The organism is Mucilaginibacter sp. CAU 1740, assembly GCF_039839285.1.
Classification (GTDB): Bacteria; Bacteroidota; Bacteroidia; order Sphingobacteriales; family Sphingobacteriaceae; genus Mucilaginibacter.
This window is the reverse complement of the sequence record NZ_JBDOQS010000003.1, coordinates 1-115343: the sequence shown is the minus strand read 5'-3', so window position 1 is coordinate 115343 and position 115343 is coordinate 1. Positions and strand designations below refer to the sequence as shown.

Below are 115343 nucleotides of genomic sequence, written 5' to 3'. Positions count from 1 at the left end.
TACTGCCTTTCGAAGTATCGTCGGTACTGTTGCTTTCGGCAATGGTAGGGGCGGTGTTATTGGCTACTAAAGAAAAAGAACCTAAAGCAGCATAATGGAAAGTTTAACAAATACTATGCACGCCGTGCCGCTTAATCACTACATTTTATTAAGCACCATCATTTTTGCTATAGGCGTAATGGGCGTATTGATCCGCCGTAATGCTATCGTGATCTTCATGTCGGTTGAGTTGATGCTTAACTCGGTTAACCTTTTGCTTACCGCTTTTTCGGTTTACAGGGGCGATGCAACCGGGCAGGTGTTCGTATTCTTCATTATGGCGCTGGCCGCTGCCGAAGTTGCAGTTGGTTTGGCTATCATCGTAATGATTTACCGCAACACCAACTCGATAGACATCAACGTACTGAACAGGTTGAAATGGTAGGACTTTGATCTCGGATTTCGAAATTTCCATTTCGGAATTGGATTGACAAGTTATCCTGATAAATAGAATATAAACACGTCATTATAACAGACGAAGCTATTTGCTTTTTGAGTAGATAATAAAAGTCGATGACGGATCTGATAATTAAACACGTATAGCTTAACGCTTAAAACGTACAACATCGAACATGGATAAATTAATCTGGCTTATTCCAATATTACCCTTAGCTGGTTTTATTATTAACGGACTTGGCCGTAATTCATTATCAAAAAGTGTAATTGGCTTTATCGGCAGTTTGCTGGTATTAGTATCATTTGGTTTAAGCATCGCTGCTTTTTTCCAGGTAAAATCAACAGGTGTACCTATCAACGTTAACTATTTTACCTGGTTTGCCGTTGGTACATTAAAATTCCCTTTCGCGTTTCTTATCGATCAATTGAGCGCTATCATGCTACTGATCATTACCGGTGTTGGTTTCCTGATCCACCTGTACTCGATAGGTTATATGCACGATGATGAAGGTTTTGGTAAGTTCTTCGCCTACCTTAACCTGTTCGTGTTTTTCATGTTATTGCTGGTTTTAGGTTCAAACTACCTGATATTGTTCATCGGTTGGGAAGGTGTAGGTTTATGCTCATACCTGCTTATTGGTTTCTGGTATACCAATCCGGATTATGCCGATGCCGCTAAAAAAGCTTTCGTAATGAACCGTATCGGTGACCTGGGCTTTTTGCTGGGTATGTTCTGCATTATTCACTTCTACAACAGTCTTTCTTTTTCAGAAGTATTGCCTGCTATCGCCACATCAAAAAAAGGTGTTGAGATTATCGCTATATGTTTATTCATAGGTGCCTGCGGTAAATCTGCACAGCTGCCATTGTTTACCTGGTTACCAGACGCGATGGCCGGCCCAACCCCGGTTTCAGCCCTCATCCACGCGGCTACCATGGTTACAGCAGGTATCTACATGATAGCCCGCTCAAACATTTTGTTTACACTGGCTACCGATACTACAGAGGTAATCGCTTACGTAGGTTTAGCAACAGCGCTTATCGCGGCGTTGATCGCGCTCACGCAAACAGATATTAAAAAGGTACTGGCTTATTCAACGGTATCGCAATTGGGTTATATGTTTTTGGGTTTAGGCGTTGGTGCTTACACCGGTGCATTCTTCCACGTATTAACTCACGCTTTCTTTAAAGCATTATTGTTCTTAGGTGCTGGTTCTGTTATCCACGCTATGAGTGGCGAACAGGATATGCGCAAAATGGGCGGACTGAAAGGTAAGATCAAAACTACTTTCACCACAATGATGATCGGTACCGTTGCTATTGCCGGTATCCCACCATTAGCTGGTTTCTTCTCTAAAGATGAGATCCTGGCACATGCTTACGCGCATAGCCCTATATTCTGGGGTGTCGGTGTATTGACCGCCATGTTAACTTCGTTCTATATGTTCAGGATGATGTACCTTACTTTTTACGGAAAATTCCGCGGTACTCATGAGCAGGAGCATCATTTGCATGAGTCACCTCCAACCATGACCATCCCTTTAATTGTATTGGCTATCCTTTCATGTTTAGCTGGTTTTATCGGTGTGCCGGAAGTATTGCACGGTCATCACGAGTTGGCTGCATTCCTTGAGCCGGTGTTCAAAAAATCGAACGAGATCCTGGGCGAGCATCATCTGTCTGAATCATTAGAGTATGCTTTGATGGGGACTTCAGTAGTATTGGCTTTGGCTGCTATGGCTTATGCCTATATGAAATATGCTAAAAACGGAAGCGTACCGGTAGCTGATACCGAAGAGCGCCCGGCATTGACCAGCATATCATACCACAAATTTTATCTGGATGAACTTTATGACCTGATCATCCGCAAACCGCTGGATTGGTTGTCTACCTTCTTCTATAATATAGTTGAGCGTTTAGGTATCGATGGTTTGGTGAATGGCATTGGTAAAGGCACTATCGAAACCAGTAAAGGTTTGCGCTTACTGCAAACCGGTAACGTAGGTTTCTACATATTTATCATGGTACTGGGCATTATCGCAGTGCTTTTGTACAGCGTATTTGGATTAACTAAAATATAAACGATAAGCGTTTAGCAACATAACATGACCGTTAGTATATTACTCTTTTTGCCAATAGTTGCCGCAGTAATAGTAGCCCTGCTTAAAAATGGGGTGGCTAAGCATGCAGCTTTATTCTTCTCTGTTGCCCAACTGGTAATAGCGCTTATATTTTTAAGCAAGTTTGTTCCGGATGCCTCTACACAATTCAGGATCGATGCACCGTGGATCCCTAAATTTGGTATCTACTTTAGTGCCGGTATTGATGGCATCAGCATGGTGCTGGTTTTATTAACCACCCTGCTTGTACCGATCATCATTTTAACCACCTATACCCACGAATATAACAGGGAAGGCGCTTTTTACGGTTTGATATTATTTATGCAGGCCGGCTTGCTGGTAGTATTTACCGCGCTTGATGGCTTTTTGTTTTATGTGGGATGGGAAGCAGCATTGATCCCGATCTACTTTATCTGCGCGCTTTGGGGCGGAGAAAACCGGATCCGGGTTACCATCAAGTTTTTCATCTACACTTTTGCAGGTTCATTATTTATGTTGGTAGCATTGATCTACCTGTACCTGCAATCACCTGCCGGAACTTTTGATCTGCATAACTTCTACACCATGTCGTTAGATGTTAAGCATCAAACGTGGGTGTTCTGGGCGTTTTTCCTGGCATTTGCTATCAAGATGCCTTTATTCCCATTGCACACCTGGCAGCCGGATACTTATACCGAAGCACCTTCGGGCGGTACCATGATGTTATCTGGTATTATGCTTAAAATGGGTATCTACGGTATCCTCCGTTGGATGATTCCGAACGCTCCTCTTGGTTTCTTCCATTTTCAGACATTAACTATTATCCTTGCCGTTATCGGTATTGTATATGCTTCAATTATTGCCTTTAAACAAAAAGAGGGCAAACGTTTGGTAGCTTATTCATCTATTGCTCACGTTGGCCTTATTGCTGCAGGTATTTTGGCCTGGAACATTCAGGGTGTACAAGGTGCCATGCTGCAAATGCTTAACCATGGTATCAACGTTGTTGGTATGTTCTTTATCTGGGATATCATTATCCGCCGCATGGGTACTCAAGATACAGACCAACTTGGCGGTATCGCTAAAGTAGCGCCGAGGTTTGCTATCGGTTTCCTGATCATTGTTTTGGGTACTGTAGGTTTACCATTAACCAATGGTTTTGTTGGTGAGTTCTTGTTGTTGAAGAGTGTGTTTACTTATGGTGCCGGTCACTTCGGTAACCTGGTGATCGCTGCATTTGCCGGTTCTACAATTATCCTGGGTGCTGTTTACATGCTGCGCATGTACAAGAAAGTAATGCAGGGCGAAACTAACCCGCTTACTGCTACTTTTAAGGATGTAAGCGGAGTGGAGAAATTTACGCTGTGCTTAATCTGTGTTTTAGTTATTGCTTTGGGTATATACCCGCAACCTATCCTGCATATATCTGAAGCTGCGGTTACCCAGCTGGTAAATGAAATAGGTGCAAAATTTACAATGTAGGTTTAAGATTTTAAAAAAAGAATGAATACTATAATCATCATATCTGTTTTACCTATAGTGCTCCTGTATTTAGGTTTATATAAAGCGCAAAAGGCGTTATTACCTGTTACTGTTATAGGTTTACTGGTTGCTTTGGGCGCGGCTTTATGCCAATGGACTCCAAAAGACTCTGCCGAGACACTTTACAGCGGTATGCTGCTGTTCAATAATTTTTCGGTTGTATTTTCAAGTGTAACTATCATTTCTACCATACTGATCCTGTTGCTTTCAAAAGGCTATTTTGAAAAGATCAGCAGGCATACGGCCGAGTACTACGCCATTATACTGTTTTCGTTAGCAGGTATCATTGTAATGGTATCGTTCAATAACCTGGTAATGATGTTTATCGGTATCGAGATCATGTCGGTAAGTTTATACATCCTGGCAGGTATCAAGAAGAGCGATTTCGCATCTAACGAGGCTGCCCTTAAATACTTTTTGATGGGTGCTTTTTCAACCGGCTTCCTGTTGTTTGGTATGGCTTTGCTTTACGGTTCTTCGGGTTCATTCAACATGGATGCTATCCGCGGTTATGTAGGCGAACATCCTCATATCGACCCAATGTTTTATACAGGTATCGCGTTGATCATTGTAGGGCTTTGCTTTAAAGTAGGTGCTGCTCCGTTCCACTTCTGGACACCAGATGTGTACGAAGGTTCGCCAACGCTGATCACCGCTTTCATGTCAACCGTAGTTAAAACGGCTGGTTTCGCAGCTTTCCTACGTTTGTTTTCGGCATGTTTCCAGCCGCTGTCTGATTTCTGGACCCCGATATTGATCGTTATTACTATCATCACCTTGTTTATCGGCAATATCACCGCTTTATATCAGCAAAGCTTTAAGCGTATGCTGGCCTTCTCAAGTATCTCGCATGCAGGTTACTTATTGTTTGCTATCGTTTCCTTAGGTTCGTCTTCAGCAAATTCAGTATTTGTATATGCTACTGCTTATTCAATTGCTTCTATCATCGCCTTTGGTGCATTGATATTGGTGCAGCAGCAGAATGGTAGCGATAACTTCGAAAGCTTCAATGGCCTGGGTAAACGTAATCCGTTTCTGGCTTTTGTACTTACGGTAGCAATGCTTTCATTGGCTGGTATCCCGCTTACAGCTGGTTTTATAGGTAAATTCTTCATGTTTACCGGCGCTGTATCCCGCTTCCATATTGGATTGGTGATCGTAGCGGTGATCAATGCTATCATCAGTATTTTCTACTACTTCAGGGTTATTATCGCTATGTATTTCCGTAGCGCCGAGCGCAATGAGGTTGCTGTTCCTGTTTACTATAAAGTGGTATTCGTGGTATCTGCAGTAGTTACTATCTTAATAGGTGTGTACCCAGATCTGATTGCCAGTTTCATTTAATCGGTATTGATAACTGCAAATTGATTTAATATTTGTAGTTTTACAGATATAGTGAATGGAAAGTTTTTGGGAATACCTTCAAAATTTAACGGACGCTCAATCCATAATAAGCAGGGGTGGTTTTTATCTCTTGCTTATTGTTGTTTTTGCTGAAACCGGTTTATTCTTTGGTTTCTTTTTACCGGGCGACTACCTGTTGTTTATGGCAGGTTTATTATGTGCAGCGGGGAAAGTTGATGTTTCCATATCAACATTGGTGCTATCGCTGATAGGAGCGGGCATATTAGGAAATTTTACGGGGTATTGGTTTGGCCGCCGAACGGGACCGGTTCTTTTTAATAAGAACGATTCACTGTTTTTTAAAAAGCGATATGTGACCATGGCCAGCGACTTTTACAACAAGTATGGCGGTATGGCACTTATTTTAGGGAGATTTTTCCCGATTGTTAGAACATTTGCGCCTATATTTGCAGGTGTTGTTAAGGTTGATATCAAAAGGTTCAGCCTCTATAACCTTATCGGTAGCGTAACCTGGGTTTGCGTGTTTACTTTAAGCGGGTTCTTTTTAGGGCGACGGTTCCCTCAATTAAAAGATTACCTGCAGTACATCATACTCGGATTAATAATAATTACAACAATTCCGTTGGTTATTGCTTTCGTTAAAAAGAAGGTCCTCGAAAAAAAGGACAGAACAGATTAATAAACTTTATATCTATTAAAATACATGAGCACTCAACATCCATGGCACCAGGTTTCGCCAGGTGACAACATTCCTGAAGTGGTAAACGCTATTATCGAGATCCCTAAAGGCTCGAAAGCAAAATATGAAATTGACAAAGAATCAGGTTTGTTAAAATTAGACCGTGTACTGTTTTCATCAGTAATGTACCCGGCTAACTATGGCTTTATTCCGCAAACTTATTGCGACGATAAAGATCCGCTTGATATTTTGGTGCTTTGCTCTATCGACGTATTCCCAATGTCTATCATCGAAGCAAAAGTTGTAGGTGTAATGCACATGGTTGATAACGGCGAGCAGGATGATAAGATCATTGCGGTAGCAAAAAACGACATGTCGGTTAATTACATTAACGATTTGAATGAATTGCCTCCACACGCCATGACTGAGATCGTTCGTTTCTTTAAAGATTACAAAAAGCTTGAAGGCAAAAACGTAACTATCGAACATTTGCTGGGTGTGCGCTATGCCCATAAAGTAATAGCCGAAAGTTTGGAATTGTATAAGAGTACATTCCCTGTTTACCAATCATAATTAAATGGGCCCCGAACATTACGAGATCAACGTATTTTATATTTTCGCTACCATATTTTTGGTATTACTCAATGGTTTTTTTGTGGCCGCCGAGTTTGCCATGGTTAGGGTTCGGGGTTCGCAAATTGAAATAAAAGCCAAGGGCGGCAGTGGCGTGGCCAAAGTAGCCCGCGGCATACTGCATAATTTAGATGGTTACCTGGCTGCAACGCAGCTGGGTATTACTATTGCCTCACTGGCCCTCGGTGTTGTGGGTGAGGAGGTGGCCACTAACCTTGTGGTACGCGGCTTTATGGGTGTGGGGATCACACTTTCGTCAGGTTATATTACAGCAAGCCATATTCTTGCATTCAGTTTCATTACTATAATGCACATCGTTTTTGGTGAGCTTGCGCCTAAATCGCTGGCTATTCAAAAATCGGTTCGCACGGTATTGGCGATTTCTTTGCCACTCAGGTTTTTCTTTATTGTTTTCAGGCCTTTTATCTGGGTGCTTAACAACTTTGCTAATTTTATTTTAAAGTTATTAGGTATCAGTGCTGTTGAAGGTGGAGAAAGTCACCACAGCTCGGAAGAGTTACAATACCTTTTGGAACAAGGTAAAGAAACCGGTGCTATCGATTCGAACGAGCATGAGCTGATCCAGAACGTATTTGATTTTAATGAGCGCGTGGTGAAAAATATCATGGTGCCCCGCACCAAGATCTCGGGTTTGGAGCTTACATCAACAAGGGAAGAATTGCTGGATATGATCATTGACGAGGGCTATTCAAGGATGCCCGTTTATGACGATGTGATCGATAAGATCATTGGTATAGTACATGCCAAGGATATCCTGCCATTGTTGGCCCGTAATAATGAGATCATCCTGAAGGATATCATCCGCAAACCATACTTCATCCCCGAAACCAAAAAGATCAACGATCTGATGGCCGAAATGAAGCTTAAACGCATTCAGATTGCAATTGTGCTTGATGAGTTTGGCGGTACTGCGGGTATGGTTACCCTTGAGGATATTGTTGAAGAATTGGTAGGCGATATCCAGGATGAGTATGATGAGGAGAAGCCGATAGTTGAACGTGTAAATGAGCGAGAGTTTATTGTAAACGCCCTGGCATCTATTTATGATGTGAATGAGCATTTGCCTCACGATCTGCCCGAAGATGGCGACTTTGATACCGTATCTGGCTGGGTTGGCGATATATTCGGAAAGATTCCGGATGTAGGCGAGCAGCGTGAATCTAACGGATACAATATTACTGTACTGAAAAAATCAGATCAAAATATTGAAGCGGTAAAACTTGAATTGCTGATCAATGAAGAAGATGCTGTAGATTTGCATTAATCTGCTTACTACTATGCATCTTTTTTATACACCCGATATCGATCCTTCACATCCCCAATATTTTCTTAGCGAAGAAGAGAGTAAGCATGCTATCCGTGTGTTACGTCTTGAAATAGATAGCACCGTTCAATTAATCGACGGAAGGGGAGGTTTGTACGAAGCGGTTATAGCAGATGCACATCCTAAGCGCACTATTCTCAAAATTACATCTGTAACTACTGATTTTGATAAGCGGAATCATTATTTACACATTGCGGTGGCACCCACAAAAAATATTGAGCGCCTGGAATGGTTTCTGGAAAAAGCTACTGAAATCGGTATAGATGAGATCTCGCTCATTATAACCCAGCGTTCGGAACGGAAGGAGGCAAAGGTTGATCGTTTAAATAAGATCATCACTGCTGCCATCAAACAATCGCTCAAAGCATATCATCCTATACTGAACGAGCCAATATCATTGAATCAACTGCTTGATAAACCTTTCGACGGGCAAAAGTTTATTGCGCATTGTGAACCGGGAGATAAACATGCCCTGAAAGACGTATTAAGCTTGCAGGGGCGTAGCCTGATACTTATAGGCCCCGAAGGAGACTTCTCACCCGCCGAGATAGATAAAGCTTTGCAAAACGGATTTAAAGCGATAACTTTAGGTACAAGTCGCCTGCGCACAGAAACTGCCGCGCTTGAAGCTTGTTTTGAGGTTAACTTTTTAAACCGGGTATGATAAAAGCAAAATTAGCAATGATTGCCTTACTGGTATTTATGGCAATGAGCAGCTTTAAGGCTCCTGCTTATAAAATTGCCCGGCTTAAATACAGCGGAGGAGGCGATTGGTATGGCGACCGCACCGCTTTGCCCAATCTCATTAAATTTTGTAACGAAAACCTGAAAACTAATTTCGACGAAGACGACGAAGTGGTTGAAGCAGGTAGCGCTTCACTATTCAATTACCCCTTTACATTTATGACGGGCCACGGCAACGTGATCTTTTCGGACCAGGAAGCCCGTAACCTGCGCAAATACCTCACCGGTGGTGGTTTCCTTCATATCGACGATAATTACGGGCTTGACCAATACATCCGCCCGCAAATGAAAAAAGTATTTCCCGAGCTTGATTTTGTGGAGCTTCCCCTTAATCATCCCATCTACCACCAAAAATATGAGTTCCCGAACGGCTTACCCAAAATTCACGAACACGATGGTAAACGTGCCCAGGGTTTCGGCCTCATTTATAATGGCCGACTGGTTTGTTTTTATACGTACGAATGCGATTTAGGGAATGGCTGGGAAGATTTTGGTACCTATGCCGGGGATACACAAGAAGCACGCCTTAAAGCGCTTAAAATGGGTGCCAACCTAATACAATATACGTTTACGCAATAGTTAGCTCCCGTTAGCTTATAGTAGGCGAAATAGGCGAGGCATGTACTTGATGGTTACATTTATTTTTAGGAATTATTAACTTAATAACCTAAATTTATAATATACCGATAACGCATCACCAATAATAACCTCCCGCATGTATCAGCTAAAAGTTAATGACCGCTACAATATAGAAACAGAAAATACCAACGGCGAGTTGCGTTTTAACGGGATCAAAAGCGAGGCGAACATTAGTATGCTGACCAACGGTATTTATCATGTCATAGATAATAACCGTTCATATAATGTAGAGGTAGTGAGTTTTGATGCGAATGGCAAAACTGCCGAAATAAAGGTTAACAATAACACTTATCACATTACCGCAAAAGACCAGTTTGATCTGCTGCTTGATAAGCTCGGCCTTAGCAGCTTAACCAGTGCGAAGGTTAGCGAAGTAAAAGCCCCCATGCCCGGTTTAGTATTAAAGATATTTGTTGCCAAAGGCGATGTTGTACAAAAAGGGGATAACCTGTTTGTGCTGGAGGCTATGAAGATGGAAAATATAATTAAGGCTCCCGCCGATGTAAATGTTGCCCAAATTTTAATAAAACCTGGCGATAAAGTAGAAAAAGGGCAGATATTGATGCAGTTTTAACTCCTGGTTATCGTTTTAAATATGCGATAATGATATTTTTTTAAGAAACGCAACGTGTTTTTGCGGTTTTTATTGTTTTTGCATATTTTTTTTACGAACTTACTGTCATACTTAACAATATTAACTTTTATGAAGAAACATTTACTAACAATCCTCTTGTTATGTACTTGTGTTGCCTTTGGTTTTGCCCAAACCAAAGTAATTACAGGTAAAGTAACAGATCAGAAGGACGGTTCGCCCTTACCTGGGGTGAGCGTGACCGTAAAAGGGGCAACCGGGGTGGGAACACAAACCGATATTAACGGTGGGTATAAACTCTCGGTACCTGCATCAGCAAAAGTGCTTACGTTTAAATTTTTAGGTTATAACGTACTTGACGTGCCTATTAATGGCAATACAGTTAACGCCGCACTTGGTGTTGATTCGAAAGTGCTTAATGAGGTTGTGGTAGTTGGTTATGGAACGCAGAGCAAACGTTCGTTAACCGGCTCTGTTTCCAAAATAAAAGGGGCTGATATCGAAAATATACCTGTTCCGAGTTTGGAATCGGCTATTCAGGGCCGTAGCCCCGGTGTTTACATCCAGGCGCAAAACGGTAAGTTGGGGCAGGGCATCCAGGTGCGTATCCGGGGTGCATCTTCTATATCGGCCGGGAGCCAGCCATTATACGTAGTTGATGGTTTACCTATTACGGTTAATGATTTTTCGAGCAATGGCGCGTCAACCAACCCGCTGGTTGATCTTAACCAAAACGATATCGAATCGATAGAGATATTGAAAGATGCTTCCGCATCTGCCATCTACGGTTCAAGGGCATCAAATGGCGTAGTTTTGATCACCACTAAAAAAGGTAAGGCCGGAGCTACTAAAGTAACCTATAATCAATATTATGGTTTCAGTAAACCAACCGGCGAGCGTAAGTTTCTTGATGCCCAGGAGTATGTTACTTTATTGCGCGCGGCAGGTGCGGCCGGCGGTTATTCAACCTCTTCGGTTGAGGCCCGCTTACAGCGTTATGCCGCGGGTAGCGATGATTATAAAACGTATAAAGTAAATACCGATTGGCAACAGGAGATCATCCAACACGCGCCTGTTCAAAATTATAATCTTGTAGTAGCCGGAGGTAACGAAAAAACAAAGTTTTATATATCTGGTACCTATAACAATCAAAAAGGCTGGATATTAAAAAACTCGCTTAACCAATACAGCTTACGTACCAATATCGAAAACCAGGTGAACAATTGGTTTACGGTTGGTGCCAATTTAAGTGTATCCCGTACCGTTAACCAGCGTTTGGATAATGACGATCAGTTTTCAACGCCAGAGCAAATTGTGGCGTTATCGCCTATAACTCCGCTTATCGACCCGCGAACCGGATTAACCAGTGGTGCGCTCGATCCGGATACAGGTTTGCCAAACGGTAACTTTCCTATTTATTTTAACCCATTATTAAATTCGCAAAGCAGTCATTTTACCAGTACCGATTACCGAAATCTTGGTAACTTATTTGGTCAGGTTAAGTTCTCATCAGCTTTAAGCTTCAGAACTGAGGTTGGTGTGGATATATTAAACAATAGCGAAGATAATTATTCAGGAAGCCTTACGCTGCGTAATACAGGCCCGTTAAATAACGTAGGCCTTAATAGTTCGGTAACCTCGTTGAATTTTAACACTAACAACTTTTTACACTTTTTAAAGGATTTTGGTAAACATAACATCGACGCGGTTGGAGGTATGACCTATCAAAGGCAACAAAACGATCTTAACTCTATCTCGGGCGATCAGTTTCCGAGCGATGCTTACAAAAAGCTAACCAGTTCGGCCGATATTACCAATGGTATCTCATCAAGTACGGCGTATTCATTGCTATCATATTTTGCGAGGGCAAACTATAAGTTTGATGATAAGTACCTGTTATCGTTAAGTGGTCGTGTTGATGGTTCATCACGTTTTGGGGCTAACAACCGCTATGGCTTTTTCCCTGCAGGCTCGGTAGGCTGGGTAGTGTCTGAAGAAGGCTTTATGAAAAAACAGAAACTGATCTCAGAGTTGAAATTACGTGGAAGTTATGGTATAACAGGTAACTCCGAAATAGGTAATTTCCCGTCGAGGGGTTTATTCCAGGCCTTTGGTTACGCCGGGGTAGCTGGTGCAAGGCCCATACAATTGCCTAATCCCGATTTAAAATGGGAAACAACAGCCACAACAGATATCGGTTTAAATATTGGTTTCTTCGACGGTCGTTTATCGGGCGAGTTTGATTATTACTATAAGAAAACTAAAGATCTGCTGTTGAATGTACAGGTTCCGGCTACATCGGGTTTTACAACTATAACACAAAACCTTGGTAAAATGCAAAACAGGGGCTTTGAGTTGCAGATAGATTCAAAAAATATTGTTGGTGTGGTAAACTGGTCAACAAGCCTTAACTTTTCGCTTAATCGCAATAAGGTTACCGATTTGAAAGGGCAAGTAATACTGGGTGCCGGCGACCAGGTTAACAGGGCCATTGAAGGACAACCCTTAGGCGTATTTTATACCGCTGAGTTTGCCGGAGCCGATCCAGCTAATGGCGACGCGCTTTACTACAAAAACACTGACCTTGGCAATGGTAAACGCGACAGAACCAAAACCGCTGACTATAACCAGGCCGTTCCGGTAGTTGTGGGCGATCCTAACCCTAAATACCTGGCTGGTTTAAATAACTCTGTAACCTATAAAGGCATCGAATTTAGCTTTTTGTTACAGCAGGTTAACGGTAATAAAATTTACAACGGCGCAGGTCAGTACATGTCGGTAGGTTTTAATAATGGTGCTGATAACCAAACCATCGATCAATTAAACTCATGGAAAAAGCCCGGACAGATCACCAATGTGCCTGAAGCCCGATTATTTGGCGGTAACGGTATTAACCCAAGCTCAAGGTTCCTGGACGATGGTTCATACGTGCGTTTAAAAAATGTGGTGTTAGGATATAGTTTTCCAAAAGCGTGGCTCACCAAAATCAAGTTGTCGAGTCTGAGGGTTTACGCGCAGGCAACAAACCTCATTACCTGGACCAAATATAAAGGTTGGGATCCTGAGTTGAATTCCGATGCTTTTTCGGGTAATATTACACAGGGCTATGATTTTTATGCGGCTCCGCAGGCAAAAACTATAACTTTTGGAATTAACGTGGGATTTTAATTTAAGCAGACGAAAATGAAAATACATAAATATTCGGTTATAGCATTAAGTACTTTAGTTATGCTATACAGTTCGGGCTGCCAAAAGCAGTTAGATATAAAGCCAGTTGATCAGGTTGAACAAAATGATGCCATTAAAACATCTAAAGATGTACAGGGTGTGTTAATAGGTGCCTATACCGCTGCTACCTTAAGAGGTTTGTATGGTGGAAGGTTACAATCAACCACCGATTTTTTGGCAGATGATGGCGATTTTTCTTACTTCGGTACGTTTAATGAATATACCGAGCTTAGCGACAAAGCTGTTACTATCGTAAATCAATTTGTTGAAGGGGTGTGGGATACGGGTTACAATACCATTGGTGTGTGTAATAACGTTTTGGCCCATATTGATCTTGTTGATGAAGTTAACAAGAAAAGAGTTGAAGGCGAGGCCAGGTTTTTACGTGGCATGGTTTACTTTGATCTGGTAAAGGCTTTTGGCAGGGATTGGAACGATACCAATGGCTCACCAACAACTAACCAGGGTGTACCAATTGTGTTAACGCCAACCACTACAATAGCGGGTATTCAAAAAGTTAGCCGTAACACTGTTGCCGAGGTTTATGCTCAGGCAATAGCTGATCTGAAAGTTGCTGAAGCGAATTTAGATGTTAGTAACGGTGTGTATGCAACATCGGGGGCGGCATCAGCTGTGTTAGCGAGGATTTATCTTCAACAAAAAAATTATGCGGAAGCTGAAACTGAGGCTTCAAAAGTAATAGCCAGCGGTAGATATAGTCTTATTGAGCATTTTGCAGACGAGTTTCAATACCCGGGACAAGCTACGCACGTATTTAATACAGCTGAAGATATATTCGCGGTGCAAATATCCAATCAGTCTGGTTTTAATGCATTGAACGAGGTTTACGCCGCGGTAGCCTATGGTGGGCGTGAAGAGACCTATGTAAATGACCAGCATTTTGCCCGTTATGAAAGCGGCGACACCAGGGCGGATATGTTTTTTGATGACGATGGTGAGTTTACTACCAAATTCAATAACCTGTTCGGCAACGTGGTTGTAATTCGTTTCGCCGAAATGTATTTGATCAGGGCTGAAGCCAGGTCGCAAAAAGCCAGTCCGGATTATGCTGGGGCTGCAGCTGATTTAAATGTGGTGCGTAAAAGAGCGGGGATAAGCAATATTGTTCCTGCTACAAGCGCTGCTGGTTGGATAGATGTTGTTGAACGCGAACGCAGGGTTGAGTTACCTTTTGAGGGTTTCAGGTTAGCTGATCTTAAACGTTATAAAAAATCAACAAATTCTGTTGATGGTGATGGTAACGTGGTTGATACTTTTCCATGGAATTCGCCAAAACTGATTTTTCCGATCCCTAAACGTGAACGTGATGCCAACCCTAATTTAACCCAAAACGAAGGGTATCAATAAAACGACCTATTTATAATATATATACTTTTATTCAACCTCGGCGGTATTATCGCCGGGGTTTTTTGTTAAAATAGGGACAGCGCACCGAAATAGATTTGGTGATCTGCATGTATCAGCCACATCTTTCAATTGCGCGCGGGCATCATATAATTCCTCAACTCTTTACTACCATTTTGCTTATTGGGATTTTCTTTGCGATAGTGAAAGGGGGGATTTCTAATTATATCATAAGTAGGGCTGTCAAAGGAGCTTCCGCAAACAATCAGGCAGGTTTACTGTGGACAGGATTACAATTTAAATCCACCTTCAGGTATTTCAGGAATTTGATTTATAATAGCCATAGAACACCCATAAAACAAACAAGGCCTCTCATTACTGAAAGGCCTTGTTTAAAATATCTGTATTAAAAATTATCTCGCTTTGTACGGTTTAGCTTTTTTAACCGGATAGTGCGGTTTACCGTTAGGGTTAATTTCAGGCGCGCCAACCAAAGTCATCGCGCAGCGGAAACCAACTTCGGCACTTGATTCGTCCTGATCCATAAAACGACGGGTTGAAGGGTTTAACCAGTAAGCCATATCATTCCATGAACCACCTTTATAAACTTTCGAGTGGTCGTTAACCAGGGTTGTGGTACCGTAAAGGGCTTTGTTAACTTCGTCTTTTTCGCCCCTTGCATCCGGGTTGTAAGTTTTGCCCGAGTTTTTAGGAAGCAGTGAATCGATAGGTAACGAACCGTTTTGGCTGTTTGTAAGTGGCGCATTAGGGCTTGCAGCCTGTGCCGCGGCACTTTGTTGTTGCAAAGCTAACAACTCGCTGTATTTTAATTTTTTGTTTGAGTGTGCAGGATCCTTGATAGGTTTGCCATATTTATCTTTAGCATATAAACCTTTTGAAGGATCGGCCAAGCGTTTGTTGGTAAATTCGTTACCACGGAAAGGGTTGAAATCTTCAAACTCCTCGAATGAGGTTTGGCGATAAGTATCGGCAACCCATTCGTTAACGTTACCCGACATGTTGTACAAGCCAAAATCGTTAGGTGCGTATGAACGTACAGGGGCCGTAATATCAGCCTTATCATTCAGGTAACCACCAACACCTGCGTTATCACCCTGGCCACGTTTAAAGTTGGCCATGATCAAACCACGTGTTTTGCTTTTTGCCGAACGTACACCAAGACCGTTCCATGTATATACTTTACCGTCGTCGATGTTTTCGAACTGGGTGTTACCGGCTAATGCTAAGGCGGCGTATTCCCACTCTGCTTCAGATGGTAAACGGTAGTTTTGTTTCAGGATACCATCTTCCATACGCACCGGACGTACGGCTTTGCCACCTTTACCTGTACCGGCCTGAGCGTTAGGGCTAAGGTTAGGCATCATCTTTTTACCGTCGATACCGGCACCTGTCATCTGGCCGTTTAAGTAAATATCGGTGTTGAATGGTTGTCCGTTAGCTGCTATACCTGCATCGCCGCCGCCACCTTTTTTACCTTGGTCTTTCCAGGCTACAAGTCGGCCGGTTTCACGTAAAATATTTTCGTTGGTACGGTCGGTTCTCCACTGGCAATAAGCCTGTGTCTGATCCCAGGTTACACCCACAACAGGGTAATCCTGAAAGCCCGGGTGACGTAAATAGTTATCTACGTAAGGCTCGTTATATGATAACTTCCTGCGCCATACCAGTGTATCCGGTACTGCATTGTAGTATAGTTCTCTGTCTTGAGGGTAGGTAATATCTATCCAGTGCAGGTAATCAAGCCAATCCTGGTTTGATACCTCGGTTTCGTCCATGTAAAATGAAGGTACGGTAACCCTGCGACGTACGTTGTTGTAGTCAAAAGTTACATCCTGATCGGCACTACCGCCCATAACAAAAGTACCTCCCTCAATTGGTACAAGGCCTGGTCCGGGAGCCGGATGTGTTTGCCTGAAACGCTGGTAACCGCCGTTGCTTTTATCGTTATAGGTGATACCGGTTTTTTGCGATTGCTCACGTTTACTGCAGCTACTCACCAGGGCGCTTAAAGCAAACAATCCCAGAGCAGTTTTAGTAAAAAGTACTTTCATATTTTTACAGTTATATTAAGTGGTAAATTTATAAAAAAATGAACACAGTGGTTGTGCTGAAGTTTCACAATTTATAAATAAATGGTACAGTTATCAGTCGTTTTAACGAAAAATTGATGAAATTAGTTGCGTTGATTTGATTTTTTTGATTTACCTTTCAATAAAAGGGTGGGGCAAAAAGTTAAATCAAACTTTTACCCTAACTTTGTTAAACGTAATAGTTACAGCCTAACTCCCATCAATGAAATTTTTTACATTTCGCAGTGTTGTTTTTATAGTTCCGTTTTTATTGCCTGTTGCAGTGGCGGCACAAACCAACACTAATCCCAACGGAAGTAATATTAATGCGATACCTACTGAAGTGCCTTTTCTGAACATCTCGCCCGATTCGCGTTCGGGTGCTATGGGTGATGCAGGTGTGGCTTTGTCGCCCGATGTGAATGCCAATTTCTGGAACCCGTCAAAACTGGCGTTTTTGGAAAGCAGTGACGCGCTATCTGTATCATACAGTCCCTGGTTGCGCCACCTGGTGCCTGATATCAGTTTATCATATCTGAGCTACGCGCATAAAATTGATGAGCGGAATACCCTTGGTGCCTCATTAAGGTATTTCAACTACGGATCGATCCCATTTACTGACGAAAATGCCAATAACCAGGGTACTTATACACCTAATGAATACTCGTTAGATGTTTCATTTGCCCGTAAGTTTGGCGATAATTTTTCGTTGGGTTTAAGCATGCGGTATATCCACTCTAATATATCAAGTATCTCGTTTGCTACCGGATCGGGACAAGCTACCAAGGCCGGTAATGCTATTGCTGCTGATGTTTCCCTATATTATAAGGCACCTTATGGTGATGGTAATACCTTTGCTTTTGGTACGCATATTTCAAACATCGGCTCAAAAATTAGCTATAGCGATGTTGGTAATAAATACTTTTTGCCTGCCAACCTAAAAATAGGTGCTGCCAATACCTGGCAACTTGATGATGTGAACGAGTTTACCTTAACGTTTGATATCAACAAATTGTTGGTGCCAACCCCGCCACTGCGCGATGCCAATGGTGCCATTATAAAAGGTAACGATGACAATGTATCGGTACCGGCAGGTATTTTCCAATCGTTTGGTGATGCGCCGGGTGGCTTTAGTGAAGAGTTAAAGGAGATCAGTTTTTCGCCGGGTGCCGAGTACTGGTATAACAAGCAGTTTGCATTACGTACGGGTTATTATTATGAAAACCCGTCTAAGGGTGGCCGTCATTACCTTACTTTAGGGGTAGGCTTTAAATACAATATTTTCGATTTTGATTTTTCATACCTGGCAGCCAGCCAGCAAAACAGCGCCCTTGCCAATACTTTGCGCTTTAGTTTATCGGCAAATTTTGGGAGCACTAAATAATAATGGGTAAAATAAAAGTAGGTTTTGGGTTTGATGTACACCAGTTAAAAGAGAGTCACCCATTTGTTTTAGGCGGAGTTAAACTGGAGCACCATGCAGGCGCTTACGGTCACTCGGATGCCGATGTGTTGTTACATGCTATTTGCGATGCCTTATTAGGAGCGGCCAACCTGCGGGATATCGGCTTCCATTTTTCAAATAAGGATGACCGATGGAAAGGCATTAGCAGTCTGATACTATTGCAACACGTAGTAGCGCTGTTAAAAGAAAAGAATTTTGTTATCGGTAATATTGATGCCATGGTGTGTCTTGAGGCACCCAAGATCAATCCGCATATCCCGGCCATGCAAGCTTATATTGCCGAAGCTGCCGGTATAAGCGAGGATGATATTTCTATTAAGGCTACTACTAACGAACAATTAGGTTTCATTGGTAGGGAAGAGGGCGTTGTGGCCTATGCTGTTTGTTTGATTGAGCGGGAGTAAGGTGCTGGAGTTGCAAAATCCAGTTATAAGGGGCCGAAGTTGAACATTTCGGATAACAAGTAATACCTGCCGCCTACTTTTTTACTAATTCATAATATCAGTTCTTCAAGGCAATTTTATCAAATTCGCTTTTCGGGTAAATTGTAGCGATTTTAATAATATGTTATACATTTTATAAACTACCTGTAGAATTATTTTATGCGCAAATCATTACCGTTTATAGCGATTGTTTGCCTTTTGTTTTTTGCCCAAACGGTTTGGTCTCAAACCCCTGCGGTTAAGTTAAAAACTAATGCAAATGATACGCTTACAGTTAATGAAATGATCTCTACAGGAAATGGCGGAATTGGAGAAGGTGTAAGAACGTATAAAATATTAGGTAAAGATTATGCTTACAGAATGTCTGCAGTTGATTCCATACCTAATTATCCTGGAGGCGAGGATAAATTTAAGGACACGATAAATTACAAAGCTAAAGCCATATATCCTGAACAAAGGCGCGCTTTCAAAATAGAATTTATAATTGATTATGGTGGTAAACTTATTGATTTCAGGCTTTTATCGTCCGGACACCCTAACATCGATAGGAAGTTAATAAAGTTTATAAAATCCCAGCCTAAATGGACGCCCGGTATAAAAGATAATAAATACGTAAAAGTTAGATATGATTTTATGTGCAGGCCGTTTTAATTTTCTGGTACAAGGAAATCTGCTGATAAAAATACGTGTGGCTTTATCGTTGTTGTTGCTGGGCGAAATTCGAACGCTCATTGATGGGCACTGTATTATCAAGTTTTAAAAGCATATGCGTGCGAAGTTGGAAACTTCAGATAGCGAATAATAAGAAAGGCCCGTAATTTATTCATTTACAGGCCTTTTATTGTCAATCTTTTTTGCTTAACTAAAGTGCCTATACAACAGATACCCGATCATTATTAGTACAGCAACCCCGATTATAATATATATAGGCTGTGTTTTTTTACTGCTGCCTCCGTTAACATTAACATTACCGGTACGCTTCAATACTCCCCAACCACTTAGCTCGCCTTTTAATGCTTTACGTAACGATTTAAACAGCACGTAGTACATCAGCTGCCTCCACATAAAGCGCTGCGGAATAATGTATATAAGCTTTTTGTAATCCTCTTTTTCCATCCGGAAGGCGATGATGCCCACAATAAAATCAACAATTACAAAGGCAAAGTAGTATGTCAGCATCTTCTCCGGCTTTTCGCCAAATAATGCGAATAGCATCATTAAGTCGGCAAGCGGGGAGAACAGCGGCAATATGATCTGGAAGATTAGGATATTAGGCATACCCACCATCCCGAAGAATTTATACTTTTTGTTGAACAGCGCGTCGCGGTTTTTCCAGAAGCTTTGCATTACGCCAAAGCTCCAACGGAAACGCTGTTTAAGTAGCATATTAATAGTTTCCGGAGCCTCGGTATAGGCAACAGCCTCAGCGCAGTTACGCACCACGTAGCCTTGTTTAAGGATGCGCATGGTCAGATCGCAATCTTCGGCAAGGGTATCGTAAGTAAAGCCACCGGCTTTAAAAATAGCTGATTTACGGAACGCGCCAATAGCACCCGGAACTACGGTGATACTGTTGATGAGGTCAAACGCCCTGCGGTCCATATTTTGGGCGGTGATGTACTCTATCGATTGCCAGCGGGTAATAATATTGGTTTCGTTACCAACTTTTACCGTACCTGCTACCGCGCCGATCTCGGCATCGGTAAAATAGGTCATGAGTTGATATACAGCATCTGATTTTAGCTGCGTATCGGCATCAATACAAACCACAAAATCATTTTGGGCATGGGTTATACCAAAGTTGAGTGCCGATGCTTTGCCGCCGTTTTGCTTGGTGAATATCTTAACCAAGGGGTTACCGGCATAAGCAGCCTCTACAACCTCGTATGTTTTATCTTTCGATCCATCATCAACAAAAATGATCTCGAACGATGGATAGTCAGTTTTTAACAGACTTTGAATGGTGGCTACCGCGTTCACCTCCTCGTTGTAAGCTGGTACAATAATGCTTACAGGAGGCATTACATCTTTATCGCGGTTCAGTCTTTTCGATTTTTTATCTTCACTACGTTGCCTTACCGCCAAAACGCCGATCAGTACTATCCTAACCATGGCCAGGAATATGGCCGACAGGAATATGTAAACCAGCGTCCAGTTCAGGTAGTAATAACCGTGCACAAACATATCATAAGCCGGACCGAAAATGCCTGGTTCTGATTTGATAGGAGGCATCAGATCGGCCTTGGTTTTACCCAATACATCCGCAATGGTAGTAAATTGGTAGCCGTGCGATTTAAAGTAATGGATAATGGCCGGAAGCGCTTTAACGGTTTCCTCGCGGGTATCGCCACCGGCATCGTGCAGCAATATCATGGAACCATTATCTTTTTGACGGATGGTACGTGCAATGATGCTATCGGCGGTTACGCCTGGCTGCCAATCCCATGGGTCGATAGATTCGCCGATGGTGATATAGCTTTGGCGGCGGCTTTCGGCAACCGGGATAACTTCGGCCAAGGTTTGCGGCTCGGCATCAGCATTGAACGGAGGCCTGAACAATATTGTACTCCGCCCTGTAACCGATTCGATCAGTTTACGGGTGGAGTTAAGCTCCAGGATCACCCTTTTTAAGCTTATGGTCGAAATATCTGGGTGGAAGAAGGTATGGTTACCTATTTCGTAACCTTCTTCATATTCCCGCCGCAAAAGCTGGATATTTTTTTCGGCCATCGATCCTACAACAAAGAAAGCTGCGGGAACATTTTCCTTTTTCAGGATATCTAAAATCCGTGGTGTAAAATCAGGATCGGGGCCATCATCAAAAGTTAAAACTACTTTTTTAGGCGCATAACCATACCTGCGGATCACGTATTTGGTAGGCAGCTTAATATAACGCTGATCAAGAATGGTGAAGTTACTTGTATCCATCTTCACATCGATCTCGCCTGTAGTAGGGGTAGTGATCAAATCAAGCACCTCACCATCGCCGTCGTAATCAACATTTACGCGGTTGTTCAAACCTACGGTAGTAAGTTTCCGCATATCGATACCGGTTTTCCTCAACGAATCGATAGATAGGTTTTTCTGGAAAAACGTCCACAAACGTGGGTCTTCAGTACCTAAACGCCATAGTGATACACCGCCGGTAGCCCAATCATCGGCCATACGGATCACGTTGAAGTTGGTAGCGGCATCTGTAAAGTAAATGGTATGGTCAAGACTATCCTTGTCCATATAGGTAAAGTGCAGGTTGGCCGAAATAGGATCGAAATTGATCTTGCTTTTTTGCTCCTCGGCCGTACTGATAGCCTGCTGATAGCCTATGGTTTTACCAACGCTGCCTTCGGTCCAGTCGTAACCGCCACCTGCAAAGGTTAAAATGATCTTTTCACTTGGTACTTTTGAGCATACGTCATCCAATATCTGTTCAACCCAGTGTTGGTTTGATAGATCACCGGCATTAGTGGCTTCATAGTGCTCATCAATAGCCATGATAAACAGGAAGTCATTTACATGCTGAAGCCTTGATATATCAAAAGTTTCATCTTCGGGTACAACGTTTTGTGTAACTAGGAAACCTTTGGCATGCAATGTTTGGTATAGTTCGTTTTGGAAAGCTACGTAGTTTTTGCTGTTACGATCGCGCAGTTCGTCAAAATCAACGTTAATACCTTTAAGCTTGTATTTAGTGAGGGCATTGAGGATACTGTTAATAAATCCGGCACGGAGTTTTTTATTGTCGACTATACGGTCAATATCTTTAGTATCGTAACCACCACTCGCGTTATCCTTATTTACATAGTTTGATAGCGAAACAACAATGGGCTTTTGGTACTTTTTGTTGAGGTTCATAAGCCCGGTATCGAGCTTGGTGATAACGGTATCAACCTTAGGCAGTATCGAAAAACCTTCACTTACCACCATATCAAGGTGGCCAATGTTCACTACCAGCGAGTTATAGGCCTGGGGTTCCCAGGCACGGTAAAAGGCGGCATTTATCCTGTCTTTATTGTTAGGTTGTTTAAGCTGGTGCAAGCGTTTTGCTTTTTCAAGCGCTTCGATCTCTGATTTCTGAATACGGAACGACTTGAACTTAGTCGATTTTTTTAACTTATCAAGCTCCTCCTTCGACATCTTTTTAGGAGCCGGGTTGAGGTTTGGAAGATCGGGATAATACGTAGAGCGGATAGTGACAATTACGGCTATAATACCTATAACCAATACCACCAGTAATATACGGCTTAACCATTTAAAACGGTTCCACCTTCCCGGGTTATCGGCCTGAAAAACTTGCTTGCTTGATGCCATTAAGAGATTTTACTTTATTAAAAGTATAGGTTGCTTATGAAGATATGATGAAATGGTTTATTGCTTAGTTTTTGGCAGTTTTGCCCGGCTCAATGCCCGAAAAATCAACCCCACATTTGCAATTACCACCGCAAGCCTTTTTGGCAGTAAGGCTTTTATACATCATGCGGCCCAGGTAAAAAACAGCACCGGCAAAAAGTAAAACAACAATGATGATCTGCATATTCATATCGGCAAAATTAAACATTATTTAATATATACGTACAGACGCAACTGATAGTATAAGGTTTAACGTGGCATAAAGGCAATGGTGCCGCCAACCCAGTTAAAATCTTTATTATATCGTACGCCAATCATTTTTCCGCGGCTTAACCTTGCAAGGTTTATAGCCAGCGTTGGCTTTTCATCGCCATTAGGCCAAAGGTATAAAAGCCTGATCTCGGCTTTAACGCCTCCCTCTGGCGATTGCACAACAGGTTCGTAATTAACCTTTTGTTGCAGTATCCAGTTTTCAGGATCAGTAATGGCTTCAATATCATGCTTACTAATATCAATGATCACGCCCTGACCTGCAAAAGAGAACAACGGTTTTAGTACATAGTTTTCCAGATCGACAGGAATTTGCTCAACCTGGTGCAAAAACTGCGTTTTCGGAACGTAATTGCCGCTTAAAAACGGCATAGTGAACTTGCTTACGCGATAAAACCAATTAGGGTGCGTTACCCATTCCACTTCGAGCGGTTGGCGGATATCGGCTACTTTGGTAAAGATCTCCGGATCGCCTGCTATCTCATCAAATATCAAACGGTTATAGATGCGTTTGATCTGTTTCTTTTCATCGCCGGCCATGTAATAAAGCTTTTTGCCTTCCTGTATCAGATCGGCAAGGGATACTACGGGTGTACCGATGTATTTTTGGGTGAGATAAAAATCAACAGCTGTTTTTTGTTCGGGCGCGTTCACATCCATCAACACTACCTCTTCAGGTTGATAGGGGCCGAGGATTGTTTTTTTCAGCAGGGCGAAGTAACTTTCTTTATCTAATTCACCGAAAAAAATGGTTTCATCTCTTGGTACTTCATAAACATCGCTATATATATCGCCCAAATGTACCTGGAAACCATAAAGCGATGGAAAACCCTGAAGTTCTATTAATTTAGGTACAATGTTTCCCTGTTCATCTTTACAAATGCCGAAATCGAGCGCGATAAAATGCGGGTGATCATTTTCATTAGCAACCCGCCAAAAATCGGGGATAGCCCGTTCGGTTAGTTCTTTAAAATTGGGTTGGAGGATGGTATTAATAATATCATCGCCGGCAGCCACCAGTTTATCCCTGAAATCGAGAGTTAAAAAAACTGGTGTTTCAGCTACGCGGAACGGTACGGGTTCTTTTAAACCCTCATTGAGTTTGGTGAGAAATTGTTGGTATTTCTCCTCGCTGAAGGTATCGTTAAATGTTTTTCTGGCTGATGGGTTCATAAGTATTGGCCCTCATAATTGTCAAACTCGAATTTGGGGGAATTATTAGAATTTTCTGAATTTGCTTTGCATTCGGGTAATTCCTTAATTTCATAAATTCGAGTTCAGACAAAATCGGTGTTATCAAAAAAATCAATCGGTACAATCCCAATAAAAAATCCGAAATTGAAAATCCGAAATCACTTTACACTACGCCTAACACATTTTCCAAAGCCGCATCCAAAAAGTTAGGTATCAGCGTGTTTTGCGTATGCGTTATCTTATCCGGATCATCAAGGCGTTCGAGCATTTCGCGGTATTTAACTTCGCCGTGCTCGTTAACTACTTCGTTCTTTTTCTCTTCGCGTAGCAGCATGCCTTTCATGCCCATCGCATCGGCCTCGGGATGAAATTGCGTGGCAAAAAAGTAGTCACTATACCTAATGGCCATCATGGCGCGCGGCAGATCAACATGCGGGCGTTCTTTTTCAATGGCTACCAACTGCATGTTCAACTCTTTAAAACGTTTTTCATCAGGATTGATCACCTGCCAGCTCCGCGAATCGACAGCATAAAATGGTTCGGCCAGGTTTTTAAACAAAGGCTCGTTAAATCCCTCTGTTGTTTTATTAACCGGCAAGATCCCAAATGATGGCGACCGGCGCATATTAATATCGCCCAGTTTATACTTGCGGCACATCAACTGAAACGAATGGCAAACAAAAAACACATGCTTTTTATCGCTATTGTTTGATAAGTTATGATCTTCCAGCTTGTCGATCAGCCTGAAATATTTCTTTTCCCATTCGGTGCCTTCGGTATCCAAGGGGTTGCCTGGTCCGCCGCTTGATATGTAGATATCAAAGTTGAGGTCGGCCATTTCGCATTTTTTGCGCACATCGAAGATCTGGTAGTCCAGGTCAAGATCATGTTTGACCTTGTACCGTTTTAAAATATCCTGGAAACCGCGCATGCCTTCGTTCGCTATCCCATCATACAGATCAAGTATGGCTACTTTTATTGCTGGTTTCATACCCCCCCTCTAAATCTCCCCTGAAGGGGAAGACTTTTTATTTTTACTTAGTTAAATAATATATCTCCCTGATTTTTTAAGCACTCTCCCTTTAGGGAGGGTTTGGGTGGGACTATAACCCCTTCAACGTTTGTGATGTGATATAATCAACCACATCGGCAAAGTTATTATTTTGCTGGTAAATGGCCAGTTGCCTGTCGGCCCCGGTACCGTGCTCCAGTATGTTGTGCACATATTTGAGGTCGTCGCGCGAGCCGAGTTCATCAACCACATCATCAACAAAATCCAATAATTCAAGTACTAACGAGCGGGTGTTAACCTCCATCTCTTTTCCAAAATCAATCATTTTACCATCGATGCCATAGCGGGCAGCACGCCATTTGTTTTCATTAATGAGTGCACGGGAGTAGTTGATAAACTTCATGTTTTGAGCACGAAGCTTATACAGCTTAGCGCATAATGCCTGGAATAAAGCGGTAAAAGCGATGGTTTCATCAACCAGCATAGGGCAATCGCAGATGCGGAACTCGATGGTTTCGAAAAAGGGGTGTACCCGGATATCCCACCAAATTTTCTTGGCGTTATCAATGCAGTTGGTTTTTACCAGCAGTTTGATGTAGCGATCATACTCTTCAATACTGTTAAAATAATCGGGGATGCCGGTGCGTGGGAACTTGTCAAAAACCTTGGTGCGGAATGATTTGAACCCTGTATTACGCCCTTCCCAAAACGGCGAATTGGTTGATAGCGCGTACACATGTGGCAAAAAGTACCGCACCTGGTTAGCGATATGAATAGCCATATCACGCGATTGGATTCCCACATGCACATGCAAACCAAAAATAAGGTTGGAGCGGGCGGCTTCCTGCATCTCATCTACAATTTCAAAATACCGTGGATGATCGGTAATTAGCTGGTGCTGCCAGTGAGAAAATGGGTGGGTACCTGCCGCGCCAATACGCAAGCCTATATCACCGGCCAGTTGGGCAACCGTTGTGCGGAGCTTGCTTACCTCTTTGCGGGCTTCCTGCGTATTACGGCAAATGTGGGTGCCAACTTCAACCACGGCCTGGTGCATTTCGGCCTTTACCTGGTCTTCGTGGATCTTTTGCGCGCTATCCACAATCCGTTGCTCATGCGATTTCAACTCCCGCGATACGGGATCGATCACCATAAATTCTTCTTCAACACCTAAGGTAAACTCGTTCATAATTGGTTTGGTTAGCTGATATTTTATAATTCCCCTCTCGAGAGGGGGCGCGTAGGGTAGGTGTGAAGGCAGGGGTGTGTTTCTACGCGAGGTAACACACCCCTACACCCCTCTCGAGAGGGGAATCGCACAAGCCCTTATTTCTTAGCTGCCTTTTTAGGTGCTGCTTTATCTTTCACAGCGGCTGTTTTAGCAGGTGCCTTAGCTTTTGCAACCTTCGTTTTCCCTTCCGCCTCAATAGCATGGTCAACCACAGCTACCGAAACATCGGCCTTAACAGCTTTAGTAACAGCCGCCACCAATGGCGATTTAGCTGCCGAAGTTTTTACAAACTCGCCCCAGGTAAGGTTATCCAAACCGTCTTTCTGTTTTTTAGCGCGTTCAATAGCATAATCGGCAGCGGTTTCAACTACCCATTCAAAATTTTCCTGGCCAACGCTGTTCACATCGGCATCGGGGGCCGGGTTGCAGAAATCAATTGCGTAGGGGATGCCGTCGCGTACAGCAAACTCAACGGTGTTAAAATCGTAACCTAAATACTGGTTTAGTTTTATTACATAATCTGTAACTGTATTCAGTAGTTTTTTTGCCGCGGGAGCTTTGCCATGTTCGTATCGTAAATGATGTGGGTTGCGCGGCTCGTATTGCATAATGCGTACATGTTTGCCGCCAATGCAATAGCAGCGGAAGTAATCGTCAAAAACAACTTCTTCCTGCAGCATCATTACGTACTGTTTGGTTTTGTTGTACTTGTCGAAAAAGTCTTTGCTATCCTCTAATTTATAAACTTCTTTCCAGCCGCCGCCGTCAAAAGGTTTCATATAAGCCGGGAAACCTACATAGTTAAATATGCCATCCCAATCAAGCGGGTAGGCAAGGTTGCGGAACGATAGGTTGGTGGTATCGTCGGGTAATTCTTTTGATGGCAGGATCACGGTTTTAGGTACAGGTACACCAATTTTAACAGCGAGCGCGTTGTTGAAAAACTTTTCGTCGGCACTCCACCAAAATGGGTTGTTGATAACCGCGGTACCGCAGATAGCCGCGTTTTTCAGGGCTGCGCGATAGTACGGCACATCCTGCGAGATCCGGTCGATAATCACCGAATAATCCAACGGTTCGGCCTGCATCACTTTATCCAACCGAACAAATTCGGCGCTGATACCTTTTTCTGCCTTTTGGTTCACGCGGTCCACAAATGCATGCGGAAATGTGTTTTCCTGTCCGAATAAGATGCCAATTTTTTTCATGGTAGATGGTAGTTTATTATTATGTTTTAGCTGTTGATATTTGCGAATGGCTTGCTACCAAATTGATTGCTGAAATCGAGAATAAGTTGCTTTTCAACATCTCTTGGATTTTCATCATTTAGCACTTTCCAACAAATGATTAAATTGGGTGAGTGGGCTAATTGCCAAATGAGCCGACCTCCGTAATGTCCAACAGGTTTGCCATTCCCAAAATCCAAGTACAGTTTTAAACGAGATCTTAAAGTTGAATTGTTATTCCCGCCAGCCTTGCCGATGTACACTACGTGTGTATCATTTATCCATTTTGCTTTTAGATAATTGAGGTCTTTATTAGGGTTTTTACTTTTAAAATGCCCACCTGTTCCAATGGCTAAAAACTCAGGAACTGATTGGTTTAAGTTTAAAACTAAATAAACACCTGGTCTTTGAGGGATTAAATCGATGTTTTCTTTTAATTCTTTTATCGACTTAAAGCCTTCAAAGTTAATTTCTTTTAATTTTTCAATTGATTTAAACATTTGCTAATTACTTAATGGTCGACAAATAATGTGGAAACATCTCGCGCCATATCGGCCAGTCGTGATTGGCAAAGGGGCGGATATCCAACCAATGATTAATGTTTTTTTGCTTTAAAATGTTTGATAGCTCAATATTATAGCCTTTGCAAATATCATACTCGGATGTGCCGAGGATGATGTTCATCTGCCATAAATCGCTGTGATTGCTGCCGGGCAAAAAGTCTACCGGGTTGTTGTAAAAAATGGTATCATCATAATAGCCATCGGTAAACATTTTAATGTTGAACGCGCCACCCATGCTAAACAGGTGTTTTACCTTTTCGGGATGTTTAAAGGCGAAGTTAGCCGCATGGTATCCACCAAAACTGCATCCTGCTACAGCCACCTTTTTTACCCCTGTTTCGTGAACCGCCCAGGGGATTAGTTCGTTCACCAGCATACGATCATAGCCCTCGTAAGTTTTAGCCCTATCTGCCGGGTGGATACTTTTGTTATACCAGCTGCGGTCGTCGATAGTATCGGGACAATAGATCTTTACCAGGCTGTTATCCACAAACCATTGCACACTTTCTATCAGGCGGAAATCCTTATTTTGATAGTAGCGGCCTTTGGTGGTAGGAAACAGGATAACCGGGTAACCACGGTCGCCAAATACCAGCATTTCCAGGTCGGTACCTGTATTGGGGGAGTGCCAGCGGTGATATTTTTCCGTCAAGGTAGTGTAGTTTTTATAATGATTGTAAGTTAACAGCTTTGTTTCAAATAGGCAACAGCCTGATAATATTAATCATCGGCCCCAAAAAGTAAAATGGATAGTTTAATTTTGCGCCCTTAATTTTAATTTAGACTGAGAGATGTACCCGGGCTGGCTTGATACTGAAATGACGATTACCCAACAAAATATAAACATAACCTCCAAACTGCTTGGCAGGGATGTAACCTTAACCATCCTGAAGCCTGAGGAGGGTGACATTGCAGAGCCGCTAAACCTGCTATTGCTTAACGATGGCCAGGAACTGGAAAACCTGGGATTTATAAACACGTTAGAAACTCTGTACAATACGCACCGCATAAAACCAATAATAGTGGTTGCTATCCACGCCGATGAAAACCGTATTGATGAATATGGCATTGCCGGTAAGCCCGATTTTAAAGGCAGGGGTGGCAAAGCTGATACCTACACACAATTTATTAAGCAGGAGCTATTACCTCAATTAGAAAACCTGACCGGCTTCGGTGAATTTGACACAACTGCGTTCGCGGGCTTTTCGTTAGGCGGCTTATCCGCTTTTGATATCGTTTGGAACAACCCTGCATTCTTTAATAAGGCCGGTGTTTTTTCTGGTTCGTTTTGGTGGAGGGGAAAAGACCTGGCTAAAGGCTATACCGATGCCGACAGGCTTATGCACCAGGTTATCCGTGAAACAAAAAACAAACCTTCCATTAAAACCTGGCTGCAAACCGGCACCAAAGATGAAACCAGCGACCGGAACAAGAATGGTATTATCGATGCCATTGACGATACCATCGACCTGATCAGCGAGATGGAAGCTAAAGGTTTTTCCCGTCTCAATGATATTCGATACGTTGAAGTAGTAGGCGGCACGCATAATACCGATACCTGGGGTAAAGCCATGGCTAAGTTTTTGGTTTGGGCTTTTGGGAGATAGGGTAGATGGTTTTTGATATTAAGATTACATTAATTATCAATTATAACTTGCAAACGCTTTATAATCTCATATATTAAGCGTACCTTTGCGCCAAATTTATAGAGGCATTTTCATGCAAAAAATCAGAAATATTGCGATCATCGCGCACGTTGACCACGGTAAAACTACTTTGGTTGATAAAATCCTGCACAGCTGTGCCATTTTTAGGGACAATGAGCAAACCGGAGAGTTAATCCTTGACAACAACGACCTTGAACGTGAGCGTGGTATCACCATCGTTTCAAAAAACGTATCTGTAAGGTATAAAGATGTTAAGATCAACATTATCGATACCCCTGGTCACGCCGATTTTGGTGGCGAGGTTGAGCGTGTATTGAAAATGGCTGATGGTGTATTATTACTTTGCGACGCTTTTGAAGGCGCCATGCCTCAAACCCGTTTCGTAACTCAAAAAGCTTTGGCTTTAGGCCTTAAGCCAATTGTGGTTGTAAACAAAGTTGATAAAGAGAATTGCCGTCCTGAAGAGGTTTACGAACAAATTTTCGAATTATTCTTCAACCTTGAAGCTACTGAAGATCAACTGGATTTCCCGGTTATCTACGGTTCATCAAAACAAGGCTGGATGAGCACAGATTATAAAAAACCAACAACGGATATTTTTCCGTTGATGGATGCTATATTAGAAAACATTCCGCCGGCACCTATTGCTGAAGGTTCTTTACAAATGCAGATCACCTCGTTAGATTATTCATCTTTCGTAGGTCGTATTGCTATCGGTAGGGTTGCACGTGGTACTGTTAAAGAAGGTCAGCCGGTATCGTTGGTAAAACGCGATGGCACTATCCAAAAAACAAGGATCAAAGAGCTTTATACTTTTGAAGGTTTAGGTAAAGTACGCGCTACTGAAGTTAGCTCGGGCGATATCTGCGCTGTAGTTGGTATCGATGGTTTTGACATTGGCGATACCATTGCCGATTTTGAAAACCCGGAGCAACTGGAAGTAATTAAAATTGATGAGCCAACAATGAACATGTTGTTCACCATCAATACTTCACCTTTCTTTGGTAAAGAAGGTAAATTTGTTACATCACGCCACCTGCGCGATCGTTTGTACAAAGAGATGGAGAAAAACCTGGCGCTTAAGGTTGTTGAAACCGAATCGCCTGATTCATACTTAGTGTATGGTCGTGGTATCCTTCACTTGTCGGTATTGATCGAAACTATGCGTCGTGAAGGTTACGAGTTGCAGGTTGGTCAGCCACAGGTTATCGTTAAAGAAATTGACGGTGTTAAATGTGAGCCGGTTGAAACCCTGATTGTTGACGTACCGGGCGATGTTGCCGGTAAAGTAATTGAGCTGGTAACACAACGCAAAGGTGATTTGTTGATCATGGAGCCAAAAGGCGATTTGCAACACCTTGAGTTTGATATCCCTGCACGTGGTATTATCGGTTTACGTAACAACGTATTAACTGCTACAGGTGGCGAGGCTATCATGGCACACCGTTTCAAAGCTTACGAACCATGGAAAGGTCAGATCCCGGGCCGTTTAAATGGTGTATTGGTATCAATGGATACCGGTAAAACTACCGCTTTCGCTATTGATAAATTACAGGATCGTGGCAGGTTCCACGTTGATCCCGGAGTTGATATTTATGAAGGCCAGGTATTAGGCGAGCACATCCGTGATAACGATTTGGTTATCAACTTAACTAAAGGCAAGCAGTTAACCAACATGCGTGCATCTGGTAGCGATACTAACGTACGTATTGCTCCGGCTATCAAATTCTCGTTAGAAGAATCGATGGAGTATATCCAGGCTGATGAGTACATTGAGGTAACACCACAAAGCATCCGTTTACGTAAAATTTTCCTTAACGAAAACGAACGCAAAATCAATGCTAAAAAGTTTACAAGCCAATAATAATTGATATAATATGTTTTTTTAAGCCTCCTATGCAAATAGGGGGCTTTTTTGTGTTTGATAACCAATATGCTATTTGCTAAATTAGTTTTATGGAACACCACGATAACCGTATCGATGCTTACATTGAAAAATCAGCCGACTTTGCGCAGCCAATTTTAAAATACATCCGTGCTGTGGTACACGAAGCTGTACCAGGAATAACAGAAACCATGAAATGGAGCATGCCATTTTTTGATTACAAAGGTGTGGTTTGTAATATGGCAGCTTTTAAGCAGCATTGTTCGTTCGGGTTTTGGAAGGCTTCATTATTGCACGATCCGGATAAGATATTAAGCCTGGCCGATCAGGCGGCGGGTAGCTTTGGCCGGTTAACCAGTATTGATGATCTGCCGAAAAAAGAAGTGCTTATTGAATTTATACTACAGGCTGTAGCCTTAAATGAAGACAATAAACCGAGACCTGCATCTCAGAAAAAAACTCCGGCCCAACGCGATGAATTGGAGGTGCCCGATTACTTTGTTAAGTTTTTAGAAGCCCATCCGCAGGCCTGGCTTAATCTGAACCAGTTTAGCTACTCGCAGAAGAAGGAATATATCGTTTGGATAACCGAGGCTAAAAGCGAAGACACCCGGCTTAAACGCATGGAAACGGCCGCAGAGTGGCTTGCTGAAGGTAAGTCACGGCATTGGAAGTATAAAAAGTAATAGATGGTATCGTAATGTTTGATGAATTAAATAGATACAAAGATAATGGGCATTTTTTCTTTACAAGTAAAGTCAAATTGTCGGAAGCTTGTAATGCGCCTTCAAATCAGAGTGGGGTTTATTTAGTTTACGCTTTAGCTAAAGGCAGAATTGAACTTATTTATATAGGTAGATCAGGTAAAAGGGGCAGTGATGGTTTGGTTTCTGTTAGAAAAGCGGGGCTCGGTGGAATAAAAGATAGAATTGTTAACGGGCATCAGTTTGGGAAGGTTGCCCGAAAAAATTCCTGGCCAAGCCAAATTTTGATAGAGGATATTGAAGCGCTGGATGTTTATTGGTATGTAACAGACGATAGTAAAAATGATGATTGTCCAGCTGTTATTGAGAACTTATTGCTGAAAAGACATTTGGAATTCTTTGGCAAATTGCCCAGGTGGAATAAGATCTAAGGGATTCCACCTAATAGGTTCTCTTTTCATTGCCGTCCCTTTTAAGGGACGGTTAATTGTGTTATAATAGTTGGCTTCAGCCAAAATACGCCATGCTTTGATTTATGCAGGAAGCCCCATCGATCCTAAAAATCCAATGGCCCCAACCTGCGCATGTTTTTCATGATCAAGTACTGCCTGTGCTTTAAATACTTGGTTGGATTAGTAGCCGACCATTTTAGCGGGCTTGGGAAAATCACCGCGATGGCGGCGGCTTCCTGACGGGTCAAATCAGAAGCCGACTTATGAAAATAGGCTTGAGATGCAGCCTCAACACCATAAATACCATCGCCCATTTCAATCTCATTTAGATACACCTCCATAATGCGCTTTTTGCTCCAGAAGGTTTCTATCAGCACGGTAAAATAAGCTTCAATGCCTTTGCGAAGTAATGAACGCCCTTCCCAAAGAAAAACGTTTTTAGCTACCTGTTGCGATATGGTGCTACCGCCGATCAATTTTTTACTGTGCGAGTTTTTTTCGATAGCTTTTTCAATAGCGTTAAAGTCGAAACCGTGGTGCTCCAAAAAAGTCTGATCTTCGGCAGCAACGGCGGCGCGTTTCATGTTATCCGAGATATCGTCAAAATCCTTCCACTTTTTATCTATCTTCCAATCCTTGCCATCAGATTTACGCTGAAAGCCGCGCTCTATCATTAGCCAGGTAAAAGGAGGGTTAATAAAGCGATAGCCAATTACGCCAAGCAAGCTCAATCCAAAAAAAAGGATGAATACCAGTTTAAAGATCCTGAATATGAGTTTGGGGATACCGTAAAACTTCGAATCCGTTTTTGGATTCCGTTTACCTGATTTGGATTTTTGGTTGGTTTTGTTGAAAAACGTTAGCACTGTTATAAAATTTCCTTATAAAAAAGAAGAGGGTGTTTTACCATTGGTAAAACACCCTCAAAAATTATAATTTTTTCCAGAAATCCGAAATCGAAACTTCGAAATCCTGAATATAATTATTCCGCTACTACTGCAAACGGAACTTGTACTTTAACCTCTTTGTGCAGGTTGATGTTGGCTACGTATTCACCAACAAATTTAGGCTCCTGATCAAAAGTGATACGACGACGATCAACTTCAAAACCTTCTTTTTTCAATGCATCAGCAATTTGGATAGTGTTGATAGCACCGAAGATTTTGCCTGTTTCGCCAGCTTTAGCACCAATGTTTAATTTAACACCTTCTAAACGGGCTGCAATAGCATCAGCATCCTTACGGATCTTTTCTTGCTTAAATTGAGCTTGTTTAAGGTTTTCGGCCAAAACTTTACGGGCACTTTCAGTAGCTAATATGGCGTAACCTTTAGGTAAAAGGTAGTTACGGCCATAACCTGGTTTAACGTTTACTACGTCGTCTTTATCACCCAGGTTTTTTACATCTTGTTTTAAAATAACTTCCATTTTCTTAAATCTCCTATTATTTTAATGAATCTGTAACGTAAGGTAATAAACCGATGTGGCGAGCACGTTTAACAGCTTGAGCCACTTTACGCTGAAATTTTAATGAAGTACCGGTTAAACGACGTGGTAATACTTTACCCTGATCGTTAATGAACTTTAATAAAAAGTTTGCGTCTTTGTAATCGATATACTTGATACCATTCTTTTTGAAACGGCAGTATTTTTTGCGGTTATCCTCCACTTTTGGAGCGGTAACGTATTTAATTTGTTCGTTAGCCATTAGTTTGCTGCCTCCTCTGCTTTAGGTTTTTTGTTAAAAGCACCGCTACGTTTTTTGTCATTGTAAGCAATGGCATGTTTATCCAAAGCAATGGTCAGGAAACGCAAAACACGCTCATCGCGCCTTAACTCAACCTCCAATTTGTTAATTAATTCACCTGGAGCCTTAAATTCAGTTAAGTGATAGTACCCTGTAGTTTTCTTTTGGATAGGGTACGCTAATTTTCTCAAACCCCAATTATCCTCCTGGACAATTTCGGCTCCGCCATCAGTAAGAACTTTGCTGTATTTGGCATTTGCCTCTTTAGCAATCTCTTCTGAAAGCAACGGGGTTAGAACGATCACGATTTCGTACTGTTGCATTATACTTGATTTTTAATTATTTACCCGTTATATCGGGGCTGCAAATGTATAAATAATTATTCAAAAAGCCAATAGTGATTTCTGTATAGTTGGCTTGGAATTTATTAGTAGTTATTTGTTAACATTTAATGTGGTTTGGATTTGTTTCAGGATTATTGCGATTTTCGAAAGTGTAAATTATTATTTTGTTAAAACAAAGGTGTTTAAATGTTTTTATTGTTGTTAAGTCTGATGTTTGTTATCAATTAATTATTAAATTATCATTTTTAATATGATATTTTTAATTAATTAATGATTAATTTGTATATTGAGGCAATTATCTATACTATGAAGAAAATATATTTGCCGCTACTTTTATTGCTGTCTTGTGCATTTGTAAAAGCACAAACTAATAATTTGCATATTAACCTGGAAACGCAGGCTGGGATTACAACAGATGGGACCGTTCCATTTTGGTTGCGGGCAAATAAGTTTGGGAGTGTGCCGGTTTCGGGTGGCTCTGGTATCTTGATTGGCCGTATCAGAAAAGACTATGATACAACTAAGACTTTCGGATGGAGTGCATCGTTTGAAGGCAGGGGAAATGTGGGCAGTAATAGTAATTTTACCTTAATTGAAGGATTTGTTAAGGCCCATGCAGGCTTACTTGAACTTAAAGCTGGTCGTTCCAAAGATATAATTGGTTTGGTTGATTCTTCATTATCATCCGGATCGTTCGCTATTTCAGGTAATGCGTTGGGTATTCCTAAAGTAAGTATTGGTGTGCCTAATTATTATAGCTTACCCGTTTTTGGCAAACTATTGGCAATAAAGGCGGTTTTTGCAACGGGTTACGCAGGTACAGTATCAACAAAATATGGTAAGCAGCCAGACGGTATTAAATCTTTTTACCTCGAAAATTACCTTTACGCTAAAATCGGCAAGCCGTCATGGCGTTTTAGTTTCGAAACCGGTTTTAATCATGAAGTTTTGTGGGGCGACGAAAGACGTGTTTTGGGGCCGAGTTTTACGTTGTCGGGACTTGAAACCTATTGGTATGCCATCAGGGGAAAGGTTTTTAACCAGTCAAAAGTAGGTAATCATCTTGGTTCGCTGGATGTAGCAGCAGAATATAGGTTCGACGCGCTAACGTTAAGGCTTTATCGGCAAAATTTTTATGATAAGGGTGCGCTTGCTTCACTCGCCAATATTAGCGATGGTTTGAATGGGATAACTATTGCTAATAATCAACCTGTATCCGGTAATTTTTCCTGGCGCAAATTGTTATTTGAGTTTTTGTACACTGCTAATCAGGCGGGTTACTTAAAATCAAAAAGAACAGAATCGGGGGCAGAAGATTATTATAATAACTATGAGTATACAGAAGGATGGTCATATAAATTATTCTCTATGGGCACTCCTTTCATAACTCAGACTTATGATGGCCGGGCCGACCTGGGGCGTAATAAACAACAATTTTTTATTAATAACAGGTTATGGGCACTGCATGGTGCGGCTCAATTTTATCTGTTTAATTGGTATTACACAGGCAAGGTGTCATTTTCTCATAATTTAGGCACATTTGCAACAGGGCCGGATCCCTATAAAACATCTTTTGGAGCGATAGCCAAGTCCTCTGGTACGTTTAAGCCGGTAAACCAATTGTCATTGTATTTAGCAAGCAACAGATCGCTGCGAAATGGCTATGCGGTAGGATACGAATTGGGATGTGACAGAGGAGCTTTACTTTATAATTCGTTTGGTGTTATTTTAAAGGTGTCCAAAACATTTTTATAATGTCTTGAATATTGTTAGTTGAGAAAAACAAACAATCACAACTAAAGTTGTACTAATAAAAACAAACGCTATGCAAGTTATCGATTTTAAACCTGCTAACGCCTGCGGGGAGGAGCTTACTTTTGATGAAATACTAATGTATGGTGGCGGAGATGATGCACAGGAAGGCGATTGGAGCGATGAAGATGATGAAGACTTTGACGATATCCTTGATGATAGAGACGACTTGCACGAGGTGCAGGTAGGTGACGATGTTGATGAGCCCGACCCTGAGGATGACGATCATTTGCCTGATGATGATTTTTAAGCAGAAGTTATCATATAGGGTGTGTAAAAATTTTAGCAAAGCAGGGGTTTCACCAAACCTAATTTCTCACTACCTTAGCACTTGTGGATAATTTCATTGTTTCGGCCCGTAAGTATCGCCCGGCTACTTTTGAAACCGTTGTTGGTCAGCAACATATAACCAATACGCTCAAAAACGCCATTAAAAATAACCAGCTGGCACAGGCGTTTTTGTTCTGTGGTCCGCGTGGTGTGGGCAAAACTACCTGCGCGCGTATCCTGGCCAAAACCATCAATTGTACCGATTTACAGCCCAATGGAGAAGCTTGCGGTCAGTGTGCCTCTTGCAAAGCTTTTGAAAATGGTAACTCGTTCAATGTGCATGAGTTGGATGCTGCTTCAAACAACTCGGTTGATGATATCCGCAGCCTGATTGAGCAGGTTCGCATCCCGCCGCAGGCCGCCCGTTACAAGGTTTATATTATTGATGAGGTGCACATGCTATCGCAGGCGGCGTTTAACGCTTTCCTGAAAACCTTAGAAGAGCCGCCTCATTATGCCATATTTATATTAGCTACTACCGAGAAGCATAAGATCCTCCCAACTATCCTTTCGCGTTGCCAGATCTTTGATTTTAACCGCATCCGTGTGGAGGATATGGCTAACCACCTGGCATCAATAGCCGGTAAGGAAAATATCAGCTACGAACCCGACGGACTGCACATCATTGCCCAAAAAGCGGATGGTGGCTTGCGCGACGCGCTATCGATGTTCGATCAGATCGTGAGCTTTTCGGGTGGGAAGGTAACTTACCGTTCGGTTATTGATAACCTGAACATCCTTGATTACGATTATTATTTCAATATAACCGGCAGTCTGCTGGGCGAAGATACCGCTAAAGCATTGTTGTTTTTTGACGAGATCCTTTCGCGCGGTTTTGATGGGGCGCATTTTATTGCCGGCTTGTCTGAGCACTTCCGCAACTTGTTGGTAGGTAAAGATCAATCAACCTTAAAACTGCTTGAGGTGAGCGAGGGTATTAAAACAAAATATCTGCAGCAATCACAACAGGCCTCGGTGTCGTTCCTGTTGTCGGCCATGAATATAGCCAACCAGTGCGATATCAGTTACAAGCTAAGTAAAAACCAACGATTACAGGTTGAGCTGGCGCTGCTTAAAATGTGCCACCTGCCATCGGTTTTTAATCTGGCAACTATGCCACTAACAGTAACTTCCGCAGCAGACGGGGGGCTAAAAAAAAAACCTGATACCTCAGCACCCGTAGCAGTAAACGGAACTCCGGCAAGCGCTGCTCCCGTATCAATGGTGAGCGAAGCGCCGCCTGTTTATAATACAACAAAACCCCAGACTCCACCAGCGCCTGCATCAGCTCCCGTAAAAGAAAGTCCGGTTGCCGAAAAGCCAAGAGTTAGCCTGATGCCCAGCACACTTACCCCATCATTAACAGGTGAGGTAAAAACCAAGGAACAAGTACAGGAAGAAGAAGACCCATATTTAAAAGGCGACGATAATGAGGATTTTACCATAGAAGCCTTTTTAAAATGTTGGGATGAGTTTGCTGTTAAAGCCAAAAATGAAGGCAAAAAAAACCTCGCTACCATTTTTGTTGCCAATAAACCTAAAATGCTCAAGCCTTATATATTTGAAATTTTAGTTGGTACGATGGTGCAGGAAGCCAGTTTTAGAGATGAACGGCCTAATATGTTAAACTATCTGCGCAGCGAACTTAAAAATTATAGTATTGAAGTGCATGCCCGTGTAGATGAGCACCAGGTAGTACGTAAGCCTTATACCGCGCCCGAAAAATTTCAGCACATGTTAACGCGTAATCCGCAGCTAATGGAACTTAAAACCCGCTTCAATCTCGATTTTGATTAATATCAAATTTGATTTTTGCGTAACAGATCAGTATTGATCCATTACGCAAAAATCTGATCTTATTTATTGTATTTATCGTCGTTTTTAGGATAGCCTTCTTCGTCAAGGTCGTCGCGGTCGTCTTCCGGGGTGTGGGCCAGTAGGGCATCTGCCGGATCAACTTCTACACTTTGGCCATGATCAATGTGCATGCCCAGCTCATCAACATCGGTTTCGAGCGAACGGTCTTCATCAAATTCGCCATCAACATCGTAAGGGTTTGCCTCATCATATGTTGAGTTAATATCCTCACCGTTTTTAGCAGTGGTATTGTATGGATCGGGGTGGTCATAATCCGGATCGTCGCTCGCTACATCGTATTCGTAGCTATTGGTGTCGGGATTATATTTCAGATTGTCTTTATCAATGGTTTCACCCAATTCATCTTTTAAGGTTTCGTCCCGATCTGGCAGATCGTCATTGAAACCAGCCTCATCAATTTGCTCGTTGTTCATAGGTTTTGTTTTTATAGTATAAATATACGCAGTAAAAACCCTGCCAAAAAACAAAACAACGGGCAAAAAAATGATTTTACGTAAAGCTTAAAAAGGGATCTGTTTTCTGTACGAAGTGACGCCGCCTATGGCAAACTTAAAGCCTACGGTAAATTGTGAGTAGGCATCATTGTGGGCACCGGCTATATAACCGTCAAGCTCATCACCCATAACAAAGTTGTATTGGTAGCCCAGATCAATTTTTACAGAGGGTTGATTATAGCTATTGAAGATCTTAATCTCATAACCCAACCTTACCGGAACAAATACTTCGTTGGTTTTCCTTTCGCCAGCCAACACGCGGCCTCGTAAATAAAGTGGTACATCAAGGCTGCGTGCTACCACGTTGTTATTAATGTAGCCTAAGCCCGACGACACGTAAAGATTTTTAAACGCGTTTGCAAAAGCGCTTTGTGAATAATCAAAAAGCTCGCCCGCCTGCAATTGTATCCTGAAACTGAAAGCCCTGAAATGATTTTCAAATTCCCTGCCCGATGAGGTGCGCAATGAGTCGCCTCCTTTTAACCGCCCAAATTCTGCTTCAAAAACATAGTTTACAAAGGGGCCTTGATTGTAAGTAAAATTAGCACGGAAAGATGGGGTAGTTTTCAAGGTTTGCACATCTGCCGAACTGGCTTGGTTTATCCCTGCCGCGAAGCCAACATCATACTGCGCGTAATCAAAACCTATTTGGGCTTTGGCAAAAAACGATACGGAACACAACAGAACTATGATGGAGATTTTTAGTATATTTTTTATCATAAATAAACGGCAGCGCATGTTTTACAAAGCACTTGTTTTTAGGAGCGTTTTAATTTTATAAAAATAGCACCAAAGTTTATAAAAACAACAATACTCAACTCAATAATTGTCATTACAACGAAAACTATTATTTTTCATTGTGTTATTTGTTAAAATTGATAAAGTCAATTTATATATTTGGGGCCATTGTAAACAAAACCACATCTGGTATGGCAAAAATAAAAGTAGAGAATCCGGTAGTTGAGCTGGATGGCGATGAGATGACCCGCATCATCTGGAAATTTATTAAAGATAAGTTGATAACACCGTATTTGGATCTTGATATTAAATATTACGATTTGGGTATTGAGTACCGCGACCAAACTGATGATCAGGTAACTATTGATGCCGCTAATGCTATCAGAGAGTATGGCGTTGGTATTAAATGTGCTACCATCACTCCGGATGAGGCCCGCGTTAAGGAATTTAACCTGAAACAAATGTGGAAATCGCCAAACGGAACTATTCGTAATATACTGGATGGTACTGTTTTCCGCGAGCCTATCGTTATGTCTAACGTACCACGCCTTGTTCCTAACTGGACAGCACCTATCTGCATAGGTCGTCACGCTTTTGGTGATCAGTACCGTGCTACCGATTTTGTAACTAAAGGTAAAGGTAAACTTACCGTGAAATTTACTCCGGAAGACGGCAGCCCTGAACAATCATTTGAAGTATTTAACTTTAAAGGTGATGGCGTTGCATTAACCATGTACAACACCGACGAATCTATCATTGGCTTTGCTCACGCTTGTTTTAACCAGGCATTGGCTAAAGGCTGGCCTTTATACTTATCAACTAAAAATACCATCCTTAAAAAATACGATGGCCGTTTTAAAGATATTTTTGAAGAGATCTATCAAAACGATTACAAACAAAAATTTGACGAAGCTGGTATCGTTTACGAGCACCGTTTAATTGATGACATGGTTGCCTCGGCCCTTAAATGGAACGGTAACTTTGTTTGGGCTTGTAAAAATTATGATGGCGACGTACAATCAGATACTGTTGCACAAGGTTTTGGCTCGTTAGGTTTAATGACCTCAACATTGGTTACACCTGATGGTACTGTAATGGAAGCTGAAGCTGCCCACGGTACAGTAACCCGTCACTACCGCGATCACCAGGCAGGTAAACCAACTTCAACTAACCCAATCGCGTCTATCTTTGCATGGACCCGTGGTTTAGAGTTCCGTGGTAAACTGGATGGCAACCAGGAGCTGATTGATTTTTGCCAGGCTTTAGAGCAGGTTTGTATTGAAACTGTTGAAAGCGGCAAAATGACCAAAGATTTGGCTATCGCTATTAAACCAAAAGTTGAGCACGGTACAGATTACCTGTACACCGAAGAATTTTTGGCCGCGATTGACGAAAACCTGAAAGCTAAATTAGGTTTATAATAAAACCTTGAAGCATATAAAAAGGCCTGCGTTTAGCAGGCCTTTTTTGTAGGTTATAATTTAAGTAAAACAATTTAGCATTTTCAATTATCTATATAACTTCTAACTTAGCGGTTAAATACACAACACCATGTCGGCATTATATCCATTAAAATTTAAAACCATATACAAAGACAAAATATGGGGCGGTCAGAAGATCAAAACCTATTTGCATAAAGATTTTGGCGATTTGCCAAACTGCGGCGAAACCTGGGAAATTTCCGGCGTGAAATCGGATGTTTCGGTAGTAGCTTCAGGCGCGCTTGAAGGCGAATCGTTAGCCGATTTGCTGGAGCAATATAAAGATGAACTGGTAGGCAAAAAGGTTTATGACCATTTTGGTAATATATTCCCGCTGCTGGTAAAGTTTATTGATGCTAATGATGATCTATCAGTACAGGTACACCCTGATGATAAACTGGCTAAAGAGCGACATAACTCATTCGGCAAAACTGAAATGTGGTATATTATTGAGGCTGATAAAGGATCAACCCTAATCACCGGCTTTAACCAGGAAATGACGGAAGAGAAATATGTTGAAGCTTTAAACAGTGGCCATATTATGGATATCCTGAATAAGGAAGAGGCCGTGGCTGATGATGTTTTCTTTTTACCTGCAGGCCGTGTGCACACCATTGGTAAAGGTTTGTTGATTGCCGAAATTCAGCAAACATCAGATATCACTTATCGTATTTACGATTTTGACCGTGTTGACGATAAAGGCAACAAACGCGAGCTGCATACCGAAGAGGCCCTTGCCGCTATTGATTATAAACACTATCCGGAGTATAAAACATTATATGAGCCAAGGGAAAACGAAACCGTAAAATTGGTTAGCTGCCCTTACTTTACCACCAACGTGCTTGATTTTGACGAAAGCACATCTAAAGATTATTCCGCTTTAGATTCGTTTGTGATCCACGTTTGTGTTGAAGGTGGCTACACTGTTAAATACAACGATCAGGCTTACGCTGTTAAAATGGGCGAGTGTATCCTGCTGCCAAAAAGTATTGATAAAATTGAACTGGAAAGTACCGGTGGCTTCAAAATACTTGAAAGCTATATTGAGTAGTAATATATGATATTAGATATGGAGCTTATATTAAGCTCCATATCTATATATTTTTCCATCTGTAGGTGATGGTGAGTTATTATAAATTTGATTTAATTGCCTGCTTGTTACCGGTTTAAAAATATAATCAGTAACTTCAGAAAAACTTTTAGCCCGATAGATATCATCAAGGCTAATTGATGAACTCACAAAATAAATTGTGATAATTTTCCCCAATCGAGACTTTATTTCCGCAAAGTCATTCATAAATTCCCAACCATCCATAACGGGCATATTGATATCAAGCAATATTACATCGGGTAATTGGGTATGATCATTAGTGTTTTTCAGCTCGTTTATGGCCTCCTGTCCGTTAATAAAGTGGCTCATTGTTGTGTTAACCCCCTTTATGTCTGCCAGTTTTTTAAGTCCGTAAACGTAAATATCATCATCATCCACAATCCATGTATTAACAGGATTTTTCTCAGCAGTCATCTCTTGCATTATTATTATACCAGTCTGATAGTAAATTTAGTGCCAACATTTACCGTGCTTTCTACTTTGATAGTTCCTCCCAAAGCTTCTACCTGGTTTCGCGTAATAAAAAGACCAATTCCTTTAGCATCAGCATTTTGATGAAAAGTTTTGTACATGCCAAAAACCTTATCGCCGTGTCTGTCAAGGTCTATCCCTAATCCGTTATCCTCAAAAATGAGATAAATGTGATTTTTATCCCGCCATGTGTAGCATTTTATATGAGGCTGACGGCCAGGGAAGTAATATTTTAACGAGTTGGTAAGCAGGTTTTGCAGTATGCTTTCCATGTAAGCCGGTATGTAACTAACTTCCGGGCATTGGCTAAAATCGTACTCTACAATAGCGTTTATAGCTTCGATGTTGTTTTTTAAGGCCGATCGGATGCTTTTAAACAACGGCTCAAATTCAACCAGCTTACGTTCTTTTGTTGTTTCGGTTTGAATTTTAACTATCTCGTTAAGGTGCTCGATAGTAAGGGTAAGGCTGTCGCTGATGGTTTTAAGATGCGAGAAGATTTCGTTCTTTTCTTCCTCTTCCTCAGTTTGTTCAAACAGGTTAACCATAAATTGGAGGTTACCCGTATGCGACCGCAGGTTATGCGAAACAATATAGGCGAAGTTTTGCAGACGGCGGTTTTGATCGGTAAGCAAATTTACCGATTGCTCGAGCTTAAGCAGCTTCCTTTTATCGTTATCAATATCCTGTATAATGCCGCGTACAGTTGTGCACGTACCGCGATCATTAATAATGGGTAAGCCTTTTACATTTAGCCATAACAGGTTGTTTTTGGCCGAGCGAAGCAGTAGTTCAATATCAAAAGGCCTGCAAAACTGAATGGCATTATCAATAGCGCTTTGTAAAACGGGCCGGTAGGCAGGCTCAAAAAAGCTTATAAATTCCTCAACGTTAAGTTGCAGCCGGTTTTGGATATCATAAATATCATATACCTCGTTAGATAAGGCGATGTTATTGGAGGTATGCGCGCTGATTTCCCAACTGCCCAAACGGGCAACCTGTAGTATCTCTTGTTGTGTAGATTGTTTATCGGTAAAGGATATTTCGTGCTGCCTGTAAGTGTTGATATTGATCAACGAGCCATACACAACATTGCTATCTCCCTGGTCTGATTTTCTGATAGTACTTTCAAACCATTGATATCCATGTGCTTTGGTAAGCAGCCTTATTTGAATAGGCGAGGCATCATCGGATAAACGCGAGTTATACAGGGCATTGAAAAAAGCCGGTTTATCCTGGTGATAAAGCAAGTGGTTAAAGAAAACCTGCGATGAGTTTTCAATTTCGGTATAATGATACCCCAAAATAGCATAAAACCCGGCCGACCATTTTACTTCTTTGGTAGCCGAGTTGTATTCCCAGATACCAATATTAAGATCGTCAACCAATCGGGTAAGGTGTGCATTATCGCCAGGAGGTTTACCCTTTTCAGAAAAACTCATATCAACTTTCTGTTCACTAATTCAATTTATTTTGCATGTGCTACATGTAAAATATGTGCCATAATTTTAAACGATAAAAATTACAACCCGAAGTTGTGAACCTGTGCGTTTTTTTATCAGTCATAAATTAAAACTTACCCAACTCCAAATATAATACTTTTAACAGGGTATAACGCATTCTTTTACTGATAATTGCATTTGAAGCTTGCGTTTGTATGTAAATATTCTTATTTGAAGTATCTTAATAAAATATATTGATAATACGTTGTTAAATACCGTAGGGTTTGTTGGGGATGAAAGTATTTTCAATAAAATACTTTAGCGTAATTTGAATGTAAAAAAGAAAATCCAATGTGCGAAGGCACGAATGACTAAATAATGGCGCATTTTTATAATGTCCTATTTTACAGGCATTTTGACTGTTTTTAACTTGATGGAAAGTTATGAGATGTTTATTTGCTTAATAGTTCATTGAGTGCGTTGGTAGCTATCCATTTTGCCGATCGGGTAGGTTGTAATAATATTTTATTTGCCGTTTCAATAGCCGTTAATTTTAATATATTATTTCGTTTACCAATTTGCCGTAAAGCCCAGTTTATGGCCTTTTTAACAAAGTTTCTTTCGTCCCAGGCTTCGCGCTCAATAACTGGTAAAAAGGCTGTGAATATCTCCTCTGGCACTTTTTTTTGATGTACGGCGTATTCGGCCATTAAAACAAAGCCTGCCCTTTTTACAAATTCGTGGTTGCTGGTACTGTATTTCATAGCCTTGCCGAGCGCGAAGGGAGTATATACAAAAAGGTTGCCGCAGGCCTGGTCACAAATATCCCAGGAGTAAAAATCATGCGTCCATTTATCTATTAACTCAGAGGAAACCTGTTTTGGGTCGGCTATGATGGTGGCCAGGATCCTGGCTTCGTGAATGCCGGTATCCCATAACCCAAGCGCCAGTTCATGATCTTTTTTAATTACCCGGGCCAGCTTACGGATATGCGGTAGCCTAACGCCAAGTGCCGTGGTATTATCAATGCCAAAGCGTTGCATTCCTTTAAGATAGGATGGTTCGGCAAGCTGCTTAAGCTCGTCGATAATTATCTGTACATCCATTTAATCAGTCATGCTTTGTTTTTGCAGGGTATTGTGGATAGGCACTACCTGCATTAGCGCGGCACTGCAATAAAACGGGTGTAGCTCCATCACTAACGTGCCTGCTTTGATGGCTGGGTCGGTTTCTGTTAGTTTTTTGGCTTCTTCAACAGATTCTACATTAAAAATAAAAATACCCCTGATTGGCTGGTCATCCAGAAATGGCCCTGCAACAACAAGCTTACCCTCGGCAGCTAACTTGCCGATATTTTTAAGATGGGCCATTTGTAGCTGCATCCGTTCGGTAGAGTCTTTAAGTTTTGTGGGGCCGTCCTTTAAAAAGGCCATAACATACTTCTTCATCCCATAGCTATCCGCACCGAGCTTTTTGGCGAGGGCGGCATCGTAAGCTGGTTTGGGGGATGGGGTAGTTTGGGCAAATCCACAATAAGTTAAAGCAAGCAGGGCGAGGCTGAGTAGAGTTTTCTTCATAAAACGGTGGGATTGGTATATCAAATATAATTTGTTTACGGGCAAATAAGAAGTTGGCCTACTGTTTTGTATTTGCCAAAGCAATATAAATCTCCCGGTTGGCGCGTCTCCACGGCAACATGCCTGTGGTAGTTGGTTGGCGTGGAGACACGCCAACCGGGAAGGGTAATTAGTAGGACAAATAAAAAGCCGGACAACTGGCCCGGCTTTTTATCAATATCTAAGAGAAATCCGAAATCAACTTACAAATTACCCCTCGCTTCCTGTTCGCGCTCAATAGCCTCGAACAAAGCTTTAAAGTTACCTGCTCCAAATGATTTTGCACCTTTACGTTGAATTATCTCGAAGAAAAGGGTTGGCCTGTCTTCAACCGGTTTAGTGAAGATCTGTAACAGGTAACCTTCGTCATCCCTGTCAACCAGTATGCCCAGTTGTTTCAACGGTTCAAGGTCTTCATCAATATGGCCAACGCGGTCAATCAAATCATCGTAGTAGGTGGTTGGCACGGTTAAAAACTCAACACCACGGTTTTGCAGTTCGGTTACGGTGGCAACAATATCATGGGTAGCTAACGCGAGATGTTGAACCCCTTCGCCTTCATAAAACTCCAGGTACTCTTCAATTTGCGATTTCTTTTTGCCTTCGGCCGGTTCGTTTATCGGGAACTTAACATAGCCGTTGCCGTTGCTCATCACCTTGCTCATCAGGGCCGAATACTCGGTCGAGATCATTTTATCATCAAAGGTGAGGATATTGCGGAAGCCCATAATATCTTCATAAAAGTTAACCCAATCGTTCATTTTGTGCCAGCCTACGTTGCCTACACAATGGTCCACATACAGTAAACCTGTATCGGTAGGGTTGTAGTTGTTTTCTAACTTTTTGTATCCTGGCAAAAACAAACCTTTGTAGTTTTTACGTTCGATGAAAAGGTGAACGGTTTCGCCGTAAAGTTTAATGCCGCTGGTGCGTACCTCACCATGCTCGTCGGTAAGGGTTTGCGGTTGTTGGTACGGTTCGGCACCGCGTTTGGTGGTTTGCTCAAAAGCGTCGTAGGCATCATCAACCCAAAGGGCTAATACCTTTACACCGTCGCCGTGTTTTTTGATATGCTCGGCAATGGGATGTTCGGAGTGCAGGGGAGTGGTAAGCACTATCCTGATCTTGCCTTGTTGTAATACGTATGATGCCCTGTCACGTACACCGGTTTCCGGGCCAGCATAGGCCAGGTTTTGGAAACCGAATGCGGTTTTATAATAGTGAGCGGCCTGCTTGGCGTTGCCCACGTAAAATTCAACATAATCAGTACCGTTAAGAGGCAGAAAATCTGTTGAAGTGGTTGGTATATCTAAAGTTTGTGTGGTCATGGTTAATTTTGATTTAGTGAATTATTGAATTAGCGATTTGAAGCTTTTGCATCCAAAACCTTTCAGCTTTTACCTTTCGCCTTTCACCTCAAATTAATATTGCCAGCTTTTATAATAGTTTTCATCCTCAATCCTGATCGCATCCTCGGTAAGCATCAGCGGGCGGAACGGATCGATCATTACTGCTAATTCATCTGTTGATTCTTTGCCTATTGATTTTTCTACCGAACCAGGATGTGGCCCATGCGGGATACCGCCCGGATGAAGGGTGATCTGTCCTTTTACCACGCTTTTGCGGCTCATAAAATCGCCATCTACATAATATAAAACCTCATCACTATCTACATTGCTGTGGTTGTACGGTGCAGGGATAGATAGCGGGTGGTAATCATATTTGCGGGGAACAAATGAGCAGATCACGAAGTTATTCCCTTCAAACGTTTGGTGCACAGGCGGCGGTTGGTGCAGCCTGCCGGTTATCGGCTCAAAATCATGAATTGATAGTGCCCATGGGTAATGGAAACCGTCCCAGCCTATAAAATCAAAAGGATGGGTACCATAGATATAAGGATAAATTAAGCCTTGTTTTTTGATCAGGATCTTAAAATCGCCATGCTCATCATAAGTTTTCAGATCTGTTGGCCGCTTAATATCACGCTCGGAATAGGGCGAATGTTCCATTAGCTGCCCGTACTGGTTGCGATAACGTTTTGGCGGGCGGATAGGGCTAAAGCTTTCGATAATAAAAAGTCGGTTAGCCTCGCCATCAAACTCCATTTGGTAAATAGTGCCGCGTGGTATTACCAAATAATCGCCATACTGAAATTTGATATTACCGAAGCCCGTTTTTAATGTACCCGTACCTTCGTGGATAAACACCACTTCATCGGCCTGACTGTTTTTGTAAAAATAATCAGTCATGCTTTGGCGTGGGGCTGCTAATGAAATATGCAGATCGCTGTTTACCAATACCGGTTTGCGGCTTTGCAGGTAATCATCCTCTGGCGATACATTAAAACCTATCAGGCTGGTATGCTTCAGGTGCTTTTCGCGCGCTATTTTCGGTTCTACGCTGTAAGGCTCACCAAGGGTTTTAACAATGGTGGGCGGATAGGCGTGATAAACCAAAGAGTACAGGCTCGAAAAACCTTCGGTTGATACCAGTTCTTCGGCATATAAACTGCCATCGGGCTTACGGAATTGCGTATGCCGCTTAGGCGGAATTGATCCTAAACTATGGTAAATAGGCATGGCTTTGTTTAATTGGTTAACAATAAAACGTGTAAAATGCTGATTTGTGTTCGCGGCTATAAAAGTCGGGAACACATAGTTTTAACCATTAATCAGTAACGGTTAAATAATGAAAAGAAATCGGGGAGGTAATTAGTATTGCGCCAACACAATTTTGGCCAACACAGCATCCCTAAAGGATGATGCGTCGCTCATGGAAGTGAGGCCAAGCGAAAATAGAAAGTGCATTTGGATGCGTAGCATGTTATAAAGGTAGGAGATTTTATTTGGAATGCAAGTGGGGGAGGTGAATGGTTGATTGGGTTGATTAGGTGAGTGGTTGGTTGTCTGAACTTTCCGCTGTCCGAAGTCTCTGACTTCGGACTACTATGCTTGTAGTCTGTGACTACAGTATTAAGTTTAAAATGTATAGCAATGCCTGGAGTTACAAACTCCAGGCATTGCTAATTGGAAGTTGAAAACTTCGAACAGCGAAAAACCGCCCATCTAATAAAACACTCAACTAAAAAATAACCATTCACCTAATCAACTCAATCAACCATTCACCCAAAAATCATTAGCTTTGATCATACCAATTACACATTCTCTATGAAATTAGTATCCTATAAAACCGAAGACCGCGAGCACCTCGGCGTTTTTGTTAATGGCCATATCTATAACCTCAACTCCTGCGATAAGCTGATCCCCGATAATATGAATGAATTTTTATGGGGAGGTGTTGAATTGATGGAGCATGCTATAAGGGTTAATGAAGACATCCGCTCCGGAAAGATTGAAGCCAAAGAGGAACTGTTTTTTGAGTTGATGGCACCGGTACCGCATCCAACATCGTGCAGGGATGGATACGCTTTTCGACAGCATGTGGCTTCGGCCCGCCGTAACCGCAAGCTGGATATGATACCCGAGTTTGATCAGTACCCGATATTTTATTTCACCAACCATAATGCGATACAAGGCCCCGGCGAAATTGAGTGTATGCCCGATCATTTTCAGAAACTTGATTTTGAACTGGAAGTAGCTGTTGTGCTGAACAAAAAAGGCCGCAACATTACCGCTGCCGAGGCAGATAGTTATATAGCGGGTTACATGATCATGAACGATATGAGCGCCCGCGCCCTGCAAATGGAAGAGATGCTGCTGAACCTTGGTCCGGCTAAGGGGAAAGATTTTTCTACCGTGATCGGTCCGTGGTTGGTAACGCCTGATGAACTGGAGCAGTATAAAGTTGCCCCTAAACCCGGCCATACCGGCAATGCCTATAATTTAGAGATGAAGTGCGTGGTAAACGGAAAACAAGTATCGGCAGGTAACATGGCCGATATGGACTGGACCTTCGCCGAAATTATTGAACGCGCCGCCTACGGTTGCGACGTGCTACCCGGCGATGTGATTGGTTCGGGCACGGTTGGTACCGGTTGCTTCCTTGAACTGAACGGCACTGGTGTGCTCAATAATGCGGATTACGAACCCCAATGGCTCCAGCCCGGCGATTTAGTTGAGATGGAGATAACCGGCCTTGGTATGTTGGGTAATATCATTGAAAAAGCTAATAGCGATTTTTCGATATTGAAATCGAAAAAGTAACGTCATATAATAACCCACCGTCATTGCGAGGTACGAAGCAATCCCCGATAGGCAAAGAAACCATTCAGGTCGCCCTGTAAAGTTTGGGATTGCTTCGTACCTCGCAATGACGTCTTTGAGAGATCTCATGCCCATCATCAACCCATCCGATATTTCACCAATTCAGCTTCAAGGCTATCTTAATTTCATAATTGCACCACGGCCAATCTGCCTGGCATCTACCATTGATAGTGATGGAAATGTAAATCTCAGTCCCTTTAGCTATTTCAATCTTTTTAGTGTAAATCCGCCGGTATGTGTTTTCTCTCCGTCGAGAAGGGTAAGGGACAACACCACTAAGCACACACTCGAAAACATCCGTGAAGTGCCCGAATGTGTGATCAATATTGTGAATTATGATATGGTACAGCAAACATCGCTTTCGAGTGTGGAGTATGCGCAGGGCGTGAATGAGTTCATCAAATCAGGCCTTACACCAATACCATCCGAAGTGGTTAAACCTCCGCGCGTTGCCGAGTCGTATGTTCAACTGGAGTGTACTGTAAAAGAAATGATCGCTTTGGGGGATGGTGCCGGTGCCGGAAACCTGGTAATTGCCGAAATTAAACGGATCCATATCAATGATGCCGTTTTAGGCGCGGATGGAACCATAGATCAGGCCAAAATGGATCATGTTGCCCGCTTGGGCGGTGATTGGTATTGCCGGGTTAACCAGGATAATTTGTTTAAAGTAGCAAAGCCAAATATTAAAATAGGTATTGGTGTTGATGCTTTGCCCTATGCTATCCGCAACTCGCGGGTACTAACAGGGAATAACCTTGGGCAGTTAGGTAATCTTGAAACTATTCCTTCAGATGAAGCTATCGAGGCTTTTGCCCTAACACCAGAAATAAAAGAAGTACTCGACGCGACAATTGGCGATAGCCAGACACGTGAACTGCAACTGCACCTTAAAGCAAAACAATTGCTTAATGAGGGTAGGGTGGAAGAGGCGTTGATAGTGTTGTTAATGGAATAAGTAGAATTGCTAAATGCTTGTTTGAAAAATATACCAACACAAAGCAATTACCGCAACTATACTTAAAGTAACGGAGAGTATGGTTTTATAAAGAACTTTTTTAAGGTAGAGAATAACAATCGCTAATATTTGAATGACCGCTAATATAAACAACCATTTGTCGTATTGCTTGTCTGCCGAAACTCCTTCACCGTATAAAAAGAACACTATAAAAGTCCTCAAGAACTGTAAAACATAAAATATGGCGAGGCTTAGTAATAGTAATCCGGTTTCAATTAACGCTTTCTTCATTTATTAACTGGTGATTGCATAGGCTGTAACATTATATGGTTATTCAAAGGTGCAATAAATACTACTTAGTTAAAAGGTATAATCCTTTCCTTTTACATGATACTCTGCTGGCACATGGTTCTTCTCAAATAAACTATACCCTGGTTTAAGTGTACGCCAAAAAGCGGTTTGGTTAGGATAGTAGGCGTTATAAAGTTTTAAACGCGTTTCATCCATTCTGAAAGGGAAAATATCAACTCTGATCTGTTGTTGTCCTGCGGCAAAAGCCTGGTAAACTAAGGTGTAAATTTCTTCAATTCGCGCGTCGGTCATAGCGTAGCAGCCTATGGAAGCGCAGTTGCCATTTACCATAATCGAGTTGCCGGTGTAGCCTTTTAGCTGCTCAACTTTATTTGGATAGCCAACGTTAATGGCCAGGTAATAATTGCTTACCGGGTTAAGTTGTTTCGGCTCGATGGTGTAAAACCCTTCCGGGCTTTTGCCATCGCCATCGTGGGTTTTGGTTCCCAGGCCGCCAGAGTAGGTGCATACATCGTAGGTTTTAAACAGTTTGTATTTGTTGTCTTGTTTTGCCCAAAGCTCTAATATACTCAGGTCTTTAATAATGCGGATGTAAACTGCTGGTCCGTTAGTGGCAAATCCTTTGGTTTTAAGTTCCTGTTGTAGTTTGGGCCATACTTTACTGCGCACATCGCTGGCGCGTTTGCTATCAGGGATCTCAGTTTTGGGTGGCGCTATTAACAGTAACAATAGCAGCAGGGTTAGGAGTTTAGGCATTTATTGTGATTGGTTTTCATGGATAACGGAAAATCAGGGGAATGATTATGTGGGGGTGGAAAAATAAAAAATGTCATTAAGCTTGTGGTCGGTGTTTTCATCACAGCTGTTCGGAAGATTTTTAGTTCCCTCCCTCGGGAGGGGAGCGGTGGATTGCGTAGTGGCAGGGAGGGGTTTGTTCGCCTCGCTTAACGGATAAGCATATTGTATAAACCCCTCCCTACACCCTCCCAAGGGAGGGAATCGCACTTTCCCCCGCTTCTTTTATTTCTTCCGAACAGCTGTGATGAAAACACAAGCCACAGGCTTAAGAAGAGAGTTGGAAAACTTATATCGTAACCACCAACCGTTTCCCACCCGGCACATCCAAATCCCACAATTCGGCAATATCTTTCAGTTTGACATTTACTGTTTCAACTTTCAGTTTACCTTCAACGGCCAATTGAAACATCTCCGGCAAAATCTCAGTAAAAACTAAACCGACCTGCTTTTTAGACCAGGCCCCAAGCCCCGATCCGCTTAATTGCAAATCAACACTCCGCATGTTGGCTGCCGATAGTTGGATAATATCACCACCCATACTGCCCACAGAAACATACCTGATGCGGTTAGTGAACGAGCCTTCACCTTTTAAACAACATAATATCATTTCGGCAGTGTGGCCCCATAAGTAATCTATCACCACATCGATAGGCGTTTGTGCATGGATGGTTTTGACCTGGTTGATAAACTGTTCATCATCCTGCAAAACAGAAATAACTTTATCAGCACCCAGCGCCAACAAATCATCTAACGATTGCAGGTTCCTGCCCGTAGCGATAACTTTTCCCGCGCCATAGTGTTTGGCAATTTGAATGGCTACCCGGCCGGTAAAACCGGTAGCGCCGTTTATCAGTACCACATCGCCGGGTTGGATATCCGCTTTAAATCGTAAACCCATAGCCGCGCCAATTATGGCATTAGGCAGGGCTGCAGCCTCGACATCACCAAGGCCTTCGGGTAGTTTTACCATCCGGTTTTTGTTAATGGTTCCTTTTTCGGCTAACATGCCGCTTACGCCCATTCCGTACACCCGAGTTCCGTCGGCTAACAGACACACGCCGTCGCCGCCTGGTACCTGTCCGTTGGTTTTAGACTTCTCGCTCGCATAGTGTGTACCCGCTGCACGGCCTTTATCAAAGTGTTTTATGGCTACGGCTTTAATGGTTACCAATAGTTCGTCATCGTTTTCTACTATCGGTTCGGCAAAATCTGTGTATTGTGGCATTTCGCCTTTTTGATATATTACTGCTGCTTTCATTATTGCTTTATTTTTGATAGAACAAAATTAGGTCGGCCAGTAATGCTACAACGATAACATATGTTATCAAGTTTAAAAATGGGGCTTGCCTTTAGCCAGCTTGCTTTTAATACGGCTTAAGTGCACGGTGCTTACACCAAGGTACGAGGCAATGTAATGTTGAGGCACCCGCTGTACTATATGAGGGCGTTCGGTAAGCAGGTTTTGGTAGCGCTGTTCGGGAGTGTCGCGGATAAAAGAGATCAGTTCGTTGGTATAATGCATTTGGCGGCGTGAGAAGATCCGGAGCATCATTTTTGAAAAGCCGGGTTCGTGGCTTATCTCGTCCATCAGCTGGTCTACGTATTTTTTGTGGAGCAGATATACTACCGAGGGTTCCAGTGTTTCTACGGTAAAGGCGCTGGGGGTATCGTTAACAAAACTCTCCAGCGAGGTCAGGCCTTCGTTCTCGAAAAAGAATTGCACTGTTTTTTCATCGCCGTTGCTGTTGAAAAACATTCGTACACAACCTTTTTCTATGTAGATGTATTGTTGGGATACTTTTCCTTCTTCCAGTAAAATGGTTTTGGCCGGTACTTCAAGACGCTTTTGGTGGGGCAGGTATTTATCCCAATAAGTGCTCAGATGCGGAAATTGATCTTTGAAGTGGAAAAGCATGTGCTAAGATAAAGATGGAAATATGTTTTTCTATGTACGATAAAAACGAATGTCATTTCGACGAACGAGCGACGGCCTGTGGGGGGCGTGAGGAGAAATCTTGTACGCCCTGTTTTTACGCATACATTGTGGCCTTGCAGGGCGTACAAGATTTCTCTTTCGCCCCTGCGCTCAATCCCACCCCAGCTCTATCGAAATGACATACTTCAATTTATGTACTTCTAAATAACTTATATCCCCAAAACCTGCTTCAACTTCACATATCCCGTTTTGCTAACCGGGATCTTAGCACCCGATTTTAAAATGGCCAAATGGGCGTCCTTCTCATACGGGTCGATACGGGTAATTTGCTGGATAGCTACTATATATGAGCGGTGCACACGCACAAAATGATTAGGATCAAGTGTTTGCTCAAAAAAGCTCATGGTTTTATTTTTAAGGTATGAGCCTTCTTTGGTGATCACGCTTACATAATCATCATCGGCCTGCAGGTACTCAACGTCAGCTACCGGGATGATCTTTACTTTAGTGCCTGTTTTTACCACAATGCGCTCATGCTGGGCTGGCGATTGCGTTGCCGCGGTTTCCAACAATTCTTCGGTTTGCTTGGCTGCGGGTTTTGGCGCGGCTGTAGCCAGGAATTTCTCCACGGCTTTATTAAAACGTTCTTTGCTGAAGGGTTTTAACAAATAATCAACAGCGTGGGCTTCAAAAGCTTTTATGGCGTACTGATCAAAGGCGGTAGCGAAAATTACGGCAGGGGGCTGCTCAACCAGTTCCAGCATTTCAAAGCCGGTGATTTTAGGCATCTGGATGTCCAGGAAAACCAGGTCGGGCTGATGTTGTTGAATGGCTTTGAGGCCTTCAAAGCCGTCGTTACATTCCTGTATCAGTTCAATATCTTTAAAATCAAGCAGGTATTCCCTCACTACCATGCGGGCCAAAGGTTCGTCGTCAATAATTAAAGCTCGCTTCATAGCTGCGGTATTTTTATAATGGTTGTGTACAGATCATCGCTCGCGTGGGTTTCCATCAAATCGTTGCGGGCGTACAGCAAATATAATCTACGTTGTACTCCCCGCAAACCAAAACCGGTACCTTTTTTAGGCTTTGATGTTTGAGGATCGTACGGGTTTTGAACCATTAATGTTAAATAGCCATCCTCCATCTCGCCGCGGATGCTCACGGTAACCTCGCCAATGGTATCATATAAACCAAACTTAATGGCATTTTCAACCAGGGGTTGTAACAGCATGGATGGGAGCGTGGCTGTACCACATATCGAATCGCAGCTGATCTCGGTTTGTAACCGGTGCCCAAAGCGCACTTTTTCAATATCAAGATAAAGATTAAGATGCGCCAACTCATCATTAAGGGTAACCTGCAGCTGATCATCTTTTTTCAACGTGCCGCGCAAAAAATCCGATAACTGGTGAATCATCCTGCGGGCTTCATCAGGCTTAAAGCCGATGAGCGCGTTGATAGAGTTAAGACTATTGAATAAAAAGTGAGGCTGTAATTGCTGCCTCAAATTATAAAGTTCGGCTTCGCGGGCTAATTGCTCGGCCTCGGTTTTGCGTTTAAGGGTTTCTTTCTGGTCTATCTGCGAATACCACAACAAGCTGATCATGGCCATCCAGCCAATAGCCAGGAAATCGGTGAAGAAACGGATAATGAGTGATTGGGACAGGAAATTGTTGTAGATCTGATCGGTATTAATTAGCGGTAAAAGGTAACGGCAACCCGCGGTACAGATGCCCGCCAAGGCAACACACCATATAAACAGGTTAATATAGCTGCCCCTGCCCGGCTGGTAGTAGCGGAGGTTATTGTTAATGAGCCAGCACGCGCATGATAATAATATGGCGCTGAGCAGGCCATCGGTTATAGTGATAAACCAAACGAAGCCAAAACTATGGATAATATAGGTTTGCAAGGCTGCCCATGCAAGGCCGCACACCACAAATGCCGCGTATAGTTTTGATGTTTGTATGTTTGGTACTTCCAAAACTGATAAATGTTTAAGGTTTTAGTTCCTAACGCCTAACAAGGCCGATTTATGATGCGCCCAGGCAATATAAAGGTCGGCATCGGGCGTTTCGTGGATATTATAGTATAGCTCGGTGCCGTCGGTAAGCTCGGGTAGCCGGTTAAGCTCGGCAACATCAATAAACTGCCATTTTACGGTTTGCTTCTCAATGTTTTTAAAGCTATCCTGGTTGGCGTGGCCAATGCGGTTTGCTTTTTCGTAAGCTAGCAGTTCGCTATCGGCACTAATTAAACGCAGTTGCTCGTCAAATTGCGCCTGGTGGTCGCCATCGCCGCTTATCACCCTGAAAACTAATTTTGCTACATACCAGTTCATGATATTTATTTTAATAGGTAGTTTTTAGTTGTGTTAATTAATAACTGCGGATATCAACACCCGCAAAAATAGATACGCCTGTAAGTACCAGCACCTTCTCGCTGCCTACGCTGGCAGTACTGCGGATGCGTTTATCATCAACGCTGGCGAACACAGCAGCAAGGTCTGATACCACCTGCCAGTTTGATGGTACGATGATCTTGGTACCGCCGAAGATCTGTGTGATATCAATTACTATACGGCCATTGATATCTGCTTGTGTAAAATCAAGCTCGGCACCGCCAAAAATGTTTACGATATCACCACCACGGAATTTTTTGGAAAGGATGGTTTTATTAACCCCGCCAAATATGGATACGGTATCGATATAATCATCGCCGGTGTATTTAGAGTTGAAGTTTTCCTGCTTTTGAGCGTATGGATCAACCGGTGGTGGTACATCTGTACCTTCGTCTTTTACGGTATAATCAACAACCGGCTCGCTTTTATCAAACTGAAAAGGTTCTTTTTTGCCCCATTTATCCCAGTCGTTAACTTTAAACTCGTTTTTCCAGTTTTGAGGATCGAAGTGTTTGTTCCTTCTTAATATCAGCCACATGCCAAAGCCTATTACAGCCAGCGGACCAACAATCCGGCCCGAATCATGAATGTTTTCGGTTACCAGGAACACTACGCCCAAGCCAACCAGTAAAACCCATGATGATTTTTTATAGTGATTTTTAGCGCCTATATACCAACCCCAAAAAAGGAGCCATACCGGCCAAAGTTTAAGGCCATCGGGTATGAAAAATATGCGGAATTGCTGTAGCAGCAAGAAGCCGCCCACAGCAAGTAAAATGATCCCGGCAACGGTTTTGCGTTTGTTAGGATCTTTATGTTCTATATCGTTGTTCATTGTATTATCTGCAAATTGAAATCATATCCAAAACTAAGGTAACATTATAGTTAAGCCAAACAAAAACTGGCGATATATTTCATGTTCTCGGTGAGTGGGGATATTTTAACGGTGAAAAAGTTTGCGGTTGATTTTTTAACATGCGGCAAAAATAAAAAATTGTAAGTTGCAACGGTTTTTATCGAAAAATAACCGCTTACTAAACTTTATCACAAAAGTATGAATCAGGAGTTTGGCCCGGTACGTGACCTGTCATTTGAAAGGGAATACACTTTAACCACCGGAACGAAAATATTTCTATACATCTTTATAGCGGTTATGCTTGCAGGCAGCGCCGGGTCGATCTATGAATCGGTTAATGAAAAAAGCCGGTGGGTGGTGTTAATAGGGATATTATTGATCATACTCTGCATTTACATTTTTGTTGAATTAAAAGCAACTAAAATAACCATCTCTCAAAACGGTATAAAAAGAGCCGGCTATTTTAGCAGCAGGGAGTTATTAATGTATGAGATTAAAGGTTATGAGTTTTTAAATGGTAAAAAACTGATGATCCTGCCAGTTGATAAATCGAAAAAAAAAATAAACCTGGGCGACTATATATTTTTCAACCATTATCATGAAATACGAGCATGGCTAAATATGTATTGTACAGATCTTGACGCCGAGCAACACCAAATTGAAATAGCCGAGGTTCAAACAAATAATAGCTTCGGATACACCACAGAAGAGCGGCTGGCCGAATTGAAACGTTTAAAACAGTTTTGTTCTTATTTTAACTATGCCGGCGGTGCGTTATGCTTGTGGTTGTTTGCCTATCCCAAACCTTATAATTATGTTATTTTAACAGGATTAATTTGGCCATGGGTAGTGATGTTTGTGTTTTATTTAAAGCGTGATGCAGTTACTTTTAACAGGACTGATAAAAAGAAGGAAACGGTATTTCCATCTTTGAGCATAGCATTGATCATGCCGCCGGTGGCGCTTGTAATACGGACCTTTACTGATTTTAAGCTGATGCATTTTACAGATACCTTGCTGCCGGCACTGTTAGCCATAGCGGTATCAGGAACTGCGTTTGTACGCTTAGTGCTGGGCGCGCAACAGACAACACGTTTCAACCAAACAACCTGGCTTAATGGTGCCGTATTTGTATTGCTATATAGTTTTACTACACCTGTTATAATTAACTGCAATTTTGATCACAGCGAGCCTAAAGTATATACTGCACAGGTGCTTGCTCATCGGCTATCTACCGATAAGTACACCACATATAATTTAACCCTAAGCAAATGGGGTCCTGCCGAGAGCGAAGAAGTTGAGGTTAATAAATCTTTTTATAATGAGGTAAGGATTGGCGATACAGTTCAGGTAAATTTAAAGCCGGGGCTTTTAAAAATGCGATGGTTTTATGTTAGCCGATAACAGTAGTGCTATGTTAACGATCAGTTTATTGAAGTGTAATACTTCTGAAAAACGAGGTGTTTAGCTTTTTGAAAAACAGGTGTTCAATTTTTTAAAAAGCAGGTGTTCAATCTTTTGCTTTTGTAAAACGCAAGTTGTTGATTGTCAATATTTGTGTGTTCAAAGTTGTTAAGTTGAGTCGAATAGGTAAATTGTAATTATTTGATTATTAGGATATTGTGATTATGACGTAACGTAAAGTGTTTACACTTTTAAAAATTGAACACCCTCCTAAAATTAATAAGCGGCACACAAAAAAAGCCGGGGCTTTTTAAAAATGCCCCGGCTTTCCAGTATATATATGATGGGTTGATTGCGCTTTTAAGCTTCGGTTTTAGGTTCTTCGAAGTTGAAGTGTTGTTTGGCTTTCTCGTTCTTTTCCCAAAAATCCCGGTCGGCTTGTTTGGCGGGGCGAAGGGCTATCCAGGCACCCAATACTATCAAGCCAATTGGCCATGTGATGTTATCGGCATTATGAACGTTATCGTTTATTAAAAATATGATGCCTATCAGTATCATTACTATCCATGATGGTTTCTGGAAGTTGTGCTTGGCACCCATTATAGCACCCCAGCCTATTAACCACATTGGCCAGCTGAACAACCAATCAGGAATGAAGAAAGCATCCAACTGATCAACCAATAATAAACCACCGGCTGCTAATAAAATTACCCCTAACATGACCTTGCCATTTTTTTTATTTTCTTGAGGGGTTGTTATATCGTTGTTCATTGTTTTAAGTTTTAATGTTACCCAAAACTACAGCAACAGGGCAGGGCGGTCAATTGATAGTTGGCGATGGTGGGGGAGATGTCGGTAAAAAGGGGGATAAAGGCGGTGAAAAAGGATGGGAATTATTACTACCGGTTAGCGGTTTTATTATCTTAGGATATTTAAACATTATGGCTGCCGAAATTTCTTATATCGTGACCAAACAGATTGTTGATGTGCCGCTTGAATTTCCTCATTTTTTGAAAGATGGATTAACAACTATTGTTATCAATAGCTACAGTCCCTGGGTGGAACATTTTATAGTGGATTTTGATAACGGTACATTAAGAGCAGAATACGATCCCGATAATATTTTTAAGGTTGATGAAGATTTCCTCCCAGGGCAAATCTACGATCTGATCAGAAAGCTGAATTTAGAATACGAAGAGTTTGGAATAGTTCAGGATACTTTAGGCGGCGGCTGCCATGCCGCGTTTAGGTCAGGCAAACGGATACCCGGTTCTTATTATGTAGAAGGAGAAGCATTGGCATATCCTTTTCGCGACCTTTTATCGGTTTTGGAAATTGACGAGTCATCTATCTCAAAATTTCATAGTTGTTACGCTGCCGAGAGGCAATACAGAGCAAAGCTTAACTTATAAGCTTTTACTATCCAGATAAAATTATTAGCGATACTAAATACTAATTATCAGTACCGCTGGCCTTAATATAAACCGTACGTTCAACAATAGAATGTATCACCCCATCCAACTCCTGCGAGGTGGTATCGAGGTGGGTCATGATCTCTTTATTCAAAGGGTTTAACAGATCTTCGTTGTCAAACAAATTAACCAGCCCCATTATGGTTGCCACCGGTCGGCGTAACTCGTGCGAACTGATATTGGCAATGGTTTGGAGCCTGTGGTTTTGCTCCATAATGTTTTCTTCGGTGCGTTTGCTTTCAATTAGCACCCTCAAAATATTAACTGTACGGGCTATGATACCTAATTCCAATTCGTTTGGTTCGCGCGGGGTTGTATAATATATGGCGAAGGTTGCCAGTACCTTAGCCCCCTTCGAGCTGATGACCGGGGTAGACCAGCAGGCTTTTAATCCATAAGGTTTGGCCAGGTGTTTATAATTTATCCAAAGCGGATCATTCTCAATATCGCTTACTATAATTTGTTTACGATGAAATGCTGCCGTACCGCATGAACCAGCATTTGGCCCTATAGGTAACTCTTCTATCGAATCGCAGTAGGGTTTCGGTAGTCTTGGTGCGGCAAGTGTAATCAGTTTATCGTTATCATCAACCTCCAGCACAGAACAAAGCATCTCCGGAAAAATATTTTCTATGCCTTTAAGCAGTTCGGCGGTATTTTGGGCGAGGGTATTTTGGGTGGAGGCATTTAACTCCAATACATCTTTTTCAAGCTTTAATACCCATTCCTGCATTTTTATTTCGGTGATGTCCCTTATAAAAACAGCGAGGCGGTTTTTGTAAGGATATACATTGATGCGCAGCCAGGTGTTGGAGTAGGTGTTGAGGAATTGAACCTGTGTTGTGCAATTGTTGGTTAGGGAGTGCGAAAACTCTGCTTCAACCTTGTTATTAATGCCAAGGTCTTTGATCTGCATAAAATTTGTTTTCTGCAGTTCGGCGTGTTCCAGGTTGGCCATGGCCTCAAAAGCGGGATTAAAGCCGATAACCGTCCAGTTGGAATCAAGTACAGCAAAGCCCTCGTTCAGGCTTTTAATGGTATGCTCAACTATATCGTGGCTTTCATTGCAGATCATGCCGGTTAGCACATTACCTGCAGAGTAGATAAATCCGTCATCGTCCAGCACCAGCGACCAGATCATACTGAAATAGCAACCGTCCTTCGCTTTTATCCGGCTTTGATAACCGGTGAGCTTTTTATCGCGAAGCAAAGCCCCCATGTTCTCGTCCTTGCGTTCTTTATCTGCAGGGTGGCAAATGGATTCGATATTTAAACCTTCCAGATCGGCAGGCGAATAATTAAAAGTATCGAGAAAGGCCTGATTGGTATAGCGGATGGCTCCATCCATATCCATCACAAAGAAAACATCTTTGGAGTGTGTAAAAAGTGATATGATTTTGGCATCCATACGCTAAGTGACTAACATATTTATAATATCTAAATTATAAAAAATGTTTACAATATCAAGCAATATTTCAGGGAGTTGTAGAAGCTACGGGTATTATCTTACCGTTAAAAAACTTGCTGCCCGTTAGTGCAAAATCTGCAATGTATTTGCCCATTTCAAAAGCCATCACCGGCGATTCGTAACCCGGAAAAGCCTGTTCCAACATTTCGGTTTGTGCCGAACCTAAGGCAAGGCAGTTTACTTTAATATTTTGGTCGGCCAGTTCCTGCGCCAAACATTCGGTTAAAGTGTGCAAAGCCGATTTACTGGCCGAATAAGCTGCCAGTCCCGGGAACTTTGAACTCCCCTGGAAACCACCCATACTACCGATGTTTAAAATATGCGCACCTGCAGGCATTAAAGGTAACAAAGATTGAATAGCCCTAACATGACCGATAAAATTGCTTTGCAGCATTTCAACAAAGTCCGATTCGGAAAGTTGGGTGAATGGTTTGTTGATGAGCACGCCGGCGTTGTTAATGAGGATATCAACCCGGTTATCAAACTGCGCGGCTATAAATTGCTGCAGACCTTCGTAATCGTCATGAACAATATCAAATTTCAGTGCAAAAAGCTGGCAATCTGGGTTTAGGCCATGGGCAATTTCTAATAACCGCTCCAGTTTATCCTGCGAACGGGCCAGGGCTATCACTTTGTGATTTCCCGATAGTATCAGTTCAATTACAGCTTCAAAACCTACGCCGCTGCTCGCGCCTGTTATTATGATGTTCATAAGCCCCCTAACCCCCTAAAGGGGGAATGATTGTGTTAACGGATTCTATTTCTACACGTCATTGCGAGGTACGAAGCAATCGCGAACTTTACAGAGAGACTTGTGTAGCTACTCTGCTAATCGGGGATTGCTTCGTACCTCGCAATGACGCGGTGTTTGAATTGCTAAACTACCAATTTTTGCTCAACCGGATGCTTGATCAAGTAAAAACCATCGTTTATCAATTTTTTATATTCCGGCTCGTCTATAGTTTTTTGTTCCAGGAAACTTCTGATCTCAGCGGCAATTGCTGGCTCGATGTCTTCATGATCCAGTATTTCCAAAATCTCTAAAGCGCAAAGCCAGTCGTCATGATGGTCTTTTTGCAGTTGTTGCCATACGTTACCGAGATAGCCGTAATCGCCATGATTGATACGGCAGCTACGTACTTGCTGGTAAAGCTTATGCAGTTCTTTGGTTTTTTGATCATAAACAGGGTGGTGGGTTTCTGTTTTTGATTTGTAGGCGATATCTTCAAAAGCTTCCTTATCGGCGGCCCCGCAAAATACCGACGTGATCTCGCTTCCAACAGCCATATCATAAACTCCCCACGCTGGGTCAAACAGAATTGAGCCATCTTTATCAGCTACGGTTACGTCAACAAAGGTGATCTGGATAATTTTATTTTCTTCTGAATGTATGTCTTTTACTTTCCCCGTTAAATTAATGCCACTTTCAAATTGAAGGTTGGCTGTTTGGCCTTTTTCTAAACCTGCTGTACTTAATTCCTCTACAGAAAAATCTTCCAGTGCTTTGTCAAAGCCTTTAAGTTTGCCTACCGGCGAGCTGAAGCCATCCTTATGGTAACCTTTATCATGGCCTTTCAGCTGCTTGTTATCAAATGCTAAGGCCGTTGGTCCGGTGGTTTTAATGAAATATGGTTTACCTTCGGTGTCGGTTTTAAAATCGGTAAACGTACCGGACACTTGTAATCCCGAACTATAAACCGCGGTGCATGTATTTTTGCTTTCGATAGCCTTTTGAAGGCCGAAAGCGCCGCCTTTGCGGAAAGCCATGGTATCGGCAAATTCTTCTAAAACGTTGATCAGGTTTTGGAAATCGGGCGTTACAAACAGATGGGGTTGTGGCTTGGTAATATCATAGCTGTATTTAACCGCATCGATGGTGTACCAAAGCTTTTCTATATCTTTTTGCATACAGGTGGAGCTTTCGCCGATGGACGATAGTAGACCGGCACCGTAGATCTTGGGTTGTTCTAATGTACCTATCAGGCCATACTCCACTGTCCACCAGTGTAGGCGGCTAAGGAGGGCCATTTCAGATGGTTCGCCCATGTTGTTTTGGCAGTACTCAACGTATTCTTCCGCTTTGATAATCGACTGCTCATCGGCATCCGGCATTTCCTTTAAAATAGATAACGCACGGATAGCTTCGTACAGTTCAAAATCCTGTGCCGAGAACATGGCTTTGGCACCTATCGAACCAAAATAACTCAAATACTCATGGTAATCCTTATCAGCAATAATAGGCGCATGCCCGGCCGATTCGTGGATGATATCAGGAGCAGGGGTATATTCAATATGCTTTAACTGGCGGATATCCGCAGCAATAACCAGTACGCGATATGCCTGGTATTCCATAAAAGCTGCGGGAGGGATAAAGCCGTCAACGGTAACAGCGCCCCAGCCAATTTTGCCGAGGGCATTGTTCATCTCCTGTAAATTGGGGATATGCTCGATAGTTAGCCCGGCTTTTTGCAGACCGGGAATATATGGGTAGTAGGCTACATCTTTAAGGTAGCTATAATTTTGGCGCATCACGTAACGCCATACCGCGTGATCGATAGGGGTGTAGTGTTCGTAGTGCTGGTCGACTATAAATTGTTTTAAATGACCGAGCAATGCCGCAACCTGCGGGTTATTAAAATCATTAAAATGGCTCATGGATAAACGGCGGTTTATGATATAATAACGCCAAGTTTAGCAGATGGTTGCCATGAAAACAAGTTTCAGGTTATTATTTTAAAATGAGCAATAAAACAGAATATTATTCTTCTATAGGATGATTTTCGTCCTTCGGTTCTTCACTTTTTTTCATTCCGGCATCCAATCTTTTAGGGGCAAGTACATAATATACACCAAATAATGCCACAATAATTGAAATGAGATAGAACCCGAAGCTCAGATAAACCGCCATATCTTCGGCAAGGTTAAACTGGCGGGCCAGTGTAAGGAACAGCGCGTCGCGAATACCACCACCACCCAAACTAAACGGAATAATTGCCGCCAAGGATGAGAAAAGGAATGACAGCAGGTAAGGTGCAAACTTGCCGTTAAAATCCTGCGCAAGCAGTAAGCAAACAATACAAAGCAACTGCATGCTCTGTACCCCAATGGCTTTTAAGTGCGCCTGTATAAAATTGTGGGTATATTCTTTAAAAAACTTACGGGCTACAAAGTAATAGATCACCGTGCCAACAGATACTATGCTGAGTGGCCAGCCCAAATGATACGGGAAGCTTGGTATTAAAATAACCAGGCCTACAACAATAGCGCCTATCGCCCAAAAACCACTTAACCTATCAAACAGGATAGCCCAGAATACTTTTTTGGTGGGTAAACCATAGCGTTTATGCAGCAGGTATATTTTGTAACCATCGCCACCGATACCGCCTGGTAATAACACATTATAGCACAAACCGAGGAAATACAAGCGAAGGTTAAAGCGCCAATCTAACCGTAGACCTATTGATTTAAAATAGCTCAATAACCGCCACGAAGAAAAAAGCATGGAACCAACATAACAGGCAATAGCAGCGGCAAGCCAGGCACGATCGGCATGAACTAAGCGGTATTTGATTTTTGCGAACGGAACTTTACTGAATACATAGTAAAGCAGGCCGCCGGTTACTACAATGATCAGGATTACTTTTACAACGCCCCAAAGTTTACCTTTCCAGGTTTTATGTTCGGCACCTTCGTCAATGATGTCTTCTGTTTGTGTCATTCGGCTGCAAAGCTATGTTATTTTTTTATTTCGATGTATTGGATAGTCAATTAACAAAAAAACTTCATTTTGTTTTCACCAAACATTAAAACCAGTAAATCAATTGTTTATTGTAGTGACGGTTTTTAACAGCGCGGTTTTATTGCTGTGTAACCCTAAGGTAATCTGTTAAATGATAATATTAAAACGGTGCAATCCTAACAAACAAAGTGTTACTTTTGCGCAAATTTTCAAGAGATGAGTAAAGTTAAAGTTGGTATAGTGCAAATGAGCTGTACTGCTGATAAACAGCAGAACCTGGAAAAAGCCATTGTTAAAGTAAGGGAAGCCGCCCAAAAAGGTGCGCAAGTAGTTTGTTTACAAGAACTTTTTACCTCCCTTTATTTTTGCGACGAAGAAAACTACGACAATTTTAAGCTGGCCGAAGCCATCCCAGGCCCATCGACCGACGAGCTATCGAAAGTTGCTGCCGAGCTTAACGTAGTGATCATCGCATCATTGTTTGAAAAACGTGCACAAGGCGTTTACCACAACACCACTGCTGTGCTTGATGCCGATGGCAGTTACCTGGGCAAATACCGCAAAATGCACATCCCCGATGATCCGGGCTTTTACGAAAAATTTTACTTCACCCCCGGCGATCTGGGCTACAAAGTATTCAATACCAAATATGCCCGTATCGGCGTACTGATCTGCTGGGATCAATGGTATCCTGAAGCGGCCCGCATAACCGCGCTGATGGGTGCCGATATATTATTTTACCCAACCGCTATAGGCTGGGCTACAACTCAGGATGAAGCCACCAACGTTGAACAGTACAACGCATGGCAAACCATTCAGCGTTCGCACGCGGTTGCCAACGGTATCCACGTGGTAAGCGTTAACCGTGTTGGTGAAGAAGCTGGTGTTAAATTCTGGGGAGGTTCGTTCTTCGCTAATCCGTTCGGTGCCATTATTCACCAAACTACTCACGATCAGGAAGAGGTTATTGTACAGGAATTGGATTTAGATAAGTCGGATTATTACAGGAGTCACTGGCCGTTTTTACGCGACAGGAGGATAGACAGCTATCAGCCAATTACTAAGCGTTTATTGGACGAAGATTAATTTTTGTAGTTTACAATTATAATATACCCGTCATTGCGAGGAACGAAGCAATCCCAAACTATACAGAGCCGCTCTGCTAATCGGGGATTGCTTCGTTCCTCGCAATGACGTTTTTAAGGTAATACGCTTACATTTGCATAACCAAATTATGAGCCAACAAATTTCAACCATACTAACACCCGCTTCGCAAGGCTTTTCGTTCCCTGCCGAATGGGCTAAACATACCGCTACCTGGCTAAGCTGGCCGCATAAAGAGGCTTCATGGCCGGGCAAGATTGATACCATCTACGCGCCATATATTGAATTTATAAAAGTTGTTACCGAAGGCGAGTTGGTGCGCATTAATGTAGCTAACGCCGATATGAAGGCATCTGTGATATTTCAATTGCAGAATGCCGGTGTGGATCTGAATAAGATTGAGATCTTCGAGTTTCCTACTAACGATGCCTGGTGCCGTGATCATGGTCCGGCGTTTTTGATCAACCCGGCAACCAAGCAGAAAGTTGTTGTTGATTGGGGATATAATGCCTGGGGAGGTAAATATCCTCCGTTCGATCTGGATGATGTGATCCCGACCAAAATAGGTAACCATTTCGGTTTGCCGGTATTTAATCCCGGAATTGTAATGGAAGGTGGCTCGGTTGATTTTAATGGTAAAGGCACTATTTTAACTACAACAGCCTGTCTGCTTAACAAAAACCGCAACCCGCATCTTAACCAGGCGCAGATAGAAAGCTATCTGCAAAACTACTACGGTGCCGAGCAGATACTTTGGTTAGGCGATGGTATTGTAGGCGACGATACCGATGGCCATATTGACGATATCACCCGTTTTGTAAATGAGGATACCGTAGTTACCGTTGTTGAAGAGGATAAGAATGATGATAATTATCACCTATTGCAGGAAAACCTCGAAGCGTTGAAAACCATGCGCCTGCTTAATGGCAAGCAATTAAATGTGGTTGAGTTGCCTATGCCCGAAGCAGTTATTTATGATGATACCCGTTTGCCTGCATCGTATGCTAATTTTTATATTGCTAACTCGGCTGTGATCGTGCCTACTTATCGTTCAAAAAATGATGATAAGGCGCTTGATATATTAACCCAATGCTTCCCTGACAGAAAAGTTGTTGGGATTGATAGTACAGATATTATCTGGGGGCTGGGCAGTTTTCACTGTTTGAGTCAGCAGGAGCCGGAATAAGATTTTAGAAAGCCCTTCGCTAAAACGAAGGGCTTTTTTGTGTATGAAAGCTACATTGCATGTCGGCAAAGGTTTTGTTTTAATATTATCGTAAATCACGAAATTGCTATATTCGAATCGAACTTCAACCTTTAATCATGAAAGCAACTCGTATTACACTGCCGCTTTTGATATTCCTTATAACATCCTTGCACGTTAAAGCTCAATATGTTTGCAAGTTAAAGGGAATAGTAGTTAATCGTAAAAGTACAACACTTATACTAACCAAAAAGACGGAAGATGTTCGTAATACGGGTCGACTGATTCCTATAAAAAATGGTCATTTTGAATATGCCTTTCCTTACAAGGTTGCTGAAGCCTATGAACTTACTTTTAAAGATGAGAGTGATGAAGGCTCCTGGCGTTCGATAACCTTTTTTCCGGTAAACGGAAGCATCAGCATGAAATTGCATCCTCAGCTTGAATGGGAAAAAAATACTGTAAATGGAGGAGCGTTTAATAAAGAGTATTTTGAATATTTAGCAGGGTTAGATGCTAAGTTTAAACCTTCGCGGGATAGTTTATCGAAAAAGCAAGATTTGCTTTCAGAAGCAGGTAATTATTATTCGCCGGAGATGGGTAGCGTACGAAACGAGCTGAAAAAAGAGACGGATCATGAACGTCGTACGCTAATATATCGTAAGCTAGATAGCCTTATCAAAACGGGAAATCATTTAACCAGCGAAGGTAAAATCTTACAAAGATCAAATGATACACTAAATGCTGAGATGTTGCTATATCGCTATCAGTTTATTGCTTCGCACATTGATTTTGTAGGCTATTTTCTTTTACAGGAAGATATTCTGTTTAGGAAAGATAGACCTGATATTATTAAAAACATTCAAACTCAATACCCTGTTTTTGCAGCACGGTTTCCGAATCATCCTTATACGTTGTTTATAGGGAACGCCATGAAGGGATATTTACATCTTACCGAAGGAAATAACTTCATCGATTTTTCGGCGCCCGATTTACAGGGGAAACAACATCGTATTGCCGATTTGGTGAGAGGGCGGGTTACGCTGCTTGATTTTTGGGGCTCATGGTGCGGTTCATGTATTGCCAACTCGAGTTTAATAAAGTCGGTTTATGAGTCGTTTAAAAACAAAGGATTTCAGGTGATAGGAGTAGCGCGCGAATACAAAAATACAAAAGCGTTGGCCGCTGCGCTAAAACGCTTAAAATATCCCTGGTTAAATCTACTTGAATTGGATGATAAGCATTCAATTTGGAATAAGTATGCGATAAGCAACCAGGGAGGTATGATGATATTACTTAATAAAACAGGGCAAATATTGGCCATTGATCCCAGCGCCGATCAAGTGCGTAGCATTTTATCAAAATCTCTTTGATTTTTTTGTTTCAGTTAAGTAGATAAATTTAACAACAACACCGGCAACAGCTTTGTGATAAGCTAAGGTTTAGGTTTAAAGCCGCGTGTATTTGGCTGTTACCAATGTTGTTGTTACTCTCCTTTGCCGGGTTGGGCGAATACCGATTGATTTTTACTGCTATTCTTTAGGCGACACCATCCCGATATCATTTATCGGTTTTGCGCTCCATTGCCCAACAGGCTTTTGTTTTAGGTCATCTGCTCTTCAGGCGCGGGCACCAACTTTCAAAAATTCATTTACTACCACTTCTGATACATAGCGTTTAACCCCTTCCTTATCGGTATAGCTGCGGTTGGTTAGTTTTCCTTCAATAGCTACCTCGTCGCCTTTTTTTAATAGATCTTCGGCAATTTTGGCCTGCATACCCCAAAAAATAAGATTGTGCCATTGGGTGTCGGTAATTTTTTCGCCTTTGTCGTTTTTATAGCTCTCGTTGGTAGCTATAGATAGGCGTACCATCTTTTTATCTGTATCATAAACTTTTACTTCGGGATCCATACCTAAATTGCCCACCAGGCGTACACTGTTTCTTAATGAGTTCATCGTTTTATTATTTAAATGTTTTTGGTTCGTTTGAGTTAACGATACAAAGGTGGGGTAGGGCGGAAAAATTACCCGGTTATTAACCGTTTATAGTCGATAGTATCCGTTTGTAAGCGTTTGCAAACGGATAATTTATTATTTATCTTTATAACATGAACCAGGAAAGAGTTTGCTTAGATTGCGGTACGCCCCTGCAAGGCCGTGCCGATAAAAAGTTTTGTAACGATCTGTGCCGCAACAATTATAATAATCAGCTTAACAGCAATAGCTACAATCTGGTGCGTAATATCAACAATACACTAAAGCGCAACCGCCGCATACTGGAAGAGCTAAACCCAACGGGAAAAACCAAAACCACCCGCAAAAAACTCGCTGCAAAAGGTTTCGATTTTGATTATATCACCAGTATCTATCAAACTAAAAATAATTCGACTTACTATTTTAACTACGAATATGGTTACCTGTTGCTGGATAACGACGAGGTGCTGCTGGTAAAACGGGATGGTCAGAAAGATTAGTAATAATCAAACAAAACACCCGGTAAGCACTTAATCCTATGAAGCTGCCTAAAAACGGGAGATAAACTATTACATATCCACTACGTCATTATAAGGAACGAAGCAATCGCGAACTGTACAGGAGGATATGCTTAGCTGCTCGACCTCCGTGCGATTGCTTCGTACCTCGTAGTGACGCTTTTTTTATTTTAAACAGCCTCTAAAAATCAAGGTTTTTAAAAATAAATTTTCGCAACTGAATAGTTGCGTTTATATTTGCAATCAAACGGTTGCAAATATGTGATCGTTTATCTAAGTTTAGATACCAATAAAAACCTAAAATAAAACAGTCATGACAAACGAAGCTGTGTTTACCAAAGACCTTCAAAACAAAAAGCTAAACGTAGTAAGGGCATTTGATGCTCCTATAGATCTGGTTTGGCGCGCCTGGACGGAAAGTGAAATGCTCGACCAATGGTGGGCACCAAAGCCGTACCGCGCCGAAACCAAGGAAATGGATTTCAGAGAAGGTGGTCGATGGATCTATCAGATGGTTGGTCCGGAGCATACCGAGCACTCGTCATGGTGTAAAGAGGAGTTTAAAACTATCGTAACCCCTCAAAAAATTACCAACGCGGTTTCGTTTTGCAATGAGGATGGGGTGACCGATGCCGATTTGCCCGTTATGAACTGGGAAAAGAATTTTACCGGTGAAGGAGAACGCACTACGGTTAATATCGATATATACTTTGATCAGCTAACTGATCTGGAAAAGATAGTGGGCATGGGCTTCCAGGAAGGCTTCACCGCGGGCTTAAGCAATCTGGATGATTACCTCGCCGCGGGATTTAAACTCCGTAAGGAAATGAAAACCAGTAACGCGCCTCGGGTTACCACTTACCTCAACTTCCCCGGCAATACTGAAGAAGCTTTTCTTTTTTATAAAGATGTTTTCAGGGGCGAGTTTACCGGTAAAAAACTCACCCGTTTTAGCGATATCGAGTTGCCTGCCGAGGTACAGATGAAGGAGGAAGATAAAAAACTCATCATCCACGCCGAACTAACCATTATGGGGGGCCATGTGCTGATGGCAACCGATGCTCCCGAAAGCATGGGCTTTAAACTTAACACCGGCAATAATATGCACATCAACGTAGAGCCTGAAAGCCGGGAGGAAACCGAGCGTTTGTTTAATGAGTTATCGGCAGGAGGGAAGGTAAGCATGCCGTTGGCCGATATGTTTTTTGGGGCTTACTTTGCGGAGTTGACTGATAAGTTTGGGATTAATTGGATGTTGACGTATCAGAATGTGAACCATGATTAATGGGATTTAAGGATTCGCAGGATATTTTGTCTGAACAGGGATTTGGGGGGATCTGTGGGATAGACAGGATTTTTTTCTTACGCTCATTCCAAACCTACCGTGCACCCATATCTTGTTGAGCAATAGTTTAATTAAGTCTTTTGTCATTTCGAACGAACCTGGGAGGGATTGTGTGCTGGCAGTGAGGAGAAATCTTGTACGCCATGCAAAGCGAACATGCAGGGCGTACAAGATTTCTCCTCGCGCCCCGCTTTTTCCTGCGCCTGCTCGTTCGAAATGACATCTTCTTTTATTTGTCATTCATCTTTAGTAAGATATGGGTACACGGTAGGTTTCCAACGAGTGTTTAAAACATGGGGGGCGCGATTGTATCGCGTGTCGCGCATCACAGTTGCGAACCCACATTAAGCCCTCATCACAGATGAGCGCAAGAGATCAATCTAACTTGCCACCATTCTGCTAATTCTTAAATTCTGATTCAGACAAAATCCCTTAATCCAAAAAATCCCCCAAATCCCGGTTCAACCCTTAACTCCCTGAAAATCTCAAATCTGATATCTCACATCTCATATCAAAATCCTATCTTTGCCCATGCAAGAAAAAATCCTCATTCTTGACTTTGGCTCGCAGTTCACCCAGCTTATAGCGCGCCGTGTCAGGGAGCTCAATATTTATTGTGAGATCCACCCCTTCAATCATTATCCCGAAATTGACAGCAGTGTAAAAGGTATCATCCTTTCCGGCAGTCCTTATTCTGTAAGGCAGGAAGATGCACCTCACTTTGATTTTGCGCAGTTCCATACCACTCGCCCTATTTTAGGTGTTTGCTATGGTGCACAATATGTTGCGCATTTTCATGGCGGCGAAGTATTGCCATCAAGCACCCGCGAGTACGGTCGTGCAAATTTGGAATACATTAACCAGGAAAACCCGCTGTTTAAAGATATTCCGGGCGGTTCGCAGGTTTGGATGTCGCATGGGGATACCATTGCGAGCATCGGCGATAATTTTGAGGTTATTGCCAGTACTGATAGCGTAAGGGTTGCCGCTTACCAGGTAACAGGTACGCAAACTTACGGCATCCAATTCCACCCGGAGGTTACTCATAGTATTGATGGCAAGCAGTTGTTGCAAAACTTTTTGGTTGATATTTGCGGTTGCAAACAGGATTGGACACCAGATTCGTTTATCGAAACTACAATCGCTGCCCTTCGCGAAAAATTAGGCGATGATAAAGTAGTGCTTGGTTTATCAGGCGGTGTGGATTCATCGGTAGCAGCCGTATTATTACACCATGCCATCGGTAAAAACCTACACTGTATATTTGTTGATAACGGCTTATTGCGTAAAGATGAGTACGAGCAGGTGCTTGAATCATACAAACACATGGGCCTTAACATAAAAGGCATCGATGCCAAACAACGCTTTTATGATGCGTTGGCCGGTTTGATCGATCCTGAAAAGAAACGTAAAGCTATCGGTCGTGTATTTATCGAGGTATTTGATGATGCCGCGCACGAGGTTCAGGATGTGAAATGGCTTGGCCAGGGTACTATTTACCCGGACGTGATCGAGTCGGTTTCGGTTAAAGGCCCTTCGGCTACTATCAAATCGCACCATAACGTAGGTGGTCTGCCCGATTTTATGAAGCTTAAAGTTGTTGAGCCGCTTAATACTTTATTTAAAGATGAAGTAAGGAAAGTAGGTAAAGCTTTAGGTATCGATCCTAATATTTTAGGCCGCCATCCTTTCCCTGGTCCGGGTTTGGCAATCAGGATCCTGGGTGATATCACTCCGGAAAAAGTTGCCATTTTACAGGAAGCCGATGCGATTTATATAAACAATTTACGCAGTGCCGGGGTTTACGATAAAGTTTGGCAGGCAGGCGCGATATTTTTACCGGTACAATCGGTAGGGGTAATGGGCGATGAGCGTACTTACGAGAACGTGATCTGCTTACGCGCTGTTGAATCTGTTGACGGGATGACCGCCGACTGGTGCCACTTGCCATACGATCTGCTGGCTAAGATCAGCAACGAGATCATCAACAACGTAAAAGGAATTAACCGGGTAGTATATGATATCAGCTCAAAACCGCCTGCCACTATTGAGTGGGAATAAGCGGTTATTATTTTTTACCATAGCATTGCTGCTGGCCGCATGTTCACCAAAGGTGCGGCCGGTAGCAACTACCGTAAAAAAGCCAGCTGATAACATTACCAAAAAGCCCGAAACAGCTACCGAAAAACAGCCCGAGAAAGCCGCCGAAGGTAAGGTGGCCACCATCTCCATGATCTTGCCATTTGGCCTGGAGCATTTAAACCCTGCACAGCGCTATAGTCCTGCTGGTTTGAGTAAAGCCAATATGTCTGTAGAGTATTACCAGGGTTTTAAATTAGCGTTGGATTCGCTTACCGCCGATGGAAGCAATTTTAAATTGCAGGTGTTTGATGATTCGCAGGACGAAACTATGCAAACACGGGGCCTTGCCCTAAACCCGGCTGTCCGCTCGGCCGATCTGATTGTGGGGCCTGTATTTCCGCAAAGTATCAAGGCTTTTAATGCGGCTTTATCATATTCAAAAGGGATAATCGTGTCACCGCTTTCACCAGCCAATCCGGCTACCGTTAACCGGCCTAATTTGGTTACGGTGATCCCGCCATTGGAGTACCATGCCTGGGGTGCTGCCGAATACATCAACAAAACGGTTAAGCCTAAAAAGATCTTTATTCTACGTTCCGGCTTTAACCAGGAAAAGGATTACGCTGTTAACTTTAAAAAAGCTATCGATAGCCTGAGCAAAAAAAAGGTAAAGGTAGTAACGCTGTTTGTTGTCAGGGGGAATTTGAGCAGCTTGTTGCCGCAGCTATCCAAAACAGAAAAGAACGTATTTGTTGTGCCTGCTATTGATCAGGCGTTTTTAGGTGTTACCCTGCGCTCGTTAGATACGTTGAACAAACATTACCCGGTAATGCTGTTCGGGCACCCAAACTGGGAAAAATTCAGTTTCCTGAAACCGCAGCTGTTACAACGTTTGCAAACGCATATTACCTCTACCGAAAAAATAAACTACAAATCGGGCGCGACAGTTACATTTTTACGCAACTATAGAAAGGCTTACCACGTTGAACCGACCGAATACGCCATAAAAGGTTTTGATGAAGGTTTGTATTTCGGAAAGTTGCTTTTTGCCGATAAGGGCGTGGCGGCAATTAATCAAACTGATTTTACGGGACTGCACAATAGTTTTCACTTTATCAAAAAACCTGCGTTGGGTTGGGTAAATACCCACGTAAATATATTAACATACACTAACTTTGAGTTAAAACAGGTAGAATGAAGGCTATAAACCAGCTTAAAACGTTTCAGCGAATTTTGGGTGAATACCCGGCCGATACGCCACTAAGTAAATTTTTACCAGGCTTTTATCGTCAAAACAAACAAATGGGCTCTACGGATAGGAGAGTGGCCAGCAGGTTGGTGTATAACTACTTCAGGTTAGGCAGGGCACTGCCCAATCTACCCGAAGATGAGCGCCTAATGGTTGCCGAGTTTCTGTGCAACACCCAAACCAACTCTTTCCTGCAAAACTTTAAGCCCGATTGGGCTGCCTGTGTAGGTTTTAGTGATGATGATAAGATAGCGCTTGTAAAAACCGCTTATCCCGATTTTAAACTGGAAGATGTTTTCCCCTGGAGTAATGAACTTTCGGAGGGGATAGATAAAAAAGCTTTTCTGAAATCATTCTTCTGTCAGCCCGATCTATTTATCCGCGTACGCAACGGTTATGACCATTTGGTTAAAGCCGAGCTGACCAAAGCACAGGTGGTATTTAAAGATGAAGGCAACGGCTGCTATTCCCTACCCAACGGAACCCGCTTAGAAACCATATTTGCTAAACAACATTGGTTTGAAGTTCAGGATTATTCATCGCAGCAAACAGGCAATTACTTTAAGCCGCAACGTTGGGATAGCTGGTGGGATGCCTGCGCGGCATCTGGCGGTAAATCGCTTTTACTGCACGAGGATGAGCCTAATATCAAACTGGTAGTATCTGATATCCGCGAATCGATATTAGCTAACCTGGATGAGCGTTTTCAATTAGCTGGCCTAACAAAGTATCAAAAGAAAGCGATTGATCTTACTCAGAATGTAGACCAGGTAATGCATGATTATGCTTTCGATGGCATCATCCTCGATGCGCCATGCAGCGGCGCAGGTACCTGGGGGCGTACGCCGGAAATGATAGCCCAGTTTGATATCCATAAAATCGAGTTTTTCCAAAAGCTTCAAAAAAGTATAGCCCAAAATGTAGTTAAATACCTTAAGCCGGGTAAGCCGCTTATCTATATTACCTGCTCGGCTTTTAAGGGTGAGAATGAGGACGTGGTGGATTATTTGGTGAATGAATTGGGATTGAAGCTGGAAGAGAAGGCTGTATTGAAAGGGTATGAGCGGAAGGCGGATACCATGTTTGTGGCGAGGTTGAGTCCGCCGGTGGTTTAATTATCTACATGTCATTATAAGCGTAGCGCGGCAATCGCACGGAAGTATAACCGCTTTGTTATGCTATTGCCACGTCGCGCCCAACCAATTACTACCGCGGGTTTAGCGATAGCGTAACCCGTGGGAATAACAGGTTAAGTCTCTGACTTGACCCCAATACCAACTTGCCTTCCTTTTTGTGACTTAAGTCGGAGACTTAAGTAGTTTTACACCACGGGTTACGCTATCGCTAAACCCGCGGCAGATTAGTTTTTACTCCCCCTTTAGGGGGCTGGGGGGCTACAAATGCGTATTGCTCCTAAATAACTTAATAGCTATCGCCAGCAAAATAATTCCAAAAGCCTTCCGCAGCACACTTAATCCAATAGGTCCTAATAATTTTTCAAGCCACTTAACATTTTTAAGCACCAGGTAAACAACCAGGGTATTCAACACAATGCCCACAAGGATATTCTGCGTTTGATATTGCGATTTAAGAGAAAGTAAAGTAGTCATAGTACCCGCCCCGGCAATCAGCGGGAAGGCGAGGGGCACAATCGATGCTGCTTGAGGTAATTCCTCTTTAAAAAAGTCAACACCCAGAATCATTTCCATAGCAATAATAAATATCACCAACGAACCAGCTATCGCGAACGAAGAAATATCCAGGCCTATAACCGCAAGCAGCTCATCCCCCACAAATAAAAAGGTCACCATAAGGACCAGCACGGCTATGCTTGCCTTTTCCGATTCGATATGACCTACGCGTTGCCTCAGCTGGATAATAACCGGTATAGCGCCCAAAATATCGATAATGGCAAAAAGGATCATCGTAACCGAAATGATCTCCTTAATAATAAATGGGTGCGGCATGGCTTTCGGATTTTTATTCTTTACGCTTTAACCGGAAACTTAGCAGAAACGCGGCTAAAATATAGCATGAAGATAAGAAGAAAATTGCATGTACCGATAGCAAAGCTGCAAAGCCCGCGGTGATTGGTCCGAGGGTTTGACCGATGGAAGCGTACGACTGATTGATGCCCAATATCTTGCCCTGCTCTTTATGGTCGATATGATCGGCAATAATAGCATTAAGCATCGGATTACGCAGCCCGTTGAATAGGCCGTAAATGCAAATACCAATAACAAAAGGAATAAAATGATTGGTTAAACCAGTTATAAACATTGCTGCTAAACAAAGAAAAGTAGATAGTAGCAGAATCATCGATTTGGATGAAAACCATTTGGTAAATAGCGGCACGCATAACTGCATGATGATCCCACTTACCCCGAAACCTGCGTATAGAATACCGATTTGGGTAGGATTGATCTTTAATATATCAACACTAAAAGTTTGGAACCCTATGATCATGGTAAACTGCCCCATAGTTAACAGAAAACCAGTAAAAACAGCTGTGCCAATGGTCGGCCTTTTCAAAGTTGTGATCAGCGAAGCAAAAGTGAATTTCGATTTTTCTGATGTAGTTTTAGATTTATCGGGTGGGTTGGTCTCCTTTAAAAAGAACAGGCTGCAAAGTGTTCCGATCAGCGAAATTCCCGCCGCGAAGTAAAAAGGTACCTGCATACCATATTGGTTTAAAAAACCACCAATGGCTGGCCCTATCACAAAACCAAATCCAAAAGCCGAACTCAATATGCCAAACCTTTTAGCCCGGTTATCAGGTTTGGCCGTATCAGATACCATGGCCTGCGCTACCGATACATTACCGCCGGTAAGCCCATCTAATATACGAGCAGCGAATAACATGATCATGCTGCGGGCTTCGGCAAAAAGGATGAAGGAGATACAGGTTCCTGCCAGGCTAATCACCAGTAGAGGTTTTCGCCCCCATTTGTCAGATAACGAACCCAAAATCGGAGTAGCAAAAAACTGGGCAATAGAAAATGAGGCGGTAAGTACACCCAGCGTTTCGCCGGTAATGCCAAATTTTTTACCGTACGAGTAAAGGATAGGTACAATAATGCCAAACCCCAACGAGTTGATCACACATACAAATACTAATACCCACAGGTTTTTATCGCCCTTCATTAAACGGTTTTATTGGTTAGCCAGTGAAAATTGAATGTAACAAAAAAGGTTCTGAATGCTCAGAACCTTTTTTGTTTATAATAACATTGTTATATACTATTCAACAAATTTAGGGTTGATAGGATCAGCAGCACTTTCAACTTTACCATGCCTAACGTGCGAACGTTTGATGCTATAGCCAAAGTAAACCGCGAAACCGATCAATAGCCAAACAATAAGCCTTGCCCAGTTTTCCCAACCTTCGCTGGCGATCATACACAAACAAATGATTGCCCCAAGCGGACAAACGATCATGTAGGCAGGGGTTTTAAACGGACGCTCGATGTTTGGATCTGTTCTTCTTAAAATGAAGATACCCAAACATACCAGTACGAAAGCAAATAAGGTACCAATACTCACCATATCGCCTACATATTTATCAGGAATAAAACCTGCAAATAACGATACAAACACGAAGAATAACCATTGTGATTTGTATGGTGTACGGAATTTAGGGTGCAGTTTTGAAAACACTTTAGGGATCAAGCCATCTGTACTCATGGTGTAGAATACGCGGGTTTGGCCCATCAGCATCACCAGGATCACCGAAGAGAAACCTGCCAAAATTGATACCGTAACAAACGATGCTAACCAACCATAACCAGGCATAGCGGTTTTGATAGCGTAGCTTACAGAAGCTTCTTTACCTTGAATAAGGAAATCTTTGTATGATACCAAACCGGTTAACACGTGCGAGAACAGGATGTAAAGCGCAGTACAAAATACCAACGAGATCAGGATCCCTTTTGGCATATCCCTTTGCGGGTTTTTAGCTTCCTGTGCAGCTGTTGAAACAGCGTCGAAACCGATAAAGGCGAAGAATACCACACTTGCACCGCGCAATACGCCAAGCCATCCATGGTTAAAAGTATCAGAATAATCAACCGTACCTGCACTCACTTTAATAACGCCCGCATCAGCAGGGATGGTATATGGAGTGTGGAACGCTGGGTTAATAAAGTGCCAGCCTAAACCAATTATCATTAATACGATAGCAACTTTTACAATTACGATAATGTTGTTTACAATTGCCGACTCAGCGGTACCTCGGATCAGTAATAACGTAAGCAGGAATAAAACAAAAATGGCAGGTAGGTTAACAATACCCCTGGTACCTACCTCGTTAGCATACATACCAACGGTAGTATTTGAAACTTCCATAAACGAGTGCGACCATGCGTAAGGTACATGCACGTTGAAGAAGGTTGTTAAAAACTCATTGAAATATTGCGACCAGCCAATAGCAACAGTAGCGGCACCAAGTGCATATTCAAGCACTAAATCCCAGCCAATGATCCAGGCAATAAACTCGCCCATAGTAGCATAAGAGTAGGTGTATGCCGATCCTGCGATAGGGATCATACTGGCAAACTCCGCGTAGCATAAACCTGCCAACGCGCAACCTGCAGCTGCAATAAGGAAAGAGATGGTAACGGCCGGACCGGCATGTTCGCCCGCAGCAGCAGCTGTACGCACAAAAATACCAGCACCAATAATAGCGCCAATGCCGAGTGCTATGAGTGAGCCAACACCTAAAGTACGCTTTAGGGATTTCTCAGTCTCTGCCGAAGCAGCCATTAGTTGCGCAATCGGTTTCTTGATAAATAACTTCATTTTAAATTAGTAAGATCAGTCAAAAATTAAAAATTTACATTTCCCCAAACGTACTTAAATTTATTGAAAACATAAAGAGCCGAATGAAACAACAGTTAAGTATTAATTATCAAAATATTAAGTTGTAAAAGACGAGTAAAACAGTAGTGTTTTTGGATGCAGAAATGTAGATTAAAAGGAAATAGAGAGATTGGTTTTTAACTTGTGATATTGTTTATTGGTATTACAGGTAGGTGTTGCAGTTTAGAAAGTTATGAGATAATAAGCGTTTGGAAATTCAATATTGTACATGGCTTTCAATACTGCCAACTGGGCGCTTATAGCTGCTAACTGAATCAGGGCGTTCCCGTTAGCCAACGGGCGGGCTTTTCGCTGCAAATCCTCGCCTTGCCCGCGCGCTAAGGCCACCGCGGCTGTGGGTTTTTCGCTGCAATCCCTAACGCAAATTTCGTTTTCAATTTAGCATTACGTTAATAACAACAACAACACAAAAAAATCAATCTCAATCTGCCGCGGGTTTAGCGCAGCGTAACCCATGGTGTAAAATAGCTTAAGTTTCCAACTTAAGCAACTGGAATATTGTCTGAATCAGAATTCACAGTTTAAGGATTCACAGAATCTTAAACGCTTCTATTCTGAAAATTTTAAAATTCTGTAAATTCTGATTCAGACATAAATTAACTAAGCTTTCCCGTCAGCCTTAACAATCACATGCATAGCTACTGGATGTTTATCAAAACCCTTCTGGTTACTGGCGCTTGTTTTATTAGGATGATTTAAATGCGGCGCGATAACCAACGAAACAATCGACATCAATTTGATCAAAATATTCATTGACGGTCCCGAAGTATCCTTAAAAGGATCGCCCACGGTATCACCTGTTACTGATGCTTTATGTGGTTCAGATTTTTTATAAAAGATCTCACCATTGATATCGCAACCTTTTTCGAATGATTTTTTAGCGTTATCCCATGCACCACCGGCATTGCTCTGGAAAATACCCATTAACACGCCCGATACGGTAACACCGGCCAATAAACCGCCTAATACCTCCGGACCGAACAAAAAGCCGATCACGATAGGGGTGATCAAAGCAATTAAGCCGGGAGCAACCATCTCACGGATAGAAGCCTGTGTTGAAATAGCCACGCATTTTTCGTACTCAGGCTTAGCCTTGTACTCCATAATGCCAGGAATTTCGCGGAACTGGCGACGAACCTCTTCCACCATCGACATGGCCGCGCGACCAACCGCCGAAATACACAAGGCCGAGAAAATGAACGGGATCATCCCGCCTATAAATAAACCGGCCAACACATCGGCCTTATAAATATCAATATGTTCAATACCAGCCACACCCACAAAAGCTGCGAATAGCGCCAAAGATGTTAATGCGGCCGAAGCGATAGCGAAGCCTTTACCTGTAGCGGCGGTAGTGTTACCCACGGCATCGAGGTTATCTGTACGGTGACGAACTTCTTCAGGCAAACGGCTCATTTCTGCAATACCACCGGCATTATCAGCAATAGGGCCGAAGGCGTCGATAGCTAATTGCATGGCTGTTGTAGCCATCATACCGGCTGCAGCGATAGCCACACCGTATAAACCGGCAAAGTGGTATGAACCATAAATACCGGCTGCCAATACCAAAATTGGCAACACGGTTGATTCCATACCTACCGAAAGACCGCCGATAATATTGGTAGCGTGACCGGTTGATGATTGCCTGATAATGCTTAACACCGGGCGTTTACCCATAGCAGTGTAGTACTCTGTAATGATTGACATTAAAGTACCTACAATTAGGCCTACAACAATGGCCAGAAACACCCCCGATTTGGTAAACTCAACAGCACCCGCTTTTAATACGTTCAGGCTTGCTTCGTCGCGAATAAGGTGCATACCGCCATCAGGCAGCATCCAGTTTACCACAAAGAAGGTTGCTATGGCGGTTAACACGATCGACATCCAGTTGCCCACGTTCAGGGCATTCTGCACATTCGAATCGTCGCCTTTTATTTTTACAAATGATGCGCCTACTATCGAGAATATCAGTCCTAAACCGGCAATTACCATTGGTAATAGTACCGGGGCAATACCACCGAAGGCATCTGCTGAACGGATCTCGCGGCCAAGCACCATGGTAGCCAGCATTGTAGCCACGTACGATCCAAAAAGGTCGGCACCCATACCGGCAACGTCACCTACGTTATCGCCTACGTTATCGGCAATGGTGGCTGGGTTACGTACGTCATCTTCCGGGATGCCCGCTTCAACTTTACCTACAAGGTCGGCACCTACGTCGGCCGCTTTGGTGTAAATACCACCGCCTACACGTGCAAACAAAGCGATTGATTCGGCACCTAAGGAGAAGCCTGCCAATACCTCAAGCGCTTTCTCCATCGCGTCGCCATTAACGCTGCCACCAGTACTCTTAACGTACATGGTATAAAAAACAATAAATAACGATCCTAAACCAATAATTGCAAGTCCGGCAACACCAAGGCCCATCACAGTACCGCCGGTAAACGAAACTTTTAATGCTTGTGCCAAACTGGTACGCGCTGCCTGCGTGGTGCGTACGTTAGCTTTGGTAGCTATCCGCATGCCCAAAAAGCCTGCAAAGGCCGAAAGGAAAGCGCCGATTATAAAAGAAATAGCGATAACCGGGCTTGAGTTTTCAACCGTAGTGCCCGAGTAAGCCAGCAGAATACCCGCCACGGCCACAAAATAACCGAGTATTTTCCACTCGGCACGTAAAAACGCCATAGCACCATCGGCAATGTAGCCGGCCAGTGTAGCCATTTCGCCGTCGCCGGCATCTTGTTTGGTAACCCACGCGGCTTTAACAGCCATAACCAGGATCCCGATAAGCCCAAAAACAGGAATTAAATAAATTAAGTAATTGTTCAGAAAATCCATATCACAAATTTGGTTTAGTAAGTAGTACTGCTGGTTTACACAGCGTTAAATAATAATTGGTTGTTGCAAAATAGTAATTTTATTTATTTAGCAAGCTTTCTGTCAATATTAAAGTTTTTTGAATAGTTTAGGGATTTAAACCCCTAAAACAACATATGGCGAAAAACTCATCGCAACCAAAAATGAAACACGAGCTGAGCCTGCTGGATGGCACCATGCTGGTATCAGGCTCCATGATAGGTTCAGGTATTTTTATAGTAAGTGCCGATATTACACGCAATGTGGGTTCGGCAGGCTGGCTTATCGCTATATGGTTAATAACCGGTTTTATGACACTTACCGCGGCCTTAAGCTATGGCGAATTGAGTGGTATGTTCCCTAAAGCGGGCGGCCAATACGTTTATCTGAAAGAGGCCTATAACAAGCTTACCGCGTTTTTATATGGCTGGAGTTTTTTCGCGGTAATCCAAACCGGTACTATTGCTGCGGTAGGGGTAGCCTTCAGTAAGTTTACAGCTTATTTAATACCTGCTTTTAGCGAGGATAATATACTTTTTCAGATAGGTTCTTTAAAAATAAGTGCCGCGCAAATTGTATCGATCATCCTGATCATTTGCCTTACCTACGTTAACACCCGTGGTGTTAAAGGCGGCAAGTTTATCCAAACTACGTTTACATTAACCAAACTCATCAGCTTATTTGGTTTGATAGTTTTCGGCTTGTTCGCATTTAAAGCCGATATCTGGCACGCCAACTGGACAAATGCCTGGGATTTACATAACCTCGCCAAAGACGGAACTATCACCCAGCTCACCACAGGTACAGCCTTAGGCGCTATTGCTGCAGCTATGGTAGGTTCTATCTTCAGTAGTGACGCCTGGAACAGCGTAACCTTTGTGGCCGGCGAAATGAAGAACCCTAAACGCGATGTTGCTTTAAGTATGATGTGGGGAACTATCATTGTAACTTTTATCTACGTAATGGCAAACGTTGTTTATACAGGCGTACTATCCTTACATGACATTGTTAATGCCGATAAAGACAGGGTAGCCGTATCCGCTTCGCACGTTATTTTTGGTAACGCGGGTACCTATGTTATCGCGGTGATGATCATGATCTCCACCTTTGGCTGTAACAATGGCTTGATCCTTTCTGGCGCGCGTGTTTACTATACCATGGCTAAAGACGGCGTCTTCTTTAAGAAAACCGGCAACCTGAACAAATTTGGTGTACCGCAATTTGGCTTATGGATCCAATGCGTAGTTGCCTCATTGTTATGTTTGAGCGGTCGTTATGGCGATCTGTTGGATATGATATCGTTTGTGGTGGTTATTTTTTATGTACTCACCATATTAGGAATATTCATTTTACGTGCTAAAAAGCCAGATGCCGAGAGGCCTTATAAGGCTATAGCATATCCTGTTTTACCCGCTTTGTATATTATTATGGGTATTGCATTCTGTATTTTATTGCTCGTTTATAAGCAGGATTATACCTTAATAGGATTGGGAATAGTATTAGTTGGCGTGCCGATATATTATATCTCGCAGCGCAACGTTAAAGAAGAGGATGAAGCGGTTACTGCTAATTAGTTTTTTATTTTTTGGAGGATGGGCCGAAGCACAAACGCTTCAGCAAAAGATCTCGAACGCGTTTAACCGTTTACAGGCCGATAGCCAGTGCAGTTACGCATCGGTATCGCTAACCGTATTGGATGCTAAAACCGGCGAACAGGTGTTTGCCGGTAACCCTAATATGGGTTTGGCCACGGCATCAACCTTAAAAACCATCACCAGCATTACGGCTTTTAATATTCTTGGTCCGGATTTTCAATATCAAACCCAGTTAGGTTATTCGGGCGAGATTGGCGCTGACGGAACCCTAAATGGCGATATCATCATTAAAGGAGCAGGCGACCCAACCCTGGGCAGCTGGCGCTATGAGCAAACTAAAGAGAACCGCGTACTGGCCACCATGGCCGACGCCTTGCAGAAAGCAGGCATCAAAAAGATAACCGGCAGGATCATTGGCGACGATAGTGTTTTCGGCACGCAATCCATCCCCGAAGGCTGGATCTGGCAGGATATAGGCAACTATTACGGTGCGGGCACATCAGGCCTTTGCTGGCGCGAAAACCAGTTTGATATTAAGCTGCGCACCGGTGTAGTTGGTAACCCGGTAGGCGTTCTGCGCACAGTTCCAACAATTCCATATCTAACATTCAAAAGCGAACTCATCAACGGCCCGGCAGGCAGCGGCGACAACGCTTATGCGTTTTTACCCGTTGGCAGTAAGGTGATGTACCTGCGTGGGAGTTATGCTATCGATCAGGAGAAGAAGAGCATCTCGGCTGCATTGCCGGATGCCGCTTATGATGCTGCTTTGCGCTTAAATGACACGCTCAGAAGTTTAGGCATCATCATCGGGAACGAGCCGGAATCAGCTGCTACTTTAAGTGCTAAAGGCCAGCCATTGCCGGTTATCGCTAAAAATCTGGCAACTATATCGTCGCCAACTTTAAGTAAAATAGTTTACTGGCTCAACCAAAAAAGTATCAACCTATATGCCGAGCAATTGCTTAAAACCCTCGCCTGGAAACAAGGGAAAAAGCCTACCACAGGCAATGGCGTTGATGTAGTGCAGGCTTTTTGGCAAGCCCGCGGTATCGACTCAAAAAGCATTAATATTTACGATGGCAGCGGCCTTTCGCCCGGCGATAGGGTAACTACGCTTACGCTGGCCCGCATCCTGCAATCGGCAAAAAAAGAAAGCTGGTTTGCCGATCTGTATGCGAGCCTGCCTGTTTATAACGATATGAAAATGAAAAGCGGCAGCATTAACAGCGTGCTTTGTTATGCCGGTTATCAAACCAAAAATGGCAGGGAGCTTTGCTTTTCTATCATGGTGAACAACTACAGCGGATCGAGCCACGGAATTAAAGAAAAAATGTTCAGGGTGCTTGATGAATTGAAATAGGCTCTTTACAACAATAAATAACACAACCTAACCTACACAAATAATGAAACCACTTTTTACACTACTGCTTTTGCTAAGCGGAATAACACTATTCGCGCAGCCCAACGAAAAAATTTATGGCAATTGGGTAAAGGTTCGTACTATTTATAAAGATGGTACCGAGCTTTATGATAATGATCTGTCCAAATACAGCTATACCAAATTGGTGTTGGCCAAACCCAATAAATGCACCATCGTTTTAAAGTACGATCAGTGGGGAGGAGCGGTAAGGTTTAGCGTTAATGCTGATATCCTGCAGTTTGAAACTGCCAAAGGTTTCATTATGAACCAACTACGTATTGAAAAGCTTACTGCCGATACCATGGTGCTGGTGCAACAAAATAACGATAGCTGGGATGACCCAGCCTGTGTTAAACTGTACTATGTGCCCGAAAGCGCGTTTCAAAAAGCCGAACCAATTACAGCCGAAGATATTGTGAGGATACAAAATGCTGATACTTTGTTTAACGCCAGTGAAAAGGTTTATGCAAATTTTAACAGCGAAACATCGTTTCACCAGTTGGAGCAAACATCTCTGGGCGATTTGCATAGTGAAACACCCATTAAAACCCGCTTTTTCGCAACTTTTATTATTGATAAAAATGGCGTAGCCGATAGTTTAAAAATAATTGAAGGTGTAAACCCCGATTTTGATAAGCAGTACATCAAAACTTTTTCAAAACATAAAACCCATTGGATCGCGCCTATCCGGAATGGCAAACCTGTTAGCGTACAAATGAAGGATGAATTTAGATTCGGGACGTTTGCGCCGGATATGCTTGGCCAGATGAGTCCGGCTCCTAATGCAGATGCGGCCATGAAAAGGGGCGACTATGATCTTGCTATAATAAATTATACCAAAGCTTTGAAATTTACCCCTTACATAGGCGAATACTATTATAAACGGGCATTTTGTTACCTGGCCAAGGGAAACGCGACAGATGCGTGCACCGATCTTCAAAAAGCAAAAGAATTAGGTACTTACTCTGCCAATGGTTTAATTAAACGTTTTTGTAAGTAGCGGGTACAATGTAATTTTTAATCGGGCGTTTTTATAATTAGTAATTAACCTTATAAGCCTAATTATGAAAATCTTATCCTTAACACCGCACAAGCGTATCACTTACACGCCGGGAATGATCAGCCTGTTGTTATTGCCCGTATTTTGCCTCATGTTTTTACATCAGCATAAAGCCTTTACTAAGTTAAATGGCATGAGCGTAGTATTTATGGACGATGACTGGAACCGTAAGCTTCCGGCTAAGTATCAGTTCCGGTTTCAAGACGCGCGAAGTTATATTGCCGTTAATTTTAGCGGAAACACAGCAGGCGACCAATCATTACTTGATTTTGCGAGATCAGAAATTAAAACTCTGATCCGCACTCAAAATAAAACTTTAGGCATCCGTTTTCATTTTAACAGCAAAACACAGTATCAAACATTTGTAAGTGCTATCGATATGTGTTCGGTAGACGATGGAATTAGCTGGGCATCTTATCATGATGATATTTATGTGCTGTATTCTAAGCGATAAATGCCAACTTTGCCTGCATGACCCAATTGAGTTTTTATTTCTCCAATACCCTCTATAAAAGCATAGGTATAGAACAAGCTTCAGTAATTAGTTTTATAACTGAAATATTAAAAACGCCCGATAGTAAAGGGAAACCTAATTTAGCTAAACTGACATTTAATCTTCGCTTTAATCACGCAGCTGAAGGTGGATCGCCTGAGATTGCAGATTTAGAAATAACCAATGCCGTATATGACGTTGAAACACAAAAAGGGCAGATCTCTCTAAGGTACCGGGTTGAGCGGCATTACACCTGCTCGGATGTAAAAAGCCAGCAAAGGCATACTGAAGTTTGCCCGTTTGAGATCAACTTAGATGAAAGTGCGCTGCTACTGCAGATTCCTGAAGATGAAAGCCGGGATACGGTATTTGAACTTTAAAAAAGCCGGATATTTTGTAGGTTTACTATCAAATTAAAACCTGTTTATGAAAAAGATCAATGCTGTAATATTTTCCGCGTTTGTTGCCATATCGCTGTTCGCGTGCAAAAGCAAAACCAACCCGGCTGATGATGTGCAGGCTATCAAATTTAAATTTACGGAGCTTGGCCGCCAAACCCAGTTCAGGATGATCTGCAATAAATTTGACTTCTACTTCCCCGAAGCAAAAGAAAAACACTTTGATAAAAAGCCGGGGATTGACAGCGTTATGCAGTTATTAACCAACCTTAAAGTAGTAAACGATGGTACCGAGCCAGATGTGCGAGGCAAGATCTATATCACCCACAGCAACAAGGCTGTAGATACGCTATGTGTTGGTGTTAAGCTGCTAAACTATAAAGGAGTGGTTTACGAAACGCCGCAGGAGTTGTTGGCGTTGATACAGAAATAGTATAGGGTAATAAATAAAACGTCATTGCGAGGTACGAAGCAATTCCCTATTTACAGGTCGGACTTGCATAGCCTCTCTGCATATTGGGGATTGCTTCGTACCTCGCAATGACGTTTTTTAGAGAAAAGCTACCGAGAGGTAGCTTTCTGATCATACGCCTACTTACGCGTAAGTAACGCTCAAAGTAATTGGCACGCTAAGTGCTTTTGAAATGATACAGCCCGATTTTGCACCCTCGGCAATTTGTTTAAACTGCTCTTCAGATACGCCATCAATAGCTGATCCTTTTAACTCTAAATGGATGCCGGTTACTTCTAAAGCCTGCATGTCCAGGTCAAGGATAGCGTCGGTAGTCAGATCATTTGGAGTAAAACCGGCTTGGGTTAAGGCGGCGCCAACAGCCATGGTAAAGCAACCAGCATGTGCGGCGGCTAATAATTCTTCAGGGTTGGTACCGATGCCATCGGCAAAACGGGTTTTAAATGAATACTGGGTTTTGTTTAAAACAGTGCTCTGGGTAGTGATCTCACCCTGACCTGCCTGTAATGTGCCGTTCCAATGCGCGTTTGCTGTACGTTTCATAGTTTGTGGTTTTTGTATATGGTTTTTAGTTTACAGATCATGATTAATGATCTATAGTTGTTTGTTTCTTTTAATTGCCGGGGCCTTGCGTTCTCGAAAATGGACTTTGAGCATCTCCATTACTTACTCCATTTAGCCCGCTCATACTGTACCGGCCATTTCGCGTCTGCGCCAAGTTCATGCGCGGCACGGAGCGCAAAATGCGGATCGCGAAGCATTTCCCTGGCAAGAAATACCAGGTCGGCCTGCTCATTTTTTACGATATCATCGGCCTGGTGCGGTTCGGTGATCAAACCCACCGCTCCTGTAAGTATAGCGCTTTCTTTTTTAACTTTTGCGGCAAATTCAACTTGATAACCGGGTGTTAATGGTATTTTAACATTTGGGATGTTGCCGCCGGTTGAGCAATCGATCAGGTCGACACCTTTATCTTTTAAAATTTTGGCCAAGGCAACAGAGTCGTCGGCAGTCCAACCTCCCTCAACCCATTCCGTAGCCGAAATGCGGACAAACAGCAGATTTTCGGACGGCCATACTTGTTTAACTTCTTCAATAATTTCCAACAATAAGCGGATGCGGTTTTCAAAACTGCCGCCATATTCATCCGTGCGTTTGTTGCTGAATGGCGATAGGAACTGGTTGATCAGGTAACCATGCGCCCCATGCAATTCTATCACCTCGAAACCCGCTGCAATAGCCCTAACAGTAGCGGCTTTAAAATCGGCTTTCACCTTTTCAATACCTGCTTTATCAAGCGCTATAGGTGCTTCTTCAGTATCAGTAAATGGCACATCACTTGCCGAAACAGTTTTCCAGCCATTAGGCTGATCGGATGCGATCTGTTTGCCGCCAACCCAAGGTTGTTCATGGCTTGCCTTCCTGCCGGCATGCGCCAATTGCATACCAGCAACAGCGCCTTGAGCTTTAATAAAATCGGTGATCTGTTTTAACTTTTCAATGTGCTCATCTTTGTAGATCCCCAGATCGGCAAATGTAATGCGGCCTTCGGGCGATACTGCTGCAGCTTCGGTAATGATTAAACCGGCACCACCTGTAGCGAAGCTGCCTAAGTGTACCAGGTGCCAGTCGTTAGCAAAGCCGTCAACGCTCGAGTATTCGCACATGGGCGATACCACGATGCGGTTTTTAAGTTCGATGTTTTTTATTTTGAGGGGAGAAAACAGTGCAGACATATGTATTTGTTTTTTACAAATATGCTTAACAACACGCGGTACAGGCGCAGGGTTTTTGTAAAATAAATATAGGGTTAAAGAAAATGACCGTAGATTGTTTTTTGGGGTGGGGATTACACCGATTGATTTTTGATTACACCGATTTTGACTGTTGATGTTTTTGATTTCGTTTTTTTTGAACCTTGATTTATCTGATTTAGGAATTAGCAGGATGTTATTGTTGGTGGATAGATTTCTTATAGTTTATTACATTTACCGCTATGTCTGTTACTACCCGTTTGGCAACTTTTGATGATGTTCTGGCATTGCAGCAACTTATAGCTTTGTCGGTTCGTGGGTTAAGTGTGAATTATAATACCCCTCAGCAAATTGAAAGTGCTATTAAATATATTTTTGGTGTAGATACCCAGCTGGTTACCGATGGTACTTATTATGTGGCCGAGCTGGATGGCGTTACTGTTGGCTGCGGTGGATGGAGTAAGCGCAATACACTTTATGGAGGCGATCAGCATAAAGAAGTTGAAGACCCGCTGCTTAACCCGGAGGTGGATGCAGCCCGGATCCGGGCGTTTTTTGTTCACCCGGATTATGCGCGTCAGGGGATTGGTAGCCATATTATGAAAGTTTGCGAAGCCGCCGCGCAACACGCTGGCTTTAAAAGCCTGCAACTGGGGGCAACGCTTCCGGGTGTGCCACTTTACGAAGCTATGGGCTATAAAGCCATCGAACATATTGAACAACCTATGCCCGATGGCGAGGTGCTACCCATTGTTAAAATGTACAAAGCCTTGTAGGCAAAAGCTTATATTTACTTATTGCAGGTTAGCAAGTTCCGGGTTTTATGGGCGATGGGGCCTGCCTACATTTGTAGTGTAAATAATAATTAACGTTATGAGCACACAAGAAATAATTAACTATGAGCGCGTTGCCGAGGCAATAAACTACATACAACTCAACTTTAAAAATCAGCCCAATTTAGATGAGGTTGCCGAAAAGGTGAACCTTAGTCCCTTCCATTTTCAACGGTTATTTACCGATTGGGCAGGCATCAGTCCCAAAAAGTTTTTGCAATATCTTAGCCTGGATTATGCCAAGGGGATCCTGAAAGAAAAACGATCAACCCTGTTTGATACCGCTTTTGAAACCGGCCTATCAGGCACAGGCCGTCTGCACGATCTTTTTATCAATATTGAAGGCATGACACCTGCCGAATATAAAAACGGTGGCAAAGCCCTCGAAATTAATTACAGCTTTGCCGAAAGTCCGTTCGGTAATATCATCGTGGCCTCAACTGCAAAAGGTATCTGCCATTTAGCATTTGCCGATAACAGGGAAGACGCTTTCGATGAGCTTTTGCTTCAGTTTCCCAATGCCACTTACCGGCAAATGGTTGATATGGCACAGCAAAACGCTTTGTTTGTGTTTAAAAAAGATTGGTCGCAGTTGGATGGTATTAAGCTGCACCTTAAAGGCACAGGCTTTCAGCTTAAAGTATGGGAAGCTTTGTTAAAAATACCAATGGGCGGGTTGAATACCTATTCGGATATTTCGCAGACTATCCAGATGCCAACAGCAAGCAGGGCGGTGGGCAGCGCGATAGGGGCAAACCCGGTAGCGTTTCTCATCCCATGCCATAGAGTGATCAAATCAACCGGCGAGTTTGGACAGTACCATTGGGGGCCAACCCGCAAAACGGCCATGATAGGCTGGGAAGCAGCACAAGTTCAGGAACCTGTTAATATGCAATAATGGTTATGGAAATTAAACAGAGAATAGATAGCCTGCATTGGACTAAAATAGCAGCCAACCTTGATGCAAAAGGTTACACGCAGATAAAGCAGGTTTTAACGGCTGATGAATGCGAGATGCTAAAAGAAGGGTATCCTGAGCATCAGTTGTACCGGAAAACGGTTGTAATGGAAAGGCATAACTATGGCAGGGGCGAGTATAAATATTTCGCTTACCCTTTGCCCGGTTTGATACAGCAATTGAGAGAAACTGTTTACCCGCACCTTGCCCCGGTTGCCAACAACTGGATGCAGCAGCTTGGTAAAGATCATGTTTTTCCGGAGAGCCACAGTGAATTGATAGCCCTTTGCCATCAACACGAACAAGTAAAACCAACTGCCCTGATCCTGAAATATGAGCAGGGCGGTTACAACGCCATGCACCAGGACCTTTACGGCGAAGTATTTTTCCCAATGCAACTGGTTTTTATTTTGGATGAACCGGGGGAGGATTATGAGGGCGGCGAGTTTGTACTAACCGAACAAAAGCCCAGAGAACAATCGCGTGCTATTGTATTGAAGCCTGGTAAAGGTGATATGCTGATATTCACTACCAGTTTTCGCCCCGCTAAAGGGTCAAAAGGTTATCACCGGGTAAATATGAAACACGGGGTAAGCGAAATTACGGCGGGTAAGCGGCACAGCATGGGCGTTATATTTCACGATGCTAAATGATAAGGCATGCTGATTTAGGTGATACCGATTTTGGGCGGAGCAAGAAGCTAAAGGAACGGATAGATGCAGGAGAAATAAACTTTGGCGGTAATGTTAAGCTAAAGATCTACGGTTTGCTGAAATGCCCCTCGGGAAAACGCATGAAAGTGGCGAACAGGGTTTTCTTTGTTTCGGAAGAAGAAGCGGTGCGGGCGGGGTTTAGGCCTTGCGGGAGGTGTATGAAGGAGGATTATGAGCGGTGGAAGAAGGCGCTTTGATATCATCTCCCCATGCGATTGCTTCGTTCATCCGTTAAATAATTAAAAGAGTTTGTCATCCTGAGGTACGAAGGATCTTCTTCACCAAGCATGGCCGCTATACAGGGCGAAGAAGATGCTTCGTACCTCAGCATGACAAATGGGCGAACGTCATATCTTCCTCAAAGACCTCGACTTTTATCTATTCGCAATTACATGATTAGTACTTAATTCTCTTTCTATCCGTTATACTCAAAAAACTAAACCCCTAACCATGTTCCGGCAAACCCTGCTTATATTCCTCCTTCTGTTTATCGTAGCCACCTCTAACGCCCAAACGGCCGATGAGGTATATGATAAATACCTTGATTTTAATCTGGCACGTTTGCAGGGCGAAGAGGACAAGGCAACCGATCTGGCCGAGCAATTGATGAAGGATACCCTAAAACTCAAACCCGGAGTACGCGTCAATTTCTACAACTCGGCAGCTAAACTTTATGAAGATGGCAGCCAAAGCGTAAAAGCCATCGAACTTTATGAACGGGTTATTGCTATCCAGCCACAATATTATGTAGCTCATCGGGCTTTGGGCTATCTCTACCTTAAAAATATCCCGGATGTTGATAAGCCGCTGGATACTCCTTCAACAGATATTAATTATCTCAATGCAGTGAAAAAGTCATTGCCCCAGCTGGAAAAAGCCCAGGCCTGCGATCCGGATGATAACACGCTTGCTTTGATCAAAACGCTTTATAATAATATTGGTGATAAAGCAGGATTGGCTTCTTTAAATAACAGGCTGGAAGGATTGAAGAGGGGCTGTATTGATATTTTGAGCGATGAGTAATAGCGAAAAATAGATTTGCTAAGACTTACGAAGTTTTTAAACTTCGTAAGTCTTGCTATTCAATAGGCTTATTTCTGCCTGAAACTATCCCCAATAAAAGCCAACGCGTCAACAATACCCGTACGCCAGTAAGTCCAGGTGTGGGCACCATCGCGAATGCGAAATTCATGCGGAACTTTCTTTTCGGTAAGGGCAATGTGCAGCAATATGTTTCCTTTGCTTAAGGCATCGTCATCACCGCAATCAAGCCAAAGGCGTACGTTTTTCAAATCGTCGGCTGTTTTGCTTTGCACCATGCCTAATACGGAGTTGGCCTGCCATGTGGCATTAAGGCGTTCCTTGCCGTTCAAATTAGGGCCAATTACGTTGCTGTAAGCTTCTTTCCACCGCGCCTCGGTTATAGCCATAAAGTCGTCATCGCTACGCACCGCCGCGCTCAGCGCCGCCGCTGCCGAAAACATATCCGGGTGCTTGATGCTATAAACCAAGGTGCCATAGCCGCCCATGGATAAGCCTGCTACACCACGGTATTGTTTCTTGTTTTTGATGCGGTATTCGGTTTCTATAGTGGGGATAAACTCTTTAAAAAAGAAGTCCTCATAGCTTTGCTTGCCATTGTAGTTGTTAATGTACCAACTTGTGCCTGCATCGGGCATCACAATGATCATCGGGGGGATGGTGCCATCGGCTATAGCCTTATCAGCATAGCGGTTTACTTCACCAAATTGCAGCCAGCCGGTATGGTCATCGCCGTAACCGTGTAGCAGGTAAACTACAGGGTAGGTACGGTTTGATGTTTCGTAATCGGCCGGAAGGTACACGGCGTATTTTACGTTACGGTTCAGTATATCACTTTTTACATATAATTCTTCTATTACTTTACCGGTCTGCTGAGCGAATGCCGCTCCGGAGAAAAATATGAGGAAGAGTAGAAAAAGCCTTTTTATGGTATTCATGAGTTATCTGTCAATTTTTAAATATCAGCCCTAAACAATCAATTTGCACACCTGCACATCTGAAATCTGCACATCAAACAAATCACTTCTGCCTAAAGCTGTCACCTATAAAAGCCAGGGCATCGGTGATTCCGGTACGCCAGTAAGTCCAGGTGTGGGCACCATCGCGGGTCCTAAACTCGTGTGGTACTTTCTTTTCCATCAGGGCTATGTGCAGCAGGCAATTGCCCTTGGTTAAAAAGTCATCGTCGCCGCAATCAATCCAGTAGCGCACGTTTTTCAGTTCGTCCGTATTTTTGCTCTGTACCAGGCCTAAAACCGAATAGCTTTGCCAGGCTTTATTCAGCCTGTCGTTTCCTTTTAATCCACGGCCCCAAAGCTGACCGAAAATACGTTCCCATGTATCATCAGGAGTACTAACAATTTGATCATCCGGAAAAACGGCAGCGCTTAAAGCAGCACCTGCGGCAAACAGTTCAGGATATTTAAGGGTGTAGATCAGTGTGCCGTAACCACCCATTGAAAGTCCCGCTACACCACGGTATTTTTTCTCGGCTTTTATGCTGTATGTTTTTTCAATGTTCGGCATAAACTCCTTGATAAAAAAGTCTTCATATTTTTCCTTGCCATCATACGAGTTAATATACCAGCTCGAATCGGCATTGGGCATCACAATAACCATAGGAGGGATGGTGCCATCGGCAATAGCTTTATCGGCATAGCGGTTTATCTCGCCAAATTGCAGCCAGCCAGTGTGGTTATCAGTATAGCCATGCAGCAGGTAAACCACCGGGTAGCTGCGGTGTGCTGTGCCATAGTCGGGCGGTAAATAGATGGCATAGTTTACATTACGCTTTAAAATTTTGCTTTTAACGCTCTGTTCTTCCAGTACCTTGCCGGTTACCTGGGCAAATAAATTGGCTGAAAAAAATATCAGCAGTAAAAACAAAGCGGCTTTTATTGTTTTCATGGGCAATGATCTTTAGGTTTAAAAGTTAAGCGCTTTACCCTGTTGTGGATAAATGAGGTTTAATTGTAATTTATTGGCTGCTTTTAGTTGTGTTTTAATTTTGCTGATGCTGGCAACAGGCGGTTTTAAATGTATTATCACAATATTTAAACCTTTTACGTTTTCGGTGCCTGCCAGGGCGGCAAGTTTATCCATCTCAACCATTAACCATTTGGGTGTTAAATGGCCAAACAGTGTTTTATCTGGCTGCTCGTTAGGGAAGGACACTTCTATCAGGATTGCCTTCAGTTTTTTACTTTTTACCAGTGGGGCAACAGCCTGCCAAAGGTTTTGCATGTTGCTGCTTTTTTCGATCTCGTCGGCACCGGTATCGCCTAAGTAAAGTAAATAGTTATCGTTGCTGTTTACCAAAAAAGCTGTGCTGGTTAGGTTGGAGTGGGCCAGCGGGAATGCCAGTACCTTGAGTTCTGTATTTTCGATAGCCGTTTCAGCGCCTGGCTCCAATACTTTATAGTGGTATTTTTTTAAGGCAGGCGCTTCGCCCTGATCGGCAAAATTGGCCCAGCTTTTCCAGGTGAAATAGCGGGATTTGAGGGTTTCGATACAATCATTAAACGCGTAAATATTTTTGCTGCTATCCTCGGGCGAGTTAATGATCAGCCCTGCAAGATGGTCAAGGTGCGAGTGCGATATAAAATAGCCCTTAATGTATTGTTTAAGTACCACTTCGGCAGGTACATTAAAGCTTGTGCTCGCTATGGCTTTTTCAATGCCGTAATGGAGCGTACCGGCATCCAGGCAGATATAATTGTTACTGTTTGCGGGGGCAACCATATAAGCCGAAAGGTTACTCTCGTCGATACCACCTAAAACACCCAGCGGAACTACCCGAAAACTTTTGGCCTGCGCCAAACAAAACACAGGTAATAATAAAAAGCAGATGATTGGCAGCAGTGTATGTTTGAAGTTCATTTTCAGGCAGATGTTATTTAGTTCGCTACGCTACTAAATTAAGGATATGCCCAAACAATCAAAGTAAAATTGAGGCTGTTTTTATGAACAGGGAACCGCAAAGGTTTAAATTGTTAAATTACGTAGCGCGTTTTGAGGCATCGCTCGCAAAAAAACTTGCGAATAGGCAGCCAAAAAAGTGCTGTTTTTAGGAGCAAGCTACGCTTACGCCTGTTTTTTAAGGCTTCGTTGCATTTTCGGCAGGTATATAAGGGTGCCGGGTCATTTTTAACAATTTGCATTGTGTTAAGGGGTATCAATAGTTTGTAACAAACATATGAAGTTTAGTTAAATTAAACGAAAGTTTAACTAATAGATTACGCCCTAAATGCAATTTTTATTCAGTTTTCATGGCTTTGGGTACAGCTTTTTTATTTTCGTTATCACCGCCAAGCAAATAACCCCATGGTTTTAAGGATTCTATCCTGTCAAAAATGATTTTAAATATTGCTATAACGGGTATAGAAAGGAACATGCCCGATAGCCCCCAGATCATTTCGCCAACAATAATACCGATAAACGAGATCAATGCGTTTAATCTTACTTTCGAACCTACTATTGTTGGTAACAGGAAATTGGCATCAACGGCGTGAATGCCTATTACGCTTATAGCCACGGTGATAGTATTGCTAAGGCTGCCGGTAGCAAAAGTTATTATAGTACTTAACAACAGTGCCGTAAAGATGCCGATGTAAGGGATGATATTGAACAGACCAACTATAATGCCTAATAAGGCGGCATATTTAATTCCTATTATCCAGAAAACTGTGATGGCCACGCCGGCAACTATTACCATCTCTAACAATAGGCCCAAAATATATTGCCTCAAAATGCTTTGGATGTTTTCAATTATATCCATAACTACATGCTCGTTTTCATCTCTGAAAACCCATACTAAAAATCGGATAAGCAACCTGCGATATAACAATATGAAAAAAGTAAAAATAAGTATGAATACGTAAAACAGCATAAGCGATGAAATGGCACCAAAAGTGGTACCGAGTACATCAGTGCCTGATTCCATTAGCTTTTTTGCCGTATCATCAACATAAGCCAGTTGTTTTTCTGCATTTACATGAAAGGCGTGTTGGATCCACAGTTGGATATCCTGTACCGATTGGTTAACTTGTTTGCGAAGCATAGGCCAATCGTTGGCCATGTTTGAAATTTGTGAACCTACCAAATATAATATACCTGTAATTACCCCCACCAGCAATAGTATCGATATAAGCGACGCCATGCTGCGCGGCAACCTGATCTTTTTTTCCAGAAATTCGCAAACCGGCAGCAACAATATAGCGAAGATAAAGCCAAAGATCATTGGGTCGAGCAGATCTTTTGCCATGATAACCAGGTAGCCTAAGGCTAAAAAACCTACAAGTACCAGGGCCAAACGTTCGTAAAAAGGAGCGAGTAGTTTTTTTGTGGACATACGCGTGATTGTTGGGGTATTTATGATGGCTTAACAGGCAAATACTACAGATGTTTTGAAGATAAACAATAATGTGGAAACCGGAGATACCGGGTCTCAATTCGTGCCCGAAATTAGGTAAACGATATCAATTTTAAATCAATTTGTGTTAACCCGAATTAAAAGGAATTTAATATTGGCAGCGATTTTGTATTGATTACAGCAGTTAACCAAAGTTTATAATCATGGCGAAGTATTCGGAAAAAGCGAGCGAAAAGGTTGAGAAAACTATGTACGAGATGAAAGAAGGTAAACTGAAAAGTGGTAGCGGCAAAAAAGTGACCAGTAAAAAACAAGCCATTGCCATTGGTTTATCTGAGGCCCGAAAAGAAGGCGCCAAAGTACCTAAAAAGAAAAGTTAATACATAGCATCCGGATTTACTAAGCTTTTAAAGCTTCGTAAATCTGGATGCTTTTCTGTTATATAAACTATTTAGTTTTATAAAAATCTGACGTTATCCAGTCGGCCAGTTTGCCCTCTTTATCAATTTTAGCCAGTTTGTTTAACAGGCTATTGTTTTTATGGTCGGTTTCCAGGGCATATTTATCAACAGTTGCTTTTACCCCGGCCAGGTTTGCCTTGTTTTTATCGAATGCGGTTTTATTTTGCAAGGCGTACTTGGTGTAGCCTCCCATAAAGGTCATGAGCAATTGCGGGTTTTTTTCGGTCATTTTTGCAACAGCGCTGTTAACTTCAATACTAACAGATGGACTGCCCTGGATCCACTTCATTAAAAACGCGTTGGTTTCCATGCGCTTTTGTTCTTCAAGCGCCCAGGGGGTATCTTGTAACCAGTCTACGCCCTTAATTACATCCTCTTCGTATTTTGCATAGTCGCCTTTTTCTTTTAAAACGTAATTTTCGGGTACATGAAAAGTTTGGGCTTTTGCCGTAAAGGCGAATGCTATAATAGCTATTACCAGGGTAAAGATCTTTTTCATTGTGATGGGGTTAAGTTTAATTTAAAACAATTCGGCCTGAAAATTAAGCAGATCCTTTTTTATTTCAAAATTTCGGTTTGAAATACCTGTAATATAGGTGCTTAAGGCTTCATTAAATTTATTGATAGCGTTATTATCATACCCCGGGTTGGTGTAGTAGATATGCTGGGCAGCAAGATAAGCCTCAATAATAGCTATTTGCGTTGCGTTGTAATAAGATAGCCCGGTTGGGGTATCAATAATTTCTTTTATGCGGGCTTTTACCTGGCGTTCCTGTTTGTAAACCACGCCAAGCGTATCAATAATTCGATCTGATGTCATTTGGTTATAAATCGGGCTGATGGCCTTCATTATTTCGTTGTACAGATCATAATCGGCCGCTGCTTCTTTTTGAAATTTGAACAGCTCCTGGTACTTATTCACCAATATTTGTTGCCGTGCAAGGTCTGCATTAGTGTAAAAGAAGGTAAAAATGTTTTTATCCAGTTCTTGTATTTGTTTTTGAGTTTTTACCAGGTCTGCTTTAAGTATCGTTTCCACATCGTAAATACTGTCAACACTATATTTTTCACCTCTAAAATCGAAGGTTTTAATTGATGTGTTCAGGCTGATCTGAGCAAGAAATGCCAAATCGTTTTGTATGCGGCTTTCAACCTTTGGCAGGTTGCTGTTTTCAACACTTAGCAGGGTATCAAAACTTGCAGAAGCCGGGGGAAGTTCTCGTACAGCCTCATCAATATCAAATTCGGTTATGTTACGATTATCAAAGTAGTTGTTGAATACCGGGTTATATGAATTTGTGCTGATCTGCGTATAAAAGTCCTCTTTGAAGGCTTCAAAACTTATTACTTCGGTTTTGGGATCGGTGTTCACTATCGCGTATAAGTGATCTGTTATCTGTACCTGTACTGCCGCCGCATCTTTAAATAGCGCCCATGCAGATAAGTTTAACGGTGCAACAGGTAAATTGATCTCATTAGCATGGGCTTCCCTGTCTTCTGTAGTTGGATGTGACGACCATTGATCTTTTATGGTGATCTCGCTATTATCGGGCGCTGTCCAGCCTTCGGTAATTATTGGCAGGCTAATTTCATCAAGGTTTATTTTTTGATGGCTGCAAAACTGTTTAATAAACTCGAGGTGTTGTGGGTAAAGGTTGTCGGAGCGTTTGTTTTCGGCAAGGTTAACGCGCGAGTAGTTGATGAGGCTATCATAACAGGCCTGAGCTATTTCAATACGTTTTAAAGATGTGATGATATGGTTAGAACAGCTTACATACGCAGCTACCGAGTCGGCATGAAATTCCATTTGGCGCGATAGGGCCAGGTTTGCTTTGTTTATCACCACATAAACCTTCCTTAAAACATATTGCATCCCTTGTATAATACGCAAATTAACCACGGCTGCCGCCCTAAATACCGAGTGGACCCTCGAAAAGCTGTTCAGCATTTTACTGTAGTCGTCGGTGTCGTACAGCATATCGTACACCACTTTATTGAAATTGTAGATGTAACTGCCAACTTTCATGCTTTTTTGCGAAAAATGGCCAAATTCGTGTGCCATTACCGCTTTAAACTCCGATATATTTATGGCATTAACCAGTCCCAAACCTATTTTAAGGTTTTTCTTTACCGGCAAAAACATGCTCCAGAAGCTGGAGTTATAAAACACAGCGGCATTAACCTCGGCCGATAAATAAATACGTTTAGGTTTTGGCGCGCCGGCTTCGGCTGTTACTTTGTAAATAAAGTCGAACAATGCGGGTTCATCGGTCTGCGTAATTTCTACAAGGTCGGAGCGGTCAATATGTGTACGTTTAAAAATGAATTTGATAACAAAATAAACCAGCATCAGACCCGATAGGATCAGGGCCACCCCTAAAGCCAACGTTATAAAAGTGGCACGTAACTGAATCACAAAAACGCCGAGGTAGCCAAAAACTATAGCTATGCCAATTGCTCCTAAAAATAACAGGAGATAGCAAATTATAAATAACAGTATAGCGCCTATTGAAAGATATACATGTTTTTGAAACGCTTTTGAAGGCTTGATAATACTTTTATCCGCCCCTGCAGGCATGGGAGGATACGATAAGGTTAGGTTGTTCATTATTTATTTAGGGTGAATGCATCGATGATATCCATCAGCACCACCGCCTCATCAATAGTGCAGGGGTTTGGGCCCTCGCCGCTAAAGTAAGTAACTATTTTGCTGATGAATGGTTGCTGAATATGCTCGGGATGGGTAATAGTTATTGTTTCTTCTTCCGTTTCAGTTTTCCAGCTAATGTAATTGCCAAAAAACGGGAAGGTGATCTTTCCTTCGGTGCCTATGATCTCGCAAGTATCGGTAGTTTCGCTTTCGGCCACGTTAAAACACCACGAACCGTTAACTACAACCTTGTTTTTAAACAGGATCTGCCCGCAAACATGATCATCAGCCGGGGTTAAGCCCGATTGGTTGAGCGAGAAGCCATGATACTTTTCCGGCTCGCCAAAGTAGTATAGCATCAAATCGAGCTGGTGTGGGGCAAGGTCATGAAAATAACCGCCGCCCGATAGTTCGGGTTGCACGCGCCAGTTGCTGGCAACATCGGCAACCAGTTTAGGTTTGCGGGACTGCCACATCCTGATCTGCACGGTGCGGATATCACCTATTTTTTTTGTGTCGATAAGTTCCTTCACTTTTAAAAACATAGGCAAGGCACGGCGGTAATGAGCTACGGTAAGTTTTTGTCCGTTGGCATTAACAGCTTCTGCCATTGCCCTTGCTTCGGCCGAGTTGCGGGTTACCGGCTTTTCAACATACACATTAAAACCTTTGTTTAGCGCCTGCACGGCATAATCAAGGTGCGAAGAGGGAGGAGTAGCTATGTAGATGGCATTCAGATCTGTATTGCCCAGTAATTCGGCGGCATCGCTATACCATTTAGCTACATTATGTCTTTTAGCATAATCGGCCGCTTTGTCTGCATCGCGACGCATTACAGCAACAAGATCGCTGCCCGGTACTTTTTTAAATGCCGGTCCGCTTTTTTTTTCAGTTACATCGCCGCATCCAATGATGCCCCAGTTTATTGTGCTCATATAGCCCCCTCTAAATCTCCCCCTGAAGGGGGAGACTTTAATGTTTAGTTTTTAAATACACTCCAATAACCAACCTTTGTTTCCTCTTTAGAGGGTTAGGGGGCTGGCGTTAGTATTTCCTCTATAGTTTTTAACTCTTCTGCCGAAAATACGATATTATCCAAAGCTTTTAAAGAATCAGATAATTGTGCCGGGCGACTTGCGCCTATCAGTACGGAAGTTACCCGTTCATCTTTTAAGATCCATGCTAATGCCATCTGCGCCAGTGATTGACCGCGCTGTTGGGCAAGGTTATTCAAATCGTGGATCTGGCTCAAACGCTCATCAGTCAGGTGTCCTTTTTGTAAAAATCCGGTAGGCCTTGCCGCCCTCGAATCTTCGGGGATACCATGCAGGTATTTATCGGTTAGCATGCCCTGTGCCAATGGCGAGAAGGGGATACATCCTACACCTTCATTACCTAACACGTTTAATAAACCACCCTCAACCCAACGCTCAAACATGGAATATTTAGGCTGATGGATAAGGCATGGCGTACCAAGCTCTTTCAGCATTTTAATGGCTTTGGAAGCTAACTCGGCCGGGTAGTTGGAAATACCTACGTATAACGCCTTACCCTGACGAACGATCAGATCTAAAGCGGCCATTGTTTCTTCCAATGGAGTGTTTGGATCGGGACGGTGATGGTAGAAGATATCTACATAATCCAGCCCCATACGCTTAAGGCTTTGATCTAAACTGGCCACCAAATATTTTTTTGAACCCCAATCACCGTACGGGCCGGGCCACATGGTGTAACCGGCTTTACTTGATATGATAAGCTCATCGCGGTAATCGCGGAAATCCTCTTTCAATATCTTACCAAAGTTCTCTTCGGCAGAACCCGGAGGCGGACCGTAATTGTTAGCCAGATCAAAGTGGGTAATACCGCTATCAAAAGCGAGGTGTAATATTTTGCGGTAATTATCGGCCACATCAACGTGACCGAAATTGTGCCAAAGGCCTAATGAAATAGCCGGAAGCTTGATGCCGCTATTGCCGCAGCGGCGGTATTGCATGTTTTGGTACCTATCGGCAGATGCTATATAAGTCATATTTTAAGGTAAGGATTGGGGGAGTAAAAATAGAATTTTAAGCAGACTAATAAAGGTATTTGTGACAGTTAAATATCTGAACTGAAAATAACTGTATCGGTTATAACTAAAAGTCGTCATTGCGAGGCACGAAGCAATCCCCGATTAGCAGATCCGCCTTATAAAGTTAGTGATTGCTTCGTGCGTACTTATAACATGTTTAAAAATGGGTGTCATGGGTAGCTTGTCGAAGCATGGCGGGCAGGGCCTCTGCGCGCGACCCTTCGACAAACTCAGGGTGACGGGCCATCCCTCCTAATGTCATATCTCTTTCAGATGCCTCGGTTAATATTTACAGCAACGATGATTTTTATTAGACAACCTCCGCCACCACAAAAGTACTTCCCCCAACAAACACCAGATCATCCACGTTCGCGTTTTTCTGAGCGGATAATAAAGCTTCTTCTACAGATGGATAAGCATCACCAACTAACCCATGAGTTTCTGCCTGTGCCTTCATACTTTCTGCATCCAACCCACGTGGAATATCCGGCTTACAAAAGTAATACGTGGCATCCTTCGGAAACATGGGGAGCACTTTACCTGTATCCTTATCATTCACCATACCTATTACCATATGCAGGTGTTTATAGCTCACGGCTACGATATTTTTCATCACTTCCTCAATACCATCCGGGTTATGACCGGTATCGCAAATAGTAAGCGGGTTTTGGCTTATAACTTCCCAACGGCCATGCAGACCTGTGAGCATTTTAACTTGTTTTAAAGCAGATTGAACATGCTCATCGGTGATTTCGAAACCCTGTGCGCGCAATTCGTCAACAGTGGATAAAATACCTTTCACATTTTTGAGTTGGTAGGTGCCGGTAAGGTCGAGTTCTAAGTTGTAAGTATTAGGTTCGGAGTGGGTGTTTGTAGCTGTTACCTCTAATAGTTCAGCACCAAAGCCTTTTGCCTTTTGCCTTTCGCCTTTCTCTTCCGTAACCGTCCATTCGTCGGATGCAAATTTGATGTTGCTTTTTGTTTCGGTGGCTTTATCAATAAATACATCTGCAATTTCCGACTGACGCTCACTGATAACTACTGGGATACCGGGCTTAATTATGCCTGCTTTTTCACCGGCTATAAGTTGTAACGTATCGCCAAGCATATTCATGTGGTCCCAACCTATATTGGTTATCACAGATAGGAGCGGAGTGATCACATTGGTCGAATCCAATCTGCCACCAAGGCCTACCTCAATGATAGCAATGTCTACCTGTTCTTTCGCGAAAACATCAAAAGCCAGCGCAACGGTCATCTCAAAAAAGGAGGGGGCTATTTCTTCAAAATCGGCTTGACGGTCAGCCACAAAATCAATCACCGTTTGCTCGCTGATCATTTGGCCGTTAACACGGATACGTTCGCGGAAATCTTTAAGGTGAGGGGAGGTGTATAATCCCGTTTTATAACCTGCTGTTTGCAAAACAGCAGCCAGCATGTGCGATGTTGAACCCTTGCCGTTGGTACCACCTACATGTATGCTTTTAAATTTATGTTGAGGATTATCCAACCGCTTGCAAAGTTCAAGCGTGTTGGTCAGATCTTTTTTAAATGCCGAAGCTCCGTCGCGTGTAAACATCGGGAGCTGAGTGTATAGGTATTGGATGGTTTCCTGGTAGTTCATTTTACAGTTTGCTTTGCCCGTTTGCAGTAGGCAGTTGCATACCGCAAAACTATCAAATAGGATTTGCAAACTGCAAACCCAAAACCGCAAACTGAATTAATTTACCTTGAATACAAAAACCACGGTACCCTGTTGCTGATCGGGGGCATTATCAAGTGGGTTTAGTTTTGAGTTCTTTACTGCATCCTCGCATTTTTGGAGCAAGGCATCGTCTGATATGGTAGTTCCACGGGCACCCGCACGGGCGTAGGTTACGTTGCCATCCTTATCAACCCTTATATCAACTACAATTTTACCGCTTTGACGGTTGGCATCACTTACCGATGGACGGCTTACAAAGCTGCGCTGAGCCATGTTAAGGCTGCCACCGTTGCCCGATCCTGTACCGTTATAGTTATTGGTAAGTGTAGTACCTGTTGGTTTGCCCTGATTGCCCGGAGTTTTGCCTGTACCATCGCCTTCGCCGGTACCGGTGGAGGCTTTGCCTTTGTATAACGCGTTTTGGTTAACGGTAGGTTTTGCAGGCGGAGTTTTTACCGGTTGCGGTGTAGCTACCGCCTGACTTGGCTTTTTATCCGGAGCAGCCACTTCCGGCGCGTCTTCAGTGTTTTGAGTAACAACCGCCTTTTCGCTGCTCTGCGGCGTTGGTTTTTCTTCGGTTGGTTTGGCTTCGGTAACTTTATCTGGTTTGGTGTGATTGGCCTTTTCAGCTACCGAAGGTTCTTCGGTGCTCATGTAGTCATCGCCCATACCTTCATCAACTGTACCGTAGTTTACCAATATGCCGCCCGTTCCGTTCTCTTCAATGGGCGGGTTTTTGAATACGATAAAATAACATGCCGCTATCAACACAGCCAAAACAATGCCTGTTGCTAAAAACGCCTTTGGATAGTTATTTTCTTCCCTGTATTCCATCTTGTTCAGTTTGCAGTGGGCGGTTGGCCGTTTGCACTTGTATTTTTGATTTGCAATTGGCTTTAGCCGCTTGCATAATTATCTTAATTAATAATCGGACCGTCGAAAATTCGAAATCTACAATAAGCAAATAAAGCCTACTTCAAACTAAAAACTGCCAACTGTTACCCCTTTGGTTCTGTTGCCAAAACCAGTTTAATATTCAATTTCTGGGCTACATCCATTACCTGTACCACATCCTGTATGGCCACGGTTTTATCTACGTATAAAACTATTGTTAGTTCGGTTGCTACGGTTTTATAACCGGCCAGCGTAGTTTGCAGGGCATCTACCGGGATCTCTTTTTTATCAACGTAGTATTTCAGGTCTTTAGTTACCGATACTGTAATTGTTTTTTTAGATACCGACTGCCCGCTTGATGATTTGGGCAATACCAGTTTAATAACGTTAGGATTGGTAACCGTTGATGCGATGAGGAAAAACAACAGCAGGAAGAACATGATATCGTTCATTGCCGATGTATGTACCTCTGCCGATGCGCCCCTGTGTCTTTTTCTTAAATTCATTTGCTCGGCTCCTCTAACAAGTCAATAAATTCGATGGCATCAGTTTCCAGTTTCAGGATCACTTTATCAACCATCATATTTAAAACGTGGTAGCAAACATAAGCTACGATACCTACAAATAAACCGGCTGCAGATGTTACCATCTTCACATATAAACCGCCCGAAATTACACCCATACTGATGTTATCAGTTTTTGAGATATCATAAAAGATCTTAATTACACCTGCAATGGTACCCAGGAAGCCAAACATTGGCGCGATACCGGCTACGATACCCAAAATACCAATGTTTTTTTCAAGTTTGGATACTTCTATTTTACCAATATTTTCGATAGCACCCTCAATATCTTTGATAGGCCTGCCTATGCGCAACAAACCTTTTTGCAGCATACGGCCCAGTGGGGTATTGTTGTTACGGCAGATAGCTATGGCCGATTCCAAATTGCCCGAATGGATACTGGCACGTACCTGAACCATCAGGTTTGATTCGTTGCGTGATGCTTTGCGGATAGTGAAATAACGTTCGAAGAATATTACAAGGCCCAGTACCGCTAAAATACCAATCGGGATCATTACCCAACCACCTTTTAGCAGCAGGTCGCCAAAGTGAAGTTCTTCATTAGGCAGGGCGGCTGTTGTTACTGCGTGGTTTGCTGTGTCGGCGAGATGTTTTGCTGTATCTGTTACTTGCTGTATTAGTAATAATGTCATTTCGTGCTGTCAGTAATTAATTTTGAGTAAGTATCTTTTGCTATTTTTCCTTGTGATATTAGTTTTTTGCGGGTTGCCTCTGCTTCATCCGAAGTGGCAAAACCACCAATTATAATTTTAACGCGCAGACCTGTTCCCGGGCCTGTCCATGTGCGGGCATTAATACCTCTTTTTATATATTTTTTAACTTCAATATCACTCTTCGCTACCGTTTTGTACGATTCTAAAAATATAGCGTATTCGGGTTTTGGAGTGGTATCAGTTAATACTACCGGTTTATCTAACGTTTTAACAGGTTTGGAAATTGCCTTATCTGTATCAGTAGTTTTAGGTGTGCTGTCTTTCGCTATGCTATCAGGCTTTACAACCGGTGTAGCTTTTGGCTTCTCAACAGCGGCAGGCGCATCATTGTTTTTTTTAAGATGCAGCAATTCCGGCTTGAATTTGTAAACTGCAAATGCAGCGGCGGCAAGTACCACTACCATAATAGCAATAATTACCCAAACGCTTATGCCACGTTTTTCTTCAACCTCTTCCTCCTCATATTCGGGTTGCGCTACAGGAACCGCGGTAATATTATTTACCGGTGGCGGCGTAAAAGTTTGCTGCAACGGAACCGCTAAAGGTAATGGCGGGGGCGGAGGAGGTGGCGCTACGTAGTTAACCTTATTCACCTTAACTGGCGACAACCCAAAAAACAATGGATCATCACCCGGCTTTTCCTGTGCCCTGAAAATTATTTTGCCATCCTGTAGTTGAAACCAGCCCAGTTCGGCAAATGCTACTTCGTGTAGTACCAGTTCCTGCTTAAGGCTGTTGATATACTTTTCGGTAAAGTATTTTGATGAGGCCAGCGAGATCTTTTTCTTCTCGGCTATGTAGCGGGCCAGGATTTCATCATCCTTAGGCTGCGACTCGAAATTGAGCTTAAAGCCCGGCGGGAAAAATGTTCCCTGCGCATCATCATAATAGCCATTAACACGTTGCTGCGAAAAGCAGCCAAGGCCGGGAACACTTACTTCAGTGTGCCGGCCAAGTAATTCGCTTAAATAATTGGCTATATCCATCGGGTAAAAATACGCTTAATTTTAAAACATCAAAGAGGCTTAGAAAGCATAGCCTACGCCGCCAAAGATATTAAATCCGTAGTTAGAATAGTACAACCAGCGTTGGTAAGATGAACTTAAGATATTGTTAGCCTGCGCAAATACCGAAAACCTGCTGTTGATACGATATTCAACACCACCGCTCAAATCGGCAAAACCTTTAATGGTCTGTTTGGTAGAAACAGGATTTGGGTCGCCAGGGGCAGGTGTTGGAAGGAACGACTGTGTTCTGTCGTAAGCATCTCCGCGGATCAGTAACGAACCGGTAACTGTCAATTTGCTATCGATATGGATAGCGGTTCCCGCTGTTAAGGTAAACTTAGGCAGGTTCCATGCTTCTGCTTCTGATGCTAACTTATAATCCCTGAATTCAGCACGACCGAAGATGTTAAAATCATCAGTAGCTTTGAAATCCAACTCGCCGTTAAAGCCGCTCACACGGGCTTTTCCATCGTCATAAATAACATTAAACTTGTTGCCTTCGGCTAAGAAATTGCTCGCTATTAAAGGCATGTTTTTGATGCTGTTGCGGAATACCGATGCTTTAAAGCTTAAGCCTGGTGCTAAAGTGCCTTTTAATCCCGCGGCCAGATCCAGCTGATCGACCGAGTTTTTGATATTGATATTTTGACCAATGAACGGGTTGGTCATCGCGAAATCGCGCAGTGACGAACGGTTCACATCACCCTTGGCCTCAACAAACAGGCGCACGTATTTAGGAACTACCTGTACCTCTAATTTAGCAGCCGGGAAAATGTAAAACTTGCCGAAATCCCCAAATTCTTTTACAATGTTAACACCCGCATCTATCTTGTAATTTGTACCCTGAAATTTAATATAAGGGTTAATGCGTGCAATGTTATTGCCAAGGTTGTAAAGACTATCTTTTTGGCTGGCAAGATCTAACGATGCACTTAAACCAGCATAAAACTGTTTAACAGTTTGGTTTAAAAAGCCTGTTATTACTACATTATTTTCCTTAGCCTGATAAGCGTTGCTAAAAGAATAGCCTTTCAGTTTTACGGCATAGGTAAAATCGTTTTCAACATCTTTATAGTTTTTAGCAAGCTCAACCTCGCCGCTTAAAGTATTAAAATGTTGTTTGCCCGGTTGGAAAGAGGTGGGTGGCGGCGCTTCCTGATCGTAACCATAAAAGTAGTTGCCTTGACGGTTAAAGTTGATCCTGCCCGATACATTGTTATCTCCCAATACGCTTTTGCCAAATACGCCAACTTCATCGCGGCTTTCGGTTTGTTTTTGTAACGAACCCGATTGTGAAAAATGCTTCAGGTGGCCGCCAACCTGCAAGGCCTGATCACGACCGTTTGCAAAATAAGCCTCGCCAAAAATACTTTTCAGGTTGCCAAAACCAACTTTAGCAAAGTTGTTGGTCAATACAGAATCCTGCTCGGCAGGGCGTTTCATTGGGTCCAGCTGTCTGATCTCTGAGTTTTGCTCCTGTCGTTTATCCAACGGGGCATAAGTTAAAGGCGCTTTAAATGGCACTTTATCTTCCAGGTCGGGGTTTCTGCGGATCTTCACAGCATCAGCCAATACAGGTTTATAAGCTGTAGTTACCACGATCTCTTCCGAAAGGCTACCGCCATTATTAGGATTGTTAGGGTTATTACCGCCGCCTTTTTTGGTGGTATCCTGTAAAGATTTCGCGGCGGCATCGCCTAAGTTTTTGCTATCGGTTGTTTTTTTAGTTACCGGTTTTGATGTTTGTTTAACGGCTGGTTTGGCCGCAGGTTTAGCAGCCGGTTTTTTAGCGGCTGTTTTTACTGTGGCTTTTTTAGCGGGTTTCTTTGTTTGTGCTTGTGCAGGAACAAAGTATAATGCTATCAATAAGGTAAGCAGCGTGTAGGTGTATCTTGAGTTCATTGCTTGTCTTCTTTTATCTTACTCTTTGTTACTGTTTGTTAGTTGTATCAGGCTGGGTGGTGTCTTTGTTTACCGGCGCAGTCTGTTTTGGAGTTTTGCGGCCATTCAGCTTGTCCAGCTTTTCTTTGGCAGTTGGCAGGATATCATCATCGGCCTTGTAGTTATCAATGATACTTTGCAGGGTTGCCTTAGCCTGGAAGGTATCTTTCAAGCCAACGTAGTTATCGGCTAACAAGATGTAGGTTTTAGCTATCCAGTAATCGTAGTTAGGTAACTCTTTGGCCAAATCAAAACACATTTTTTGCGATGTTTTGTAACGGCCTTTGTCGTACTCAATAAAGGCCAGGTTGTACCTTGCTTCGGCAGCGGCAACGGTTTTGGTGTTGGTAGCAGTGTAGGTAAATTGCTTAACAGCAATGGCGGTATCGCCGGTTGCCAAGTAAGCTTTACCCTCGTAAAGGCCGGTTTTAAATTTATCCTCCTGCGATGTTTTATCGTTGGTTTTAACCAGTTCGGCGTATTTGATGGCATCGTCGGTCATTAACATCTCCGAGTAGCAGTACATGAGGTTGGTGATGGCGAAGGTATAATCGGCTTTGTACTCGGCGTTGGTTTCCAAACGTTTAAGGAATACTACAGCTTCGTTGTATTTCTTTTGCTGCATGTACAGTTTAGCCATGCTGATCAACGCTTTTTCGCTGTAGGCGCTTGTCCAGTCGTTCAGGATCACGTTGTAATCAACAACGGCCTCTTGGGTACGACCTAAGTTTGCCAAAGCCTGCGCGCGGATAAAGCGTGCCTGCTTTTCGTAGATCTGTTTGCTCGGGAATTTATCAAAGTAAGCGTTTACACCGCCTACAGTACCTTGCCAGTCGCCTTTTAAATAAAGATTGTTGGCCGCAGTGATCAGGATGCTTTCCTGGTCGGCAGTGGTATAGTTACCGATGGGAGTGGTACCGGCATAGTTAATGAATGTTTGGGCATCACCTTTATCAGTATAGATCTTTTCAATTTGCTTAAGGGCTTGCTTAGCTTCATCCGTTGATGAGTAATCCTGAACCACTTTTTTAAACGATTCGACAGCCAGATCATCATTGCCGGCATTGTAATCGATCAAACCAATGGTAACCAGCGCACGCGGAATGTAGCTGCTGCGTGGGTATTTCTGGATCATGGCCTGCAAATCGGTTTTGGCTTTATCACCATCGGTTTTCAGGAAGTAGGTATAAGCGATCTCGAACGAGGCATCATCCGCGTAATCCGAATTAGGAAATTTGTTCAATACATCGTTCAGGGTAGCGATCTTGGTGTCCAAACCGCCTTGTAAACCCTGAATCATACCACGCTGAAACAAAGCGTAATCTTCGCCCTGGTTGTGCATGGCAATGATGCGGTTGTAGTAGGTCATGGCGTTGCTGTAGCTTTTCAGCACGAAATAGCTATCGGCCAAACGGGTTATCGCATCGTTTTGGGTAGCGGCGTCTTTTACATCGCCCTGTAAAAACTTCTCGAAATAATTAGCTGCTTTTTTATACTGCTCATCGCCAAAAGCGGCGTAAGCTAAAGCATAGTTAGCGTAGTTAGATACATCGGTTTGTTTGGCTTCCGGCATCGACAAAAACTTCTCAAAGTTTTCAACCGATTCGCCGTATTTACGCACCTCATACATGGCTTCGGCCATCCAATAGGTGGTTAATGCCTGGGTTTTGCTGTCGATAGGGTCGTTTAGCGAACGGAGGAAAATGCCTATCGCGTTTTCAAAAGCACGTTCGTTATAAAACTCCAAACCACGGTAGTAGGTTACTTTTTGGTAAGCCAACCTTGCCGATTCGTTTTTATTAGGGATCGGTTCCAGGATCTCAACGGCTTCTTTATAGCTGCGTGAGTTCAGCAACTCTTCGGCTAATAATACCTTAACCTCGTTAATGCGTTTTGAACGCGGATAGTTGGCCAGGTATAACCTTGTAGCGCCTAAGGCCTGTAAGTTAAAGTCGAGTTCGTACGATAGTTTGGCGTATTCGTAAAGCGCGTCTTCCTGTAATTGCTTGTCGTAATCCAGTTTTGAGGCATTCAGGAACGCGTTTCGGGCGCTTTGCTTGTTGTTCAGTTTCAGGAACACATCGCCCAGGGTATAGTTACCGCTTTGGCTGTACACATCGTGTTGTTCAACCAGTTTCTCCAGTTCGCTGGCGGCTTTGGCGTAGTTGCCTACTTTAAAATAGGTGTAACCCATTTGATAGCTATCCTGCGTGTTTTGGGTGCGGCCCTGGTCGCGGTCTTCAAAGCGGCCATAGTATTTCACAGCGTTATCGTAATCTGCTTTGGCAAAGTACGATGCGGCAATGATCCTCAGCATTTCAGTTTCGTTTTGCTGATGGGTGCTGTTTACGATAGGCACCGCGTAGTTGATCACATCATCATAGCGTTTATCTAAAAAGTAAACTGCCGAGATGTAGTATGGATAGCTGTTTTCGTATTTCTTCGAGTTTTTAAGCTTCTCGAAGTTTACCAGCGCCAGGTGGTAGTCTTTATTTAAATAAGCGATGTAGGCGAAATAGTAAGTCGCGTCTTCCGTAAATTCAGAGCGTTTGTTTTTTACCTCGCCAAAAAGTAACTGGGCGTTTTTATAGTCTTTTAGTTCGAAGTAAGCGTAACCTTTTCTGAATTTATATTCGGTATTATCATGACCGTTAAGCTCGCTTGCTTCGGTTTTGTTGAACCAGCGGATAGCATCTTCATACTTGCCTTGTTTAAAGTACGATTTACCGATCTGGAAGAAAGCCTGCTTGGTAAGCGGGTTTTCCGGGTGCTCTTTAATAAAGCGCAGGAACATGCTTTCGGCATCGTCATTGCCTAAATTCAGGGCGCAATAGGCCTCGTAATACTGGCAGTTTTCTTTAGTAAGCGACAGCTCGGTTTCGAACTGTGGTTGTGTGCTTGTTTTAAATTTGAAGGTCTCAACCAGGCGGAATTGCTCGGCAGCCGAAGCAAATTTCCCCTTGTCCATCAAGTCGATAGCGGTGTGGTAAGTCCGGTAAATTTGAGTGGATGGGTTTTGCTGGGCCCGGGCGGTTGAAACGATAAATACGGGAATGAGCAGGGCGATGTATCTTGTTTTGATCATAAAGCGCATACTAATGATAGTGCGAAAATAGCTAAACCAAAAAGAGGCTTTTCACAATAGAAATTAACAAATGTGGATAACAGTTCTTTTAACGAAGGTAATACTTAAGATAATATGCGTGTGGAAAACTTTAAAATTGTTGGGTAATTGCCGTGGCAACGGCTGCGGATACTCAAAGTTAATAATTGGCGTTTTAACCACACAATTTATTTGCGTTTAAAGCATTTTAATTAAAGCGGACTGTACATTAAGCCTTTTAGTTTTACCTGTTATGAATAAAGTTATGGGCAGGCCGATCCCTGCTGTAGTGGTGGCGTTTTTATGCGTCATCATATTTTTTCCGTCGATTTTAAATGCACAAAAAATAAACGGCCCAATTGTTTTAACAAACAGGCAATTAACTGAAAAAGTTAAGGAGTTTTATATTGCTGGTGTTAATGATGACCGTGCTGAGAGAAATGCTATAGCCATCCTTTTGCCGACAGCCGCACCGTATGATAAGTATAAAATTGATGTAAAAGATGGTGCGGCCGTAGCCTTGAAACGTTTTGCCGACTATGCCATTCAGCCTAATAAAACTCTGCGGCCAGTAAACATCCGCATAAAAAAACTGAAAATAACTGAAGAGCCTATAAATAACAACCAGGTAGGAGGCAAGCTGGAGATCGAGCTTTTATTTGAATTAAAGAAGGACTTTGGGCCTGTAAAATTGGTAAGCTATCCGGCCACAACAACCTACACCCGTAACGCCGCACAACAATACGACCTTGGTGTGCTGTTGAGCCGGGCATTGGAAGGAGGACTGAACTGGTTTAACAACTGGATAAACCGTGAAGCCGACACCAATATTAAACTGGCCAAAAGTGTTAAGCTGATATTTACCGATTACACAGAGCAACCTGAAGGCGATACCATTTACTACTCGCCTAAACGCCCGCTAACCTGGGATGATTTTAAGGATAAGCCATACGGTAATAAGTATGTGGCCGAAGTGCTGCCCGGCTTCGGTTATACCGAACAGGCCGAAGTAGTACAAAGTGTTGTTGTGGTGAGGATAAGCATGCGGGTATTTTTACCCAAAAGCGCGGCCTGGGTAAGATACGAAGGGCGTAACGATTATGCACTCACCCATGAGCAGCGGCATTTTGATATCGCTAAAATTGTAGCCAGGCATTTTCAGCAGGCTTTACTGGCTATGAAAATACCGGCTGATAATTATGACGGGTATATCAATGTACAGTACCTGGATTCGTACCGGGAGATGAACCAGTTGCAGGATGAGTATGATAAGGAAACCGGGCATGGTATGAATGGGGCTGCTCAGGCAAGGTGGAATGAGATGATTGAGAAGGATTTGAAGGAGGTGTTATAGAAAGCACTGCCCCAGAGTTTACTCACCCGACCTACGCTTCGCTGGGTCACCCTCTCTCCCGCTACGCGGCAAATAGGGTTGGGGAAATGTTTGATTTACAGGCACAAGCGTCCACGCTTGTACCTGCAAAAAATAAAAAACAAAGAATCCCCTCTTTGCGCGAAGCGTAGAGAGATTCTGTGTTAATTATCAAATAAATTCTAATTTTGTTTACTTAAGGCGGCTCTATGCCAGCCTGTTTAGGGCGGTATGACTTCGGGTTATATCCGCCCTAACTATTTTATAC

General features: G+C 42.7%; 107 protein-coding genes (1 of these 107 running past the window's edge). 50 read left to right on the top strand and 57 right to left on the bottom strand.

What is annotated here, in order from left to right:
- The 13 genes from AAFN85_RS08000 to AAFN85_RS07940 all read left to right on the top strand — a co-directional run.
- Positions 1-95: the final stretch of an NADH-quinone oxidoreductase subunit J gene (locus AAFN85_RS08000; RefSeq protein WP_347526595.1), read on the top strand. 409 nt of this gene lie to the left of the window's left edge; 95 of the gene's 504 nt are visible here — the last part of the coding sequence; its start codon lies beyond the left edge, outside the window; its stop codon occupies positions 93-95.
- A complete protein-coding gene (gene nuoK, locus AAFN85_RS07995; RefSeq protein WP_090533902.1) occupies positions 95-424 on the top strand; it encodes an NADH-quinone oxidoreductase subunit NuoK in 330 nt (109 codons plus the stop codon). Before AAFN85_RS08000 ends, nuoK begins: the two co-directional genes overlap by 1 nt.
- Before the next feature lie 187 nt (positions 425-611).
- Positions 612-2516 carry an NADH-quinone oxidoreductase subunit L gene (gene nuoL, locus AAFN85_RS07990; RefSeq protein ID WP_347526593.1) on the top strand — a complete coding sequence of 635 codons (1905 nt, stop codon included), beginning with the start codon at positions 612-614 and terminating at the stop codon, positions 2514-2516.
- A gap of 24 nt (positions 2517-2540) precedes the next feature.
- The gene (locus AAFN85_RS07985; RefSeq protein WP_347526592.1) at positions 2541-4016 is read left to right on the top strand and encodes an NADH-quinone oxidoreductase subunit M; all 1476 of its coding nucleotides are present in this window, start codon (positions 2541-2543) and stop codon (positions 4014-4016) included.
- A 21-nt stretch (positions 4017-4037) separates the two neighbouring features.
- On the top strand, positions 4038-5420 hold the full coding sequence (locus tag AAFN85_RS07980) for an NADH-quinone oxidoreductase subunit N (protein WP_347526591.1): 1383 nt from the start codon (positions 4038-4040) through the stop codon (positions 5418-5420).
- 55 nt (positions 5421-5475) lie between these two features.
- The gene (locus tag AAFN85_RS07975) at positions 5476-6120 is read left to right on the top strand and encodes a VTT domain-containing protein (protein WP_347526590.1); all 645 of its coding nucleotides are present in this window, start codon (positions 5476-5478) and stop codon (positions 6118-6120) included.
- Positions 6121-6144: 24 nt separating this feature from the next.
- Entirely contained in the window at positions 6145-6693 is a 549-nt protein-coding gene (locus tag AAFN85_RS07970) for an inorganic diphosphatase (protein ID WP_347526589.1), read from the top strand.
- A 4-nt stretch (positions 6694-6697) separates the two neighbouring features.
- Complete coding sequence (locus AAFN85_RS07965) at positions 6698-8038, top strand: hemolysin family protein (RefSeq protein ID WP_347526588.1); 1341 nt, start codon at positions 6698-6700, stop codon at positions 8036-8038.
- A gap of 13 nt (positions 8039-8051) precedes the next feature.
- The gene (locus AAFN85_RS07960) at positions 8052-8762 is read left to right on the top strand and encodes a 16S rRNA (uracil(1498)-N(3))-methyltransferase (RefSeq protein ID WP_347526587.1); all 711 of its coding nucleotides are present in this window, start codon (positions 8052-8054) and stop codon (positions 8760-8762) included.
- On the top strand, positions 8759-9421 hold the full coding sequence (locus tag AAFN85_RS07955) for a DUF4159 domain-containing protein (protein ID WP_347526586.1): 663 nt from the start codon (positions 8759-8761) through the stop codon (positions 9419-9421). Before AAFN85_RS07960 ends, AAFN85_RS07955 begins: the two co-directional genes overlap by 4 nt.
- A 136-nt stretch (positions 9422-9557) precedes the next feature.
- The gene (locus AAFN85_RS07950) at positions 9558-10055 is read left to right on the top strand and encodes an acetyl-CoA carboxylase biotin carboxyl carrier protein subunit (protein WP_347526585.1); all 498 of its coding nucleotides are present in this window, start codon (positions 9558-9560) and stop codon (positions 10053-10055) included.
- Positions 10056-10184: 129 nt separating this feature from the next.
- The gene (locus AAFN85_RS07945) at positions 10185-13241 is read left to right on the top strand and encodes a TonB-dependent receptor (RefSeq protein ID WP_347526584.1); all 3057 of its coding nucleotides are present in this window, start codon (positions 10185-10187) and stop codon (positions 13239-13241) included.
- Between the two features lie 15 nt (positions 13242-13256).
- Positions 13257-14669, top strand: coding sequence for a RagB/SusD family nutrient uptake outer membrane protein (locus tag AAFN85_RS07940; protein WP_347526583.1), 1413 nt, complete (start codon positions 13257-13259; stop codon positions 14667-14669).
- A gap of 410 nt (positions 14670-15079) precedes the next feature.
- Here AAFN85_RS07940 and AAFN85_RS07935 read toward each other — a convergent pair whose 3' ends face one another.
- The gene (locus AAFN85_RS07935) at positions 15080-16738 is read right to left on the bottom strand and encodes an SUMF1/EgtB/PvdO family nonheme iron enzyme (protein WP_347526582.1); all 1659 of its coding nucleotides are present in this window, start codon (positions 16736-16738) and stop codon (positions 15080-15082) included.
- Positions 16739-16979: 241 nt separating this feature from the next.
- On the opposite strand from AAFN85_RS07935, the gene porV reads away from it, so the two are divergent.
- The 3 genes from porV (at position 16980) to AAFN85_RS07920 (ending at position 19315) form a co-directional block, all read left to right on the top strand.
- Positions 16980-18140, top strand: coding sequence for a type IX secretion system outer membrane channel protein PorV (porV, locus tag AAFN85_RS07930; protein WP_347526580.1), 1161 nt, complete (start codon positions 16980-16982; stop codon positions 18138-18140).
- 2 nt (positions 18141-18142) lie between these two features.
- Positions 18143-18625 carry a 2-C-methyl-D-erythritol 2,4-cyclodiphosphate synthase gene (ispF, locus tag AAFN85_RS07925; protein WP_347526579.1) on the top strand — a complete coding sequence of 161 codons (483 nt, stop codon included), beginning with the start codon at positions 18143-18145 and terminating at the stop codon, positions 18623-18625.
- Between the two features lie 198 nt (positions 18626-18823).
- On the top strand, positions 18824-19315 hold the full coding sequence (locus tag AAFN85_RS07920; RefSeq protein WP_347526578.1) for an energy transducer TonB: 492 nt from the start codon (positions 18824-18826) through the stop codon (positions 19313-19315).
- Positions 19316-19522: 207 nt separating this feature from the next.
- Here the strand turns inward: AAFN85_RS07920 and AAFN85_RS07915 are convergent, their stop codons facing one another.
- The 8 genes from AAFN85_RS07915 to AAFN85_RS07880 all read right to left on the bottom strand — a co-directional run bounded on the left by AAFN85_RS07915 (position 19523) and on the right by AAFN85_RS07880 (position 29159).
- Positions 19523-22972, bottom strand: coding sequence for a glycosyltransferase (locus AAFN85_RS07915; protein ID WP_347526577.1), 3450 nt, complete (start codon positions 22970-22972; stop codon positions 19523-19525).
- A 64-nt stretch (positions 22973-23036) separates the two neighbouring features.
- Complete coding sequence (locus AAFN85_RS07910) at positions 23037-23219, bottom strand: FeoB-associated Cys-rich membrane protein (protein ID WP_347526576.1); 183 nt, start codon at positions 23217-23219, stop codon at positions 23037-23039.
- Between the two features lie 41 nt (positions 23220-23260).
- Positions 23261-24454, bottom strand: coding sequence for a hypothetical protein (locus AAFN85_RS07905; protein ID WP_347526575.1), 1194 nt, complete (start codon positions 24452-24454; stop codon positions 23261-23263).
- 184 nt (positions 24455-24638) lie between these two features.
- Positions 24639-25466: a GMP synthase gene (locus AAFN85_RS07900; RefSeq protein WP_347526573.1), complete on the bottom strand. Its 828-nt coding sequence runs from the start codon at positions 25464-25466 to the stop codon at positions 24639-24641.
- A gap of 112 nt (positions 25467-25578) precedes the next feature.
- Positions 25579-26676 carry a carboxylate-amine ligase gene (locus AAFN85_RS07895; RefSeq protein WP_347526572.1) on the bottom strand — a complete coding sequence of 366 codons (1098 nt, stop codon included), beginning with the start codon at positions 26674-26676 and terminating at the stop codon, positions 25579-25581.
- Between the two features lie 137 nt (positions 26677-26813).
- Positions 26814-27926: a hypothetical protein gene (locus tag AAFN85_RS07890; protein ID WP_347526571.1), complete on the bottom strand. Its 1113-nt coding sequence runs from the start codon at positions 27924-27926 to the stop codon at positions 26814-26816.
- A 26-nt stretch (positions 27927-27952) separates the two neighbouring features.
- Positions 27953-28444, bottom strand: a complete 492-nt coding sequence (locus AAFN85_RS07885) for a hypothetical protein (protein ID WP_347526570.1) — start codon at positions 28442-28444, stop codon at positions 27953-27955.
- 7 nt (positions 28445-28451) lie between these two features.
- The gene (locus AAFN85_RS07880; protein ID WP_347526569.1) at positions 28452-29159 is read right to left on the bottom strand and encodes an alpha/beta fold hydrolase; all 708 of its coding nucleotides are present in this window, start codon (positions 29157-29159) and stop codon (positions 28452-28454) included.
- Positions 29160-29325: 166 nt separating this feature from the next.
- On the opposite strand from AAFN85_RS07880, the gene AAFN85_RS07875 reads away from it, so the two are divergent.
- The 4 genes from AAFN85_RS07875 (at position 29326) to AAFN85_RS07860 (ending at position 33194) form a co-directional block, all read left to right on the top strand.
- Positions 29326-30114: an alpha/beta hydrolase-fold protein gene (locus AAFN85_RS07875; protein ID WP_347526568.1), complete on the top strand. Its 789-nt coding sequence runs from the start codon at positions 29326-29328 to the stop codon at positions 30112-30114.
- 112 nt (positions 30115-30226) lie between these two features.
- On the top strand, positions 30227-32038 hold the full coding sequence (typA, locus tag AAFN85_RS07870) for a translational GTPase TypA (RefSeq protein ID WP_347526567.1): 1812 nt from the start codon (positions 30227-30229) through the stop codon (positions 32036-32038).
- A 92-nt stretch (positions 32039-32130) separates the two neighbouring features.
- Positions 32131-32745 carry a DUF1801 domain-containing protein gene (locus AAFN85_RS07865; protein WP_347526566.1) on the top strand — a complete coding sequence of 205 codons (615 nt, stop codon included), beginning with the start codon at positions 32131-32133 and terminating at the stop codon, positions 32743-32745.
- 14 nt (positions 32746-32759) lie between these two features.
- A complete protein-coding gene (locus AAFN85_RS07860; RefSeq protein WP_347526565.1) occupies positions 32760-33194 on the top strand; it encodes a hypothetical protein in 435 nt (144 codons plus the stop codon).
- Positions 33195-33319: 125 nt separating this feature from the next.
- On the opposite strand, the gene mtgA is transcribed toward AAFN85_RS07860, so the two are convergent.
- The 4 genes from mtgA to rpsF all read right to left on the bottom strand — a co-directional run bounded on the left by mtgA (position 33320) and on the right by rpsF (position 35283).
- Positions 33320-34000, bottom strand: coding sequence for a monofunctional biosynthetic peptidoglycan transglycosylase (gene mtgA / locus AAFN85_RS07855; protein WP_347527113.1), 681 nt, complete (start codon positions 33998-34000; stop codon positions 33320-33322).
- A 197-nt stretch (positions 34001-34197) separates the two neighbouring features.
- Positions 34198-34641 (bottom strand): 50S ribosomal protein L9, encoded by a 444-nt coding sequence (gene rplI, locus AAFN85_RS07850; protein ID WP_347526564.1) that lies wholly within the window; start codon positions 34639-34641, stop codon positions 34198-34200.
- 16 nt (positions 34642-34657) lie between these two features.
- Positions 34658-34921 carry a 30S ribosomal protein S18 gene (gene rpsR, locus AAFN85_RS07845; RefSeq protein WP_022833472.1) on the bottom strand — a complete coding sequence of 88 codons (264 nt, stop codon included), beginning with the start codon at positions 34919-34921 and terminating at the stop codon, positions 34658-34660.
- Positions 34921-35283, bottom strand: a complete 363-nt coding sequence (gene rpsF / locus AAFN85_RS07840) for a 30S ribosomal protein S6 (RefSeq protein ID WP_347526563.1) — start codon at positions 35281-35283, stop codon at positions 34921-34923. Before rpsF ends, rpsR begins: the two co-directional genes overlap by 1 nt.
- A 327-nt stretch (positions 35284-35610) precedes the next feature.
- On the opposite strand from rpsF, the gene AAFN85_RS07835 reads away from it, so the two are divergent.
- The 3 genes from AAFN85_RS07835 (at position 35611) to AAFN85_RS07825 (ending at position 39243) form a co-directional block, all read left to right on the top strand.
- Entirely contained in the window at positions 35611-37059 is a 1449-nt protein-coding gene (locus AAFN85_RS07835; RefSeq protein WP_347526562.1) for a capsule assembly Wzi family protein, read from the top strand.
- A gap of 70 nt (positions 37060-37129) precedes the next feature.
- Positions 37130-37366, top strand: a complete 237-nt coding sequence (locus AAFN85_RS07830; RefSeq protein WP_347526561.1) for a hypothetical protein — start codon at positions 37130-37132, stop codon at positions 37364-37366.
- Positions 37367-37449: 83 nt separating this feature from the next.
- Entirely contained in the window at positions 37450-39243 is a 1794-nt protein-coding gene (locus AAFN85_RS07825) for a DNA polymerase III subunit gamma/tau (protein ID WP_347526560.1), read from the top strand.
- A gap of 59 nt (positions 39244-39302) precedes the next feature.
- Here AAFN85_RS07825 and AAFN85_RS07820 read toward each other — a convergent pair whose 3' ends face one another.
- Positions 39303-39737 carry a hypothetical protein gene (locus AAFN85_RS07820; RefSeq protein ID WP_347526559.1) on the bottom strand — a complete coding sequence of 145 codons (435 nt, stop codon included), beginning with the start codon at positions 39735-39737 and terminating at the stop codon, positions 39303-39305.
- An 87-nt stretch (positions 39738-39824) separates the two neighbouring features.
- A complete protein-coding gene (locus AAFN85_RS07815; RefSeq protein WP_347526558.1) occupies positions 39825-40538 on the bottom strand; it encodes a hypothetical protein in 714 nt (237 codons plus the stop codon).
- Positions 40539-40747: 209 nt separating this feature from the next.
- Between AAFN85_RS07815 and AAFN85_RS07810 the strand changes: the two genes are divergently transcribed.
- Positions 40748-41977 (top strand): NADP-dependent isocitrate dehydrogenase, encoded by a 1230-nt coding sequence (locus AAFN85_RS07810; RefSeq protein ID WP_347526557.1) that lies wholly within the window; start codon positions 40748-40750, stop codon positions 41975-41977.
- 130 nt (positions 41978-42107) lie between these two features.
- On the top strand, positions 42108-43088 hold the full coding sequence (locus AAFN85_RS07805) for a type I phosphomannose isomerase catalytic subunit (protein WP_347526556.1): 981 nt from the start codon (positions 42108-42110) through the stop codon (positions 43086-43088).
- Between the two features lie 30 nt (positions 43089-43118).
- On the opposite strand, the gene AAFN85_RS07800 is transcribed toward AAFN85_RS07805, so the two are convergent.
- From AAFN85_RS07800 to AAFN85_RS07775, 6 genes are all read right to left on the bottom strand, one after another.
- Positions 43119-43571, bottom strand: a complete 453-nt coding sequence (locus tag AAFN85_RS07800) for a response regulator (RefSeq protein WP_347526554.1) — start codon at positions 43569-43571, stop codon at positions 43119-43121.
- Between the two features lie 5 nt (positions 43572-43576).
- Entirely contained in the window at positions 43577-45061 is a 1485-nt protein-coding gene (locus AAFN85_RS07795; RefSeq protein ID WP_347526553.1) for a PAS domain-containing sensor histidine kinase, read from the bottom strand.
- A 452-nt stretch (positions 45062-45513) separates the two neighbouring features.
- Positions 45514-46167: a DNA alkylation repair protein gene (locus tag AAFN85_RS07790; protein ID WP_347526551.1), complete on the bottom strand. Its 654-nt coding sequence runs from the start codon at positions 46165-46167 to the stop codon at positions 45514-45516.
- Positions 46168-46638, bottom strand: coding sequence for a YciI family protein (locus AAFN85_RS07785; RefSeq protein ID WP_347526550.1), 471 nt, complete (start codon positions 46636-46638; stop codon positions 46168-46170).
- 242 nt (positions 46639-46880) lie between these two features.
- Positions 46881-48005, bottom strand: coding sequence for a 4-hydroxyphenylpyruvate dioxygenase (gene hppD, locus AAFN85_RS07780; RefSeq protein ID WP_347526549.1), 1125 nt, complete (start codon positions 48003-48005; stop codon positions 46881-46883).
- A 93-nt stretch (positions 48006-48098) separates the two neighbouring features.
- Complete coding sequence (locus tag AAFN85_RS07775; RefSeq protein ID WP_347526548.1) at positions 48099-49256, bottom strand: homogentisate 1,2-dioxygenase; 1158 nt, start codon at positions 49254-49256, stop codon at positions 48099-48101.
- A 588-nt stretch (positions 49257-49844) separates the two neighbouring features.
- Between AAFN85_RS07775 and AAFN85_RS07770 the strand changes: the two genes are divergently transcribed.
- Together AAFN85_RS07770 and AAFN85_RS07765 are read left to right on the top strand one after the other, a co-directional pair.
- On the top strand, positions 49845-50840 hold the full coding sequence (locus AAFN85_RS07770; RefSeq protein WP_347526547.1) for a fumarylacetoacetate hydrolase family protein: 996 nt from the start codon (positions 49845-49847) through the stop codon (positions 50838-50840).
- A gap of 127 nt (positions 50841-50967) precedes the next feature.
- Positions 50968-51858: a flavin reductase family protein gene (locus AAFN85_RS07765; RefSeq protein WP_347526546.1), complete on the top strand. Its 891-nt coding sequence runs from the start codon at positions 50968-50970 to the stop codon at positions 51856-51858.
- 9 nt (positions 51859-51867) lie between these two features.
- Here AAFN85_RS07765 and AAFN85_RS07760 read toward each other — a convergent pair whose 3' ends face one another.
- The 8 genes from AAFN85_RS07760 to AAFN85_RS07725 all read right to left on the bottom strand — a co-directional run bounded on the left by AAFN85_RS07760 (position 51868) and on the right by AAFN85_RS07725 (position 58143).
- On the bottom strand, positions 51868-52149 hold the full coding sequence (locus AAFN85_RS07760) for a hypothetical protein (protein WP_347526544.1): 282 nt from the start codon (positions 52147-52149) through the stop codon (positions 51868-51870).
- A gap of 69 nt (positions 52150-52218) precedes the next feature.
- Entirely contained in the window at positions 52219-52926 is a 708-nt protein-coding gene (locus AAFN85_RS07755; protein WP_347526543.1) for a L,D-transpeptidase family protein, read from the bottom strand.
- A gap of 328 nt (positions 52927-53254) precedes the next feature.
- Positions 53255-54226 carry a zinc-binding alcohol dehydrogenase family protein gene (locus AAFN85_RS07750; protein WP_347526541.1) on the bottom strand — a complete coding sequence of 324 codons (972 nt, stop codon included), beginning with the start codon at positions 54224-54226 and terminating at the stop codon, positions 53255-53257.
- 72 nt (positions 54227-54298) lie between these two features.
- On the bottom strand, positions 54299-54883 hold the full coding sequence (locus AAFN85_RS07745) for a Crp/Fnr family transcriptional regulator (RefSeq protein ID WP_347526540.1): 585 nt from the start codon (positions 54881-54883) through the stop codon (positions 54299-54301).
- Positions 54884-55113: 230 nt separating this feature from the next.
- Positions 55114-55860: a LytTR family transcriptional regulator DNA-binding domain-containing protein gene (locus AAFN85_RS07740; RefSeq protein ID WP_347526539.1), complete on the bottom strand. Its 747-nt coding sequence runs from the start codon at positions 55858-55860 to the stop codon at positions 55114-55116.
- Positions 55857-56891 carry a histidine kinase gene (locus AAFN85_RS07735; RefSeq protein WP_347526538.1) on the bottom strand — a complete coding sequence of 345 codons (1035 nt, stop codon included), beginning with the start codon at positions 56889-56891 and terminating at the stop codon, positions 55857-55859. Before AAFN85_RS07735 ends, AAFN85_RS07740 begins: the two co-directional genes overlap by 4 nt.
- A gap of 21 nt (positions 56892-56912) precedes the next feature.
- Positions 56913-57248, bottom strand: a complete 336-nt coding sequence (locus AAFN85_RS07730; protein WP_347526537.1) for a DUF4288 domain-containing protein — start codon at positions 57246-57248, stop codon at positions 56913-56915.
- A gap of 37 nt (positions 57249-57285) precedes the next feature.
- A complete protein-coding gene (locus tag AAFN85_RS07725) occupies positions 57286-58143 on the bottom strand; it encodes a LiaF domain-containing protein (protein WP_347526536.1) in 858 nt (285 codons plus the stop codon).
- Positions 58144-58362: 219 nt separating this feature from the next.
- Here AAFN85_RS07725 and AAFN85_RS07720 point away from each other — a divergent pair, with 219 nt between their 5' ends.
- Complete coding sequence (locus AAFN85_RS07720; RefSeq protein ID WP_347526535.1) at positions 58363-59568, top strand: hypothetical protein; 1206 nt, start codon at positions 58363-58365, stop codon at positions 59566-59568.
- Between the two features lie 360 nt (positions 59569-59928).
- Here the strand turns inward: AAFN85_RS07720 and AAFN85_RS07715 are convergent, their stop codons facing one another.
- Complete coding sequence (locus AAFN85_RS07715) at positions 59929-60339, bottom strand: DUF5668 domain-containing protein (protein ID WP_347526534.1); 411 nt, start codon at positions 60337-60339, stop codon at positions 59929-59931.
- A gap of 14 nt (positions 60340-60353) precedes the next feature.
- Between AAFN85_RS07715 and AAFN85_RS07710 the strand changes: the two genes are divergently transcribed.
- On the top strand, positions 60354-60980 hold the full coding sequence (locus tag AAFN85_RS07710) for a hypothetical protein (protein WP_347526533.1): 627 nt from the start codon (positions 60354-60356) through the stop codon (positions 60978-60980).
- Positions 60981-61020: 40 nt separating this feature from the next.
- Here AAFN85_RS07710 and AAFN85_RS07705 read toward each other — a convergent pair whose 3' ends face one another.
- From AAFN85_RS07705 to AAFN85_RS07690, 4 genes are all read right to left on the bottom strand, one after another.
- Positions 61021-62448 (bottom strand): PAS domain S-box protein, encoded by a 1428-nt coding sequence (locus tag AAFN85_RS07705; RefSeq protein WP_347526531.1) that lies wholly within the window; start codon positions 62446-62448, stop codon positions 61021-61023.
- Between the two features lie 67 nt (positions 62449-62515).
- A complete protein-coding gene (locus AAFN85_RS07700) occupies positions 62516-63220 on the bottom strand; it encodes an SDR family oxidoreductase (RefSeq protein ID WP_347526530.1) in 705 nt (234 codons plus the stop codon).
- A gap of 164 nt (positions 63221-63384) precedes the next feature.
- Positions 63385-65163 (bottom strand): aromatic amino acid hydroxylase, encoded by a 1779-nt coding sequence (locus tag AAFN85_RS07695; RefSeq protein WP_347526529.1) that lies wholly within the window; start codon positions 65161-65163, stop codon positions 63385-63387.
- Positions 65164-65266: 103 nt separating this feature from the next.
- On the bottom strand, positions 65267-66226 hold the full coding sequence (locus tag AAFN85_RS07690) for a lysylphosphatidylglycerol synthase transmembrane domain-containing protein (RefSeq protein ID WP_347526527.1): 960 nt from the start codon (positions 66224-66226) through the stop codon (positions 65267-65269).
- 237 nt (positions 66227-66463) lie between these two features.
- Here AAFN85_RS07690 and AAFN85_RS07685 point away from each other — a divergent pair, with 237 nt between their 5' ends.
- The 3 genes from AAFN85_RS07685 (at position 66464) to AAFN85_RS07675 (ending at position 69928) form a co-directional block, all read left to right on the top strand.
- Positions 66464-67333: a carbon-nitrogen hydrolase gene (locus AAFN85_RS07685; RefSeq protein ID WP_347526526.1), complete on the top strand. Its 870-nt coding sequence runs from the start codon at positions 66464-66466 to the stop codon at positions 67331-67333.
- A 148-nt stretch (positions 67334-67481) separates the two neighbouring features.
- Positions 67482-68537, top strand: a complete 1056-nt coding sequence (locus AAFN85_RS07680; protein WP_347526525.1) for an agmatine deiminase family protein — start codon at positions 67482-67484, stop codon at positions 68535-68537.
- Positions 68538-68674: 137 nt separating this feature from the next.
- Positions 68675-69928: a TlpA disulfide reductase family protein gene (locus AAFN85_RS07675; protein ID WP_347526524.1), complete on the top strand. Its 1254-nt coding sequence runs from the start codon at positions 68675-68677 to the stop codon at positions 69926-69928.
- A 246-nt stretch (positions 69929-70174) separates the two neighbouring features.
- Here AAFN85_RS07675 and ssb read toward each other — a convergent pair whose 3' ends face one another.
- Positions 70175-70513 carry a single-stranded DNA-binding protein gene (gene ssb, locus AAFN85_RS07670; RefSeq protein WP_347526523.1) on the bottom strand — a complete coding sequence of 113 codons (339 nt, stop codon included), beginning with the start codon at positions 70511-70513 and terminating at the stop codon, positions 70175-70177.
- A gap of 152 nt (positions 70514-70665) precedes the next feature.
- Here ssb and AAFN85_RS07665 point away from each other — a divergent pair, with 152 nt between their 5' ends.
- From AAFN85_RS07665 to AAFN85_RS07645, 5 genes are all read left to right on the top strand, one after another.
- A complete protein-coding gene (locus tag AAFN85_RS07665; RefSeq protein WP_347526521.1) occupies positions 70666-71031 on the top strand; it encodes a hypothetical protein in 366 nt (121 codons plus the stop codon).
- 331 nt (positions 71032-71362) lie between these two features.
- Complete coding sequence (locus tag AAFN85_RS07660) at positions 71363-72334, top strand: SRPBCC domain-containing protein (protein ID WP_347526520.1); 972 nt, start codon at positions 71363-71365, stop codon at positions 72332-72334.
- A 591-nt stretch (positions 72335-72925) separates the two neighbouring features.
- Complete coding sequence (gene guaA / locus AAFN85_RS07655; RefSeq protein ID WP_347526519.1) at positions 72926-74455, top strand: glutamine-hydrolyzing GMP synthase; 1530 nt, start codon at positions 72926-72928, stop codon at positions 74453-74455.
- Entirely contained in the window at positions 74412-75674 is a 1263-nt protein-coding gene (locus AAFN85_RS07650) for a hypothetical protein (protein ID WP_347526518.1), read from the top strand. The genes guaA and AAFN85_RS07650 overlap by 44 nt, the downstream gene beginning before the upstream one ends.
- Entirely contained in the window at positions 75671-76840 is a 1170-nt protein-coding gene (locus AAFN85_RS07645) for an RsmB/NOP family class I SAM-dependent RNA methyltransferase (protein ID WP_347526517.1), read from the top strand. The genes AAFN85_RS07650 and AAFN85_RS07645 overlap by 4 nt, the downstream gene beginning before the upstream one ends.
- Positions 76841-77119: 279 nt before the next feature.
- Here the strand turns inward: AAFN85_RS07645 and AAFN85_RS07640 are convergent, their stop codons facing one another.
- From AAFN85_RS07640 to AAFN85_RS07620, 5 genes are all read right to left on the bottom strand, one after another.
- Entirely contained in the window at positions 77120-77692 is a 573-nt protein-coding gene (locus AAFN85_RS07640; RefSeq protein WP_347526516.1) for a MarC family protein, read from the bottom strand.
- 13 nt (positions 77693-77705) lie between these two features.
- Positions 77706-78869, bottom strand: coding sequence for an MFS transporter (locus AAFN85_RS07635; RefSeq protein WP_347526515.1), 1164 nt, complete (start codon positions 78867-78869; stop codon positions 77706-77708).
- A 96-nt stretch (positions 78870-78965) separates the two neighbouring features.
- The gene (locus tag AAFN85_RS07630) at positions 78966-80522 is read right to left on the bottom strand and encodes an amino acid permease (RefSeq protein WP_347526514.1); all 1557 of its coding nucleotides are present in this window, start codon (positions 80520-80522) and stop codon (positions 78966-78968) included.
- A 243-nt stretch (positions 80523-80765) separates the two neighbouring features.
- The gene (locus AAFN85_RS07625; RefSeq protein ID WP_347526513.1) at positions 80766-80930 is read right to left on the bottom strand and encodes a hypothetical protein; all 165 of its coding nucleotides are present in this window, start codon (positions 80928-80930) and stop codon (positions 80766-80768) included.
- Between the two features lie 273 nt (positions 80931-81203).
- Entirely contained in the window at positions 81204-83444 is a 2241-nt protein-coding gene (locus AAFN85_RS07620) for a sodium-translocating pyrophosphatase (protein WP_347526512.1), read from the bottom strand.
- Between the two features lie 155 nt (positions 83445-83599).
- Here AAFN85_RS07620 and AAFN85_RS07615 point away from each other — a divergent pair, with 155 nt between their 5' ends.
- The 6 genes from AAFN85_RS07615 (at position 83600) to AAFN85_RS07590 (ending at position 88864) form a co-directional block, all read left to right on the top strand.
- Positions 83600-85036, top strand: coding sequence for an amino acid permease (locus tag AAFN85_RS07615; RefSeq protein WP_347526510.1), 1437 nt, complete (start codon positions 83600-83602; stop codon positions 85034-85036).
- Positions 85014-86420, top strand: coding sequence for a D-alanyl-D-alanine carboxypeptidase/D-alanyl-D-alanine-endopeptidase (dacB, locus tag AAFN85_RS07610; RefSeq protein WP_347526509.1), 1407 nt, complete (start codon positions 85014-85016; stop codon positions 86418-86420). The genes AAFN85_RS07615 and dacB overlap by 23 nt, the downstream gene beginning before the upstream one ends.
- 43 nt (positions 86421-86463) lie before the next feature.
- A complete protein-coding gene (locus tag AAFN85_RS07605) occupies positions 86464-87480 on the top strand; it encodes an energy transducer TonB (protein WP_347526508.1) in 1017 nt (338 codons plus the stop codon).
- A 64-nt stretch (positions 87481-87544) separates the two neighbouring features.
- Positions 87545-87994, top strand: coding sequence for a hypothetical protein (locus AAFN85_RS07600; RefSeq protein WP_347526507.1), 450 nt, complete (start codon positions 87545-87547; stop codon positions 87992-87994).
- Between the two features lie 26 nt (positions 87995-88020).
- Positions 88021-88413 (top strand): hypothetical protein, encoded by a 393-nt coding sequence (locus AAFN85_RS07595; protein ID WP_347526506.1) that lies wholly within the window; start codon positions 88021-88023, stop codon positions 88411-88413.
- 46 nt (positions 88414-88459) lie between these two features.
- Positions 88460-88864, top strand: coding sequence for a hypothetical protein (locus AAFN85_RS07590; protein WP_347526505.1), 405 nt, complete (start codon positions 88460-88462; stop codon positions 88862-88864).
- A gap of 162 nt (positions 88865-89026) precedes the next feature.
- On the opposite strand, the gene AAFN85_RS07585 is transcribed toward AAFN85_RS07590, so the two are convergent.
- A complete protein-coding gene (locus AAFN85_RS07585) occupies positions 89027-89446 on the bottom strand; it encodes an OsmC family peroxiredoxin (protein WP_347526504.1) in 420 nt (139 codons plus the stop codon).
- Positions 89447-89565: 119 nt separating this feature from the next.
- Positions 89566-90639, bottom strand: coding sequence for an NADH:flavin oxidoreductase/NADH oxidase (locus AAFN85_RS07580; RefSeq protein WP_347526503.1), 1074 nt, complete (start codon positions 90637-90639; stop codon positions 89566-89568).
- A 260-nt stretch (positions 90640-90899) separates the two neighbouring features.
- Here AAFN85_RS07580 and AAFN85_RS07575 point away from each other — a divergent pair, with 260 nt between their 5' ends.
- From AAFN85_RS07575 to AAFN85_RS07555, 5 genes are all read left to right on the top strand, one after another.
- Positions 90900-91433 carry a GNAT family N-acetyltransferase gene (locus tag AAFN85_RS07575; protein WP_347526502.1) on the top strand — a complete coding sequence of 178 codons (534 nt, stop codon included), beginning with the start codon at positions 90900-90902 and terminating at the stop codon, positions 91431-91433.
- A gap of 97 nt (positions 91434-91530) precedes the next feature.
- Positions 91531-92388 carry a methylated-DNA--[protein]-cysteine S-methyltransferase gene (locus AAFN85_RS07570; protein WP_347526500.1) on the top strand — a complete coding sequence of 286 codons (858 nt, stop codon included), beginning with the start codon at positions 91531-91533 and terminating at the stop codon, positions 92386-92388.
- A gap of 5 nt (positions 92389-92393) precedes the next feature.
- A complete protein-coding gene (locus tag AAFN85_RS07565; RefSeq protein ID WP_347526499.1) occupies positions 92394-93101 on the top strand; it encodes a 2OG-Fe(II) oxygenase in 708 nt (235 codons plus the stop codon).
- Positions 93098-93358 (top strand): Ada metal-binding domain-containing protein, encoded by a 261-nt coding sequence (locus tag AAFN85_RS07560; protein WP_347526498.1) that lies wholly within the window; start codon positions 93098-93100, stop codon positions 93356-93358. The genes AAFN85_RS07565 and AAFN85_RS07560 overlap by 4 nt, the downstream gene beginning before the upstream one ends.
- Positions 93359-93611: 253 nt before the next feature.
- Complete coding sequence (locus AAFN85_RS07555) at positions 93612-94184, top strand: hypothetical protein (RefSeq protein ID WP_347526497.1); 573 nt, start codon at positions 93612-93614, stop codon at positions 94182-94184.
- Positions 94185-94252: 68 nt separating this feature from the next.
- Here the strand turns inward: AAFN85_RS07555 and AAFN85_RS07550 are convergent, their stop codons facing one another.
- The 4 genes from AAFN85_RS07550 to AAFN85_RS07535 all read right to left on the bottom strand — a co-directional run bounded on the left by AAFN85_RS07550 (position 94253) and on the right by AAFN85_RS07535 (position 98553).
- Positions 94253-95140, bottom strand: coding sequence for an alpha/beta hydrolase-fold protein (locus tag AAFN85_RS07550; protein ID WP_347526496.1), 888 nt, complete (start codon positions 95138-95140; stop codon positions 94253-94255).
- Positions 95141-95222: 82 nt separating this feature from the next.
- Entirely contained in the window at positions 95223-96110 is an 888-nt protein-coding gene (locus AAFN85_RS07545) for an alpha/beta hydrolase-fold protein (RefSeq protein WP_347526494.1), read from the bottom strand.
- An 18-nt stretch (positions 96111-96128) separates the two neighbouring features.
- Complete coding sequence (locus AAFN85_RS07540) at positions 96129-97082, bottom strand: 3',5'-cyclic-nucleotide phosphodiesterase (protein ID WP_347526492.1); 954 nt, start codon at positions 97080-97082, stop codon at positions 96129-96131.
- Between the two features lie 376 nt (positions 97083-97458).
- A complete protein-coding gene (locus AAFN85_RS07535) occupies positions 97459-98553 on the bottom strand; it encodes an AI-2E family transporter (RefSeq protein WP_347526491.1) in 1095 nt (364 codons plus the stop codon).
- A gap of 224 nt (positions 98554-98777) precedes the next feature.
- Here AAFN85_RS07535 and AAFN85_RS07530 point away from each other — a divergent pair, with 224 nt between their 5' ends.
- A complete protein-coding gene (locus AAFN85_RS07530) occupies positions 98778-98954 on the top strand; it encodes a DUF6496 domain-containing protein (RefSeq protein WP_347526490.1) in 177 nt (58 codons plus the stop codon).
- Positions 98955-99021: 67 nt separating this feature from the next.
- On the opposite strand, the gene AAFN85_RS07525 is transcribed toward AAFN85_RS07530, so the two are convergent.
- From AAFN85_RS07525 to AAFN85_RS07475, 11 genes are all read right to left on the bottom strand, one after another.
- Positions 99022-99534: a hypothetical protein gene (locus AAFN85_RS07525; RefSeq protein WP_347526489.1), complete on the bottom strand. Its 513-nt coding sequence runs from the start codon at positions 99532-99534 to the stop codon at positions 99022-99024.
- Between the two features lie 21 nt (positions 99535-99555).
- Positions 99556-101643, bottom strand: a complete 2088-nt coding sequence (locus AAFN85_RS07520) for a M48 family metallopeptidase (protein WP_347526487.1) — start codon at positions 101641-101643, stop codon at positions 99556-99558.
- Positions 101643-102620: a Gfo/Idh/MocA family oxidoreductase gene (locus AAFN85_RS07515; protein WP_347526486.1), complete on the bottom strand. Its 978-nt coding sequence runs from the start codon at positions 102618-102620 to the stop codon at positions 101643-101645. Before AAFN85_RS07515 ends, AAFN85_RS07520 begins: the two co-directional genes overlap by 1 nt.
- Positions 102621-102715: 95 nt before the next feature.
- Complete coding sequence (gene mgrA / locus AAFN85_RS07510) at positions 102716-103714, bottom strand: L-glyceraldehyde 3-phosphate reductase (RefSeq protein WP_347526484.1); 999 nt, start codon at positions 103712-103714, stop codon at positions 102716-102718.
- 352 nt (positions 103715-104066) lie between these two features.
- Positions 104067-105380, bottom strand: coding sequence for a folylpolyglutamate synthase/dihydrofolate synthase family protein (locus tag AAFN85_RS07505; RefSeq protein WP_347526482.1), 1314 nt, complete (start codon positions 105378-105380; stop codon positions 104067-104069).
- Between the two features lie 96 nt (positions 105381-105476).
- Complete coding sequence (locus AAFN85_RS07500; protein WP_347526481.1) at positions 105477-106295, bottom strand: energy transducer TonB; 819 nt, start codon at positions 106293-106295, stop codon at positions 105477-105479.
- Positions 106296-106459: 164 nt separating this feature from the next.
- Positions 106460-106861: a biopolymer transporter ExbD gene (locus AAFN85_RS07495; protein ID WP_347526480.1), complete on the bottom strand. Its 402-nt coding sequence runs from the start codon at positions 106859-106861 to the stop codon at positions 106460-106462.
- Positions 106858-107571: a MotA/TolQ/ExbB proton channel family protein gene (locus AAFN85_RS07490; protein ID WP_347526479.1), complete on the bottom strand. Its 714-nt coding sequence runs from the start codon at positions 107569-107571 to the stop codon at positions 106858-106860. The genes AAFN85_RS07495 and AAFN85_RS07490 overlap by 4 nt, the downstream gene beginning before the upstream one ends.
- On the bottom strand, positions 107568-108638 hold the full coding sequence (locus AAFN85_RS07485) for a hypothetical protein (protein WP_347526478.1): 1071 nt from the start codon (positions 108636-108638) through the stop codon (positions 107568-107570). Before AAFN85_RS07485 ends, AAFN85_RS07490 begins: the two co-directional genes overlap by 4 nt.
- A 39-nt stretch (positions 108639-108677) precedes the next feature.
- Positions 108678-110561: a hypothetical protein gene (locus tag AAFN85_RS07480; protein WP_347526477.1), complete on the bottom strand. Its 1884-nt coding sequence runs from the start codon at positions 110559-110561 to the stop codon at positions 108678-108680.
- Positions 110562-110589: 28 nt separating this feature from the next.
- A complete protein-coding gene (locus tag AAFN85_RS07475) occupies positions 110590-113685 on the bottom strand; it encodes a tetratricopeptide repeat protein (protein WP_347526476.1) in 3096 nt (1031 codons plus the stop codon).
- 271 nt (positions 113686-113956) lie between these two features.
- Here AAFN85_RS07475 and AAFN85_RS07470 point away from each other — a divergent pair, with 271 nt between their 5' ends.
- The gene (locus AAFN85_RS07470; RefSeq protein ID WP_347526474.1) at positions 113957-115057 is read left to right on the top strand and encodes a hypothetical protein; all 1101 of its coding nucleotides are present in this window, start codon (positions 113957-113959) and stop codon (positions 115055-115057) included.
- Positions 115058-115343: the final 286 nt, after the last annotated feature.

Coding starts and splice junctions, on each gene's coding strand:
- nuoK (WP_090533902.1), top strand. CDS start 95: ATGGAAAGTTTAACAAATACTATGCACGCCGTGCCGCTTAATCACTAC.
- nuoL (WP_347526593.1), top strand. CDS start 612: ATGGATAAATTAATCTGGCTTATTCCAATATTACCCTTAGCTGGTTTT.
- AAFN85_RS07985 (WP_347526592.1), top strand. CDS start 2,541: ATGACCGTTAGTATATTACTCTTTTTGCCAATAGTTGCCGCAGTAATA.
- AAFN85_RS07980 (WP_347526591.1), top strand. CDS start 4,038: ATGAATACTATAATCATCATATCTGTTTTACCTATAGTGCTCCTGTAT.
- AAFN85_RS07975 (WP_347526590.1), top strand. CDS start 5,476: ATGGAAAGTTTTTGGGAATACCTTCAAAATTTAACGGACGCTCAATCC.
- AAFN85_RS07970 (WP_347526589.1), top strand. CDS start 6,145: ATGAGCACTCAACATCCATGGCACCAGGTTTCGCCAGGTGACAACATT.
- AAFN85_RS07965 (WP_347526588.1), top strand. CDS start 6,698: ATGGGCCCCGAACATTACGAGATCAACGTATTTTATATTTTCGCTACC.
- AAFN85_RS07960 (WP_347526587.1), top strand. CDS start 8,052: ATGCATCTTTTTTATACACCCGATATCGATCCTTCACATCCCCAATAT.
- AAFN85_RS07955 (WP_347526586.1), top strand. CDS start 8,759: ATGATAAAAGCAAAATTAGCAATGATTGCCTTACTGGTATTTATGGCA.
- AAFN85_RS07950 (WP_347526585.1), top strand. CDS start 9,558: ATGTATCAGCTAAAAGTTAATGACCGCTACAATATAGAAACAGAAAAT.
- AAFN85_RS07945 (WP_347526584.1), top strand. CDS start 10,185: ATGAAGAAACATTTACTAACAATCCTCTTGTTATGTACTTGTGTTGCC.
- AAFN85_RS07940 (WP_347526583.1), top strand. CDS start 13,257: ATGAAAATACATAAATATTCGGTTATAGCATTAAGTACTTTAGTTATG.
- AAFN85_RS07935 (WP_347526582.1), bottom strand. CDS start 16,738: ATGAAAGTACTTTTTACTAAAACTGCTCTGGGATTGTTTGCTTTAAGC.
- porV (WP_347526580.1), top strand. CDS start 16,980: ATGAAATTTTTTACATTTCGCAGTGTTGTTTTTATAGTTCCGTTTTTA.
- ispF (WP_347526579.1), top strand. CDS start 18,143: ATGGGTAAAATAAAAGTAGGTTTTGGGTTTGATGTACACCAGTTAAAA.
- AAFN85_RS07920 (WP_347526578.1), top strand. CDS start 18,824: ATGCGCAAATCATTACCGTTTATAGCGATTGTTTGCCTTTTGTTTTTT.
- AAFN85_RS07915 (WP_347526577.1), bottom strand. CDS start 22,972: ATGGCATCAAGCAAGCAAGTTTTTCAGGCCGATAACCCGGGAAGGTGG.
- AAFN85_RS07910 (WP_347526576.1), bottom strand. CDS start 23,219: ATGTTTAATTTTGCCGATATGAATATGCAGATCATCATTGTTGTTTTA.
- AAFN85_RS07905 (WP_347526575.1), bottom strand. CDS start 24,454: ATGAACCCATCAGCCAGAAAAACATTTAACGATACCTTCAGCGAGGAG.
- AAFN85_RS07900 (WP_347526573.1), bottom strand. CDS start 25,466: ATGAAACCAGCAATAAAAGTAGCCATACTTGATCTGTATGATGGGATA.
- AAFN85_RS07895 (WP_347526572.1), bottom strand. CDS start 26,676: ATGAACGAGTTTACCTTAGGTGTTGAAGAAGAATTTATGGTGATCGAT.
- AAFN85_RS07890 (WP_347526571.1), bottom strand. CDS start 27,926: ATGAAAAAAATTGGCATCTTATTCGGACAGGAAAACACATTTCCGCAT.
- AAFN85_RS07885 (WP_347526570.1), bottom strand. CDS start 28,444: ATGTTTAAATCAATTGAAAAATTAAAAGAAATTAACTTTGAAGGCTTT.
- AAFN85_RS07875 (WP_347526568.1), top strand. CDS start 29,326: ATGACGATTACCCAACAAAATATAAACATAACCTCCAAACTGCTTGGC.
- typA (WP_347526567.1), top strand. CDS start 30,227: ATGCAAAAAATCAGAAATATTGCGATCATCGCGCACGTTGACCACGGT.
- AAFN85_RS07865 (WP_347526566.1), top strand. CDS start 32,131: ATGGAACACCACGATAACCGTATCGATGCTTACATTGAAAAATCAGCC.
- AAFN85_RS07860 (WP_347526565.1), top strand. CDS start 32,760: ATGTTTGATGAATTAAATAGATACAAAGATAATGGGCATTTTTTCTTT.
- rplI (WP_347526564.1), bottom strand. CDS start 34,641: ATGGAAGTTATTTTAAAACAAGATGTAAAAAACCTGGGTGATAAAGAC.
- rpsR (WP_022833472.1), bottom strand. CDS start 34,921: ATGGCTAACGAACAAATTAAATACGTTACCGCTCCAAAAGTGGAGGAT.
- rpsF (WP_347526563.1), bottom strand. CDS start 35,283: ATGCAACAGTACGAAATCGTGATCGTTCTAACCCCGTTGCTTTCAGAA.
- AAFN85_RS07835 (WP_347526562.1), top strand. CDS start 35,611: ATGAAGAAAATATATTTGCCGCTACTTTTATTGCTGTCTTGTGCATTT.
- AAFN85_RS07830 (WP_347526561.1), top strand. CDS start 37,130: ATGCAAGTTATCGATTTTAAACCTGCTAACGCCTGCGGGGAGGAGCTT.
- AAFN85_RS07820 (WP_347526559.1), bottom strand. CDS start 39,737: ATGAACAACGAGCAAATTGATGAGGCTGGTTTCAATGACGATCTGCCA.
- AAFN85_RS07815 (WP_347526558.1), bottom strand. CDS start 40,538: ATGATAAAAAATATACTAAAAATCTCCATCATAGTTCTGTTGTGTTCC.
- AAFN85_RS07810 (WP_347526557.1), top strand. CDS start 40,748: ATGGCAAAAATAAAAGTAGAGAATCCGGTAGTTGAGCTGGATGGCGAT.
- AAFN85_RS07805 (WP_347526556.1), top strand. CDS start 42,108: ATGTCGGCATTATATCCATTAAAATTTAAAACCATATACAAAGACAAA.
- AAFN85_RS07800 (WP_347526554.1), bottom strand. CDS start 43,571: ATGCAAGAGATGACTGCTGAGAAAAATCCTGTTAATACATGGATTGTG.
- AAFN85_RS07795 (WP_347526553.1), bottom strand. CDS start 45,061: ATGAGTTTTTCTGAAAAGGGTAAACCTCCTGGCGATAATGCACACCTT.
- AAFN85_RS07790 (WP_347526551.1), bottom strand. CDS start 46,167: ATGGATGTACAGATAATTATCGACGAGCTTAAGCAGCTTGCCGAACCA.
- AAFN85_RS07785 (WP_347526550.1), bottom strand. CDS start 46,638: ATGAAGAAAACTCTACTCAGCCTCGCCCTGCTTGCTTTAACTTATTGT.
- hppD (WP_347526549.1), bottom strand. CDS start 48,005: ATGACCACACAAACTTTAGATATACCAACCACTTCAACAGATTTTCTG.
- AAFN85_RS07775 (WP_347526548.1), bottom strand. CDS start 49,256: ATGCCTATTTACCATAGTTTAGGATCAATTCCGCCTAAGCGGCATACG.
- AAFN85_RS07770 (WP_347526547.1), top strand. CDS start 49,845: ATGAAATTAGTATCCTATAAAACCGAAGACCGCGAGCACCTCGGCGTT.
- AAFN85_RS07765 (WP_347526546.1), top strand. CDS start 50,968: ATGCCCATCATCAACCCATCCGATATTTCACCAATTCAGCTTCAAGGC.
- AAFN85_RS07760 (WP_347526544.1), bottom strand. CDS start 52,149: ATGAAGAAAGCGTTAATTGAAACCGGATTACTATTACTAAGCCTCGCC.
- AAFN85_RS07755 (WP_347526543.1), bottom strand. CDS start 52,926: ATGCCTAAACTCCTAACCCTGCTGCTATTGTTACTGTTAATAGCGCCA.
- AAFN85_RS07750 (WP_347526541.1), bottom strand. CDS start 54,226: ATGAAAGCAGCAGTAATATATCAAAAAGGCGAAATGCCACAATACACA.
- AAFN85_RS07745 (WP_347526540.1), bottom strand. CDS start 54,883: ATGCTTTTCCACTTCAAAGATCAATTTCCGCATCTGAGCACTTATTGG.
- AAFN85_RS07740 (WP_347526539.1), bottom strand. CDS start 55,860: ATGAAGCGAGCTTTAATTATTGACGACGAACCTTTGGCCCGCATGGTA.
- AAFN85_RS07730 (WP_347526537.1), bottom strand. CDS start 57,248: ATGAACTGGTATGTAGCAAAATTAGTTTTCAGGGTGATAAGCGGCGAT.
- AAFN85_RS07725 (WP_347526536.1), bottom strand. CDS start 58,143: ATGAACAACGATATAGAACATAAAGATCCTAACAAACGCAAAACCGTT.
- AAFN85_RS07720 (WP_347526535.1), top strand. CDS start 58,363: ATGAATCAGGAGTTTGGCCCGGTACGTGACCTGTCATTTGAAAGGGAA.
- AAFN85_RS07715 (WP_347526534.1), bottom strand. CDS start 60,339: ATGAACAACGATATAACAACCCCTCAAGAAAATAAAAAAAATGGCAAG.
- AAFN85_RS07710 (WP_347526533.1), top strand. CDS start 60,354: ATGTTACCCAAAACTACAGCAACAGGGCAGGGCGGTCAATTGATAGTT.
- AAFN85_RS07705 (WP_347526531.1), bottom strand. CDS start 62,448: ATGGATGCCAAAATCATATCACTTTTTACACACTCCAAAGATGTTTTC.
- AAFN85_RS07700 (WP_347526530.1), bottom strand. CDS start 63,220: ATGAACATCATAATAACAGGCGCGAGCAGCGGCGTAGGTTTTGAAGCT.
- AAFN85_RS07695 (WP_347526529.1), bottom strand. CDS start 65,163: ATGAGCCATTTTAATGATTTTAATAACCCGCAGGTTGCGGCATTGCTC.
- AAFN85_RS07690 (WP_347526527.1), bottom strand. CDS start 66,226: ATGACACAAACAGAAGACATCATTGACGAAGGTGCCGAACATAAAACC.
- AAFN85_RS07685 (WP_347526526.1), top strand. CDS start 66,464: ATGAGTAAAGTTAAAGTTGGTATAGTGCAAATGAGCTGTACTGCTGAT.
- AAFN85_RS07680 (WP_347526525.1), top strand. CDS start 67,482: ATGAGCCAACAAATTTCAACCATACTAACACCCGCTTCGCAAGGCTTT.
- AAFN85_RS07675 (WP_347526524.1), top strand. CDS start 68,675: ATGAAAGCAACTCGTATTACACTGCCGCTTTTGATATTCCTTATAACA.
- ssb (WP_347526523.1), bottom strand. CDS start 70,513: ATGAACTCATTAAGAAACAGTGTACGCCTGGTGGGCAATTTAGGTATG.
- AAFN85_RS07665 (WP_347526521.1), top strand. CDS start 70,666: ATGAACCAGGAAAGAGTTTGCTTAGATTGCGGTACGCCCCTGCAAGGC.
- AAFN85_RS07660 (WP_347526520.1), top strand. CDS start 71,363: ATGACAAACGAAGCTGTGTTTACCAAAGACCTTCAAAACAAAAAGCTA.
- guaA (WP_347526519.1), top strand. CDS start 72,926: ATGCAAGAAAAAATCCTCATTCTTGACTTTGGCTCGCAGTTCACCCAG.
- AAFN85_RS07650 (WP_347526518.1), top strand. CDS start 74,412: ATGATATCAGCTCAAAACCGCCTGCCACTATTGAGTGGGAATAAGCGG.
- AAFN85_RS07645 (WP_347526517.1), top strand. CDS start 75,671: ATGAAGGCTATAAACCAGCTTAAAACGTTTCAGCGAATTTTGGGTGAA.
- AAFN85_RS07640 (WP_347526516.1), bottom strand. CDS start 77,692: ATGCCGCACCCATTTATTATTAAGGAGATCATTTCGGTTACGATGATC.
- AAFN85_RS07635 (WP_347526515.1), bottom strand. CDS start 78,869: ATGAAGGGCGATAAAAACCTGTGGGTATTAGTATTTGTATGTGTGATC.
- AAFN85_RS07630 (WP_347526514.1), bottom strand. CDS start 80,522: ATGAAGTTATTTATCAAGAAACCGATTGCGCAACTAATGGCTGCTTCG.
- AAFN85_RS07620 (WP_347526512.1), bottom strand. CDS start 83,444: ATGGATTTTCTGAACAATTACTTAATTTATTTAATTCCTGTTTTTGGG.
- AAFN85_RS07615 (WP_347526510.1), top strand. CDS start 83,600: ATGGCGAAAAACTCATCGCAACCAAAAATGAAACACGAGCTGAGCCTG.
- dacB (WP_347526509.1), top strand. CDS start 85,014: ATGAAGCGGTTACTGCTAATTAGTTTTTTATTTTTTGGAGGATGGGCC.
- AAFN85_RS07605 (WP_347526508.1), top strand. CDS start 86,464: ATGAAACCACTTTTTACACTACTGCTTTTGCTAAGCGGAATAACACTA.
- AAFN85_RS07600 (WP_347526507.1), top strand. CDS start 87,545: ATGAAAATCTTATCCTTAACACCGCACAAGCGTATCACTTACACGCCG.
- AAFN85_RS07590 (WP_347526505.1), top strand. CDS start 88,460: ATGAAAAAGATCAATGCTGTAATATTTTCCGCGTTTGTTGCCATATCG.
- AAFN85_RS07585 (WP_347526504.1), bottom strand. CDS start 89,446: ATGAAACGTACAGCAAACGCGCATTGGAACGGCACATTACAGGCAGGT.
- AAFN85_RS07580 (WP_347526503.1), bottom strand. CDS start 90,639: ATGTCTGCACTGTTTTCTCCCCTCAAAATAAAAAACATCGAACTTAAA.
- AAFN85_RS07575 (WP_347526502.1), top strand. CDS start 90,900: ATGTCTGTTACTACCCGTTTGGCAACTTTTGATGATGTTCTGGCATTG.
- AAFN85_RS07570 (WP_347526500.1), top strand. CDS start 91,531: ATGAGCACACAAGAAATAATTAACTATGAGCGCGTTGCCGAGGCAATA.
- AAFN85_RS07565 (WP_347526499.1), top strand. CDS start 92,394: ATGGAAATTAAACAGAGAATAGATAGCCTGCATTGGACTAAAATAGCA.
- AAFN85_RS07560 (WP_347526498.1), top strand. CDS start 93,098: ATGATAAGGCATGCTGATTTAGGTGATACCGATTTTGGGCGGAGCAAG.
- AAFN85_RS07555 (WP_347526497.1), top strand. CDS start 93,612: ATGTTCCGGCAAACCCTGCTTATATTCCTCCTTCTGTTTATCGTAGCC.
- AAFN85_RS07550 (WP_347526496.1), bottom strand. CDS start 95,140: ATGAATACCATAAAAAGGCTTTTTCTACTCTTCCTCATATTTTTCTCC.
- AAFN85_RS07545 (WP_347526494.1), bottom strand. CDS start 96,110: ATGAAAACAATAAAAGCCGCTTTGTTTTTACTGCTGATATTTTTTTCA.
- AAFN85_RS07540 (WP_347526492.1), bottom strand. CDS start 97,082: ATGAACTTCAAACATACACTGCTGCCAATCATCTGCTTTTTATTATTA.
- AAFN85_RS07535 (WP_347526491.1), bottom strand. CDS start 98,553: ATGTCCACAAAAAAACTACTCGCTCCTTTTTACGAACGTTTGGCCCTG.
- AAFN85_RS07530 (WP_347526490.1), top strand. CDS start 98,778: ATGGCGAAGTATTCGGAAAAAGCGAGCGAAAAGGTTGAGAAAACTATG.
- AAFN85_RS07525 (WP_347526489.1), bottom strand. CDS start 99,534: ATGAAAAAGATCTTTACCCTGGTAATAGCTATTATAGCATTCGCCTTT.
- AAFN85_RS07520 (WP_347526487.1), bottom strand. CDS start 101,643: ATGAACAACCTAACCTTATCGTATCCTCCCATGCCTGCAGGGGCGGAT.
- AAFN85_RS07515 (WP_347526486.1), bottom strand. CDS start 102,620: ATGAGCACAATAAACTGGGGCATCATTGGATGCGGCGATGTAACTGAA.
- mgrA (WP_347526484.1), bottom strand. CDS start 103,714: ATGACTTATATAGCATCTGCCGATAGGTACCAAAACATGCAATACCGC.
- AAFN85_RS07505 (WP_347526482.1), bottom strand. CDS start 105,380: ATGAACTACCAGGAAACCATCCAATACCTATACACTCAGCTCCCGATG.
- AAFN85_RS07500 (WP_347526481.1), bottom strand. CDS start 106,295: ATGGAATACAGGGAAGAAAATAACTATCCAAAGGCGTTTTTAGCAACA.
- AAFN85_RS07495 (WP_347526480.1), bottom strand. CDS start 106,861: ATGAATTTAAGAAAAAGACACAGGGGCGCATCGGCAGAGGTACATACA.
- AAFN85_RS07490 (WP_347526479.1), bottom strand. CDS start 107,571: ATGACATTATTACTAATACAGCAAGTAACAGATACAGCAAAACATCTC.
- AAFN85_RS07485 (WP_347526478.1), bottom strand. CDS start 108,638: ATGGATATAGCCAATTATTTAAGCGAATTACTTGGCCGGCACACTGAA.
- AAFN85_RS07480 (WP_347526477.1), bottom strand. CDS start 110,561: ATGAACTCAAGATACACCTACACGCTGCTTACCTTATTGATAGCATTA.
- AAFN85_RS07475 (WP_347526476.1), bottom strand. CDS start 113,685: ATGATCAAAACAAGATACATCGCCCTGCTCATTCCCGTATTTATCGTT.
- AAFN85_RS07470 (WP_347526474.1), top strand. CDS start 113,957: ATGAATAAAGTTATGGGCAGGCCGATCCCTGCTGTAGTGGTGGCGTTT.